The organism is Deefgea sp. CFH1-16, from assembly GCF_016881365.1.
Classification (GTDB): Bacteria; Pseudomonadota; Gammaproteobacteria; order Burkholderiales; family Chitinibacteraceae; genus Deefgea.
On the sequence record NZ_WLYT01000001.1, the window covers coordinates 1,597,865 to 1,710,961 of the forward strand.

General features: G+C 48.5%; 119 protein-coding genes, 6 tRNA genes, 3 rRNA genes and 10 pseudogenes (2 of these 138 only partly in view). 88 read left to right on the top strand and 50 right to left on the bottom strand.

Annotated features, from left to right (window positions below; genetic code table 11):
• Positions 1–55, bottom strand: partial view of a TSUP family transporter gene (locus tag GKO28_RS08820; protein WP_182076010.1) — the 5' end (the start) only. It extends 707 nt beyond the left edge of the window; the window shows 55 of its 762 coding nt (coding positions 1–55); its start codon is at positions 53–55; its stop codon lies off the left edge, out of view.
• Positions 56–193: 138 nt separating this feature from the next.
• On the opposite strand from GKO28_RS08820, the gene GKO28_RS08825 reads away from it, so the two are divergent.
• The 3 genes from GKO28_RS08825 to GKO28_RS08835 all read left to right on the top strand — a co-directional run bounded on the left by GKO28_RS08825 (position 194) and on the right by GKO28_RS08835 (position 2,351).
• Complete coding sequence (locus GKO28_RS08825) at positions 194–484, top strand: patatin-like phospholipase family protein (RefSeq protein ID WP_182076011.1); 291 nt, start codon at positions 194–196, stop codon at positions 482–484.
• Positions 481–1,248: a hypothetical protein gene (locus GKO28_RS08830; protein ID WP_203564045.1), complete on the top strand. Its 768-nt coding sequence runs from the start codon at positions 481–483 to the stop codon at positions 1,246–1,248. The genes GKO28_RS08825 and GKO28_RS08830 overlap by 4 nt, the downstream gene beginning before the upstream one ends.
• A gap of 314 nt (positions 1,249–1,562) precedes the next feature.
• A complete protein-coding gene (locus GKO28_RS08835; protein WP_182076013.1) occupies positions 1,563–2,351 on the top strand; it encodes a TraB/GumN family protein in 789 nt (262 codons plus the stop codon).
• Here the strand turns inward: GKO28_RS08835 and GKO28_RS08840 are convergent.
• Positions 2,345–2,884: a hypothetical protein gene (locus tag GKO28_RS08840; protein WP_182076014.1), complete on the bottom strand. Its 540-nt coding sequence runs from the start codon at positions 2,882–2,884 to the stop codon at positions 2,345–2,347. The two genes, GKO28_RS08835 and GKO28_RS08840, sit on opposite strands and share 7 nt — an antisense overlap.
• Positions 2,871–3,296 (bottom strand): hypothetical protein, encoded by a 426-nt coding sequence (locus tag GKO28_RS08845; protein WP_182076015.1) that lies wholly within the window; start codon positions 3,294–3,296, stop codon positions 2,871–2,873. The genes GKO28_RS08840 and GKO28_RS08845 overlap by 14 nt, the downstream gene beginning before the upstream one ends.
• Before the next feature lie 70 nt (positions 3,297–3,366).
• Here GKO28_RS08845 and GKO28_RS08850 point away from each other — a divergent pair, with 70 nt between their 5' ends.
• Positions 3,367–3,909 (top strand): DUF924 family protein, encoded by a 543-nt coding sequence (locus GKO28_RS08850; protein WP_182076016.1) that lies wholly within the window; start codon positions 3,367–3,369, stop codon positions 3,907–3,909.
• A 121-nt stretch (positions 3,910–4,030) separates the two neighbouring features.
• Complete coding sequence (locus tag GKO28_RS08855) at positions 4,031–4,816, top strand: hypothetical protein (protein ID WP_182076017.1); 786 nt, start codon at positions 4,031–4,033, stop codon at positions 4,814–4,816.
• Between the two features lie 27 nt (positions 4,817–4,843).
• Here GKO28_RS08855 and GKO28_RS19650 read toward each other — a convergent pair.
• Positions 4,844–5,410, bottom strand: a pseudogene (locus tag GKO28_RS19650) (nucleotidyltransferase family protein).
• 235 nt (positions 5,411–5,645) lie between these two features.
• Between GKO28_RS19650 and GKO28_RS08870 the strand changes: the two are divergent.
• Positions 5,646–6,299, top strand: a complete 654-nt coding sequence (locus GKO28_RS08870; protein WP_182076020.1) for a cell wall hydrolase — start codon at positions 5,646–5,648, stop codon at positions 6,297–6,299.
• Here GKO28_RS08870 and GKO28_RS22770 read toward each other — a convergent pair.
• A complete protein-coding gene (locus tag GKO28_RS22770) occupies positions 6,273–6,494 on the bottom strand; it encodes a cysteine-rich CWC family protein (protein ID WP_374220720.1) in 222 nt (73 codons plus the stop codon). The two genes, GKO28_RS08870 and GKO28_RS22770, sit on opposite strands and share 27 nt — an antisense overlap.
• 36 nt (positions 6,495–6,530) lie before the next feature.
• Complete coding sequence (locus tag GKO28_RS08875; protein ID WP_182076021.1) at positions 6,531–7,136, bottom strand: energy transducer TonB; 606 nt, start codon at positions 7,134–7,136, stop codon at positions 6,531–6,533.
• Positions 7,137–7,783: 647 nt separating this feature from the next.
• Between GKO28_RS08875 and GKO28_RS08880 the strand changes: the two genes are divergently transcribed.
• Positions 7,784–7,860: transfer RNA gene (locus tag GKO28_RS08880), tRNA-Gln, on the top strand.
• Positions 7,861–7,987: 127 nt separating this feature from the next.
• Here GKO28_RS08880 and GKO28_RS08885 read toward each other — a convergent pair.
• The 3 genes from GKO28_RS08885 to GKO28_RS08895 all read right to left on the bottom strand — a co-directional run bounded on the left by GKO28_RS08885 (position 7,988) and on the right by GKO28_RS08895 (position 9,122).
• The gene (locus GKO28_RS08885) at positions 7,988–8,494 is read right to left on the bottom strand and encodes a hypothetical protein (RefSeq protein WP_182076022.1); all 507 of its coding nucleotides are present in this window, start codon (positions 8,492–8,494) and stop codon (positions 7,988–7,990) included.
• A gap of 102 nt (positions 8,495–8,596) precedes the next feature.
• On the bottom strand, positions 8,597–8,980 hold the full coding sequence (locus GKO28_RS08890) for a hypothetical protein (protein WP_182076023.1): 384 nt from the start codon (positions 8,978–8,980) through the stop codon (positions 8,597–8,599).
• Positions 8,886–9,122, bottom strand: a complete 237-nt coding sequence (locus GKO28_RS08895; protein WP_182076024.1) for a hypothetical protein — start codon at positions 9,120–9,122, stop codon at positions 8,886–8,888. Before GKO28_RS08895 ends, GKO28_RS08890 begins: the two co-directional genes overlap by 95 nt.
• A 246-nt stretch (positions 9,123–9,368) precedes the next feature.
• Here GKO28_RS08895 and GKO28_RS08900 point away from each other — a divergent pair, with 246 nt between their 5' ends.
• On the top strand, positions 9,369–9,647 hold the full coding sequence (locus GKO28_RS08900) for a peptidylprolyl isomerase (protein ID WP_182076025.1): 279 nt from the start codon (positions 9,369–9,371) through the stop codon (positions 9,645–9,647).
• Between the two features lie 79 nt (positions 9,648–9,726).
• On the opposite strand, the gene GKO28_RS08905 is transcribed toward GKO28_RS08900, so the two are convergent.
• The 4 genes from GKO28_RS08905 to GKO28_RS08920 all read right to left on the bottom strand — a co-directional run bounded on the left by GKO28_RS08905 (position 9,727) and on the right by GKO28_RS08920 (position 13,473).
• Complete coding sequence (locus GKO28_RS08905; RefSeq protein WP_182076026.1) at positions 9,727–10,374, bottom strand: OmpA family protein; 648 nt, start codon at positions 10,372–10,374, stop codon at positions 9,727–9,729.
• A gap of 505 nt (positions 10,375–10,879) precedes the next feature.
• Positions 10,880–11,833, bottom strand: coding sequence for a YcjF family protein (locus GKO28_RS08910; RefSeq protein WP_182076027.1), 954 nt, complete (start codon positions 11,831–11,833; stop codon positions 10,880–10,882).
• A gap of 68 nt (positions 11,834–11,901) precedes the next feature.
• Entirely contained in the window at positions 11,902–12,582 is a 681-nt protein-coding gene (locus GKO28_RS08915) for a methyltransferase (RefSeq protein ID WP_182076028.1), read from the bottom strand.
• Between the two features lie 117 nt (positions 12,583–12,699).
• Entirely contained in the window at positions 12,700–13,473 is a 774-nt protein-coding gene (locus GKO28_RS08920) for an ABC transporter substrate-binding protein (protein ID WP_203564048.1), read from the bottom strand.
• A 258-nt stretch (positions 13,474–13,731) separates the two neighbouring features.
• On the opposite strand from GKO28_RS08920, the pseudogene GKO28_RS08925 reads away from it, so the two are divergent.
• Positions 13,732–14,314 (top strand): annotated as a pseudogene (locus tag GKO28_RS08925) (NAD(P)H-dependent oxidoreductase).
• 124 nt (positions 14,315–14,438) lie between these two features.
• Here GKO28_RS08925 and GKO28_RS08930 read toward each other — a convergent pair.
• The 5 genes from GKO28_RS08930 to GKO28_RS08950 all read right to left on the bottom strand — a co-directional run bounded on the left by GKO28_RS08930 (position 14,439) and on the right by GKO28_RS08950 (position 17,895).
• Positions 14,439–14,741 (bottom strand): P-II family nitrogen regulator, encoded by a 303-nt coding sequence (locus GKO28_RS08930; RefSeq protein ID WP_182076030.1) that lies wholly within the window; start codon positions 14,739–14,741, stop codon positions 14,439–14,441.
• A gap of 11 nt (positions 14,742–14,752) precedes the next feature.
• The gene (locus GKO28_RS08935; RefSeq protein WP_182076031.1) at positions 14,753–15,691 is read right to left on the bottom strand and encodes a sodium-dependent bicarbonate transport family permease; all 939 of its coding nucleotides are present in this window, start codon (positions 15,689–15,691) and stop codon (positions 14,753–14,755) included.
• A 290-nt stretch (positions 15,692–15,981) separates the two neighbouring features.
• Positions 15,982–16,071, bottom strand: coding sequence for a PEP-CTERM sorting domain-containing protein (locus tag GKO28_RS22775; protein ID WP_203564049.1), 90 nt, complete (start codon positions 16,069–16,071; stop codon positions 15,982–15,984).
• Positions 16,072–16,129: 58 nt separating this feature from the next.
• A complete protein-coding gene (locus tag GKO28_RS08945; protein ID WP_182076032.1) occupies positions 16,130–16,651 on the bottom strand; it encodes a hypothetical protein in 522 nt (173 codons plus the stop codon).
• A gap of 470 nt (positions 16,652–17,121) precedes the next feature.
• On the bottom strand, positions 17,122–17,895 hold the full coding sequence (locus GKO28_RS08950) for a hypothetical protein (protein WP_182076033.1): 774 nt from the start codon (positions 17,893–17,895) through the stop codon (positions 17,122–17,124).
• 133 nt (positions 17,896–18,028) lie between these two features.
• Here GKO28_RS08950 and GKO28_RS08955 point away from each other — a divergent pair, with 133 nt between their 5' ends.
• From GKO28_RS08955 to blaOXA, 5 genes are all read left to right on the top strand, one after another.
• The gene (locus GKO28_RS08955; protein ID WP_203564050.1) at positions 18,029–18,490 is read left to right on the top strand and encodes an alanine--glyoxylate aminotransferase family protein; all 462 of its coding nucleotides are present in this window, start codon (positions 18,029–18,031) and stop codon (positions 18,488–18,490) included.
• Positions 18,459–19,184, top strand: a complete 726-nt coding sequence (locus GKO28_RS08960) for an alanine--glyoxylate aminotransferase family protein (RefSeq protein ID WP_203564051.1) — start codon at positions 18,459–18,461, stop codon at positions 19,182–19,184. The genes GKO28_RS08955 and GKO28_RS08960 overlap by 32 nt, the downstream gene beginning before the upstream one ends.
• 292 nt (positions 19,185–19,476) lie before the next feature.
• The gene (locus GKO28_RS08965; protein WP_182076034.1) at positions 19,477–19,842 is read left to right on the top strand and encodes a hypothetical protein; all 366 of its coding nucleotides are present in this window, start codon (positions 19,477–19,479) and stop codon (positions 19,840–19,842) included.
• 71 nt (positions 19,843–19,913) lie between these two features.
• Positions 19,914–20,222, top strand: coding sequence for a cupin domain-containing protein (locus GKO28_RS08970; protein ID WP_182076035.1), 309 nt, complete (start codon positions 19,914–19,916; stop codon positions 20,220–20,222).
• A gap of 138 nt (positions 20,223–20,360) precedes the next feature.
• Complete coding sequence (blaOXA, locus tag GKO28_RS08975) at positions 20,361–21,086, top strand: class D beta-lactamase (protein WP_182077443.1); 726 nt, start codon at positions 20,361–20,363, stop codon at positions 21,084–21,086.
• 285 nt (positions 21,087–21,371) lie between these two features.
• On the opposite strand, the gene GKO28_RS08980 is transcribed toward blaOXA, so the two are convergent.
• Complete coding sequence (locus GKO28_RS08980; protein WP_182076036.1) at positions 21,372–21,572, bottom strand: DUF2061 domain-containing protein; 201 nt, start codon at positions 21,570–21,572, stop codon at positions 21,372–21,374.
• A 383-nt stretch (positions 21,573–21,955) separates the two neighbouring features.
• Here GKO28_RS08980 and GKO28_RS21340 point away from each other — a divergent pair, with 383 nt between their 5' ends.
• From GKO28_RS21340 to GKO28_RS09015, 9 genes are all read left to right on the top strand, one after another.
• On the top strand, positions 21,956–22,306 hold the full coding sequence (locus GKO28_RS21340) for a histidine kinase N-terminal 7TM domain-containing protein (RefSeq protein ID WP_182076037.1): 351 nt from the start codon (positions 21,956–21,958) through the stop codon (positions 22,304–22,306).
• Positions 22,287–23,597, top strand: coding sequence for a diguanylate cyclase (locus GKO28_RS21345; protein ID WP_182076038.1), 1,311 nt, complete (start codon positions 22,287–22,289; stop codon positions 23,595–23,597). The genes GKO28_RS21340 and GKO28_RS21345 overlap by 20 nt, the downstream gene beginning before the upstream one ends.
• Positions 23,598–23,667: 70 nt before the next feature.
• Entirely contained in the window at positions 23,668–23,859 is a 192-nt protein-coding gene (locus tag GKO28_RS19665; RefSeq protein ID WP_247646445.1) for a hypothetical protein, read from the top strand.
• Positions 23,853–24,239 (top strand): cytochrome b, encoded by a 387-nt coding sequence (locus GKO28_RS08995; RefSeq protein WP_247646446.1) that lies wholly within the window; start codon positions 23,853–23,855, stop codon positions 24,237–24,239. Before GKO28_RS19665 ends, GKO28_RS08995 begins: the two co-directional genes overlap by 7 nt.
• 454 nt (positions 24,240–24,693) lie before the next feature.
• Entirely contained in the window at positions 24,694–24,852 is a 159-nt protein-coding gene (locus tag GKO28_RS19670; protein ID WP_247646447.1) for a hypothetical protein, read from the top strand.
• A 10-nt stretch (positions 24,853–24,862) separates the two neighbouring features.
• The gene (locus tag GKO28_RS09000) at positions 24,863–25,765 is read left to right on the top strand and encodes a 3-deoxy-7-phosphoheptulonate synthase (RefSeq protein WP_307839094.1); all 903 of its coding nucleotides are present in this window, start codon (positions 24,863–24,865) and stop codon (positions 25,763–25,765) included.
• A gap of 172 nt (positions 25,766–25,937) precedes the next feature.
• On the top strand, positions 25,938–26,912 hold the full coding sequence (locus tag GKO28_RS09005; RefSeq protein WP_203564052.1) for a cysteine desulfurase family protein: 975 nt from the start codon (positions 25,938–25,940) through the stop codon (positions 26,910–26,912).
• A 70-nt stretch (positions 26,913–26,982) separates the two neighbouring features.
• Positions 26,983–27,243, top strand: a complete 261-nt coding sequence (locus GKO28_RS09010) for a hypothetical protein (RefSeq protein ID WP_203564053.1) — start codon at positions 26,983–26,985, stop codon at positions 27,241–27,243.
• Positions 27,244–27,314: 71 nt separating this feature from the next.
• Entirely contained in the window at positions 27,315–27,494 is a 180-nt protein-coding gene (locus GKO28_RS09015; protein WP_203564054.1) for a hypothetical protein, read from the top strand.
• Positions 27,495–27,556: 62 nt separating this feature from the next.
• Here the strand turns inward: GKO28_RS09015 and GKO28_RS21350 are convergent, their stop codons facing one another.
• From GKO28_RS21350 to GKO28_RS21360, 3 genes are all read right to left on the bottom strand, one after another.
• Positions 27,557–27,811, bottom strand: coding sequence for an agmatine deiminase family protein (locus GKO28_RS21350; protein WP_307838971.1), 255 nt, complete (start codon positions 27,809–27,811; stop codon positions 27,557–27,559).
• 103 nt (positions 27,812–27,914) lie between these two features.
• Positions 27,915–28,352: an agmatine/peptidylarginine deiminase gene (locus GKO28_RS21355; RefSeq protein WP_203564055.1), complete on the bottom strand. Its 438-nt coding sequence runs from the start codon at positions 28,350–28,352 to the stop codon at positions 27,915–27,917.
• A gap of 1 nt (position 28,353) precedes the next feature.
• On the bottom strand, positions 28,354–28,671 hold the full coding sequence (locus GKO28_RS21360; RefSeq protein WP_203564308.1) for an agmatine deiminase family protein: 318 nt from the start codon (positions 28,669–28,671) through the stop codon (positions 28,354–28,356).
• 106 nt (positions 28,672–28,777) lie between these two features.
• Here GKO28_RS21360 and GKO28_RS09035 point away from each other — a divergent pair, with 106 nt between their 5' ends.
• The 5 genes from GKO28_RS09035 (at position 28,778) to GKO28_RS09055 (ending at position 31,591) form a co-directional block, all read left to right on the top strand.
• The gene (locus tag GKO28_RS09035; RefSeq protein ID WP_182076039.1) at positions 28,778–29,671 is read left to right on the top strand and encodes a LysR family transcriptional regulator; all 894 of its coding nucleotides are present in this window, start codon (positions 28,778–28,780) and stop codon (positions 29,669–29,671) included.
• 116 nt (positions 29,672–29,787) lie between these two features.
• Positions 29,788–30,495, top strand: coding sequence for a PPC domain-containing protein (locus GKO28_RS09040; RefSeq protein ID WP_182076040.1), 708 nt, complete (start codon positions 29,788–29,790; stop codon positions 30,493–30,495).
• A gap of 99 nt (positions 30,496–30,594) precedes the next feature.
• Positions 30,595–30,801 (top strand): hypothetical protein, encoded by a 207-nt coding sequence (locus tag GKO28_RS09045; RefSeq protein ID WP_182076041.1) that lies wholly within the window; start codon positions 30,595–30,597, stop codon positions 30,799–30,801.
• Positions 30,776–31,243 (top strand): hypothetical protein, encoded by a 468-nt coding sequence (locus GKO28_RS19680; protein ID WP_247646449.1) that lies wholly within the window; start codon positions 30,776–30,778, stop codon positions 31,241–31,243. Before GKO28_RS09045 ends, GKO28_RS19680 begins: the two co-directional genes overlap by 26 nt.
• Positions 31,244–31,396: 153 nt before the next feature.
• Entirely contained in the window at positions 31,397–31,591 is a 195-nt protein-coding gene (locus tag GKO28_RS09055; RefSeq protein ID WP_182076042.1) for a DUF1289 domain-containing protein, read from the top strand.
• Here GKO28_RS09055 and GKO28_RS09060 read toward each other — a convergent pair.
• The 5 genes from GKO28_RS09060 to GKO28_RS09075 form a co-directional block, all read right to left on the bottom strand.
• A complete protein-coding gene (locus tag GKO28_RS09060; RefSeq protein ID WP_307838972.1) occupies positions 31,588–31,932 on the bottom strand; it encodes an endonuclease in 345 nt (114 codons plus the stop codon). The two genes, GKO28_RS09055 and GKO28_RS09060, sit on opposite strands and share 4 nt — an antisense overlap.
• Complete coding sequence (locus GKO28_RS19685; protein WP_247646451.1) at positions 31,920–32,483, bottom strand: hypothetical protein; 564 nt, start codon at positions 32,481–32,483, stop codon at positions 31,920–31,922. Before GKO28_RS19685 ends, GKO28_RS09060 begins: the two co-directional genes overlap by 13 nt.
• Before the next feature lie 611 nt (positions 32,484–33,094).
• Positions 33,095–34,459: a pyridoxal phosphate-dependent aminotransferase gene (locus GKO28_RS09065; RefSeq protein WP_182076043.1), complete on the bottom strand. Its 1,365-nt coding sequence runs from the start codon at positions 34,457–34,459 to the stop codon at positions 33,095–33,097.
• 72 nt (positions 34,460–34,531) lie between these two features.
• On the bottom strand, positions 34,532–35,674 hold the full coding sequence (locus tag GKO28_RS09070; RefSeq protein WP_203564057.1) for a cysteine desulfurase family protein: 1,143 nt from the start codon (positions 35,672–35,674) through the stop codon (positions 34,532–34,534).
• A gap of 55 nt (positions 35,675–35,729) precedes the next feature.
• Complete coding sequence (locus tag GKO28_RS09075) at positions 35,730–36,473, bottom strand: hypothetical protein (RefSeq protein WP_203564058.1); 744 nt, start codon at positions 36,471–36,473, stop codon at positions 35,730–35,732.
• An 854-nt stretch (positions 36,474–37,327) separates the two neighbouring features.
• Between GKO28_RS09075 and GKO28_RS09080 the strand changes: the two genes are divergently transcribed.
• The 7 genes from GKO28_RS09080 to GKO28_RS09105 all read left to right on the top strand — a co-directional run bounded on the left by GKO28_RS09080 (position 37,328) and on the right by GKO28_RS09105 (position 43,435).
• The gene (locus GKO28_RS09080) at positions 37,328–37,525 is read left to right on the top strand and encodes a heavy-metal-associated domain-containing protein (protein WP_182076044.1); all 198 of its coding nucleotides are present in this window, start codon (positions 37,328–37,330) and stop codon (positions 37,523–37,525) included.
• A gap of 125 nt (positions 37,526–37,650) precedes the next feature.
• Complete coding sequence (locus GKO28_RS09085; RefSeq protein ID WP_282099263.1) at positions 37,651–39,426, top strand: HAD-IC family P-type ATPase; 1,776 nt, start codon at positions 37,651–37,653, stop codon at positions 39,424–39,426.
• Positions 39,407–40,090, top strand: coding sequence for an HAD-IC family P-type ATPase (locus GKO28_RS21365; RefSeq protein WP_282099264.1), 684 nt, complete (start codon positions 39,407–39,409; stop codon positions 40,088–40,090). The genes GKO28_RS09085 and GKO28_RS21365 overlap by 20 nt, the downstream gene beginning before the upstream one ends.
• 109 nt (positions 40,091–40,199) lie before the next feature.
• The gene (gene cueR, locus GKO28_RS09090) at positions 40,200–40,634 is read left to right on the top strand and encodes a Cu(I)-responsive transcriptional regulator (protein WP_182076045.1); all 435 of its coding nucleotides are present in this window, start codon (positions 40,200–40,202) and stop codon (positions 40,632–40,634) included.
• A gap of 153 nt (positions 40,635–40,787) precedes the next feature.
• Positions 40,788–42,131, top strand: coding sequence for an esterase-like activity of phytase family protein (locus tag GKO28_RS09095; protein WP_182076046.1), 1,344 nt, complete (start codon positions 40,788–40,790; stop codon positions 42,129–42,131).
• Positions 42,132–42,504: 373 nt separating this feature from the next.
• Positions 42,505–43,209: a hypothetical protein gene (locus GKO28_RS09100; protein ID WP_203564059.1), complete on the top strand. Its 705-nt coding sequence runs from the start codon at positions 42,505–42,507 to the stop codon at positions 43,207–43,209.
• Complete coding sequence (locus tag GKO28_RS09105; RefSeq protein ID WP_203564060.1) at positions 43,190–43,435, top strand: hypothetical protein; 246 nt, start codon at positions 43,190–43,192, stop codon at positions 43,433–43,435. The genes GKO28_RS09100 and GKO28_RS09105 overlap by 20 nt, the downstream gene beginning before the upstream one ends.
• 166 nt (positions 43,436–43,601) lie before the next feature.
• On the opposite strand, the gene GKO28_RS09110 is transcribed toward GKO28_RS09105, so the two are convergent.
• Positions 43,602–44,171 (bottom strand): isochorismatase family protein, encoded by a 570-nt coding sequence (locus GKO28_RS09110; protein ID WP_182076047.1) that lies wholly within the window; start codon positions 44,169–44,171, stop codon positions 43,602–43,604.
• 228 nt (positions 44,172–44,399) lie between these two features.
• Here GKO28_RS09110 and GKO28_RS09115 point away from each other — a divergent pair, with 228 nt between their 5' ends.
• From GKO28_RS09115 to GKO28_RS09135, 5 genes are all read left to right on the top strand, one after another.
• On the top strand, positions 44,400–45,116 hold the full coding sequence (locus GKO28_RS09115; protein ID WP_182076048.1) for a PilZ domain-containing protein: 717 nt from the start codon (positions 44,400–44,402) through the stop codon (positions 45,114–45,116).
• Between the two features lie 365 nt (positions 45,117–45,481).
• On the top strand, positions 45,482–46,117 hold the full coding sequence (locus tag GKO28_RS09120; RefSeq protein WP_203564061.1) for a nucleotidyltransferase domain-containing protein: 636 nt from the start codon (positions 45,482–45,484) through the stop codon (positions 46,115–46,117).
• A 2-nt stretch (positions 46,118–46,119) separates the two neighbouring features.
• The gene (locus GKO28_RS09125; RefSeq protein ID WP_182076049.1) at positions 46,120–46,539 is read left to right on the top strand and encodes a hypothetical protein; all 420 of its coding nucleotides are present in this window, start codon (positions 46,120–46,122) and stop codon (positions 46,537–46,539) included.
• A 503-nt stretch (positions 46,540–47,042) separates the two neighbouring features.
• Positions 47,043–47,441, top strand: a complete 399-nt coding sequence (locus GKO28_RS09130; RefSeq protein ID WP_182076050.1) for a PDZ domain-containing protein — start codon at positions 47,043–47,045, stop codon at positions 47,439–47,441.
• 40 nt (positions 47,442–47,481) lie between these two features.
• The gene (locus GKO28_RS09135; protein ID WP_182076051.1) at positions 47,482–47,826 is read left to right on the top strand and encodes a hypothetical protein; all 345 of its coding nucleotides are present in this window, start codon (positions 47,482–47,484) and stop codon (positions 47,824–47,826) included.
• 536 nt (positions 47,827–48,362) lie between these two features.
• Here GKO28_RS09135 and metH read toward each other — a convergent pair.
• Positions 48,363–52,144 (bottom strand): annotated as a pseudogene (gene metH / locus GKO28_RS09140) (methionine synthase).
• A gap of 256 nt (positions 52,145–52,400) precedes the next feature.
• On the opposite strand from metH, the gene GKO28_RS09145 reads away from it, so the two are divergent.
• The 3 genes from GKO28_RS09145 (at position 52,401) to fabI (ending at position 54,225) form a co-directional block, all read left to right on the top strand.
• Positions 52,401–52,670, top strand: coding sequence for a hypothetical protein (locus GKO28_RS09145; RefSeq protein WP_182076052.1), 270 nt, complete (start codon positions 52,401–52,403; stop codon positions 52,668–52,670).
• Positions 52,671–52,767: 97 nt separating this feature from the next.
• Positions 52,768–53,211 carry a hypothetical protein gene (locus GKO28_RS09150; RefSeq protein WP_203564062.1) on the top strand — a complete coding sequence of 148 codons (444 nt, stop codon included), beginning with the start codon at positions 52,768–52,770 and terminating at the stop codon, positions 53,209–53,211.
• A gap of 243 nt (positions 53,212–53,454) precedes the next feature.
• Positions 53,455–54,225, top strand: coding sequence for an enoyl-ACP reductase FabI (gene fabI, locus GKO28_RS09155; RefSeq protein ID WP_203564063.1), 771 nt, complete (start codon positions 53,455–53,457; stop codon positions 54,223–54,225).
• A 99-nt stretch (positions 54,226–54,324) separates the two neighbouring features.
• Here the strand turns inward: fabI and pta are convergent.
• Positions 54,325–56,377, bottom strand: a pseudogene (gene pta, locus GKO28_RS22225) (phosphate acetyltransferase).
• Between the two features lie 214 nt (positions 56,378–56,591).
• On the opposite strand from pta, the gene GKO28_RS09165 reads away from it, so the two are divergent.
• From GKO28_RS09165 to GKO28_RS09180, 5 genes are read left to right on the top strand one after another with little or no spacing between them, the layout of a single operon-like run.
• Positions 56,592–57,335: a quinone oxidoreductase gene (locus tag GKO28_RS09165; protein WP_247646453.1), complete on the top strand. Its 744-nt coding sequence runs from the start codon at positions 56,592–56,594 to the stop codon at positions 57,333–57,335.
• Complete coding sequence (locus GKO28_RS19705) at positions 57,307–57,567, top strand: zinc-binding dehydrogenase (RefSeq protein ID WP_247646454.1); 261 nt, start codon at positions 57,307–57,309, stop codon at positions 57,565–57,567. The genes GKO28_RS09165 and GKO28_RS19705 overlap by 29 nt, the downstream gene beginning before the upstream one ends.
• On the top strand, positions 57,564–57,911 hold the full coding sequence (locus tag GKO28_RS21370) for a YqiA/YcfP family alpha/beta fold hydrolase (RefSeq protein WP_182076054.1): 348 nt from the start codon (positions 57,564–57,566) through the stop codon (positions 57,909–57,911). The genes GKO28_RS19705 and GKO28_RS21370 overlap by 4 nt, the downstream gene beginning before the upstream one ends.
• A complete protein-coding gene (locus GKO28_RS21375) occupies positions 57,892–58,140 on the top strand; it encodes a YqiA/YcfP family alpha/beta fold hydrolase (protein WP_182076055.1) in 249 nt (82 codons plus the stop codon). The genes GKO28_RS21370 and GKO28_RS21375 overlap by 20 nt, the downstream gene beginning before the upstream one ends.
• Positions 58,141–58,156: 16 nt before the next feature.
• Positions 58,157–59,080, top strand: coding sequence for a Dyp-type peroxidase (locus GKO28_RS09180; protein ID WP_182076056.1), 924 nt, complete (start codon positions 58,157–58,159; stop codon positions 59,078–59,080).
• Positions 59,081–59,208: 128 nt separating this feature from the next.
• On the opposite strand, the gene GKO28_RS09185 is transcribed toward GKO28_RS09180, so the two are convergent.
• The 4 genes from GKO28_RS09185 to GKO28_RS09200 all read right to left on the bottom strand — a co-directional run bounded on the left by GKO28_RS09185 (position 59,209) and on the right by GKO28_RS09200 (position 61,223).
• Positions 59,209–60,426: an LTA synthase family protein gene (locus tag GKO28_RS09185; RefSeq protein WP_182076057.1), complete on the bottom strand. Its 1,218-nt coding sequence runs from the start codon at positions 60,424–60,426 to the stop codon at positions 59,209–59,211.
• A complete protein-coding gene (locus tag GKO28_RS09190) occupies positions 60,392–60,868 on the bottom strand; it encodes a hypothetical protein (protein WP_182076058.1) in 477 nt (158 codons plus the stop codon). Before GKO28_RS09190 ends, GKO28_RS09185 begins: the two co-directional genes overlap by 35 nt.
• 159 nt (positions 60,869–61,027) lie before the next feature.
• Positions 61,028–61,100 (bottom strand) — tRNA-Lys (locus tag GKO28_RS09195).
• A gap of 50 nt (positions 61,101–61,150) precedes the next feature.
• Positions 61,151–61,223, bottom strand: a tRNA-Lys gene (locus GKO28_RS09200).
• 156 nt (positions 61,224–61,379) lie between these two features.
• Between GKO28_RS09200 and gloA the strand changes: the two are divergent.
• The 7 genes and pseudogenes from gloA (at position 61,380) to GKO28_RS09235 (ending at position 67,356) form a co-directional block, all read left to right on the top strand.
• Positions 61,380–61,761, top strand: a pseudogene (gene gloA / locus GKO28_RS09205) (lactoylglutathione lyase).
• A gap of 77 nt (positions 61,762–61,838) precedes the next feature.
• A pseudogene (locus tag GKO28_RS09210) lies at positions 61,839–63,232 on the top strand (sodium:proton antiporter).
• A gap of 669 nt (positions 63,233–63,901) precedes the next feature.
• Complete coding sequence (locus GKO28_RS21380) at positions 63,902–64,408, top strand: hypothetical protein (RefSeq protein WP_203564064.1); 507 nt, start codon at positions 63,902–63,904, stop codon at positions 64,406–64,408.
• Positions 64,392–65,444, top strand: a complete 1,053-nt coding sequence (locus GKO28_RS21385) for a hypothetical protein (RefSeq protein ID WP_203564065.1) — start codon at positions 64,392–64,394, stop codon at positions 65,442–65,444. Before GKO28_RS21380 ends, GKO28_RS21385 begins: the two co-directional genes overlap by 17 nt.
• Complete coding sequence (locus GKO28_RS21390) at positions 65,437–65,955, top strand: hypothetical protein (RefSeq protein ID WP_203564066.1); 519 nt, start codon at positions 65,437–65,439, stop codon at positions 65,953–65,955. The genes GKO28_RS21385 and GKO28_RS21390 overlap by 8 nt, the downstream gene beginning before the upstream one ends.
• On the top strand, positions 65,912–66,304 hold the full coding sequence (locus tag GKO28_RS21395) for a hypothetical protein (RefSeq protein ID WP_203564067.1): 393 nt from the start codon (positions 65,912–65,914) through the stop codon (positions 66,302–66,304). The genes GKO28_RS21390 and GKO28_RS21395 overlap by 44 nt, the downstream gene beginning before the upstream one ends.
• A gap of 260 nt (positions 66,305–66,564) precedes the next feature.
• The gene (locus GKO28_RS09235) at positions 66,565–67,356 is read left to right on the top strand and encodes an inositol monophosphatase family protein (protein ID WP_182077446.1); all 792 of its coding nucleotides are present in this window, start codon (positions 66,565–66,567) and stop codon (positions 67,354–67,356) included.
• A gap of 77 nt (positions 67,357–67,433) precedes the next feature.
• Here the strand turns inward: GKO28_RS09235 and GKO28_RS09240 are convergent, their stop codons facing one another.
• The gene (locus GKO28_RS09240; RefSeq protein ID WP_182076059.1) at positions 67,434–68,282 is read right to left on the bottom strand and encodes a 23S rRNA (adenine(2030)-N(6))-methyltransferase RlmJ; all 849 of its coding nucleotides are present in this window, start codon (positions 68,280–68,282) and stop codon (positions 67,434–67,436) included.
• Positions 68,283–68,743: 461 nt separating this feature from the next.
• Here GKO28_RS09240 and GKO28_RS09245 point away from each other — a divergent pair.
• The 6 genes from GKO28_RS09245 to GKO28_RS09270 all read left to right on the top strand — a co-directional run bounded on the left by GKO28_RS09245 (position 68,744) and on the right by GKO28_RS09270 (position 74,699).
• Positions 68,744–70,277 (top strand): 16S ribosomal RNA (locus GKO28_RS09245).
• 128 nt (positions 70,278–70,405) lie between these two features.
• A tRNA-Ile gene (locus tag GKO28_RS09250) sits at positions 70,406–70,482 on the top strand.
• 7 nt (positions 70,483–70,489) lie between these two features.
• A tRNA-Ala gene (locus GKO28_RS09255) sits at positions 70,490–70,565 on the top strand.
• 360 nt (positions 70,566–70,925) lie between these two features.
• A 23S ribosomal RNA gene (locus tag GKO28_RS09260) occupies positions 70,926–73,818 on the top strand.
• Between the two features lie 255 nt (positions 73,819–74,073).
• A 5S ribosomal RNA gene (gene rrf / locus GKO28_RS09265) occupies positions 74,074–74,187 on the top strand.
• The 16S, 23S and 5S rRNA genes sit together here with 2 tRNA genes alongside, the layout of an rRNA operon.
• A 203-nt stretch (positions 74,188–74,390) precedes the next feature.
• A complete protein-coding gene (locus GKO28_RS09270; protein ID WP_182076060.1) occupies positions 74,391–74,699 on the top strand; it encodes a GIY-YIG nuclease family protein in 309 nt (102 codons plus the stop codon).
• A gap of 55 nt (positions 74,700–74,754) precedes the next feature.
• Here GKO28_RS09270 and GKO28_RS09275 read toward each other — a convergent pair whose 3' ends face one another.
• Positions 74,755–75,939 (bottom strand): MFS transporter, encoded by a 1,185-nt coding sequence (locus tag GKO28_RS09275; RefSeq protein WP_247646749.1) that lies wholly within the window; start codon positions 75,937–75,939, stop codon positions 74,755–74,757.
• Between GKO28_RS09275 and GKO28_RS19720 the strand changes: the two genes are divergently transcribed.
• The gene (locus GKO28_RS19720) at positions 75,845–76,057 is read left to right on the top strand and encodes a hypothetical protein (protein WP_247646852.1); all 213 of its coding nucleotides are present in this window, start codon (positions 75,845–75,847) and stop codon (positions 76,055–76,057) included. The genes GKO28_RS09275 and GKO28_RS19720 overlap by 95 nt on opposite strands.
• On the opposite strand, the gene GKO28_RS09280 is transcribed toward GKO28_RS19720, so the two are convergent.
• Positions 76,045–76,818 carry an exodeoxyribonuclease III gene (locus GKO28_RS09280; protein WP_182076061.1) on the bottom strand — a complete coding sequence of 258 codons (774 nt, stop codon included), beginning with the start codon at positions 76,816–76,818 and terminating at the stop codon, positions 76,045–76,047. The genes GKO28_RS19720 and GKO28_RS09280 overlap by 13 nt on opposite strands.
• A 75-nt stretch (positions 76,819–76,893) precedes the next feature.
• Between GKO28_RS09280 and pyrE the strand changes: the two genes are divergently transcribed.
• The 22 genes and pseudogenes from pyrE to GKO28_RS09390 all read left to right on the top strand — a co-directional run bounded on the left by pyrE (position 76,894) and on the right by GKO28_RS09390 (position 97,281).
• Positions 76,894–77,535 (top strand): orotate phosphoribosyltransferase, encoded by a 642-nt coding sequence (gene pyrE / locus GKO28_RS09285; RefSeq protein ID WP_182076062.1) that lies wholly within the window; start codon positions 76,894–76,896, stop codon positions 77,533–77,535.
• A 13-nt stretch (positions 77,536–77,548) separates the two neighbouring features.
• On the top strand, positions 77,549–78,085 hold the full coding sequence (locus GKO28_RS09290) for a DUF4124 domain-containing protein (protein ID WP_182076063.1): 537 nt from the start codon (positions 77,549–77,551) through the stop codon (positions 78,083–78,085).
• A gap of 148 nt (positions 78,086–78,233) precedes the next feature.
• Positions 78,234–79,007: a polyphosphate--glucose phosphotransferase gene (gene ppgK / locus GKO28_RS09295; protein WP_182076064.1), complete on the top strand. Its 774-nt coding sequence runs from the start codon at positions 78,234–78,236 to the stop codon at positions 79,005–79,007.
• Positions 79,008–79,250: 243 nt separating this feature from the next.
• Positions 79,251–81,139, top strand: a pseudogene (mnmG, locus tag GKO28_RS09300) (tRNA uridine-5-carboxymethylaminomethyl(34) synthesis enzyme MnmG).
• A 9-nt stretch (positions 81,140–81,148) separates the two neighbouring features.
• A complete protein-coding gene (gene rsmG, locus GKO28_RS09305; protein ID WP_182076065.1) occupies positions 81,149–81,799 on the top strand; it encodes a 16S rRNA (guanine(527)-N(7))-methyltransferase RsmG in 651 nt (216 codons plus the stop codon).
• 49 nt (positions 81,800–81,848) lie between these two features.
• Positions 81,849–82,633, top strand: a pseudogene (locus GKO28_RS09310) (ParA family protein).
• Between the two features lie 125 nt (positions 82,634–82,758).
• Entirely contained in the window at positions 82,759–83,547 is a 789-nt protein-coding gene (locus GKO28_RS09315) for a ParB/RepB/Spo0J family partition protein (RefSeq protein WP_182076066.1), read from the top strand.
• A 198-nt stretch (positions 83,548–83,745) separates the two neighbouring features.
• The gene (locus GKO28_RS09320; protein ID WP_182076067.1) at positions 83,746–84,135 is read left to right on the top strand and encodes an ATP synthase subunit I; all 390 of its coding nucleotides are present in this window, start codon (positions 83,746–83,748) and stop codon (positions 84,133–84,135) included.
• 3 nt (positions 84,136–84,138) lie between these two features.
• On the top strand, positions 84,139–84,942 hold the full coding sequence (gene atpB / locus GKO28_RS09325; protein ID WP_182076068.1) for a F0F1 ATP synthase subunit A: 804 nt from the start codon (positions 84,139–84,141) through the stop codon (positions 84,940–84,942).
• 112 nt (positions 84,943–85,054) lie between these two features.
• Complete coding sequence (atpE, locus tag GKO28_RS09330; RefSeq protein WP_373277205.1) at positions 85,055–85,321, top strand: F0F1 ATP synthase subunit C; 267 nt, start codon at positions 85,055–85,057, stop codon at positions 85,319–85,321.
• A gap of 33 nt (positions 85,322–85,354) precedes the next feature.
• A pseudogene (locus GKO28_RS09335) lies at positions 85,355–85,826 on the top strand (F0F1 ATP synthase subunit B).
• 7 nt (positions 85,827–85,833) lie between these two features.
• Positions 85,834–86,370 (top strand): F0F1 ATP synthase subunit delta, encoded by a 537-nt coding sequence (locus GKO28_RS09340; RefSeq protein ID WP_182076070.1) that lies wholly within the window; start codon positions 85,834–85,836, stop codon positions 86,368–86,370.
• A gap of 8 nt (positions 86,371–86,378) precedes the next feature.
• Entirely contained in the window at positions 86,379–87,920 is a 1,542-nt protein-coding gene (atpA, locus tag GKO28_RS09345) for a F0F1 ATP synthase subunit alpha (RefSeq protein ID WP_182076071.1), read from the top strand.
• A gap of 28 nt (positions 87,921–87,948) precedes the next feature.
• On the top strand, positions 87,949–88,818 hold the full coding sequence (atpG, locus tag GKO28_RS09350; RefSeq protein WP_182076072.1) for a F0F1 ATP synthase subunit gamma: 870 nt from the start codon (positions 87,949–87,951) through the stop codon (positions 88,816–88,818).
• Positions 88,819–88,854: 36 nt separating this feature from the next.
• Entirely contained in the window at positions 88,855–90,234 is a 1,380-nt protein-coding gene (gene atpD, locus GKO28_RS09355; protein WP_182076073.1) for a F0F1 ATP synthase subunit beta, read from the top strand.
• A gap of 11 nt (positions 90,235–90,245) precedes the next feature.
• Complete coding sequence (locus GKO28_RS09360; RefSeq protein WP_173532861.1) at positions 90,246–90,674, top strand: F0F1 ATP synthase subunit epsilon; 429 nt, start codon at positions 90,246–90,248, stop codon at positions 90,672–90,674.
• A gap of 180 nt (positions 90,675–90,854) precedes the next feature.
• Positions 90,855–92,228, top strand: coding sequence for a bifunctional UDP-N-acetylglucosamine diphosphorylase/glucosamine-1-phosphate N-acetyltransferase GlmU (gene glmU, locus GKO28_RS09365; protein ID WP_182076074.1), 1,374 nt, complete (start codon positions 90,855–90,857; stop codon positions 92,226–92,228).
• A gap of 170 nt (positions 92,229–92,398) precedes the next feature.
• Positions 92,399–93,010 carry a YecA family protein gene (locus GKO28_RS09370; RefSeq protein ID WP_173532863.1) on the top strand — a complete coding sequence of 204 codons (612 nt, stop codon included), beginning with the start codon at positions 92,399–92,401 and terminating at the stop codon, positions 93,008–93,010.
• Between the two features lie 210 nt (positions 93,011–93,220).
• The gene (ychF, locus tag GKO28_RS09375; protein WP_182076075.1) at positions 93,221–94,312 is read left to right on the top strand and encodes a redox-regulated ATPase YchF; all 1,092 of its coding nucleotides are present in this window, start codon (positions 93,221–93,223) and stop codon (positions 94,310–94,312) included.
• Between the two features lie 48 nt (positions 94,313–94,360).
• Positions 94,361–94,627, top strand: coding sequence for an oxidative damage protection protein (locus tag GKO28_RS09380; RefSeq protein WP_173532865.1), 267 nt, complete (start codon positions 94,361–94,363; stop codon positions 94,625–94,627).
• Positions 94,628–94,734: 107 nt separating this feature from the next.
• Positions 94,735–96,816 (top strand): annotated as a pseudogene (gene ppk1, locus GKO28_RS09385) (polyphosphate kinase 1); the annotation flags it as partial.
• 3 nt (positions 96,817–96,819) lie between these two features.
• Entirely contained in the window at positions 96,820–97,281 is a 462-nt protein-coding gene (locus GKO28_RS09390; protein WP_182076077.1) for a histidine phosphatase family protein, read from the top strand.
• A 52-nt stretch (positions 97,282–97,333) separates the two neighbouring features.
• On the opposite strand, the gene GKO28_RS09395 is transcribed toward GKO28_RS09390, so the two are convergent.
• The 8 genes from GKO28_RS09395 to GKO28_RS09430 form a co-directional block, all read right to left on the bottom strand.
• Positions 97,334–98,524: a heme biosynthesis HemY N-terminal domain-containing protein gene (locus tag GKO28_RS09395; protein WP_182076078.1), complete on the bottom strand. Its 1,191-nt coding sequence runs from the start codon at positions 98,522–98,524 to the stop codon at positions 97,334–97,336.
• On the bottom strand, positions 98,521–99,558 hold the full coding sequence (locus GKO28_RS09400; RefSeq protein ID WP_182076079.1) for a uroporphyrinogen-III C-methyltransferase: 1,038 nt from the start codon (positions 99,556–99,558) through the stop codon (positions 98,521–98,523). The genes GKO28_RS09395 and GKO28_RS09400 overlap by 4 nt, the downstream gene beginning before the upstream one ends.
• A gap of 6 nt (positions 99,559–99,564) precedes the next feature.
• The gene (locus tag GKO28_RS09405) at positions 99,565–100,335 is read right to left on the bottom strand and encodes a uroporphyrinogen-III synthase (protein ID WP_182076080.1); all 771 of its coding nucleotides are present in this window, start codon (positions 100,333–100,335) and stop codon (positions 99,565–99,567) included.
• Complete coding sequence (gene hemC / locus GKO28_RS09410) at positions 100,332–101,267, bottom strand: hydroxymethylbilane synthase (protein WP_182076081.1); 936 nt, start codon at positions 101,265–101,267, stop codon at positions 100,332–100,334. Before hemC ends, GKO28_RS09405 begins: the two co-directional genes overlap by 4 nt.
• A gap of 69 nt (positions 101,268–101,336) precedes the next feature.
• A complete protein-coding gene (locus tag GKO28_RS09415; protein WP_203564068.1) occupies positions 101,337–102,779 on the bottom strand; it encodes a FimV family protein in 1,443 nt (480 codons plus the stop codon).
• A gap of 20 nt (positions 102,780–102,799) precedes the next feature.
• The gene (locus GKO28_RS09420) at positions 102,800–103,336 is read right to left on the bottom strand and encodes a FimV family protein (RefSeq protein ID WP_182076083.1); all 537 of its coding nucleotides are present in this window, start codon (positions 103,334–103,336) and stop codon (positions 102,800–102,802) included.
• Between the two features lie 174 nt (positions 103,337–103,510).
• Complete coding sequence (gene dinB, locus GKO28_RS09425) at positions 103,511–104,563, bottom strand: DNA polymerase IV (protein ID WP_182076084.1); 1,053 nt, start codon at positions 104,561–104,563, stop codon at positions 103,511–103,513.
• A gap of 223 nt (positions 104,564–104,786) precedes the next feature.
• Complete coding sequence (locus GKO28_RS09430; protein WP_173532873.1) at positions 104,787–105,032, bottom strand: hypothetical protein; 246 nt, start codon at positions 105,030–105,032, stop codon at positions 104,787–104,789.
• A gap of 604 nt (positions 105,033–105,636) precedes the next feature.
• Here GKO28_RS09430 and GKO28_RS09435 point away from each other — a divergent pair.
• Positions 105,637–107,106 (top strand): glycoside hydrolase family 13 protein, encoded by a 1,470-nt coding sequence (locus GKO28_RS09435; protein ID WP_182076085.1) that lies wholly within the window; start codon positions 105,637–105,639, stop codon positions 107,104–107,106.
• A 192-nt stretch (positions 107,107–107,298) separates the two neighbouring features.
• Positions 107,299–107,383: transfer RNA gene (locus GKO28_RS09440), tRNA-Leu, on the top strand.
• 59 nt (positions 107,384–107,442) lie between these two features.
• Here the strand turns inward: GKO28_RS09440 and GKO28_RS09445 are convergent.
• The 5 genes from GKO28_RS09445 to GKO28_RS09465 form a co-directional block, all read right to left on the bottom strand.
• Positions 107,443–107,820, bottom strand: coding sequence for a DUF2502 domain-containing protein (locus tag GKO28_RS09445; protein WP_182076086.1), 378 nt, complete (start codon positions 107,818–107,820; stop codon positions 107,443–107,445).
• Between the two features lie 230 nt (positions 107,821–108,050).
• Complete coding sequence (locus GKO28_RS09450) at positions 108,051–108,398, bottom strand: translation initiation factor Sui1 (protein ID WP_182076087.1); 348 nt, start codon at positions 108,396–108,398, stop codon at positions 108,051–108,053.
• A complete protein-coding gene (gene def, locus GKO28_RS09455) occupies positions 108,391–108,927 on the bottom strand; it encodes a peptide deformylase (RefSeq protein ID WP_182076088.1) in 537 nt (178 codons plus the stop codon). The genes GKO28_RS09450 and def overlap by 8 nt, the downstream gene beginning before the upstream one ends.
• Positions 108,928–109,056: 129 nt before the next feature.
• Positions 109,057–110,694 (bottom strand): methyl-accepting chemotaxis protein, encoded by a 1,638-nt coding sequence (locus tag GKO28_RS09460; RefSeq protein ID WP_182076089.1) that lies wholly within the window; start codon positions 110,692–110,694, stop codon positions 109,057–109,059.
• Positions 110,695–110,902: 208 nt separating this feature from the next.
• Positions 110,903–111,256: a YkgJ family cysteine cluster protein gene (locus GKO28_RS09465; RefSeq protein ID WP_182076090.1), complete on the bottom strand. Its 354-nt coding sequence runs from the start codon at positions 111,254–111,256 to the stop codon at positions 110,903–110,905.
• Between the two features lie 337 nt (positions 111,257–111,593).
• Between GKO28_RS09465 and rlmF the strand changes: the two genes are divergently transcribed.
• Together rlmF and GKO28_RS09475 are read left to right on the top strand one after the other, a co-directional pair.
• A complete protein-coding gene (gene rlmF, locus GKO28_RS09470) occupies positions 111,594–112,592 on the top strand; it encodes a 23S rRNA (adenine(1618)-N(6))-methyltransferase RlmF (protein WP_182076091.1) in 999 nt (332 codons plus the stop codon).
• A gap of 194 nt (positions 112,593–112,786) precedes the next feature.
• Positions 112,787–113,097 carry the 5' portion of a hypothetical protein gene (locus GKO28_RS09475; RefSeq protein WP_182076092.1) on the top strand. The gene runs 64 nt beyond the window's last position, so the window shows 311 of its 375 coding nt (coding positions 1–311); the start codon lies at positions 112,787–112,789; its stop codon lies beyond the right edge, outside the window.

Below are 113,097 nucleotides of genomic sequence, written 5' to 3' on the forward strand. Positions count from 1 at the left end.
CGATTAATCCAGCAATAAAAGCCATTGGGACGAGTAAGAAGAGTGCGGTTTCCATTGGCCATTCCTGTCAGTTATGTCAGCATCATCCCAGATTTTACTTGCTTTGCCTATCGCGATGATCATGTAGAAAACAATGGTTGCTGTAAATTTTGGCAAAAGGTATAAGTCAGTCTCAATCCTTTGGAGATTCAGCATGGCAAAAACGGCTCTGATTATTAGTGGTGGCGCACCGAATGCCACGCTGGTGGCAGGCGCTTTAGAGGCCTTTCATGAGCTTGGCTTGCAATTTGATGTGATCTCTACTGCGGGCGCAGGGGCTTTGCTGGGTTTGATGTATTTAGCGCCCAAAAATGGTGATCCGGTTAAAACATTACGTGGTTTACAAGAAATGGGGATTGCCGATTTTTTTTATACCGCGCTTTTCCAGTCAATTTTAAAGTCTTTAATAAACCCGGTAATATGGCCGATGGCTATCGGCAAATGACGGCGCCGTTGCAAGCCATGTTGGCGCAATGGCAGCCGCAAGATCCTTTATCGCAAACGCTCAAAGACGCCACTCAGTTCGGTATTGCGAGTGCGTGTCCAAGTGATGTGAATACGCGCTCTTTAGGCTTGTGTGCGCATGCGCCGTTTGTTGAGGATGTGATTGATTTTGCGTGCTTGCAGCAGCCGGGAACCGATATTTGGGTGAATGCATATAACTTGAGCCAGCATGAAATGGCCAATTGGCCACGGCAAAAGATTGGCGTTAAGCAATTGCAGGCGGCGTTATCGTTTCCTTTGCTGTATGCGCCGACTGAGATTGACGGCGACTTTTATATGGAAGGCGCGGCGATTGATTGTTTGAATTTTAAAGATTTGCGTAAAAACTATCCCGAGCTGGAAGAAATCGTGATTTTTGATTTGCTCGGCGCCGAAAAACTATTGCGTAAACCCAAAGATTTATACGACGCGTGGGTGATGTCCATCATCACGCCCTTGGTTGAGATTGCGCGTGATGACGTTAAAATTTTTGAGGCGCTACATGGCGAAGGAATTACTTTGCACAAAGTACCTTTGCTCGAAGCTGTACCTAATGCAGCGTTACCGGATGTGTTTGATTGGTCGCGCAGTAATTTAACTCGGTTGTATCAATTGGGTTATCACACCGCCAAAGCCTATGCTGAGCAACATTTAATGCATCTGTATGCAAGTCAGCAAGGCGATAAATCGGCTGGTACTGATTGCCATGAGCGGCAGTTGGCATGATTAACGCAATCATCCTAATACGGATCGGTGGCGATTAAAATTCGGCATGACAGCAAACGATGGCTAGTAAAAAATATTGGGTATATTGATACTGGCCATTTTGTATAGAGCATGCAACTTAATACCCATTACTGTTGATGAATTATCGCGGTAGTTTTTGAAGGAAGAAAGATGCGGGTTGGCCGTTGGCTTGGAGTGATTGGTTGCTTGTTCTTCAGTGTTTACTTGCGCGCGGAATGTTTGCCGCCACCAGCACCGCTGAGTGCGAGTGAGCAGCAAGCGTTGCAAGCGGCGGCAAAAGATCAGGGTTTTTTTTGTGGAAAATCAGCAAAAATGGTCGTCATTCTTGGCTGTATGGCACGATTCATATTAATCACGTCACCGGTTTATTTCCCGGTCCCAAGGTGAGGCATGCGCTGCAAAACAGCACGATTTTGGCGCTAGAGCTCAATCCGAATGATGCCAAAACCCAAGCCGAGCTGGCGCAATTGGCGCAAGCGGGCGCAGGTCAAGTGCCGCCGCAATTGCAATCACGACTGGCGGCGCAATTAGCGGCGGTGTGTTTACCGGCCACTGCGGAGCAAGCGATTCATCCGAGCTTATTATTTGCCAGTATGAGTGTATTGGGGCTGAGGGCGCAGGGTTTAGAGGCTGAGTATGGTAGCGAGCAGATGTTGCTGGCATTAGCGCAAACTGGGAAACAGCGCGTTGTTGCACTGGAAACACCAACGATTCAGATGAATGCTTTGCTTGGTCCTGAGCTCAATGTCAGTAGCGAAGATTATGAATTGGCTTTGCAGCAATTAGAAAGCAAGGCCGATCAAGCGCAGGCGCTGAAGATCGTTAAAGCCTGGGAGCAGTCTGATTTTACGACGCTTACCCAGTATGCCAAATGGTGCGATTGCCTGAATACTCCGGCGCAAAAAGCCAGTATGCAGCGTTTAATGGCTGGACGTAATCCGGGCTTGGCCGATGGGATTGCTCAATGGCATCGGCAAGGGGCTAGCGTTTTTGCGGCGGTGGGTAGTTTGCATATGGTGGGGCGCAAAGGATTATTGTTTTTACTGGCGCAGCGCGGCTTTAAAATTGAAAGGATTCATTGAGCTTTTCTTTGAAACACCCAAACCCCAGCGCCAAGCTCAGGTGGCAGCACTAATTGGCTTAAATCACGGCGTTCTTGCCAGTCAAACGTCGATTGCGCCTGATATTCGTCCCAATTACCGGTAATAAAGCGCGAACGGCTACCGATGACAATATAGGTTTGCACTTCGCGCTGGCGAAAAATCTGTTTTTCAAAGGTATTCCCCGCCGGTGGCCAGCAGCATAACACCACTTTACTGGGAAAGCGTTTAAGCGCCGCAATGGCATCTAGTTGTAATACGTCAGCCGGATAATCGACGACTTGTCGCCAGCTAAAGTCATCGCAAGCGGTGATATCGACGTGCTGTTGGCGTAAAAATCGGCTTAAAGTGCCATCGCCAGCGGCGATTTCAAGGCAGGATTGCTGGCCAATCAGCTGGGCTAAACCGGCAATCAGCTCTTGGCTGTAAAAACAATAAATCCCGCGCTTGGCGACCAGAGGCATTAATAAATGCTTTTGACTAATCAGCGGCCAAGTCCATTTAAAGCGCTGCATCGACACCGGGTTTGCGAACTAAATCGCGCTCAAACAATAAGCGCTGGGCAATTAAGCCATTCCATAAATTAAACCGAACCTTGCCTTGGGTAACACCAGTGGCCACTGAAAAAGCATATTGGCGCAACGCCAGTTCGATTAAGCGTTGCCGTTCTTGTTGGCTGACGAGTTCAGCAAAAGCTCGGCCTTGGCGCTCGCCAGATAAAAAATGCGCGTGGTAATCGATTCGAGTGCTCGATTGGCGAATGAGGGCTTTGATTTCTGCAGCATCTTGTCGTGCAAAAACGCCTTCCAACTCCCCACGCACCGCCTGCCATTGCGCAGGACAGGCGGTACAGAGTTGGCTAAAGCTTGGATTTTGCTGTAAAAAATGCAAACGTTGTTCTGGGCTGATTGGCGTTTTTATAGACATAGTTCGGTGACGATAGCGCCAGCTTTTGTGGCTAAGATGGACATATTGTTACATTCATAAGGTGAGCAAGATGAATCAAGCGCAAGCGGTGTTGGATTTTTGTTTTCATGAGATTGACCCAGCGTTATGGTGGGCGAAAAACGGTGAGTTTGATCGCTTGATTGAACAGCGGTTTTTGGTTTTGCATACTGCGGCCAAACGCGGCGAGCTGTTTACTTGGCGCGATAACGCTGCGGGGCGCTTGGCAGAAATCATCGTGTTGGATCAGTTTTCGCGCAATATTTATCGCGATCAGCCCGAAGCGTTTGCCCAAGACCCGCAAGCTTTGGCCTTGGCGCAAACGGCGATTGCGGCGGGGGCTGCGGCGCAATTAACGCCGATGCAAACTAGTTTTTTGTATCTGCCTTTGATGCACAGTGAATCGCTGCTGATTCATCAACAGGCGCTGGCGTTATTTACCGCGCTGGGCCTGCCCAATTCATTGGCATTTGAACTGCAACATCAGCAGATTATCCAGCGCTTTGGTCGCTACCCGCATCGCAATGCGATTTTGGGCCGAGTATCCAGTGCCGAGGAATTAGATTTTTTGCAGCAAGCGGGATCGGCATTTTAAGTGACTGAATGGCCTGAAGTTTTTGCTTTTTACGTCGATATCTAGCCTTAGTAGCGCGCTGTTTTACCTGCAGCGCAGCAGATAGCCCAATACCCTAGGCATCCAGTTGGAGTGCAATACCATGAATTCACTGAGCGCATTTAATTCAGCAATTGCGGCTGGTCATACTTTGAGTCGTGGTTTGAATACGTTGCCAAGTACGTCGTCATCAGTCGCTGCGCCGGCGACCAAGAGCAGCGCGTTGCAGCAGCGAGTGGATGATTTAAGTTCGGCCACCCTGCAAATGGCTGACGATTTGATTGGCAAGTTTGCCAAGCAGCTATTTGGTGATCAAGCACAGGGGATGAAAATTGAGTTTGATACACTGAGTTTAAGTGCCGAATCGAGCTTTAGCGCGATGCAGCAATCGACGCAAAGCGCGGAGCAAAGTCGTCAAGTCAGTGCTTTTCGTCTGAGTGATGCCAGTCATTTTAATGGCAAAGGGACGCTGACGACGGCCGATGGCCGACGCTTTGAAATTGAAGTGGATATTCGTTATGAAGCAAAGGTTGAGGGTATGGGTATCAGCCAGCAATCATTGCTAAATAATAGCCAGCAAGATATACCTACAGATTCGCGGCATAAAGAGCCGGCAAAATCGCCAGCAGCAATCACCGCAGATACCTCTGACTTGTCGCGTCCGAGTATCAATTCGTATTTTGCGGGTACGGCCGCCGATTTATTGCAGCGACTGACCAGTGAGCCAGTATTTCAGCCGTTTTCACTCTTGCAACAGGCTGATCCAGCGCAACGGTCACTGCTGGGGGATTGGTCACTGCAAGTATTGAATCTCGCCGGCGGCCCGCGATATCTGGATTTAAGCCCGCACTTTGATCGGGATAAAACGGCTTTTGAGGCACAGGCTTAGTTCCAGTTGGCTTTGCCTGCCGCTAGTTTAGGTTTGCCAGTATAAATTGGGCCATTGCTGTTGCCATCCCTTGGTATGGGCGCGGTCGTGGGCTAGGTCGTGGGCGACGTTAGGCGGCAATCCAGAGCGCCGATTGTGTGCCAGACAGAGTGACCATGCGTCGATGAGCCCCGCATCGACCGATAAAATGAGCCCATGTTGAGGATGCTGCTGGGCGGCTAAGCAAGTCGCGGTTTCTGGAAAACGTAACACCGCATCAACGCTACTGCTGTAAGCTGGAACGCCATATTTGAGATGCATTCTGGCTTGGTTGCGAACCTGCTAACGAGTGCCGTTTAATTTCTTCCGTAATTGATTTTCGAGTTCTTCATCGATCATTCGATCGGTATTTCTGGCATCAAACCATACAACATCGACATCCGCTATGGGGGTCGGCTTGGGATAATTATGTGCAACATCCCAGATTAAATTGCGAATCAATCCAGCACAAATCATTGCAGAAGTCATTCCTAAATCGGCGGCTGCGGCCAAACAATCCATGCCAAATGGATCTGCTTGCAGCTGGTAAATGGTGTTGCGGTATAGGTTTGACATTGGCGATTTAGGGTGAGCGATGCGCCGCAATTGATACTGATTTTGAGTATAAAAATACACAGAGCAGTGTGATTTCCTTCAGTTTTGGCGGGCGGGTGTAACTATGTCACTGAAAACAATCAGTTTTCTACTTAATATGCGCTAAATTATTTTAGAACAAATGCATAACACCTTGTTTGAATGGTGTCGCGTTCTACCCAGAATGAATGGATGAGTGCTAGCAAAAGGAGAGTGAATGGGGATAGCAGTTCAACTAACAAAAATTTTAGTCGCGTGCAGTTTGCTCGCTGGCTGTGCATTGAATGAATCGGTGCCAAGCCCGTCGACAGCCACTCAACAGATTGCCAGTGAAGTCGCCAATAAAGTCTCGAGCGATTCGTCGGCTTCTGCGGCATCAGTAGTAAAAGCATCCGAAGCTTTAACCGCATCTGAAGTTAAAGCGTGTAAGGAAAATGGTTATGTATTTAGCCAAAAAGATATTGATGCGCTGATTTTGAATGCGTTTAATGAGGCGCGTGGCGAATCGAATGCCGGTATTTTGGCGGTATTGGGCGTCACGATGGCGCGGGTGGATTCGGCGTGTTATCCCGATACTGTGCATGGCGTGGTGTATCAACGCAAACAGTTCTCGTGGACTTGGCAGCGTGGCACGCCGCGTACTTTAGCTGCAGCCAAAGCGATCGAACCGAAAACCTATGCCAAGGTTAAAGCCTTGGTCGAAAACTATATCGCGCAGGGCGCGAAGCCCAATGGCTCTTTGTTGTATCACGCCAAGAGCGTTAACCCGAGCTGGTCACGCTCGGCGTCAATTGAGCGCACCAAGGTGATGGGCTCGCATATTTTTTTACGATCATCGACGCTGTTAAAGCATTGCGTCGTTCTTCGGTGATTGAATTATGCCGTAAGTACGGACGATATCGTTAAGACATTGCGGGCAATAGCAATCGCCTTGACTCGGTAGCGGTAGGCCGTGTGGTAGGTCCATACACCAGCAGCCACCGTTGTTGCCTCCGCTACCGCAGCGAAACGGTTGGCCACATTGCTGGCACTGTAGCTCACGAATTTTAAGCACGGTTGGCGGCATTATTGTTTCCAGCGCACATGGCGTTCATCGACAAATTCATAATAGCGTAGCAGCATAATCTGCCGATTCGCATCGAGTAGTTCGGCAGGGACCGGGCCAAAATGGTGCAGCAAGTCGAATGATTTGCAAGGCATCTTTATCCAGCTTGGGATTGCCCGATTCTCGGGTGAGGCTGAGCGCCGCAATGCTGCCGTCGGCATTAAGGACGACCCGAAATTGCATTAAGCCAAATAGCGCTCGGCCATTGTCATCTCGCGGGAAATTTTGCTGGCCGATGCGTTCTACTTTTTGCCGAATTTGTCGCTCCCAAATCCCAAAAATCGCTTTGTTTTTGTCTGAACTTTGGCTGCGAATCGCCCCGTCTTCTGCTTGCGGTGCTTCGAGGTGTTTAATATCGGCATAGTGCGTGAGTAATGGCTTGCCTTGCCGACTGGTGCCAACTGCGGTATCGAGCCCAGAGATTTCAACTTCTTTATTGTTGCTTGGAATCACTGGCGTTTTGACCATGCTGGCGGCGACGACTTTTTTTGGCGCCGGTTTGGCACGATACAGCGGTTTTTCGGCGCTTGCGGCTTTGGTCATCAAGGGCGGACTGGGTTCGGGCGGCGTAACTTTGGGTGTTTGCCGTTGTTGCAGCGTCATCTCGATTGCGCCACCGCTGGCGGATTTGGGGCTTTTTAGCTTCTTGGGCTGGAATCAGCAATACCAGCAGATGCAATAGAATCGCCAAGATAAGCGCCTGCAACAGCCAGCGTTGGGGCTTTTGAGCAGAAATGGCGAAATCATGATGCGACATGCAAAAAAATCCGAGTGGGAAAGCGGCTTCATTCTATCGTGAAGTTTGGATAGGCGGGCGATGTTGAATTAATTGCTGAGCGCTAGGGTCTGTTGACGTTTGGTTTCCCCCCGCGCTGGAGTGCTTTTCGCGGCGAATCAAGGCGTAGTAAGCGATGCATAGTCATGCTATGTGAGCTTGCTACAACACAGAGTCGCCGCGAAAAGCGCCCAGCCCACAGGGTTTGGCGGATTTTGGCCTGATGCTGCGTTACAAAGCGCTGGCGTAGAATGACTACGCTGCGCGCTTCGTGCCTTGCCTCAGGCCAAAAGCCGCGCAAACGCGGTTGGCAAACCAAACGTCAATAGACCCTAAGGTACTGATTTTTATCAGAATGGCAAAAAAAAAACAAAAATATTTTAAAAAAAAGACTTACCGTTTTAAAAAAATATAGGGTATTATCCGCCCCCTAACTTGCTGAATGTGATTCACACAGTCAACAAGGCTAGTCGCTAGGGGAGTCGCCAAGTTGGTTAAGGCACTGGATTTTGATTCCAGCATGCGAAGGTTCGAATCCTTCTTCCCCTGCCAAGAATTGTATAAAAATGAGTCGCGATGCGGCTCTTTTTTTATTGTCTGCAATTTTTTAATTCAGATGTATTTATCGGCAGCGCTTTACGAATATAAGCTAGCTATAAATACCCCCCTGTTACCTTGCTTAGTTGCTTAAGGCCGCTTTGACTTCTCGCTCGCCTAGATCGGCGGCACCTCGGTAGCCGGAACGGCGCAGTGCAATACCCCATTGTTCGACAATCGGGGCAAAATCTTCTGCACGACGAACGCTACTCAATAATTCAGCTAAGCGCTGCTCCCAATTTTGTCCGAGATATTTTTGTGTCACTTGCATAATGACTTGGCGTGCCGCTTCGATTTGGCGCTGCTGCTTAAGGTCTTGCCCTAGATCGGGCGCGAGCGTGCTCGGGCCGGTGAATGTGCGTTGATTGAGGATTTGTTCCGGTGTTGCTGAGTTGATTAATCCCAGGTGTTGTAGCTTTAAAAGAATCTCGACTACATCGATCTGTGGCAGCATTTCAATCAAAGCGTAATGATGTCGGCTGCCATCAATCAAGAGCAGGATCTGCCGCTCTTTTTGGCTGATTAAACCGCTGCGCTGCGCTATTTCCTGCTGGCCGATTGAGGTTTTAGAATAAATAGTTTTTTCCATGATGGCACTCGGCGGCGATGGCACATGGTTTATATATAAGCGCAAACTGATGTAGTAAGTAAAAACTAACTACATGCTGTTGCATAAAATAAACAGCCTAACTTATGAGTACTGAGTGGGGCGATGAATGATATCGCGCAGTGCTTCTTCTGCTTGTACTAACAGCGGAGCCTGTTGTTTGCGGCGATCTATAGCCAATAAAGGCGTTTGCTGCTGGCGACGTTCTGGATCATAAAAATGGATTTTTTGGTCGGCTGCGCCATTTTCAAATTGAATCACTCCGGCGATTTTCCACGTTTGTTCGATACGTTTGAGGTGATAGCTAGTTTGGTATTCCCATGGGCTGCCATCATTGCGAATGACGCGCCAGCGTAATTGAGCGCTGGCTAAATCAGCACTGATTTTGCATGATGCTGAGAATGGTATAGGTGGCGTCGTGAAAGCCTTGTGCTGCGTACCAAGTAAATAATGCGTGCGTGGTTTCACGTAGCGCATCCATTTCGGGCCAATCGGTGCGTTCTTCATTGATGAGCGTAAAAAAAGGCATGGCAAATAAATTGCAGACGCCATCGACATCGAGCTTGGTGTAGACCGTGGCAAAGTCTTCAAAAAATTCTTCTAAATTCATTCGAAACCTTTCTTCAAACCAACTGCAAAATTATTTTGTTATAAATTATAAGTGATACTTAGCAATGTATGGGTTTTTACTTATATGGTGATGTATTTTTGCTGCAAATTTTCCAGCTTTGCAATGGGAATGCTGTTGATCGATTGAATCGGGTTGTTCTGCTTGAAATTATGACTTTCATCGCCATCTATAAAAATATTCAGATGTATTCATTTAATTAAAGCCAAGTCTTTGTAGGAGTTGTTCATGGTTCAAGCTACTGCCAGCCATTTATTGGTAAAAACTGAAGCCCAGTGCGAAGCACTGAAACAAGAAATTTTAGCGGGTGCTGATTTTGCTGCCGTTGCTAAAGCCAATTCAAGCTGCCCATCTTCGGCACAAGGTGGTGCTTTGGGCTCGTTTGGCCCTGGCATGATGGTGCCTGAGTTTGATAAAGTCGTTTTTAGCGCGCCATTAAATGAAGTGCAAGGCCCAGTGAAAACGCAATTTGGTTATCACTTGTTGGTAGTGACTAGCCGCGGTTAAGCAGCTTGCGCGAATACAAAAAACACCGCCAATTTAAAATGGCGGTGTTTTTTTTTGTGCCCAATTACACAGGCAATGCTTATTGCTGTGCTGGCTCGGCAACAAAAATCTCCACTCGGCGGTTTTGTGCACGACCCGCTGCGGTGTCGTTGCTAGCCACGGGGTTGCTTGAGCCCATGCCATCAATTGTCATGCGCTGACTGGCCACCCCTTGGCTGGCAAGATAGTTACGCGTTGCTGCGGCACGATTCACTGATAATGGATTATTGATTGCATCGCTACCGGTATTGTCGGTGTAGCCAACAATACGTACTTGCGTTGATGGGTTTTGATTTAATGTTTGTGCCAAGCGATTTAGAATCGGTTTCATGCTTGGTTTAATTGTTGAGCTACCGACGGCAAATGAGAAATCCGCAGGGATTTCGAGTTTTAATTCATTGTTGGGTGTTTTGCTGACTTCAATGCCTGTGCCTTGCGCTGCTTGTTCCATTGCGAGGCGTTGTTTTTCCATATGTGATGACCACATATAGGCACCTAATGCACCTGCTGCGGCACCAATTGCGGCGTCGCGGCCAGTGTGGCTACCTTTGGATACTTTGCTAATCCCCGCGCCAAGGGCGGCGCCACCGAGGGCACCAAGGACTGAACTTTCTGTTTTTGACATGTTTGAGCAGCCAGTTGCGACTAAACTGAAAGCGACTAATGCCGGTAAAAGAGCACGTTTCATGGTGTATTCCTTTCATAAAAATTGATAAGGGCAATCAAAACACTATCTATGCCATTAAGCTATAGAAAAATACCCAAATTCAGGTGATTTTCATCACATTATCCGTAGCCCATTGCGTTTTTGGCGGCGGATGAACCATCATAAGCAAAAATTTCACACTGTTATTGTCTTCAGCCCAATGGTCGATTTGAGGGGGAGAAACGTTCAAATTCGACGTGTTAATTCCGCCGAGGCATTGGTGGCTAGTCGGTGATGGTTCTAAATATTTAAAGGGTATTGATTGATGAGTATGGTGCTGCTTGCGCTGGTGTTGAACACCGATCGCAAGAGATTGAATCGTACTTTAGATGATGATTCAGCTGGGTGTGGTTTTGACTTGTTAAGCGCTCCGATCTGATCGATTAGAGATTGCTCAGCCTAGTTTTAGTTCACACTAGAAGCACTGCAGTATTAAAGGGTATTGTAATGCAGCCTTTTATGAAAAAAGGCTGCGATGAGATACCCTTTACTTGCCTTTGACTAAGGCCATGATTTCAGTGGCATTGAGTGTGCTGGCTCGCTGCTGAATCTCTGGCAGGTATTTAGTTTGCAGATCTTTTGCCGGCGCCAAGGTTTCTTGAAAGCTCTGCTGGAGCAAAGCGGCGCTCATTTGGCGCCCACCAGCGTAATAGCGTTTGGCAACTTGGCCTAAGGCGTAGGTGCTGGCAAAAGAAAATGCCATGCCGGTTGCTGCGCCACCTAAAGTCTTGCCCCATTTACCGCCAACTTTACCGAACAAACCACCGACCAGTTTACGGCCAAATTGTTCGAGATATTGCGAAGTTAAGCCCACACCGACGGTGGATAAAAATTCGCGGATATGGCCTTGATCTAATTCGTAGCCATAGCGTTGACCAATGTTGTAAACCATTTTGATTTGCAATGGAATAATCGCTACCGAGGCCCAAGTTTGCGGCAGTATTTCCAGCGCGCCATTGAGGATGGCTGATTTTAAAATACTGCTATCGATGGCCGCTTGATCCACCGTAGGCCGAGCAGCTGGTTCGCTAGGTTGAGGATTAAATACCGGCACGCTGCTTTGTGCGGCAGCGACCAAGGAATCTGCTTCTTGCTGAAACAAGGTGGTTGTCGGGTTGTTGAGGGCTAAACATGATTTTAGCTCGGCCAAAAATTGCTGTTCTGCCGCGCAGGTGCTGCCATCGGCATCGCAGACGCACACCGCCATCTCATAGGCAAATTGGCGCTCGGCCTCGCTACTCAATTGCATACACACTGAGGCCAAGTTCACGCGCTTAAATAAAACATCTTGATATAAGCGGGTTAAATCAATGCCGCTGTCTTGGCCTAAAGACTGGGCTAATCCGCGGATATGTTCGCGCTCGCGTTCATCATTATTGCCATCGGCAAACGCGGCCAGTAGCGCAATGGTGAGAATGGCTTGTTGTTGTGCGACTTGCATGATGTGCCCTTATAAAGTGGTTTTTTACTAGACCCATACGCTATGGCTTTGTTCCCAATGGTTTATTTTTATCGTGGATCTGAACGTAGATACTGTAGAAGTCGGCCACGATAGGCGCTACCGTCGTTGAGCGCTTGGGTCAGCATGGTTTCATGCAGACTAAAGCCACGCAGGGCCATTTGCTTATGAAAGGCACTACGATTACTGCGATTGGGATCGATAATTAAAATTTCGGCTGTGTCTGCGGCATGTTGATTGATAAAGGCCGCCAACACTTCAGGATGTCCACGCTCATACAGCACGTCGCTGCCAATAATCAGATCAAATTCGCCTAAATCAGGATTGATACGTCCCCAGTTACCGGTGCAATATTTTAATTTTGGCAGGGTATTGAGTTGTAAATTGGCCTTTAGAAATTGCTCGGTGAGTGGATGGCAATCGCTGGCGGTAATATCGCCGAGCCGGCGATGAATCACCATACTCGCCAGTGCCAAGCCGCAGCCGATTTCGAGTACACGGCGGCCACCTAAATCATAGCTTTGCATTAAATCGGCGAGTTTTTGTGATGAAGGCCAAATTTGCCCAAATAAAGGCCAGCAGGATTCAGAAATCCCTGCGGCTTCAGCTTCGCCCAGGGGGTCATAAAATTGTTGTCGATCGAGTAAAGCGCGAATATTGAGATCAGCCCCGCCAGCGATGGTGATGGGGAGTTGTTTGACTTGATAGCCAAACGGAACAGCATGGAGCATGACAGCCTTGGGCATGTGCAGCACTGAATGCTAGTCGAACCGACAGGGCGCAGGGCGCTTAGCAAGGCGAGGAGTAAACGGCGGGGCAGAGGTGCAATTGATGAATCGTTTTTCATACTAACACCCCTTGCGAATGAGCGATGCGTACTTCTGCCTTAGCGCAGTTGGGCAGCCATTTAAAATGGCGTTTAATTCCCCGCTTGCGTGCATTTTGGCCAGTCCTTGATTAAAGCGTTGCAGCAAGAGTTCGGCATTGGGTGTTTTTCGGCTAATCAATAAATACATGGGCTCTTCATGAATAATTTGTGTGCTGATATTGATTTGCTCTAAGGCTTTGCTGCCTAAATTGTGGCGAATGAGGTGCATGCCAACCGCCTCTTCACAAGGAAAAGCATCGATACGTTTGGCGAGAAGTTTGGCAAAGTTTTGTGCATCGTTAATGCCAATATCACTTTGTAGTTGTTGGCTTTGGATTAATTGAGTTAATGCTTTCCCGTAATAGTAGCCATGCGTGACACCCAGTCGATGCCCCTTTAAGTCATCGAGCTGCGACCAATCAATCGGCCGATCGCGATTAAAAAATAGCACGACTTTGCTGCGATAAACCGGTTGGCTATATAAAAAATCTTGTCGCCGTTCAGCGTTATCAATCCAAAGCAAACTGCCTTGCACATTGCCGCGACGCGCTTCGTCGAGCGCTCTTTTCCATGGATAAAATCGATATTTAACATGGATATTTTCTAGCGCAAATGCGCGGCTGACAATTTGGCTGGCGTAACCATATTGCGGCAGGTTGGCACCAAGCAATGGTGGCCATTCGCCATTGGCTAGATCAATCTCTTGTGGTGCGGCAAAGCAGCGAGCAGCAAAAAATAGTACGAGATAGAACAATAAATTTCTAAACATAACAATGAAAAATAGATGGTTTTTGTTGGTAAGTTTTGTGACAGGTGCTAAGCAAGGTTATCATCGGCCTCACCAAGATCCACGTCAAGACATATGCATTATTTCACTAAGAAAATAGCCAGATTGAATGAATGTCGGCAATTGATTGTATGGGTATTGATGGGTTTATTACCTTTATTTTGATGTGTTTTATTGGTAAGTTCATGATCTGAAACTTCAAATCAAGCAGGATAAAGGGCCTCCATGTCACGGATTTTAATTATTAATGCGGCAAAAGAATTTGGGCATTCTAAGGGACAATTGAATCAAGCTTTAAGTGATTTGGCGCAAATGACCTTGCAAGCGCAAGGGCATGAAGTGCAAGCGAGCCATATTGATCAAGGGTATGTGCTTGCAGATGAGATTAATAAGATCTTGTGGGCCGATACCCTCATTTATCAAATGCCGGCTTGGTGGATGGGGGCGCCGTGGGATTTTAAAAAAATACATCGATGAAGTTTTTACTGCAGGGCATGGCGTGCTGTATCACAGCGACGGCCGTTCTCGCTCAAATCCGGAGCAAAAATATGGTTCGGGTGGGTTATTGCAAGGCAAAACCTATCTGCTTTCAGTCACGTGGAATGCGCCGATGAGTGCCTTTACCGAGCAGGATGATTTTTTTGCTGGTGCCGGCGTTGATGCGGTGTATTTACCATTTCATAAGGCCAATGAATTTTTGGGGATGAGCGCATTACCAACATTCATTTGTGCTGATGTGATTAAGCAGCCAGATATTGCCGGCGACTTTTTACGCTATCAACAGCATTTACAGCAGTACTTTGCTTAAGCAGAGAGAATGCCTGGATGAACCACCGCGTTTTTTAAGGTTTGTCTTGCTGGTGGCCGCCGTATCACTACGGCAGCTCGGCTTTGTTTGCCAATCAATCGCTTTAATTGGGCTTTTGATTAAACTAAAATTTATCACCTCGCAATACACGCACTTCACTCAGCCATTGCACCAAAGCAAAATGCGCGCCAAATTGCTGGTGCACTGCGAGCGCCAATTGTTCAGCTTGTCTTGTGTCCATAATCAGTTCAATTTGAATATTTTCATTGGCATCAAAATTGCCATGTTTTTCACCGTGTTCTCCGTTGCCGCGTGCGGCAACAATTGTCCAGCCGCGAATCGATCTGGTTGCAAATAAAGCGATTAAATCATTTTCAAGCACCGCTTCGGTGACGATGGTGAGTAGTGTTCGGGTATGGAAAGTCATCGCATAGCTCCTTAAGCCGCATAGCCAGCAAATTGATGATAAAGCGGCACGCCCACGAGGATGTTAAACGGAAACGTTACGCCAAGTGCGGCACCGAGCGAGAGTGCTGGATTGGCTTGGGGTAACGCCATGCGCATTGCCGCTGGTGCTGCAATATATGATGCCGAGGCGGCCAAAATCGCCATCAAGGTTAAGCCGCCCAATGAGAGGCCCATCAGTAAGCCAAAACCAATACCGACCCAGCTGAGCAGTAGCGGTAAAACAATCCCGATACTGAGGACCAGCAAACCTTGCTGGCGTAATATCCCCATTTTGCCAGCGACGACTAAGCCCATTTCGAGTAGAAACAGCGTTAATACCGGTTTGAATAAATCGATATACAGCAAATCAAGCGGTTTGATGCCTTCTGGCCCAGCCAAAGCGCCAATAAGTAAGCCACCCATTAGGAGCACCATGCTTTTACCAAGAAAGACTTCGTGCAGTAGTTTGCGCCAGCCATGACCCGATTGCGCAGCATTAGGACCAAGTCGCGCCAGCACGACGCCAATCATCAGCGCGGGCATTTCGAGTAGCACTAAAAACAAGGTCATTTGTGGCTCAAAGCTAATCTGTTTTTGCGCCAGAAAAGCCACGCCAACCGCATAAGTCACGACCGACACCGAGCCATAATGCGCCACTATGCTCGCGGCATCGACTTGGCTGAGTTTGATGCGAAGTAGTGGGTAAATCAGTAATGGAATCAGCGCGCCCATAAAGATGACGAGCAGGGCTTGCGGTAACAAGGTCAAGATCGGTTGTTTGGCCAGAATTAAGCCGCCCTTAATACCGATGGCGAGTAATAAAAATACCGATAACGTTTCATAGAGTGCACTAGGTAGTTTTAAATCTGATTTTGCCAAGCCTGCAGCTAAGCCAAGCAAGAAAAACAGCACAACGGGATCGATTTGCATGTAGGAATGTTTCTTATTTGTTGGCAATATTTACGAATTTACTACATTTTGCCAAAATAAAAAACATATAAAAACAAAGGTTATATCCATTTTTTGTTTAGCAAAAGTACGTAGTGGAAAATAGGATGTAGGCATTTTTAAGGTGTGGAAAATTGCCGTTTGCTGCGGAGCAGATTTTTCGCGCTGACGTTGTCGATCACTGCAAGGTGGAATACAAAATGCCGCTCATTATTGCAATGAGCGGCATTGAATATGTGCCGGTGTAACTGGGTGATTCGAGCTATTGCAGATTAGTGCGAATGAAGTCGTTTTCGGCGAGCTGCTGCAAGTAAGCCCACTAAGCCGATACCCATTAAGGCGTATGTTTCAGGCTCGGGCACTGGGGCAACATTGACATTGTCGATATAAGTACCATAGCTATCGGACGTGCCGGTCGCTTTAAAAAACTAAATAACTATAACCGGTTCCGCTACCGACTACACCTTGACTAAAGGTTTGCCAAGTATTACTTGCTACCGCGTTGGGGTGCAAATCGGCAATCATATTGCTCACTGTTGTTGCCGCGAGAATACTGGCGGTTGTTGCGCCAGCACCAAGGGTGTTAATCCAAAAAGCTTGTAAGCCATTGGTGGCAACGGTGGTATTTGGCCGGGCAGTAAAGTCAAAATTTAAACTGTAATTTTGGCCCGCTGTAGTGCCAAGCGATTGCGCCATGGCACTATTGGTATGGCTGTCAAGCTCAACAAATTGTTGACCTTGTGATGCAGGGCCAGTCACATTGCGTTGGATTTCAATCCCCGCGCCCGAGATACTTTGCCAAACACCGCCAGTGCCAACGCTGGCAAAGACGTTCCAAGTTCCATTCGGAACCACTGTTTCTTCAAAACTAGCATCTTGTACTAAATTGGCCTGTGCTAGAGCAGGAGCAGACAAAAGTAAAGCAATCAGGATGTTACGCATGGTGAGCTCCAGTGCAGGTCAATGAGGTTGGTAATATTGCTGATCACTGGTCAGCATACAAGGCCGATGATCGTGAATGCCAAATGAATCACAATGGGGTGGTATGTTTTTCTGACTGTATAATACACGAAACTTACTCTATTGTTTTGTAGTTTATGAGGAATTAGCGCGTAGGTGCTGTACTGATTCGTTTTTCACTCAAGCTAATCCTTACTACATGTTTTAGATTGGCAAGGTGCTTGGTTGAAAATGAAGAAAATGATCGGCGCATGAATCAATGTCATGTTTTGGTAAGTCTGTGCTTTCTGATTAACGGCGGCAAATTCAAGTCAATCAAGCGATTTTTTATCGTCGATTCAAGGCGATAATAAAAAACGTTAAATGTTGACGAGCCACAATGGGTATCGCTCATAGGTGTTTTAAATAAAATACCTGGAGTGATATACCTTGATGGATGACGCTGGAAAGCATTAGCGCCAATGCCACGCGATGCCAGTGGCGAGTGCGAGTAAATAAACCGGCCAGCTCAGACCGAGTAAAAAGAACAGCAAGAGGGTTAAAACGACGCCAACACACCATGCAGGTACATTTTCGCTGAATGATGCGTTGGGCTTGGGTGAGCGGAAAAAATCGTCGATGCTTTCGGGCATTTCGTTGGGCTTGGGCGAGTCGGCGGTATAGCGAATCGCATCGACTTGGCCATTGGCGGCGTCGATTCTGGTTTGGCGTTCGGTTTCTGCCAGTACATATTGTTGGCCACCGGCTTCCATCCATTCAGCCAAAATACTAAATTCGCCACCATCGAGCCAAACACCATGCTCGCGGCATTCATCGACAATCACCGCGATGTGCCGGCTAAAAGCTCGGCGATTCATCATCTTATTGCAGGCAGGGCAAGGTTTGTAGCGCACGACTTCAGGTTTAATGCGCTCAATGATGATTTGTCGAATTCGCCCATGATTGATTTCGCGAACTTGCGCTGCCACATGATCGAGCACAATCGGCAGTGCGCCAGGTGAAAAATGCAGCCCTTTGCAGCTGGAACAATGACCGACCGTGGTGTGTTGTGCACCTAATTGCAGTAGTTGCAGATCACCACATTGATTGGGACACAGTAATTCACTGTGCTCCGCCAGTATTTTGAAATCGCGGATGGCCAGTAAATCAACGGCATTATATAAGCCGCAATAGCTGCAAACGAGTTGGTCAACGGGCAGTGCCGCGCCGCATCCGGTGCAATTCATGGTGTATTCCTGTAGTGCCAAGGGTACTTATTTTGCGCAGACTGTCTTAGATCGGTACGCCCAATTGCAAAGGCGTGACCGCTTGGCGACAGCCAGCCATAATAGGCCATCACTTATTCTAGCGGAGTTTGTTATGCCGATGTCAACACTGCTTAAGCCCAGCATTCAACCTTTTTTTCCTCCACAACGTACCTTAATGGGGCCGGGGCCTTCTGATGTTTATCCTTCGGTATTGGCAGCTCAAGCCAAGCCAACGCTAGGGCATTTAGACCCGGTGTTTGTTGGCATGATGGATGAAGTAAAATTGTTGTTGCAGTATGCATTTCAAACTCAAAACGAAATGACTTTGGCGGTTTCTGCGCCGGGTTCGGCGGGGATGGAGGCGTGTTTTGTTAACTTGGTCGAGCCGGGTGAAAAAGTCATCGTGTGCCGCAATGGCGTATTTGGCGAGCGGATGCGACAAAACGTTGAGCGGGTCGGGGCGATTGCCGTTTTGGTCGATAGCGAATGGGGATTGCCGGTCGATCCCAATGCCGTAGAAGCCGCGCTCAAGGCCAATCCAGATGCGAAAGTTTTTGGCGTTTGTTCATGCTGAAACGTCAACCGGCGCACGATCAGACGCTAAAGCGCTGTGCGCTTTGGCCAAGCAATATGACTGCTTAAGTATTGTGGATGCCGTAACGTCGCTCGGTGGCATTGAATTGCGCGTTGATGAATGGGGAATTGACGCGATTTATTCTGGCAGCCAAAAATGTTTGTCGTGTGTGCCGGGATTATCGCCATTATCGTTTTCTGCTGCCGCGGTCGAAAAACTTAAAGCGCGTAAAACCCCCGTACAAAGTTGGTTTCTTGATCAAACCTTGGTCATGGCCTACTGGGGAAACGGGAGTGGAGCCAAGCGCAGCTATCACCACACTGCACCGGTTAATGCTTTATATGCCTTGCACGAGTCTTTGCGTTTATTGGCCGAAGAAGGCTTAGAAGCCGCCTGGGCGCGGCATGCAGCCATGCATCTTGAATTGCGCGATGGTTTAGAAAAACTCGGTATTGAATTTGTTGTGCCTGCTGAAGCGCGTTTGCCACAACTGAATGCAGTGTTTATTCCGGCTGGGGTAGATGATGCTGCGGTACGGAGCCAGTTGCTGCAAGACTATAATTTAGAGATCGGTGCTGGTCTTGGCGCTTTGGCAGGAAAAGCCTGGCGGATTGGTTTGATGGGTTATGCGGCGCGGCGTGAAAACATTGCTTTATTACTACAAGCACTGGGCAATGTTTTAGCCAAAAAATAAATTCATGTGAGCAATCAATAACGCACTGCTGATGACACGATCTGCGGTGCGTTATTGATTTGGCGTTAAGGATGTTGTTTTCGCTGAAAAAACGCGGCGAATTGTTGATTTACTCGCCGTGTTTTTGGTTCGCGGCTCGGTGCTGAATCGTTGTCGTTGGGTAATCGCATTGTAAAAGCGTTAAAAATGCGCTTTGCCGCTTAAATCTGCGCATAAAATGAGCTTTGAGTTTCCCTATGGCGAGCATGGACGCGTACCATGTCGAGCAATAAAGTGAATTGAGGTGTAACTGATGAGTACAAAACTATCTAAAGATGAAATGGCGGCGCTGGTTGAAGTGAGTCGTGGTTTGAAAAGTACCCGTTTAAGCCACGCGGTATTTAAAAATGTAAAAGCCCTCACTGGGCAAAAATTAGCCGCTTATGAGCGCAAAACCGGGATTTTGCAAATCACTGATTTGGGTAAACAGACGATTTTTATGACGCTGTGTATCGAGAGTCTGCGCCAATTAAAAATCAATCCAACGCTAAAAATCAACGGTGAAGCACTGGCGTTTTTATTGCGTAAAGGCCATGTTGAAACGCGTGAAGGCGAAGTCGGTCATTTCATCACCACCAAAGGTGAAGAATCGCTGGTTGATATTGACTCGCAAAAATAAAGAACGCGATTTTGATTTAAAAACGCCCACTTGCTGTGGGCGTTTTCACGCGTATGTATCGAGATTGAACGATGAAAATTCAAAATATTTATACCGATGCTGTCGTACCAGCAAGTGGTGAAACGTTTTCAGCGTTGCTCTCGCAGCAGGGTTTACTGATCGAGCGGATAGTCAGTTCACCTAAAATTGCCTCGACTCAATACGTGCAAACGCAAGATGAATGGGTGTTGCTGCTGCAGGGCGAAGCCGAGATGGATGTGGCGGGTGAACGCGTGTTGTTGGCGGTGGGCGATTATCTCTTTTTGCCGGCGCAAACGCCGCATACTGTTTTGCGCGTCAGCGATGGTGCCATTTGGTTGGCCGTGCATCACCAACCCTAAATGGCATTATTACAGCGTCGTTCGGCCATATATGATGCGGCAAAATACGTGGCTCATTCATGGGTGCCAAAATTTTATGCCGCGTTTAATCAGTTTGATTTTCCTATTTATTACTAGCCAAAGTTTTTTGCAGTTGATATCAAGCCCAGCCCGCAAGTCTCAGCACAATTTAAAGCGGCGCACGCGCAAGGCACGTTTGTATTGTTCGACGTGAGCGGGCAGCGCTTTAGTGGGCATAATGCTAAGCGCGCGCAGACGCCTTACTCACCAGCTTCAACGTTTAAAATTCCCAGCAGTCTGATTGGTTTGACGACAAATGCAGTTAGTAGCGTGGATGAAGTTTTTTATCGCTATGACGGTACCCCGCAGTACTTAAAATCATGGGAACACGATATGGGGTTGCGTGGTGCGATTGCGGTATCAAATGTGTCGGCCTATCAAGAGTTGGCACGGCGCATCGGTTTGGCATCCATGCAGCAGCAATTAGATGCCTTGCAATATGGAAATCGAAAAATTGGCGGTGGCATCGATCAATTTTGGCTTAACAGCTCGCTAAAGATTAGCGCCATCGAGCAAACGCAATTTTTGGCGCGTCTAGCGCAGGGGACATTGCCAAATGCAAAGCAGCAGCAAGCCGCTGTGCGCGATATTATCCGTTTAGAAAGTGGTCCAGATTGGGTGCTGTATGGCAAAACGGGCTGGACTGGTAGAACACAACCATCGACAGGTTGGTTTGTCGGTTGGGTAGAGCAGAAGGGCAAAATTTATAGTTTTGCCTTGAATATGGATATACCGAGTGCCGCAGATTTACCCAAACGCATTGAGCTCGCTAAAGCCAGCTTGCGAGCATCTGGCTTGATGTGATGTTTAGCGTTTGTTCGTATTCGGGGCTGATCTTTTAGTTTTTTTACATCGCGTGAAGTCACGATGTTTTAAAGTAGTTTCGACAATAATCACGGCGCTGGTGCACCATCGCCTGATGCTGGCTTAAGCCAAGCAAGTGTTTCACCGTGGATAATAAACGGTATCTACCACGCCAAAATTACTAGTGCGCTGATTTTTGCACTATTGATTTTGGCGGTATTCGCGCTTGGTTATAAATCTTTATTAAAACAATATCTTCGTCGCTCATGATGATGATACATGGCTTCACGTGAGGAGTGTGTCTGGTTTGCTGCTGCTTGAACGGTAAGCATCCCACGCTTTTTCATGGAAGAAGTACGCCACGGTATTGACCATCGGTTCAATCAAAGCCAAAAAGCCCGCCATACCTAAACTGCCGGTAATCAAGTACGCCACGCTAAATGCCACGGTAAAGTGCACCATTGCAAAAGTAATCGTCTTAGCCATGATTTTATCCTGTTCGGTCAATTGGTTTGATTTGCAAATGATATTCGTTCTCATTTAAAAGGGCCAGTTGAATATTTGCACAGTTTTCATAGCAAAAAACTATCAATGTGCTGGTGCTGATTCGCAAAGCAAGCTTAGACTCTGATTTGCAAGGCGCTGCGATCACAAATAACGATGACAGTTGCTGCACGCTATCCGTCGACAAAGATCAACACGTTGTAAGCATCAAGCAGTAAAGCATCTGCCGATGCTAGATTGTCTATGAAATTAGACAGCTAGCCAGTGAATCGAATTGAATCGGCAGCGATGCTTTACAATCAGAAAATGAGCACTTACTCCCTATCTTTGATCACTATTCTGAGTGGTCAATACAGGCCAAAGCGATGAATTGGCCGGCATTTTTATTATTCAGCTGCGCGATCTTTACGCTTGCGTTGGCGCTATTGACTGCGCGGCGTAATGCATTTCCTGCAAAATTCTATTATGTTTGCATGCTGCTCGCTTCCGCATGGTGGAGTGGCGCCGCGGGGATGGAAAACTGGCAAACTGCACCGGCAGATAAAATTCTATGGGCCAAACTGGCGTGGCTAGGCATTGTGACGGTGCCTTGCTATTGGACGCTATTTGTTTGGGCCTTTGTCAAAGGCGATAATCGTCGTCCAACTTGGTTTGGGCAATTGGCGCTGTGGTTGATGCCGCTGCTAACCTGCTTGATTGCTTGCTTTTACCAATGATCAGCATCATTGGCTGTATTTGAGCACATTACCGGTGAGCGAAGCGCCGGGGGCGGCAATTCGCTATGAACATGGCCCATGGTTTTATTTATGTGCCTTGTATTTATACGGTTATATGACCTTGAGTATGTTGGTTATTATTAATGCCCTGGCGCGCGCCAATGCACTGTATCGACAGCATTATCTCGGTCTGGTCGTCGCGATGGCGGTTCCGTGGTTAGCCAATGCCGCGCATTTAACCGGATTGGTCACGCTGTTTGATTTTGATCCAACACCGTTTAGTTTTTTCGTGATGGGCGGGATTTTTTATTGGCTCATTACCCGTCGACAATGGTTTGATTTATTGCCGATCGCACATGATGTGTTATTTGATGCCATCCCCGATGCTGTTTTGGTGATTAATGATCAGCAGCAAATCGCTAGATTGAATCACGCCGCGCGAGCGTTACCCAATATGCCGGCCAATGCAATTGGTCTGCCGCTCAAACTACTACCTTCTTTCGATCATTTATTGCCGACTTTATGGGATCGATTACTCCCGGTGGAGTTTGAGTTGCAATTGGGCGACGCGTATTTTGATTTGCGCTCGGTTACCATTTACTATTTGCAGCAGCCGATTGGTCTGTTGCTGGTGCTGCGTAATATCACTCATCATAAACAGAGTCAGTTGGCTTTACAGCAGGCGCTGATTTCACTCGAAGCGCAATTGGAATCGAACGCGCAACTACAGCAACAGCTGCACCAAGCGGCGATTCTGGATCCATTAACTAATTTGCATAATCGGCGCTTTTTGGATGAAGTCACCCCTCATTTACTCAGCCAAAGTACTCAGCAACAGCAAGTCATTAGCTTGGTGATGATCGATTTAGATCACTTTAAAACCATTAATGATCACTATGGGCATAGCGCAGGCGATGAAGTTTTACGGCATATGGCGCAATTATTACGCCGCTATAGCCGGCAAACTGATCTGCTATTTCGTTTGGGCGGCGAGGAGTTTTTAGTCATTTTGCCCGATACCAGCGCCGCCCAAGCCTTGCGACTGACTGAAGGTTGGCGCGAACAATTACGTGCCCAACCCGCTTTAGTCAATGGCACACCAATGCCAGTGACTTTTTCGGCAGGGATTGTCGAGGTCGCCTATGCCAGCAATACCTTAGATACGGCCATCGCTTATGCTGATATGGCCTTGTATCGGGCTAAAGATGCGGGTCGCAACCGCAGTGAATTAGCCAGCCCAAAACATAAAATCGCGATTGAACCCTTGAGCACCACGGCAATGTTTGACTAATGCTTGCATTTAGTCGTCAATAGACTGAAAGTTTGTATTAAATCTAATCACGCACTTCTTGGGGTAAAACATGCTAAAAAATACTCGCCATAGCTATGGCAAAGTAGCTCGGCTATTGCATTGGCTCTGTGCCATCGCGGTGATTACGGCTTTGGCGTGTATTGAGCTCAAGGGGTATTTTCCCAAAGGCGATCCGTGGCGCGGTAATTTGCAAATGGCGCATATTCAAGCAAGCAGGCATCATCGTTTTTTTGGTTGGTAATCCCACGCTTTATTTGGCGCACCGCCAATCGCACGCCGCAGATTACGCCCAGTCCAGCACCCTTGATTATGAAAGTCGCAGATTTAACGCACTGGGTTTTATATGCACTTATGTTTTGCATGCCGATTTTGGGCGTGGCCTTTATTCAAGGTTTTGGTAAACCGGTAGATTTTTTCGGTTGGATTTTGCCAACGCTGTTCACCATGACCCCAGAAACCGCCAAAGACGTGAAAGACGTGCATGAATTTTTGGGCAATGCGCTGCTGTGGTTAGTCATTTTGCACGTCGGCGCTGGGCTGTGGCATCAACGCATTATTAAAGACGATACGATGAGCCGAATGATAGGGCCGATACGTAACGATGATTCATCGTTGCTGTAATGCCGATCTTGCGATGGCTTAGACCAGTTGAGCTTAGTTGCTGAGCCACGCTGGTTGGTCTGGGGCTTAACAACCCGTCCAAGCGCACCGAGTGAGTCAGAGACAAACAGTTTTATCGTTTGGCTCACGATCGATCGAGGGAACAGCGGAGCTGGGCGCGCGCTCGGGTCGCCTTTCTTTCCCCCTCTTTCTTTGGCGAGTCAAAGAAAGAGGGAGCCGCCACTGACTGCGACTGTAAAACAATGTGCCGTAGGCACTTAAATTAAAATCATCAAACCTAATCTAAATCCCCGCAATTTGAATGGGTATTGCCATCTAGGCTTTATTTTTAAAAATCTACCTAGCAATACCTATAGTTTGTATGATTTTCCCGATGCCAAAAGCATGACTCGTGCTCGACGGCGCAACGCCTTCGTTTATACTCATTGGCTTTCCTCTTTTGATCGACTTCACGATGAACAGCCAAGACTTAGAGAATATCAACGTCACTTCGTTTGACGCGATGCCCTCACCCGAAGAATTACATGCCCGTTTACCGCTTTCTGAATCCGCCGCCCAAGTGGTGGATGCTGGCCGTGAAGCCTTAAAAAAACATTCTCGATCGACAAGATGATCGATTGATTGTGGTGGTTGGCCCGTGCTCGATTCATGATCCCGTCGCCGGTTTAGAATACGCGCGCCGCTTGAAGGCACTGCAAGCCGAAGTCAAAGACAGCTTATTGCTAGTGATGCGGGTTTATTTTGAAAAACCACGCACCACGACCGGTTGGAAAGGCTATATCAACGATCCATTTATGGATGACTCATTCCAAGTGGATTTGGGGATGGAAAAAGCGCGGCGCTTTTTGCTCGACGTGTGCGAGCTAGGTTTGCCGACCGCCACCGAAGCGCTCGATCCGATCTCGCCACAATATCTGGGCGATTTAATTGCCTGGACGGCGATTGGCGCGCGCACCACCGAATCGCAAACGCATCGTGAAATGTCATCCGGCCTATCCACGCCAGTGGGTTTTAAAAATGGTACCGATGGTGATATCAGTATTGCGATTAATGCGATTTTATCCGCTTCGCACCCGCATTCATTCTTGGGCTTGAACGGCCAAGGCCGAGTATCGATTGTGCGTACGCGTGGTAATCAATACGGGCATGTGGTGCTGCGTGGCGGTGATGGTCGACCAAACTACGACACCGTATCGGTGGCAATGGCCGAGCAAGCGCTGAAAAAAGCTAAATTACCGTGCAATATCATCGTCGATTGCTCGCATGCCAATAGCTATAAAAAGCCGGAATTACAGCCACTGGTGATGAATGACGTGATTAATCAAGTCGTCAACGGTAGCCAAGCTTTGGTGGGCGTGATGATCGAGTCGAACTTGGTCGTTGGCAACCAAAAAATCCCCGCTGATTTATCGCAATTGATTTACGGCTGCTCGGTCACCGATGGTTGTATTGATTGGGCCAGTACCGAAAGCATGTTGCGCGACGCCGCGCAACGCTTGGCCGCCGCCAAAGCAGCTCGGGCTTAAGCCAATAAGCTGGGGCCTTATCGCCTCAGCTTATGCTCATCTGGCCATCTGTTGATGGTGATCTAACTTTGGCCGATTGTGGGTTCGCTGGGTAATTTGTCAGCCGTTTGCAGATTGAATTGCCTGATCATTGGTCGCACAATGGTTCAATCCAAATTAAAGGTGAGCCCCGATGACTGACGCGACTGCCACACACTGCAGTGAAATTTATCTGGATGCGAATGCCACCACGCCGATTTTGCCTGCGGCGCAAGCGGCGATGATTCGGGTACTTAGCGATAATTTTGGCAATCCGGGCAGCTCGCATGGCGCGGGGATTCGGGCGCGAATTGAGCTCGATCGTGCCCGCGCTGCCGTTGCTGAGGTGCTGCATGTGCCTGTGGCTGGTTTGATTTTTACTTCCGGCGCCACCGAAGGCATTCAAACTGCGGCGCTGTCGGCACTGCATCCACAACGTGGTGCGGCTGCGGTGCGGGTGTTATACGGGGCCACTGAGCATAAAGCTGTTCCCGAGGCGCTGGCGCATTGGGGCGAAATTTTGGGCCTCACGGTCGAATTACTGCCGATTCCGGTTGATCAACAAGGTCGACATGATTTGTCTTGGCTGGCTGAAAACGCCAAGGGCGCCGCCTTGGTGTGTACCATGGCGGCCAATAATGAAACCGGTGCCATTAGCGATTTAGCCGGCATTGCCCGTGTGCTCGATGCGCTGCCAGTGCGGCCCTTATGGTTGGTCGATGGCGTGCAGGCTTTGGGCAAATTGGCCGTCGATTGGCTGGGCTTACGAATTGATTATGCGCCGTTTTCGGGGCATAAATTACACGCCCCCAAGGGAATAGGCTTGCTGTATGTGCGCGCTGGTGCGCCATTTACGCGGCTATTGGCGGGCGGCGGGCAAGAGGGCAATGCGCGCTGTGGCACTGAAAACCTCCCCGGCATTGCGGCTTTAGGTGCGGTTTGCGAAGCGCTGTTGGCTGGGCAGTGGCAAGCGGGTGCGCTCGTTGTGGCGCAGCAACGGCTGAAAACCGCGCTGCAACAAGCCTTTCCGCAATTGGTGATCAATAGCCCTAGCCAGCATTGTTTAGCCACGACGATTAATTTTTCTTTACTCGGCATTCCCAGCAAATGCTTGGCTCGATCTGTTTGACGCGCTGGGTTTACGGCTCAGTGCTGGTTCGGCGTGCAATAGCAAAAACGCCAAACCGAGCTTTGTGTTAATGGCGATGGGCTTAGGGGAAGAGCGCGCATCGAGCGCGATTCGGATGTCGATCTCACCGAACGTTTGTGCCGCCGATATCGACGCCGCCGTCGAGCGAATTGCCCTCGCCGGACACATTCTGCAATCCCATCTGAACGATATGCTGCAGCTGGAACAAGTGGCGTTGCCAGACGAAGACCTAGAACTCTCTAGCCGCTACGCGGTTACCGCCGAGCAATTGCCCCCGCATGGATTGCCACGCATCCGGCTGGGGTTTTAATCGATATTCGTGAGCAATGGGAACAAGCCGCGTGTTGCCCATCGCTTGGGCTGGCCATTGCCGCGCAGCCATTGAGCCAATTGGCGACTTGGTTAAGCCAGATCGCGCTCGATCAGCCCTTGTTACTTGCCTGCCGTAGTGGCCGGCGCAGCGGGCAACTCCTCAGCCTAATGCGCGGCAAAGGCTATACACAAACTTGGCATTTGGCCGATGGCCTTGCTGGCTTGCCGATGCCAAGTGCTGCTGACTAATTGGGTATTGCCATCTAGATATTATATAAATTGATCTATGTGGCAATACCTCAGTTATTTGCTTAGGCTATTTGCTGCTGGGTGGCGCAATGAATGCCACCACCGCCGGCGGCAATGGCATCGATATTCAGTTGAATCACATCTCGGTTAGGAAATAAATCGCGCAGCGTATCGCGGGTATTGCGATCGGTTTTGCTATCGCCAAATTGCGGGCAAATCACGGCGTGATTGCAAACATAAAAATTAATATAACCGGCAGTAAATTCATCATTACTAAACTGCTGGCGAATTGAATTGGGCCCTGGTAGTTCGATCACTTCCAGTTTACGGCCTTTGGCATCGGTGGCGGCGCGTAATATATTTTTAAATGCCGCCGTGTGACCGCGTAATCGTAGGAATCAGGGTCATGATCGATATGCGCTACAACCACACACCGGGCTCGGTAAAGCGGGCATAAAAATCGGTATGGCCGTCGGTAATATCGCGGCCCGCAATGCCGGGTAACCAGATGATTTTGCTGAGCCCAAGCAAACGCTTTAGCTCGGTTTCGATGTGGGCTTTGCTCACGCCCGGATTGCGATTGGCATTGATTACGCAGCTTTCGGTGATGATGGCGCTACCGTCGCCATCGACTTCAATTGCGCCGCCTTCCAGCACCAAACGCGTGGCTAAAGCGGTGACTGCGGTACTGTGAATCATCATTGCCGCAACGCGTGCATCACGAGCATGGCTTTGTTTATTGCCCCAGCCATTAAAATGAAAATCAATCGCGCCAATCTGGTGCTGCTGATTTTTAACAAACACCGCGCCGGTATCGCGAATCCACAAATCATCAATTTCTTGCACGATCAGCTGCACACTACTGCCGCATTGCTGTGCGGCGATATCGTAATCTGCCGCTCGCAACCAGCATATTGACCGGTTCAAATTGCGCAATGGTTTTGGCAATGCTGGCTAAATTGGCGCGTGCGCCATGCATTAGTCGCGGCCCCCAAATCGCCGCTTGTGGACCATACGCCATCCACGTTGCACGATGCGCCGCGGCTTCATCTGGCATGGTCCAGACGGTGTCGCTATTGGCGTGGGCTACGCTGGGCAGTGAAATCCCCACGCCAAGTAGTAAGCTGCTACCGGCGGCACCGAGCGTGTGTTTTAAAAAACGGCGACGTGGATGCATAGGGTTTCCTTTGGGTGGCTGTGAAGGTATAGCGCATTGTTACGCTATTTATTGATGAAGAAAAATGATATTTTTAACAATAATTTATCAATATTTCTCATCAATCATGGCCAAACTACCGTCATTTAAATTATTAATGGGTTTTGAAGCCGCCGCTCGATTGGGTAGCTTTTCGCGGGCTGCCGATGAATTGTGCTTATCGCAATCGGCAATTAGTCATCAAATTTTGCAATTAGAAACGCAGCTAGCGCAGCCCTTGTTTTTACGCGTTGGTCGTGGCGTTGAGCTCACTGTTGCGGGCGAGGTGTTGCTGCGCAGCGTGCAGCAGCGTTCGCTCTCGGTGCTAGCTGGGGGTTTAGCGCAAATTGACACCTATCTTGACCCCGGACTGGTGGTGATTGTTGCACCAGCGGCATTGCTGCAAGGTTGGTTACAGCCTCAATTGGCCGCGCTGCAAGCGGTGATTCCCGAGCTATGTTTGGTGCTATCGGTGGATGAATCGGCGCGGTATATCGACGAGGTTGACGTTGATTTACTGATTAGCCAGCGGCCGTTACAGCAAGCGGGAGTACAAGATCACACTTGGCTCAGCGATGAATGGGTGGCCGTGGTTAGCCCGCAGCGCATGCCTGAATTACAAGCACGGCCAGTTCATCTGCATCATCAAGTGATCGGGCTGATTTCATTAGAGGTCGATTTTCAAAACGATGGCCCAAGTCATCAGTTTCGTCAGCAATTGGCTGCTTTTCGCCGGCGGCGAATTTATGACGATGTGCGTTTGCAGTTGGATGCCGTTTGCCGAGGTGATGGGATGGCCTATGTGTTACGGCGGCAAGCCAGTGAGTATTTGCAAACTGGGCAATTACTGATTTTGCCGGACTATCCGCGTTTAGCCGCCGCACCGTGGATTTTATCTAGCGTTGCTGGCGCACCGCGTGCTGAGATTGTGCGCCAAGTGCGGGATTTTTTGCTGCAAGCAGGTGAGCTTGAGGCCACGTAGGTGGTTGCTGACATAAAAACTTGCGATTGTTTCTAGTTTTGGTAATCATAGCGCTGCACCGCGTTTTTTTAAGCGCGGGCTTTGCATGATGCTGTGCGCCAATTTGGAGCTTACCTATGTTTCTTCGTGCATTTGTTTTGAGTGTCTGTGTGTTGTTTCCCATTAGCCTAGTACAGGCGCAAGAGCTCACCACGATACCAGTGCATTTTGCTAAAGGGCAATCGAGCACGGTGTTAAAGGGGCAGATTAAAGGCTATCAATACATCGATTACACCTTGAATGCCAAAGCAGGGCAAAGGCTCACGGTGGTGTATACCAGCCGCCAGCTCAGTAGTTATTTCAATATTTTGCCACCGGGTTCATCAGACGAAGCGATATTTGTCGGCGCAAGCGCAGGCAATGCGTATCGCGGCGCGTTGCCTGCCAGTGGCGAATATACGCTGCGGGTTTATATCATGCGTAATGCCGCACGGCCTAATGAAACCGCGAAATTTACCCTCAAAGTCGCCATCGATACGCCGCCAGCAGACGCCAAAGTCAGCGGTACGCCTTACCATGCCACCGGCACGATACCTTGCGTTGTTCAGCAAAGCCGAGAATGCCAATTTGGCGTAGTGCGACAAGGGCAGGGCTCGGCGGAGGTGACGATACAACTTGCGCAGGGGCAACGCATTATTCGTTTTGACCATGGTACTGCAACGGGTTATACGGCAACGCCGATGCCGCATGGCGACTTTAGTCAGCAAAAGCAAAAAGACGTCAGTCATATCAAAATTGGTGCGGAGCAATACGAAATTCCTGATGCCGTGATTGATGGCGGCTAATCTATAGAGGTATCGGTTAATCGTGTTCGGTGGCTCGCTAAGCGTGTAGCACCGAGTTGGCTGGGGATGATTGTGGCGGATTTGGCCGGGAGTCAAAAAATGCGTCTGATCTTGGGGATGGTGTTGCTCAGCTTGAGTTTGGGCTGCGCGGCACAAAAACTACGTTTGCTGGCGACAGAATATCCACCCTACACTTCGCCCGCCATGCCCACGCAAGGGGCAATGATTGAGGTGGTGCAAAAAAACCTTAGCGCCGCACTATCAATTGGAAATTGTTTTTGTGCCGTGGGCGCGGGCGCTGAATGAATTAAAAGCCAATCGCGCCGACGGCATTATCGGGGTGTGGCCCAATAGCTATGTGGATCGGGGCTTTCGGGCGTCGAGCCCGATTTTTATCAGCAAACTGGGCTTTTATGTGCCCACCGCGCAGCGGGTGCCGCTATTAGATTTAACTCAATTGCGGGGGCGGATTGCGGGTGGGGTCCGCAATTATGGCTATCCAACGGCGCTGTATAAAACCGGCGTGCACATTGATGTTGCCAACGACGATCAAAGTAATTTAAAAAAAACTCGCGGCTGGGCGAATTTCTTTTGCGATTTTAGAAAAAGCCGTTGGCGAATATTTGCTGTCGCAGCCGGATTTAGTCGCTATCGCCCCCAAGGTGAGCTGGCAAGAGCCTGCCTTTGCCGAGGCGGCGCTGAGCATTGCGTTTGCGCCAAAAGCCAGCGCGGCACTGGCCGCATTTGAAACCGCGCTACGCCAGCTCACTCTATCGGGTGAACTCCAACAAATCGCCAACCGCTACCAAATCGATCTGCCTGCAGATAGCAGCGCCGCCCCCTAGTGCTTGCCAGCCGCCATGCAATCGCGTTCAATACGCGTTTTTTTGCAGGCTAGGCCATGACTGTCGCATCACCGTGTATTCAGCAATGCAAACTTGATTCGGCTGGCCAATATTGCCTTGGCTGCCGCCGCAGCTTGGACGAAATCAAAGCGTGGTCAACCAGCAGCGACGCTGCCAAACACGCCGTTTGGCAACGCCTAGCCCGCTTGCCGCCCAGCGCGCCAGCAAACTCAACGAACTCAACGAATTAAGCCGGGCAATATTGCGCTAATAGCTCAGGGTTGCTCACCAAAGGATTGCCGCTGCCTTGTAACCCGACAATGCGCTTGTCGCGTTTGATTTCCCACGCATCCACCGGATAGGTTTTGGCCCAAGCGCACATCAGTTGGCGATCTTGGCGGCTGAGGTTGAGCTGGTATTGCTGGTGCATATACAAAGTAATTCGCGCGGCGCGGCCGCGCACTTCTTCGCGGGGCTGCACTTTTTTGGCTTGAAAATCCACAATCGTTTGGCAACTGCCATACATCGGCTGTGGATTACGCGTCCACGCGCTAAAGGCGTAATTGCTGCGATCACCATTCACCTCGCCCACTGCTGGCACCAAATTGACCAAATCACCCTCGGCAATTTGATAGATAACATCATTTGCGCTGCAATTTTTGCGCCCCCGCCGTTTTTCCAGCATTGGCGTTGATGACCAATCACCCACGCTGGCACCACATGCTCCCATTCCAAGCGGCGCGCCCGTTCGGCATTTTTACGCGGCTGATAATTACAACTGGCCCAGTCGATGACTTTGCCGGAGTATTGGCAGCCACAGTAGAAATCTTCTTCCATACCGGCAAATACCCTAGGTAATATCTTTTTGGCCTGCTGAAAATCCCGATGCCCAACCGGATTTTGCCGAGTCGCCATCACCACGTTTTCGGCATTGAGCGGTGCTAAATCGCCCACTGGTGGTGGCGTGGGCGAAGTCAGCGCCGCCAAACCTTGCTCGGCCCAATCGCCAATTTGCTGCACGCCAGCGCTATTAAAAAATTGCTTAATTTGCTCCGTCGCCTGCGTCACGCAGCCGGATAAAGTCAGCGTCAACACGCCGCTAAGCGCCAACGACATCACGCGGCGAGAATTTAAAAAAGACATGGGGAATCGATCAAAGAAGAGAGAAAAACAATTGAAGCAGTGACAATACCGCATGGATTCAATTAAACCGCCGACAGTATAAAATCGTCGTCAGAAATCAACTAGGGTATTCGTAAGATTTGGCACGGTAATAAGTACGAAACCAATCGCACCGCGCGCCTCACTTTGGATCAGAGATGGCAGTTTATACGGATAACAAGTGAATAACATTGCCTAACAATTTCAAAACCATTCACTCGCGATGAATGAGCTTTGCTTTCGGCTGTTTGTTAATTGAATTGGAGTCTTTGCTTGATCATTATGCTGATTGGTTTATCTCAAGTGCATGCCGAAACACCGCCGATTTGCATGAAGTTCGACAGTCAGATTACTGGGAACATACGAAATAAGTCGCAACCGATGCATGCTGCGGTATTAGTGGTTGGATTAAAGATGAAGACCTTGAAGATCAATCAGCAGAATCACTAGGGTTGTTATGAGCTTAATTCTCCGCTGCGAAGCCGCAGCTACGAAAGTCATTGATCATATTTCACGACGTCAGTAGTTCAATGACACTGAATAGGTTTCCATTCATGGTGAGCATGTCAAGTTATAAATGGAAACCTAATTCGTTATGCTGCAATATTTAATTTGAGAATTGCTTCTCGAAGTCTTGGAATCGTTGCTGCGATTTGTTCTGGCGCGATAGTACAAATAGCCGCTCGAAACCAATTATCTGCTTCAATTGAAGTTGTACCAAAACTAGTAAATGGAACTATCGCAATTCCTGCCTGATCGATAAAATACAAACTAATATCTTTTGCAGTTTTTATTTTTTTTCCATTCGGCATCACCTTGTTTTTTAGATCAAAATTAATAGAGATATAAATACCAGCCATTGGCAGCATAGAGTCAACGGGCAAGCCTTCTTGCTTCATAGTCTGAATTGCCGTATGAAGTACAAGCATAGAATTAAGTATTTTGTTTTTAAATAAATGTAAATAATCTAGAAGATATTTATCATTTTTTAATAAAGCTGCCATTGCTAGTTGCTCTGCTTTAGGCGCTATTGCGCCGATATGTTCTATCATTAATTTCATTTTATTAATGACTAATTTTGGTCCCATCGCCCAACCAACTCTAATGCCTGTCGCGGCAAAAGATTTTGAGCCACCATCAATAACGATCAAATAATCTTTTATTTCAGGGCAAAGTGAAGCGGGGTTGTAATGCTCAGCATTCTGCGTCAGCATCCAATATATCTGATCATAAATAAGGTACAACGGCTTCTCAGAATACATTAAACGCCTTTTGTTTTCATAGATGACTAAATCACATATTTCTTTCAAAACTTGCTTGGAAAACATGGTACCGACGGGATTCTGTGGGGAGCATAGCGACAATACGCGAGCTTTTTTTAATGAAAAGCTAAGATCACGGGCCGTTGGTAAAAAGTGATTCGCTAATGATGTCTGTATGGCCATCGATTTGGCACCACACATTTTTGCATAGTACATATTATTCCAAGATGGTGCTGGATAAACTACCAATTCACTAGGACTCACTAAGCTTAATAATGCTGCATACAATAAAGGCCGTGCGCCACCTGATATAATTATTTCGCCAGATGGATCGTAATCGACATTAAAATTTTTACGCGTCAATTTTGCGATTTCTTCGCGTAATGAATATACACCCTCTAGTGGTGGATAATCATTATGCCTTGCTTCATACGCGTTCTGGATTTCTTGCCGTAGAAATGCAGGAATAGGAAACTGAGTCGTATCAAAATCACCAATAATCAAATCACAAATTTCTTTCCCTTTGGAAATTTGCTCTTGCACATAAAATTCAAGCTGAATTATTTCAGAATAATCCAATTCGTTCGCCAAATTAGATAATTTATTTTTCTCAGTCGACGCAATTGAAAATTTTGTTGCCGCTGATAAGCTTGAATAAATCGTGTCGGTTTTATTCAATAAAGAATCAATAAACATTTTATATCCTACTCATAACTTAAATGAGGAGCTGTCATATGTAAAACTCTTTTTACTTCTGCTAACGTAAAATCAATTTCTTGATCGGTAGTTTTTTTTTCCTAAGCTAAAACGAATAGTGGCTTGTGCCAAATCATCGGGCAAACCGATCGCTGCCAATACATGGCTAGGAGATAAGCTACTTGAAGAACACGCAGAGCCAGTACTCACAGATATACTTTTCTTCAACATGCTGAGAAGTTTTTTTCCATCGGTATTTTTGAATGAAATGTTGCTTACATGGGGTAGCCTAGAATCTGTACATCCATTAATTTGTACATTGTTTAATATGGATAATTCTTGCTCTAATTTATTGCGCTGTTGGGCAATACGTTCTAATTCGCCATTTTTTAAGGCTAGACAAGCTATTTCAGCTGCTTTACCAAAACCGACAATTCCCGGTACATTCAACGTGCCCCCCCTCATTCCTTGTTCACTACCTCCGCCAGTAATCTGAGGTAATAGATCAACCACTCTTTTACCTTGTTGATTCCGTAAATACAGCGCACCTACACCTTTGGGGCCATAAATCTTATGTGCAGAACAAGTCAGAATATCAATTGGGCATTGCTGTAAATCAATATGAATTTTACCCAGTGCTTGAGTGGCGTCGGACATAAATAAAATATCATTTTTTTGAGCAATAGCGGCAATTTCATGTATAGGATTAATCGTCCCTAATTCATTATTTGCATACATCACAGTAATTAGAATTGTTTCATTGGTAATTAATTCTTTTAGTCGTTCAATATCAAAACTGCCATCTGGTAATGGATCAATATAAGAAATTCTAGCTCCTTTGCACTCTAAATCTTTTAACGTCATTAAGATGGATGGGTGTTCTATTGATGAAGTGATAATATGCTTGCCTTTGTTCTTGCAAGCACGAAAGACCCCTCTAATTCCTAAGTTATTACTTTCTGTCGCGCCTGAAGTAAAAACTATCTCTTTCGGCTGCCCACCAATTGAATGAGCGAGTTGTGCTCTCGCCTGTTCTACCGCTTGGTATGCATTCCATCCATGCAGACCAAACATACTGGCAGCATTGCCAAAAGTAGTACAAAAATAAGGTAACATCGCTTCTAAAACAGCTTCATCACAAGGCGTGGTCGCATTGTAATCAAGATAAATAGGTAAATTTAGTTTTTCGGTATTCGAATTACCTAGCAAAGACATTTTAACGCTCCTAAATTAATTTATTTTAAATTTATGCACTGAGATAAAATGGTTTTTAAAAAATCTCAGATAAATCCATTTCAAAATTGCTCATGGTTTTCAATATATAATTCTCATGATCAAAATCCGACAAGAAAACATTGCTAATTTTAACTAGGCTATGGTTTGTTTGTTCGCGCTGTAAAAATAATTTTAACCCCACCTCTGTCCCAGTAATTACTTTGTTGTAATCTTCTGTTTCTGAAAAATCAATAATGTGGAAAGCATTAGTGTGTGGGTTTAGTTTTGATATCTTTTGATAAGTATCTTTGTAATGCTGGGCCATAATTAGTGGGCATTTAGCAGTCCAAATATCTTTCATTTTTGATTCGGCCAAAGTTATTTTTTGACCTTGTTCATTTTTAAAAATAATTTTTTTAAGGCCTGAGGTTTCTTCGATCGACAGTTCTGGATAAAGATGCATCGAATTAGCAATTATTTTTCTTAAGGCTTGCAAACCGCGATTCTTGCAATTGCGCTCACCTTGAAGTAGCAATTTATCACGCTTCACAATACTGTATTGTGCTAGTACGTTTTCTAATTCATTTGGCAGTTTTTCAGGTTCAATGGATTCCACATTAGCGAGGGGACTGGAAATGTCACACACTTCGGCTCCGCACTGCAAACCCAAATCATCAATTAATACACCAAGTACAACCTTTAATTTTTTTTTATGTTGAACAATTTGAATTGTTGGCAATCCGTAATACTTTATGCAAAGATTCAATTGAAAATTCTGTGATTGGGTAACGTGGATCATAATGTCCACCCTCTAAATAAAAAGCCGAGACGATGGGGATAATTAATATTGACATCATCATGAATCATTTTTAGTAAAACACGCTCTACATTCCCGACTAACTTTTCTGTTAATTGCATTTATCGACCTCTAGATTTTCAATTAAAAATTGATAAGTAATGTTATTTGAGGCTTAAGTCATCACAGTGCGATCAGCATTTATTTTGATAAAGCTTGACCCGCTGTAATGTGCTTTCTTAATGGTTACGTGAAAGTAACATGAGCATGGAGATACTAGGGTTTACCATTATGGTAATGTCAAGCTTTTGTTCGATGCATCGTTCTCAGTGGCGATATCGCAACAACTGGATCGCCCTTGAAAGAGGGATGGCTTGTTGCTGATCAAATCATGTGCAGTTGTCAGTTCAGGGATTAAGGCTGTAAGTTTGAGCGACGAATAAAGCGGTGCTGTATTTCGGCGAAGAATCATGCCCCTATTTGGGGAAACGTGGAGCTCAAATTTTCCTAGCGCACACTCAGTTGTGACGCCACAGCAAATCCAAGCATCCATGGCAACGGGGGCGTGTGTGGTCTTGCGGTGTTCCAAGACGCGTTCACTCGGCGACGCAAATATAAAAGCGGAGTGGGCTGCTTGGGGTTGTGTCAGTCAATGAATCGCGAGCAGCCTTTTGCGAGGCGGTGTTTCACCGCGCTTAATGCTTGTCCCTGCTTGGATGAGAGTTAGATGCTGACATTGGCATTGGCATTGGCATTGGCATCGGATAGTGCTGCTGCAACCACTCTTGACTTTCCCACTATGACAGCCTGCATAGTGAATTTACGGTCAATTGATCGGCATAATAAAGGAAGCCCCAATGTATAGCCTTAAAGTTGAAAAATTAACGTGTAGCAGATGCGTCACCAAAATTAATAATGCGCTGAAGTCTGTTGACGATAGCGCTGAAATTGTCATTGATCTTGCGCTTAGTCAGCTTCAAATTACCACTAATGCGTCGCTGGAAGCCGTGAGAGCATCACTTTTAAATATGGGTTATCCAACCACCGTCCTCTAAGTATCACTAGCCGCTAAGCGCTTCAGATCGGCGCGCTTAGCATGCACTCGCCAGTTAGCGCTTGACCTTGCCGCAATGGGAAGGTTGAAACTACCGCCATGATGACTATGGAAGGAATCGCAACAATGACCCCATCTGCCTTAGTAATGAGTTCGAATCGATTATTAAAATTTGATATTGATGGCATGAGCTGCGCTAGCTGCGTTTCTCATATTGAGAATGTGCTACGCAATACGCCTGGCGTCGTGAATGCCAATGTTAATTTGGCCATGGAAAATGCCCAAGTTACTTTGCAAGACGGCCACTCTGAGGCCAGCATACTCGCCGCAGTGAATGCGGCAGGTTATCAGGCAAGGCAAGTAAATGCCTTAGCAGATACTGAAGTTAAAATGAATATTCAGGGCATGAGCTGCGCCAGTTGTGTTGCCCATATTGAAAGTGTGCTGCTCGCTAGCCACGGCGTTGTTTCGGCCGCAGTGAATTTAGCCACAGAAACCGCCCAAGTGGTAATAAAAGCCGGAGTCGCTCCCAGCACCTTATTGGATGCCATTGCAGCAGCAGGCTATAAAGCCAGCCTAGTTCTTGCCAACAGCCCCAGCTCCGCTCGTGAATCAGCGCCAGCGCTATGGCCGATCTGGCTTGGTGCCTTATTATCTTTGCCACTGGTTTTACCCATGCTGTTGGAACCCTTCGGTTTTCATCACAGGGCATTGGCAGCGTGGATACAATTTTTACTCGCCACCCCTGTGCAGTTTGGCTTGGGGGCTCGATTTTATCGCTCGGCATGGCAAGCGGTACGAAATCGCCGTGGCAATATGGACTTATTGGTTGCCCTTGGCACCAGTGCTGCCTATGGGCTTTCGGTTTATCACTGGTTATTTGAGTCATCGACTGGGAGTCCGGGCGCTTTGTATTTTGAAGCCTCTTCCGTCATTGTGACCTTGGTGTTATTGGGTAAATGGTTGGAATCACGCGCCAAACAAGAAACCACCGCCGCCATTCGAGCGCTGCAGGCATTACGTCCAGCCACTGCACGATTGCGCCAAGCTGATGGTCAGACGATTGAAGTTGCATTAGAACAGCTGCGCTTAGGGGATCTGGTGCTTATTTTACCTGGCGAGCAAGTGCCAGTTGATGGCGTAGTGCGTGAAGGTCAAAGCGAGCAAGACGAATCGATGCTCACCGGAGAAAGTATCCTGATCAACAAAGAAATCGGGAGCAAAGTCACCGGCGGAGCCATTAACCATGATGGTGTCTTGCTGGTAGAAACCACGGCCTTGAGTACGGAAAGTACGCTGTCGAATATTATTCGCATGGTGGAAGATGCTCAGGCGGGTAAAGCGCAAATTCAGCGTCTTGTCGATCAGGTTAGCGCCGTTTTTGTTCCGGTGGTGCTCGTGCTCGTGGCTGGCATTGATGACGTGCTTGGGGTGGTGGTATTGGGGCGGCCAACTAGAAACCGGCATTGTGTATGCCGTTGCCGTGTTGGTGATTGCATGCCCTTGTGCTTTGGGCTTAGCAACCCCACCGCGATTATGGTAGGAACGGGGGTGGCGGCCAAATTTGGCATCTTGATCAAAGATGCAGCAGCTTTAGAGTTAGCGCATAAAGTCGATGTGGTGGTGTTTGATAAAACTGGTACTTTAACGCAAGGCAAGCCTAGTCTTGTGCAGCTGATTGCACTCGACAACGACCAAACTCGGCTATTGGAGCTTGCTGCGGCATTGCAACGCGGAAGCGAGCACCCATTAGCGCAAGCGGTTCTTGCCAAAGCTGACGAGCAGCAACGCTTCAAAGCAGAAAACATTCAAGCCTTACCTGGCCGCGGTATTGCTGGAGAGATTCTCGGGACGCAGTATTTACTGGGCAATCAAAGACCTGATGCAAGAGCATCACGTTGATACTGCGGCCATGCAGCAAGCACACCAGCAAGCACAGGCGAACGGCCAGACCGTATCATGGTTAGTGGCGCAAAATGAGGCGCAAAGTCCTAAGCTCATCGGCATGCTGGCCTTTAGTGATCAGCTAAAAAGCACCGCCAAAGACGCGATCATTCAACTTCGCGCTTTGCAGGTAAAAACGGTGATGTTATCGGGAGATAATCGAGCCGCAGCATTACGGGTTGCCGAACAATTGGGCATTGATCAAGTGATTGCCGAGGTTTTACCACAAGAAAAAGCCCTGCATATCGAAGCGATACGCGCTCGGGGTCACGTTGTGGCGATGGTTGGGGATGGCGTGAACGATGCACCTGCACTCGCCGCTGCCGATGTTGGTATCGCGATGGGAACGGGAGCCGATGTTGCAATGCACGTCGCCGGTGTGACCTTGATGCGGGGTGATCCACAATTGGTCAGCCAAACCATTGCAGTCTCGCGTCTGACCTATAGAAAAATCCGGCAAAACTTGTTTTGGGCTTTTATTTTTAACACCATTGGCATTCCTTTGGCCGCATTCGGCCTGCTCAATCCAATGATTGCCGGCGGGGCCATGGCGTTTTCGAGTGTGAGTGTTGTGTCTAATGCTTTGTTATTAAGACGCTGGGGCCCAAGGCGGCAAAAATAATATGGCATATCTGTTTTTTTACGATTAAATCAGCCGGTCAACGCTGGCTGTAATCCGGGCGAGACAACGACGCAAGCAATTGCTTGCTTAATCTATCAGAGGACAATTGATGAATATCGGACAGGCAGCAACGCTCAGTGGTCTGAGTAGCAAAATGATTCGGCACTATGAAAGTATCGGCTTGATAAAACCGAAAGGACGCAGCGCTGCAGGCTACCGAATTTATAATGAGTTTGATCTCAGCCAACTGCGTTTTATTCATCAAACTCGGCAATTTGGCTTTTCACTAGAACAAATTGGCCAATTACTGATGCTTTGGAACAAAGAAGATCGCGCCAGTATTGACGTAAAAAAACTCGCCGAACAACACATTCTGATGCTCAATTCAAAGATTCAAGCCATGCAGCAAATGCAAAGTACCTTGGCGCAATTTGTTGAAATTTGCCCAGCCAGTGATGATCCCAATTGCCCAATTTTAAATGCATTAGCCGGAGGGCAGTGGCATGTATCAGAGCAATGCTGCGCGCCGCATGAACTGATTTAATCGCGATATGGTCAATCAGTCGATCGCCCTCTAGTCATCGGCGGGCATAGACGGCGCTAGAAGCTTTTTATGCTTGCAGATTAAGTTGTCATCGATATGTCATTGAACTGACTTAATATCGCAATCCATCATCAATTCTTTTGCGGGTTTGGCATGTTGAAGTTATCGCTCATTACTTTATTGCTCGCTGGTGCTGCCCATGCGGCGCCGTTGTTTGAAATGCAGCAGGTCGATCATCCGGCGATTGCTTCGATTGAGCGCTACACCTTGCAAAGCCCAAGCAAACAAAACATCGCTTATCACGGCGAATTTGCCAGCGCCTTTGCCCAAGGATTTAGCTTTGCGCCGGGCTCGGGCTTGGGACTTAAAAAAATGGATCGCGATGGCACTTTGTATTTTTGGGCGACCGGTGATCGCGGCCCCAATGGTGACGCGCCTAAAGTGCAAGTGGGGGATAAAAAGCGCGAAGCCAAATTCTTTTTGGCCCCCGATTACGCGCCGCGCTTTGCCGAAATCAAAGTTCGCCGCCAGCGTTCTGCCGACGTGATCTCCAGCAAGCCGTTTTTAATTGACGGCCAAGTCGCCAGCGGTCTGCCGTTGCCGCAAGGCCGCGTTGGCGCTACTGGTGAAGTGGCACTGAGCGACACCCTGCAAACGCTAGACGCCAGCCCACGCGGTATTGATCCCGAAGGCATTGTCGCCGGCAAAAAAGGCCAATTGTGGGTGGTGGATGAATACGGCCCATTTTTGCTGCAAGTCGATGCCGCCAGCGGCAAAGTCTTAAAGCAACTCGCCCCCGGCGCGGGCTTGCCTGATGTGCTTAAACATCGCCAAGCCAATCGCGGCTTTGAAGCCGTTGCCTTCACCCCGAATGGCAAAGTGTATGCCATGCTGCAATCGACACTGAATATCGACGGCGAAACCAAATCTAGCGCCCAATTTATCCGCTTGGTTGAGTTTGACCCAAGCAGCGGCGCAACGCGCACTTTGGCTTATCCTTTAGATGCCGACATGTATAAAAAAACCGGCGACGCCAAAATTGGCGATTTGGTCGCCATCGACAACACGCATTTTGCGCTGATTGAGCAAGGTAAAGGCAAAGATAAAAAATTGCGTAATGTGCTGTATGTGATTGATATTGCCGGTGCCGACACGCTTGCCCCCATCGCGGGCAAAGAACCGGAATACGCCAGCAAAGCCGATTTAGCCAATGTCAAAATGATTCGTAAACAGCAAGTACTTGATTTGCGCGAATTGGGCTGGCAAGCGGAAAAAGCCGAAGGCCTCGCCCTATATAACGGCGGCCTTGCCATCATGAACGACAACGACTTTGGCCTAAAAACCGAACTCGCCAGCGGCAAAGACGTCGATGATGTCGTCATCGACAACGGCCAACTCCCCAACAACGAACGCCTGGTGGTTAAACCGAGTAACGAAGCCACCGACCTGTGGCTACTCAACCTGAAACAACCCCTGAGCCACTACTACCCAAAGTAAACATATCGCCGACTACCCTCGAAGTTTTGCCCCGCGGATGCGGGGCTTTTTTATGGGTATTGCTAGCTAGGCATTGATGATGATGGTTTGCGGTTAGATACATCGATAAGCTGGGCAGAGGGAGGGTTAGCCTTAAGGTGTAACTCGCCAACCCGCTGCCAACATCGCCAATCCGCTAGGGTGGAATAAACGAAGTGCATTCCACCTTGCTACCCCACGAATTGGTGGAATGCGCGATGCTTATTCCACCCTACTTGCTGGTCTGCGGCTAGATACATCAATAATGTGATACGCCACATAAGCCGATTAAGATTTTTTGTAATTATTCGGTCAAAACTGCGTAAAATCTCGGTAAACGAATCCGAGTCTACTCATGCCTAATTCACTGCACACCAAAATCGCTCAACGTCAGTCTGGTATCTTGCTGTATGGCATTACGCCGCCCAAGGCCAATAACACGCCGGAAAAAATCGCTGAGATTGCCGCGCTGCAAATTGAGCGCATTGCGCCGCTGGGCTTGGATGGTTTGGTGTTGTATGACATTCAAGACGAGGCCGATCGCACGGATGCCACGCGGCCGTTTCCGTTTATGGCGACGCTCGATCCGCTGGTGTATAGCCGGGATTACCTTGCGGCGTTAACCATAGCCAAAATTGTGTACCGCTGCGTGGGCAAGTATGCGCCTGCGCAATTTGGCGCTGATTTGTTGGCGATGAATGATGGGGTGTCGGTGTTTGTTGGCGCGGCCTCTCGCCAGCAGCAGGTATCGCTCACCGTGGCGCAAGCCTACGCGCTGCGCCGCGAGGTGAATCCCCATCTGCTAGTCGGTGGCGTGGCGATTCCGGAGCGGCATTTAGTCAAAAACGACGAGCATTTGCGCGTGGCGCATAAGGTGACGGAGGGCTGCTCTTTCTTTGTGACGCAATGCGTGTACAACGTTGAAGCGGCCAAGAATTTTTTTGTCGGATTACTACTACGCTTGCCAACAAACTGGCACGGCGATGGTGCCGATTATTTTCACCATTACGCCATGCGGCTCGGTGAAAACGCTGGAATTTATGCAGTGGCTAGGGATTAGCATTCCTAAATGGCTAGAGAACGACCTGATTCATTCCGGCGATATTTTGGCCAAATCAATGGATGTATGTAAGGGTATATTCGCCGAGCTATTGCAATACGCTAGCGAGAAGGGAATACCTGTAGGTTGCAATATTGAGAGCGTCGCCATTCGTAAAGACGAAATCGAAGCCTCGCTGCAATTGGTGCGTGATGTGCAGCAGATGTTTGTCGCCACGCGGGCGTAAGCGCTACAGGCATTCGGTTTCGGTTTATCCCTTTCACCGCGGCCATTCAAAAAATAGCCAAAAGCCTCGCATCTGCGAGGCTTTTTTGTAGGTATTGCTGGCTAACTATTACGCTAAAAACCTTTAAGCCAGATACCCACTTTGATGATGTTCAGCATGTTGCGGTTTAGGTGAGTAGTGGAAAAGCCACCGCCCCTGCTGGTGTTGCCCAGTTTTTAACCAACTCTGCAATCATGGCATTGGTGCTGGTCAGCCGTACGCCCGCAAACGCCATGCGGCGGTATGACATGTCTTCGGCGATGGGATTGGAAGAACCACATGCGTCACAGACAACTTGGACATCAAATCCTTCCTCTTTGGCGCTGATGGCCGGTCCGACCATGCACACATCGGTGGTTACACCGGCCATTACAAAGTTTTTTTTACCGGTATTGCGACAGGCCGCAGCAAAAGCAGGGTCGTCCCAAGCGTTGACGACGCCCTGACGCTTGATGCGTGCCGCGTAGGCTTCGGGTAATGCTTCTTGCAGTTCGGGCATTAACGGGCCTTGCACATTCACGTTGGTTTCTTGGCTAGAGGTGAGAACGACCGGCATGTTGGTGCCTGCGGCGAAACGAGCCAGAATCAAGACATTGCGTTGCAGTAGCGCGATTGGCGTCGTACTAGCCCAAGTATTGGTGCCGACTTGATGGTCGATTAAGATGATGGCGGTGTCATCAAGGTTGAATTGTTTCATGGTCTTTTTTCTGCGTGTGGGGACGTTGCAGCTTAGGCAAAGAATATGCAATTACCAACGGCCACCGAGCGCTTTGCCATTTCGTATCGAATTCATCCTGTATCAGGTCATAATTATTTGCGACTTAAGGTATGGCTTTCTTGCTGCAAGTTGTTGATAAATTAAATATTGTCCTTGTTTTTACTTACTTTTTGAGTCATCTTTCTGGGGTCGATATGGGAGTTTGCAATGAGCCAAATCAATCCAGTAGCAGCAAACAAGGTCGAGCTAGACCACGCGCAAAAACTCGCTCTAAACCAGTATTTATTGGACGGTAAAGCGCTGTTTATTAGCCTGCCACAGACCAATATGATGCCGATTCGCGCTCAGCTATTGCACGTGATTGCCGGGCAAACGCTGCTAATTCGACCGCTGATCAAGTCCGACCAACTTGATATCCGCGTTAAATTAAATGGTGCCGCCACCCTGAGCGTACGGCTGGCCGTACCCAATGGCGTGCTGTGCTTTGAGTCCAAGCTGATCCCCCAGCCACAGCAGCCGCAATGGACAATCGGTTTGCAATGGCCAGAGCAGATGCGTATCGAACAAAGCCGCCACTTCTCGCGCGTGGCCTTACATCAAGTGCTGCTGGTGGAGCGCACCGGCGATATGCGCCGCCGCGCCATGCTGCTGAATTTATCTGAACAAGGCATGCAAGTGGAATATCACGCCGCCTTGGGCATGATTGGCGATGAGCTACATGTATCGCTGGAATTACCCTTTGATGAAGGCGCAATCTCGGTTGAGGCCAATGCAATTATTCGCAGCAAATTTAGCGAAATCAGCGAAGACCATGTGCTGCATGGCTTGGAATTTTGCAATTTAACCGCAGCCGCCAATAGCAACATTCAACGCTATATGCAGCAAAGATTAAGCGCCCAAAACGACGCCGCGATGCCGGTTTAATTACGCCATTTGGGGCGAACAGCCAGCGTTTCATCCCACAGTAGCATTCAAAAAAGCCTCGCAGTTGCGAGGTTTTTTGCGGGTATTACTGGCGAAGCATTGCTCAGCATCACCTGCAGGCAAATACATCGATAAGTAGGACGGGTTAGCCTTTAGGCGCACCCCGCAGCAAGTCCCCTTGGGGGATAAGCCGCCAATCTGATACAGGAATCACCTGATTGGAAATCAAAGGGGTCAGACTCGATTGATTCCACGGAAAACTAGAAATCAATCGACTCTGACCCCATTGATTTTCATCGCAATCAGCGCGGGTCTCGACCCGCCCTACATGCCGGCATCCAATCAAACCCATTTTGGGTTCGATCATGCCCAAAATGGGTTTTGATTTCTTGACCATACACAAATTGGGTTTTATCATGCCCAATATGGGTACTTATACAGATGCGCTTTTTAGCAAAACTCAGCAGCGGGTGCTGGCGGTGTTGTTCGGCCAGCCGCAACGCTCTTTCTATGCCAACGAAATCATCGCTTTGGCGGGCGGCGGCTCGGGCGCGGTGCAGCGCGAGCTGGCTAAATTGGCCGATGCGGGGCTGATTAAATCGCAGCGAATTGGCAATCAAAACATTATCAGGCCAATGCCGATGCGCCGATTTATGCCGAGCTACGCAGTATTGTGGTCAAAACCTTTGGACTCGCTGACGTTATACGTGTGGCCCTTGGTCGATATTTGGCCGCAGATTGAGCTAGCCTTGGTGTATGGCTCGGTGGCCAAGGGTAATGAACACGCTGCTGCGAGTGATATTGATTTAATGGTCGTGGGCGAGCAGATATCGCATGCGCAGTTGCTGGCAGCATTGCTACCGGCGCAGCAAACTTTGGGTCGCCCTATCAATCCAACCAACGCTCTACACTGCTGCGGAATTCACCCAGCGCGTGATGGAAGGACGATCGTTTATTCGCCGCGTGCTGGAGCAGCCGAAAATTTTTGTAAAGGGGAATGAGGATGATATCGCCCGACTTAGCGCCGCTTGAAAATCTGGCGAAGATTGGCAAATTAAAGCCCGAGCCATCCGATGCACGCGAATCGGCTGGGTTGATCCGCTCGGCCACGGTTCGGTTGCATGATGCGCGCAATACCGCGCTCTCAATCGAGAGCCGTTTTGATCTGGCCTACAACGCGGCGCATTCCGCCGCATTGGCCGCGCTACGCGCTGCGGGTTTTCGTAGCGATAATCGTTATTTGGTGTTTCAGTGCTTGGCGCACACCTTGAGCTTACCCGCCGCAGAGTGGATTTTGCTCAATCAAGCGCACACCAAACGCAATCTGGCCGAATACGAAGGTGATTTAGAAGTGACCGAGAGCTTTGTCGCCGAGCTCATCGAGCAAGTAGAGCGGGTATTGCAAGCGGTGAAGGATTTGTAATTCGAAGATTTGTAATTCGGATTTTGCTAACTTGAGCTGAAGAAAAGCCTCGCATCCGCGAGGCTTTTTTGTGGGTATTGCTGTCTAAGCATTGCTTAACAATACCTGCAAGTAAATACATCGATACGTAGGGCGGGTTAGCCTTTAGGCGCGCCCCGAAGCAAGTCCCCTTGGGGGATAACCCGCCAATCTGATGCAGGAATCACCTTTCGTAATTTGCGCGAAATCAAAGAAATCAAAGGGGTCAGACTCGATTGATTCCACGGAAAACTAGAAATCAATCGACTCTGACCCCATTGATTTTGTAAGTCATTGTAGTGGAAAGCGATTCCGTTGCTTTCCACTGTTGACAGACAGGTGTTAAGTGTCGTTATAATCTGATCTTTATAAGGGTAAATACTTAGTCTGGGAAAATGGAATGAAATACAAATTATTGATTGTGCCTATTTGCGTAGCAATTTTAACGGGTTGCATGACCTTTCAAGATGCAATGGTTGCTTCTGATGGAAAAAACTTATAACTGTGAAAGTACAGGTGGGGGCATTGGCCTTGGTGCAATTATTGGAGTGGCTGCTGCTGCCGCATCAAAAGGCATTTGTGTAAATAGCTACGAAAAATTAGGTTATATCAAGGCAACAGAAGCTTCAACGGTGGGCTTAAAACTGGAAGAGAAAGAAGGCAAAGTTTTTATTAAAGAATTGGGCGATGGCGGCGAACTTGAAAAAGTAGGCGTTAAAGAAGGAGATCAATTGCTTAGCGTTAATCAGGATTCGATTAGTACCATTGATGGCGCTAAAAAATCATTTTTTGGCAAGAAAGGAAGTATTGTCAAAGTGGTTTTATTACGCGGAGATGAAGCATTAGAACTAATGGTGCAACGTAATCAATCGGTTAAATTTTAAATTAATTTCAAATTGACTAAGTTTTTTTGGGAGTCACCCTGTGGAAAAAGCAATTGAAAATAAACCACCTTTGTATGGTTTGCTAGTTATGCTTGGTATTTTGGCTTTAATCGTGGGCTGTATCACGACTCTTTATGTTTGGTCGCAGATGGGAATGTGGGCAGGATTGTTCGCGCTGTTTCAAACCGTTGTGCTAGGTGCTGTATTACTTTGTTTTCAATGGATCATTGAAACATTGGGTGGCTTGGATGTGAAGGTTGATAATAATAAAATTGAAAGACAAGGCAATCATCAATCAATAGCTGAAAAAATAAGTGTGCCAAATCATGAAATTTTGCAAAAACTCTATGATTTGGAGAACCATATTAAACAATTGAAGATTTAATAATTAAGCACCGAATATTGGGCTGCGCAGGCTTAGCCCAACTTACGATTTAGTTTTATCAACCCGCTCTGAACTGCCTTCGTGATGGCGGAATCAACTTGGCGGGTTACGCCTTCGGCTAACCCGCCCTACGAAATCGATGTATTTTCTTGCAAGCCTTTATTTACAATGCCTAGAGAACAATACATCGATTTAAAATCCAACCTCGTTGCGCTGCGGGAGATCCCGTGTAGCAAGCCGAGCGAGGAACAAGCGGGGCGGGGTTTTTGCGATCATTGTTTGAGGCCGCAGGCCGAGTTTTGATCGCAACCGCCTCGATTGTCCGCAGTGAGGGCACGGGCGTAGCCCGCGTAGATACCCGGGTCGCCTTTCTTTGGCCCACACTTTCTTTGGCGAAGCAAAGAAAGGTGGGTGCCGCGCGGCATTAGCGCGACTCACGATGCAATATCACCATTGAAACAGTCATAACAAAAAAGCCTCGCATTCGCGAGGCTTTTTTAATGGGTATTGCTTGCTAACTAAAACTAGATAAAACCTTAAGCCACATACCCCAAGTTTGGCGCTAAATCGCGCTCGGCTTGGACTAAGCTCACGCCACGGCGTTGGGCGTAGTCTTCGACTTGGTCGAGGGTGATTTTGCCGACGCCGAAGTAGCGGGATTGGGGGTGGCTAAAGTAAAAACCACTCACCGCTGCGGTTGGCAACATGGCGTAGCCTTCAGTCAGCGTCATGCCGATGTTGGGCGCGTTGAGCACTTTGAATAAATCGACTTTTGGCGTGTGGTCAGGGCAGGCAGGGTAGCCCGGCGCTGGGCGCACGCCGACGTATTTTTCGTCGATTAAATCGTCGTTGCTCAGTGCTTCATCTTGGGCGTAGCCCCACAGTTCAGTGCGAACGCGGTAGTGCAGGTGTTCGGCAAAGGCTTCGGCAAAGCGGTCGGCCAGCGATTTAAGCAAGATGGCGTTGTAGTCGTCGTTGGCGTCTTCAAAGGCTTTAACCGGCGCGTCGATGCCGATGCCGCCGGTAACGGCAAAGGCGCCGATATAGTCTGGCACGCCGCTTTCTTTGGGGGCGATAAAGTCGGCCAAGCACCAGTTGGGTTTGATGTCACCGGTTTTGGGTTTGGGTAATTGCTGGCGCAGATTGTGCCACGTCATGGCGACTTCGCCAGTAGCTGGGTCGTACAACTCGATGTCGTCGTGATTAACGCTGGCAGCGGGGAAAAAGCCAATTACGCCCGCAGCGGCGATCCATTTCTCGTCGACGATTTTTTTCAGCATGGCTTTGGCATCGGCGTACAAGCTACGCGCGGCTTCGCCGACGATTTCGTCTTGCAAGATGGCCGGGTAGCGGCCGTGTAATTCCCAGCTTTGAAAGAACGGCGTCCAGTCGATAAAGGGCTCGATATCGGCCAAGCTATAGTCGGTATATTCACGCACGCCAAGAAAGCTAGGCTTTGGCGGGGTATACGTTGACCAATCAGGGCTAAATTTATGCGAGCGCGCCTCATTCAAGCTAATCAATTTAGTGCGATCTTTGCTTTCAAAAATCTCGCGCGCTTTGGTGTATTCGGCTTTCACGCCAGCCACAAACGCCGGTTTTAACTCATCGCTGAGTAGATTCGAGCACACGCCCACCGCGCGGCTGGCGTCGGCAACGTAGATGACTTGGTCATTTTGATAATGCGGCTCGATTTTAACGGCGGTATGCACTTTGGATGTGGTTGCGCCGCCAATCAGCAGCGGAATGGTAAAGCCTTGGCGCTGCATTTCTTTTGCCACGTGGCTCATTTCTTCCAGACTTGGCGTAATCAGGCCCGATAGACCGATGATGTCGGCGTTGATTTCGCGCGCGGTATCGAGAATTTTTTGCGCCGGCACCATCACGCCCAAGTCGGTGACTTGGTAGTTATTACAGCGCAGCACCACGGCGACGATGTTTTTGCCAATATCGTGCACATCGCCTTTGACGGTAGCCATCACGATCACGCCTTTGGCGGGTTCGTCTTGCAGGCCGAGGGCGATTTTTTCGGCTTCGATAAATGGCTCTAAATGCGCCACGGCGGCTTTCATCACGCGGGCGGCTTTCACCACTTGCGGCAAGAACATTTTTGCCGGCGCCAAACAAATCACCGACCACGTTCATGCCGGTCATTAAATGCCCTTCGATGACATGAATTGGCCGTTCCACCGAAACGCGAGCAGCTTCGGTGTCTTCGATAATAAAGGTGGTAATGCCTTTGACCAGCGAATGGGTAATGCGCGCTTGCAGCGGTAATTCGCGCCAGCTTAAGTCTTCCCCTTTGGCCACATTGGCGTCGCCTTTAAAGGCTTCGGCCAGCGTAATCAGTGCCTCGGTCGCGGCTAGGCAATCGAAGGCTTGGTCGGCTGAAGCCGACCCTACGGTTGCCGTTGTAGGTCCGACTTTAGTCGGACTATTTCGCATCAACACCACCGATTCAATCGCATCGCGCAGCGTCGGTGCCACTTGGTCGTAGGTTTCTAGCGCACCGGCGTTGACGATCCCCATCGTCATGCCTTTGGCAATGGCGTGGTACAGGAATACGGCGTGAATTGCTTCACGCACTTTGTTATTGCCACGGAACGAGAAGGAGACATTCGAGACGCCGCCGCTGATTTTGGCGTGCGGCAGATGGTGCTTAATCCAGCCGGTGGCTTCGATAAAATCGAGGCCATAGCGCGCGTGTTCGTCGATGCCGGTGGCAACGGCAAAAATATTCGGGTCAAAAATAATATCGGCAGGGTGAAAGCCAATTTCGTCGACCAAGATGCGGTAGGATTTTTCGCAAATTTCGATTTTGCGCGCATAGGTGTCGGCTTGGCCCAGCTCGTCAAACGCCATGACGATGACCGCCGCGCCGTACATTTTGAGCAATTTGGCTTGCTCAATAAATTTGGCCACACCTTCTTTCATCGAGATTGAATTGACGATGCATTTGCCCTGCACGCATTTAAGGCCGGCTTCGATGACTTCCCATTTGGATGAGTCGATCATGATGGGCACGCGGCTAATATCGGGCTCGGCAGCAATCAGGTTGAGGAAGGTGACCATCGCCTTGTGGGCGTCGAGCATGCCCTCGTCCATATTGATGTCGATAAATCTGCGCGCCGTTAACCACTTGTTGCCGTGCTACATCGAGCGCGGCGGTGTAGTCGCCAGCCAAAATCAAGCGGGCAAAGGCTTTTGAGCCGGTGACATTGGTGCGCTCACCCACGTTCACAAATAAATCATGATCGCCGATATTAAATGGCTCTAAACCAGAAAGTCGGCACTTGGCTTCGATGCTGGGTTTTTTGCGCGGCGGCAAGTCTTTTACCGCTTGATACATCGCGGCAATATGCTCGGGCGTGGTGCCGCAGCAGCCGCCAATAATATTGGCAAAGCCCGATTCGGCCCATTCACGAATATCGACGGCCATCATGGCGGGGTCGAGATCGTAGCCAGTGGGCGCTAGCGGGTTTGGCAGACCGGCATTGGCGTGGACCGATACATAGCAGTCCGAAATCCGGCTCATTTCTTCTACATACGGGCGCAGCAAATCGGGGCCAAGCGCGCAATTCAGACCAAACGAGATCGGGTCGGCGTGGCGCAGCGAATTATAAAAAGCCTCGGTGGTTTGCCCGGTGAGCGTGCGGCCCGATTGATCGGTAATGGTGCCGGAAATCATAATCGGCAATTCTTCGAGCTCGGGGCGATCAGCGAAGTATTTCTTAATTGCAAACACCGCGGCTTTGGCGTTGAGCGTATCAAAAATGGTTTCCACCAATAAAATATCCGCGCCACCTTGCACGAGGCCGTCGATGGCTTCGAGGTAAGTTTCGACCAGCGCATCAAACGTCACATTGCGAAAGCCCGGATCGTTGACATCCGGAGAGATCGAGCAGGTGCGGCTGGTTGGGCCGAGTACGCCAGCGCAAAAGCGCGGTTTTTCTGGGGTTTTTGCCGTTTGCGCCACGCACAGGTCTTTGACCAATTTGGCGGCAGCAAAATTGAGCTCCCAGACTAATGCTTGCATTTCATAATCGGCCATCGCAATCGCGGTGCCGTTAAAGCTATTGGTTTCGATAATGTCCGCGCCAGCATCAAGGTAGGCTTGGTGAATATCGCTAATGATGTGTGGCTGGGTCAGCACCAGTAAATCGTTATTGCCTTTGACGTCGGTATGCCAATCGGCAAAACGCTCGCCACGGTATTGCGCTTCATCGAGCTTATATTGCTGGATCATCGTCCCCATGCCGCCATCCAAAATCAGGATGCGTTGTTCAAGTAAGCTTTGCAGTTGCGCGAAACGAGTCATGAATGAATCCAAAAAAATAAGGCGATGAACCTGACACTTTACCATGCAAAAGCGAGCTTGCCTTACCACTAACCGCGATTTTCCGCAGCAAAAGGTGACTATTTTGGTAAAAATGCCGCGCTAGAGCGGGCTTAATGCATTTTTTTATTGCGATAGAGCGGCATAAGCTAAGCGTATGATTTAGTGGAGTTCTTCCTATGCCGCGTGCCATTGCTATGCCCACCTTGAAAGTGCCGAATGTGTCGCGGGTGCATCCTTGCAGGCGCGTACTCAAGCGGCGGATTCTCAGGCTTGGCAGTCGGAAATCGCGGCGGCCAAGCAGCGCTCAGCGCCCAATCGGGTCTTGGCGGCGCAGCGTACTGAATTACAGATCAAACCGATTAGCACTTTTCCGCATGTATCCTCGATGCTGATTCAGCAAATGCTACCTCCCCGTGGGCTATCGCAAGCTCGCATGATGGCTTATCAAGCTGTTGCTGACGATGAGTCCACAGAGGTTGGTCAGCTAGTTGATTTGTTGGCTTAATTTCTGATTTCACCTGTTATCGGCTAAGACGTGTGATTGCCATTTTCGGCTGGCGCTGAGGCAGCTATGCTGCAGCATGTTGGTTTTACGGTGGCGCATGATGTCTGAGATTATGGTTTCCCGGAGTAATCCTTTGGCTCGCGCAGCCAATGGCATGAATAATGCCGCTGCGGCGATGCTTGAGCTGCAAAAATCGCAGCGATCAAACGCCGCCGATAAGCCCGAGCCGTCGGATTTAGCGTCGCGCCGCAGCGCAGAAAAACCACCCGTAGATGCGGTTTCGATTTCGGATGCCGCGAAGAAAAAGCAGTCCGAAGACGCCGAGCAAGTCACCGAGCAAGTCGCCAGCCAACAAGCACCGAGCCCAACGCCGCCAGCACCACCAGCTACGGCGGCGAAAGCGGCAGAGCCCGCGACTGAGCCGGTAGCAAAACCCGCCAATTCACGGCCTGCCGCAGCGGCGGCCGCTCAATATGCGCAGCAACAAGCTAGCGCCAAGACCCAATCCAGCGCCACCCCCAATATCAGCGAAACCGCTTAAATCAGATTGGCTTTATTGCTTGCGTGTCGATCAGGCGTTCGCTTGATTGATCGCATTCGTGTGCGCTTAATTTGGCTTTTTTTTTGCTTTGCCGCAAGGCGATGGCGCTTGCTGGCGTAGCTGGTAAAAAGCGCGTATCGGCGCTTTAAGCTTGCGAGTATGATTTTTGGTGAAGAGAGTGCGGGTTTGCTGATCTTGGGTGTGTTACCCAGACCCAAGTCTCTCGCATTCATGGAGAAAGCAATGTTCGTGGGTTCTTTAGCAGGAAAAGTCGCGCTGGTAATGGGGATTGCCAACGAAGATTCAATTGCCTATGGCGTAGCCAAAGCGTTAAAAGCGCGTGGTGCCGAATTGATTTTGACGTATCAAACCGAAAAAACGCTGAAGTATATTCAGCCCATCATCGATGAATTGCAGCCCGGTATCGTGCAGTTGTGCGATGTGCAAGATGAGGCGGCAATGGTGGCGGTGTTTGCCGCGATTGCGCAAAAATATGCGCATCTTGATATTGCGGTGCATTCAATTGCCTTTGCCCAAAAAGAAGATTTACATGGCCGCGTGGTCGATAGCTCGGCGGCGGGTTTTGCCTTGGCAATGGATGTGTCTTGTCATTCGTTTATCCGCATGGCGCATCGCGCCGAGGCTTTAATGGATAGAGGTGGCACGCTATTGGCCATGAGCTATTACGGCGCGGAAAAAGTGGTCCCCAATTACGGCATGATGGGGCCGGTGAAAGCCGCGCTCGAAAGCTCGGTGCGCTATATGGCCAGCGAGCTTGGCCCGAAAAAAATCCGCGTGCACGCGGTGTCTCCCGGCCCAGTTAAAACCCGCGCCGCCAGTGGCATTCGTGAGTTTGATTTGTTGATTAGTAATGGCGCGGGTAGCGCGCCACTGCGCGAATTGCCGGGAATTGATGACGTTGGTGAGGCGTGCGCCTTTTTGTGTGAAGACGGCGCAGCGCGGATGACAGGTAGCACTTTGTATATTGATGGCGGGATGAATATCCTCGCTTGATGGGCTATAGCGTGTTGTGTAGTCATAAAAAAATACCCCAGTTTAAACTGGGGTATTTTTATGTAAGCCATTAAATATAATGGCTAGACGCACATACGTTTAACCTAGCATTTGCTCAGCTTGAATAGCAGTCAATGCAATCGTGAACACGATATCGTCGACCAAAGCACCACGCGACAAGTCATTCACGGGTTTACGCAAGCCTTGCAGCATTGGGCCAACGCTGACCACATCGGCACTACGTTGTACCGCTTTATACGTGGTATTACCGGTGTTCAAATCAGGGAAAACAAACACTGTGGCTTGACCCGCAACCTGACTACCCGGCGCTTTTTGCTGACCGACTTCAAGTACTGATGCCGCATCGTATTGCAATGGACCATCAATCATCAGTTGTGGATGGCGCGCTTTGGCGATTTCAGTCGCGCTGCGTACTTTATCCACATCGACACCGGTACCTGATTGACCGGTTGAGTAGCTAATCATTGCCACTTTTGGATCAATACCAAAGGCTTTGGCTGAGTAAGCACTTTGCGCGGCGATTTCGGCCAATTGATCGGCGTCTGGGTTTGGATTCACTGCGCAATCGCCGTAAACCAAGACTTGTTCTGGCATCAGCATAAAGAATACCGAAGACACAATCGACGAGCCCGGTGCCGTTTTGATCAATTGCAAGGCCGGACGAATGGTATTGGCGGTGGTATGGATTGCACCTGACACCAAGCCATCGACTTCATCAATCGCCAACATCATGGTACCGAGTACCACATTGTCTTCGAGTTGACGCAAAGCTTGGATCTCAGTGAGACCTTTGCTCTTACGCAATTCAACCATTGGTGCTACGTATTGCGCGCGAATTTCTTCAGGATCTAGGATTTCCAGCGAAGCGGGTAAAGTCAAACCTTGTGAAGCGGCAATGCCTTCAATCACTGCGCGATTACCCAGCAATACGCAGCGCGCGATGCCTTTTTCTTCACAAGCAATCGCCGCATTAATCGTGCGTGGCTCTTCGCCTTCTGGCAAGACAATGCGTTTATTGGCATTGCGCGCTTTTTGAATTAACTGGTAACGGAACGCTGGTGGGCTTAGGTGATGCGCGCGCCTTTGGTTTGTACGCCCACATGCAAAGCGTCGCTATCGAGTTGTTCGGCGACTGAATTCATCACCAAGCTCATCCGATCTTTGTCGTCTGCTGGCACGGCGGTTGGTACTTGGCTAATTGCCAGTGCGGTACTAAAGCTATCGCCTTCGGTACGCAATACTGGAATACCGGTGTGGAAGGCCATTTCAGTAAAGGCGCGAACGGTTTCATTGAGTTCGGTATTGTGCGTCAAGATCAAGCCGGCCAATTGCACGCCGTTGCTGGCAGCTAAGGCGGTGGCCAAAATCACATCATCACGATCGCCCGAGCTGACAATCAACGCGCCGGGTTTGAGGCGACGAATGACTTCAGGTACGGCGCGAGCGGCAACCACAGTTTCGGCAACGCGGCGTTTGGTGAGTTCACCCTTAACGATGATCTCGGCATTTAAATGCAAAGCGACGTCAATCGTGCGCGGTGCGAGTAGTTTTGAATCAAATTGCACCACGCCCCAGACTTTGAGCTCGCCGATTTCGGCTTGTAGCGCGGCTTTATCAAAGTCGGTAGGCGCTTTGTTGAGAATCACGCCACCACTTGTACGCCTTCATTGCGAAATTGACGTTCGGCGATTTTGATTTCTTCGCTAATGTTTTTTTCGCTAGCGTCGCTCACCAAAATCACCGTGGCTTGCAAGCCCAGTGCCATTTCGGTATTCAATTGGGTGGTAAAAGGATTGCTTGGATCTGGATGCAAGCCTTCAACTACTAACACATCGGCATCTTTACCGGCGGCCATGCTCATGGTGATGATTTCTTCGAGTAAATCATCAGTTTCGTCGATTGAAACTTGTTCAATCGCGTAGTTGGCTGGCAAGGCATCAGGAACGTCAAGCTGGCAAATTTGGCGGGCAAAGTGCGTTGAGCGTTCAACATCGCAAACATTGCGATCTTGAGCAACCGGTTTAACAAAACCGACTTTAAGACCTTGATTTTGCAGGCAACGGACCACGCCTAAAGTGACTGAAGTCAGGCCGACATTTAAGCGAGTTGGAGCGATAAAAAATGTTTGCATTGGAGAAACCTAAGTCTAGTGCACCCGTAACAAGGGCAGATCGCGTGACTATAACGCGGCTAAGGTTTTCTTTATATGACACAACTCTATTTTTGATGAATTTATTAGCGGTACTTTTCCCAACTTACTTTGTGCAATGCTTACCTTTTGCCTCACTTTCTCCAGCGCGGTTGGGCTTGCTAGAATAAGATAGAAGATCAATAAGGAGATACGAATGCAAACCGTGCGAATTGAAATCGAGCAGCAAGGTGGTCCTGAAGTGATGCAATTACTGACGGCTGAGCTGCCGCCACCTGGTGCGGGAGAAGTATTGCTTAAGCATTTAGCCATTGGCCTGAATTTTATTGATACCTACCACCGCAGTGGCTTGTATCCAGTGAGTTTGCCTTCGGGATTGGGCTTAGAGGCGTGCGGTGTGATCGAGGCCTTGGGCCATGGGGTGCATGATTTAAAAGTGGGTGATCGAGTGGCTTACGCCGGTGGGGCGGTGGGGGCGTATTCGACGTATCGCATTGTGGCTGCCGATAAATTAGTGCTGGTGCCCGATGGCGTTGCCGATGAAGTCGCGGCGGCCACCTTACTACGTGGCATGACGGCGCAATATTTATTAAAACGCACTTTCCCAGTGCAAGCAGGGCAAACGATTGTATTTCATGCTGCCGCTGGCGGCGTAGGGCAGATTGCTTGCCAATGGGCGCAGGCGTTGGGTGTGCGGGTGATTGGCACCGTGGGCTCGGCTGCTAAAGCAAAAATGGCCGCAGCTTGGTGTGATCATGTTCTGGATTATAACGACGCCACTTGGCCGCAGCAGGTGCGAGATTTAACCGAAGGGCTAGGGGTTCCAGTGGTGTATGACGGCGTGGGGGCGGCAACGTTTGAAGGCTCGCTCGATTGCTTGGCTTTGCGTGGCATGCTGGTGAGTTTTGGTAATGCATCGGGCGCTGTGCCGAGTTTTTAACCCGGGCATTTTGGCGCAAAAAGGCTCTTTATTTTTGACTCGCCCGACCTTGGGGCATTACACCGCCAATCGCGGTGAATTGGTAGAAACGGCGCAAGATTATTTTACTGCGCTGGCACAGCACCGCATCGTGCCGGAAATTGGTCAGCGTTATCCTTTGGCCGATGTGCAGCAAGCACATCGTGATTTAGAGTCGCGTAAAACCACCGGATCGACTGTGTTAATTCCATGAAGTTGATTTTTCTACATGGATTTTTATCCAGCCCGCTATCGCAAAAAGCGCAAGATACGGCGCAGTGGATGCGCGAGCAAGGGCTGGGCGAAAGCTTTATTTGCCCCACCATTCCGATGGAGCCGGAGGCTGCTGCGAACATGCTGCGCGACTTACTCACGCCACTTGATGGCGACTTTTGTTTAGTGGGTAGTTCTTTAGGTGGTTTTTTTGCCACATGGGCGGTGGAGACGTTTGGCGGGCGGGCAGTGTTGGTGAACCCTGCAGTGCAGCCTTATCACTTGATTGATCAATATTTGGGTGAGCAAAAAAACTATCAAACTGGTGAAAATTCACCATATTGACGATGATTTTGCTGATAAACTTTGTCAGCTTGAGCGCCGGCCTACTGACTTAAGTCGCTATTGGCTGCTCACGCAAACTGCCGATGAAGTACTCGATTATCGAGATGCGGTGCAATGGTATACCGGCTGCCGACAAAATATTATTTCTGGGGGCGATCATAGCTTTGTCGATTACCCTCACTGGTTAGCTCAAATTTGGGCCTTTGCCAATCAAGGCCCGACTCATTAGATAGAAAAGGAATGGCGTGTCTACACCACAAAGTGGCATTCTGCCCCCACCATCCAGTCATGGTTTATTTTTATTATTTCGCCGCCGCTTAGGTCGTCGCGCTGATGCAGAATTAAAACAATTTTTTGCCAAGCTACCGATTAAATCTGATGAACTGGCTGTGGCTAATCCGGATGCCGCGTTTTATTCGGTATTGGGATTTGGTGCTGAAATGTGGCCTGAATTTTATGCTGAGAGTAAACCGGCGCAATTACGTAGTTTTCCACGAATTGCCGGTGCCATTCATCCTGCGCCGGTGACTGCGGCCGATGTGGTTTTGCATTTACGCGCGGAGCGTTACGACGTTTTGCACGAATTTGCCAATATGGTGGTGCAAGGCACTAGCCATTGCTTGGATGTGATTGATACCACACATGCATTTCGCTACCAAGATAAGCGTGATTTAACCGGTTTTATCGATGGCACTGAAAATCCCGAAGATGACGAGCGCAGTGGGGTGGCTTTAGTGGCGAGCGAAGATGCCGATTGGGCCGGTGGCAGTTATTTGCATGTGCAGCGCTATGTGCATCGCTTAGATACCTGGCATAAATTACCGGTTAAACAGCAAGAGGCAGTGATTGGTCGCACCAAGGTCGATAGTGTTGAGATGTCGGATGAAGACAAGCCGCTGACGGCGCATATTAGCCGAGTGGTGATTGAGGAAGAGGGCGAAGAATTGGCGATTTTGCGGCATTCTTTACCGTATGGCACACCGGGTGGCGATCAAGGTTTGTATTTTGCTGCGTATTGCAAAACGCCGAGTCATTTTGAAAAAATGTTGGCCAAAATGATTGCGCCGACCTTAGATGGTCGCGTGGATCATTTACTTAATTTTAGCCGTGCAGTGACTGGCGCCGCATTTTTTATCCCAAGTCGCGAGGCTTTAGCGCGTTTGGTGTAACGTTGGCAGATGAAGTCAAAAAGCCGCGCATATTAGCGCGGCTTTTTTGTTGGCTTGCGTTTAAGTGGCAGTGTCCTTGGGTATTTTAATGTGGTCTTTATGAATAATGGTCTAGAGCAATATACCCATTAGTCAAACAAACGCTCTGCATACAGCGCTTCGGGGAAGACGTTTCGCCACCATAGGCCGGGCTGATAAAACGCGGTATTGCTGGCGCAGCGCTCGGCTACAGCGGCGTAAAACGGATCTTGGCTTTGGCTTAAACGCGCTAATTCAGCCGGCAAACAAAACAAAGGACGGCCTTGTAATTGCTCGGCCAATTGCTGCGCTTGTTCTGGTTGGCGGCTGTCTTTGATATACAGCGGCACATCGCCGCGCACTTTATTTTGTTGTTGGCTCAAGATGCTTTTAAATTCTAAACGGCCGTTTTTAGATGGGCTGAAGAATTGCCGATCAAAAATCCCGCGATCTAAAAATTCTTGGTTTAAGCCCGGTTTATGGTCGCCAAAAATCACAATCACCACGTCGCGTTTGCGCTGTTTGGCGCTGGCTTCGAGCTGCTTAGCAAACACTGAAAACGCATCAATTGCTTCACCTAAGCGCAGTTGATATTGGCTTAAGCCACTATCTTGATCTGCAATAAACGGGCCGTGCGTCATCACGGTGACCAAAAACATAAATTGCTTTTGCCCTGCCGGAGCGGCTTGATAGCGCGCTAAGGCATTGTTGTAGAGCGTTTGATCTTTGGGCCAGCCAGCTTTTCTATCCCAATACATTTTTTCGACAAACTGCGTTTGCGCAAAACCCAGTTTGGGATAAACCTGTTTGCGCTTCCAAAAGGTGCTGAAGTAATTGTGCATGCCAGTGGTGAGGTAGCCCACATCCGCCAATGAATTGGGGAGTGCGCTCATTTTGTCGGCAAATTGGCCGGCAAAGTTTTGAAAGTCGATGCCCGGCAACATATACGCTGACAAGCCGGTGAGCGCTTCAAATTCGGCCTCGGCCGTGCCGCCACCATAAACCGGGCTAATTACTCGTGTTTCGCTAAAGCCCGCTTGGCTTAATTGCGCCATTTGCGTGATTAAACGCGGGTCGCTATAGCAAGACTCGCACATCACCACCACGATATCGGGGCTGGTCGGTGCATTTGGGGCGGCAAGTTGGCGCGAGTAAAACGAATGCGGACCAGCTTTGGGTTTGTGCGCGGTTTCTATGGTGAGAATTAAGTGGCCTAAAATGCCGTTGTCTTTGGCATTGACCCGGAAATTGTAATTTGAATATTTGCTGCCCAAATATTGATGCATCACCGGCTTAGCATACGCCGATAGTTTGCCGGTCCGATCCAATTGCATGCTCAATAAAAACACACAGTGCCAGCGCCAAGCTCAGACGTGTTTTACTTAGGCGTGGCCGCCGCCATAATCCATAGCCAATGGCGCCGATGGTAATCAGGGCATAGGCCCAGATCTGCCAGTTCATATAGTCGGTCATGGCCATACCCTGACCAACCTCAAATAAATCAGCGCCAAGCAGCGGCTCGCTGGTGGCGACTTCTTTGATGTAGCTGATATTGAGCAGCAGCCCTTCTAGCGCCAAGGTGGCCGCAACGGCTGCCCAACGCTGTAAAAAAGCGGCAAAAAAGAAATACAGCAACACTGAAAAGCCAACACGCGGCATATTCCACTGTGTATCGACCAAAAAGCGCCCACCAATCACCGCACAGATTGCGAGTAGGTCTGGGAGCAATGGCCGGATTTTGTTAAGCAGCGGATGAGAAAATAACTTCACGTAGCAGTCGTCATTCAATTTAAGGAAGCCGGATTATAAAGCTTTGATGACAGTTTGCTATTGGGTAATAAGTTTGACTGATTAGTGGCGTAGCAGCATTTGGCGAGCAGATAGCAAAAAGCCCAACTTTGCAGCTGGGCTTTTTACAAGTATTGAGTGTGGGTCGTGCGGGATTCGAACCTGCGACAAATGGATTAAAAGTCCACTGCTCTACCAACTGAGCTAACGACCCAACGAAGGGTATTACAATTCTAAACTTAAACTCCCCTGCGAGAGGGTGTGTGGGTCGTGCGGGATTCGAACCTGCGACAAATGGATTAAAAGTCCACTGCTCTACCAACTGAGCTAACGACCCTGAGCTGCTTCGTTCAGAGACAGCGATTATAGATGATTTTAATTTGGCGTCAACCCCTTTGTGTAAAATAATTTAAAAAGATCGCAGTAATATGCCACTGCATTACAAAACAGCCATCGCGTACAATGATTTGCATCTTTGACCGAGGGGAGTGCTATGCGTTTATTACATACCATGTTGCGGGTTGCTAACTTGGAGCGTTCGATTGCATTTTATTGTGGTGTACTAAATATGTGTTTATTGCGCCAGCAAGATTATCCAGAAGGGCGCTTTACTTTAGCTTTTTGTCGGTTATGGTGCGGAGTCGGAGCAGTCGGTGATTGAGTTGACGCACAACTGGGATGTTGCTGAGTATCAAATGGGGACGGCTTTTGGTCATTTGGCGATTGAAACCGATGATATTGTGATGAGCTGTGAGGCAGTTCGGGCCAAAGGTGGCGTTGTCGTGCGTGAGCCAGGTCCAATGAAGCACGGTAGCACGGTGATCGCTTTTGTCGAAGATCCGGATGGTTACAAAATTGAATTTATTCAGAAGTAAGGGGTATTGCTAGCTACTGCATTCTATATATAGGTAGCAAAGCAATACATTAGTTAATGTTTAACTGAGTGGTCTCAATGATTAAAAAACTAACTTGGCTGTTGGCCTTATTGCCTGGTTTGGCAATGGCGGCAGATTTTTGACGGTGCGCAACTGTCTTTATTATGGGCAGCACCGTTTGCAGGTTTATTGCTGTCAATTGCGCTGTTTCCGATTTTTGCACCGGCTTTTTGGCATCATCATTTCGGCAAGATCTCGGCTTTTTGGGCGGCAGCGTTTTTGCTACCGTTTATCACTAGCTACGGCATGGCGCCTGCGGCAGGTATCGTGGTGCATGCGATGTTGGCGGAATATATTCCGTTTATTCTGATTTTGTTTGCGCTGTATACCGTATCAGGCGGGATTTTGGTGAGCGGTAATTTACATGGCTCGCCAAAAATGAATACCGGCATTTTGGCTTTGGGCGCGGTAATGGCCTCGCTGATGGGGACGACTGGCGCTGCCATGTTATTGATTCGTCCATTGCTTAAAGCCAACGATAATCGCCTACACAATGTGCATGTGGTGGTGTTCTTTATCTTCTTGGTGGCCAATATTGGTGGCGGTTTAACGCCGCTCGGTGATCCGCCATTGTTCCTGGGGCTTTTTGAAGGGCGTTGATTTCATGTGGACGGTTGAGCACATGATGTGGCCGGTGCTGTTTGCTGCGGCGATCTTGCTGGCCATGTTTTACGCCATCGATAGTTATTACTATAAGAAAGAAGGTGTGTTGCCGGTTGATCGGACGCCAGATAGCAAGATCGAATTTTTCGGTTTATGGAATTTTGGTTTAATTGGCGCGATTATCGCTTGCGTGGTGATGTCTGGCATTTGGAAGCCGGGCATTGAATGGAACATCATGGGTACGCATGTTGAATTGCAAAACATCGTGCGCGATGTGCTGTTGGTGCTGATTGCTTTGGTGTCTTTAAAGTTCACTAAAAAAGAAATCCGTGCGGGGAATGATTTTAACTGGGGCCCGATTTTAGAAGTCGCCAAACTGTTTGCCGCGATCTTTATTGCCATGGCGCCAGCGATTGCAATTTTGCGCGCTGGGGAAGCAGGGCAAATGGCCAGCTTGGTAAAAATGGTCACTGCACCGGATGGCATGCCGATTGATTATATGTATTTCTGGATGACGGGGGTGCTGTCGGCCTTCCTAGATAATGCACCAACATACTTAGTGTTCTTTAATCTGGCCAGTGGCGATGCGGCGCATCTGATGACAACAATGGCATCGACTTTATTGGCGATCTCATGTGGTGCGGTGTTTATGGGCGCGCTGAGTTATATCGGTAATGCACCTAACTTTATGGTGAAGGCGGTGGCTGAAGACCGTGGCGTCAAAATGCCAAGTTTCTTTGGTTATATGGCTTGGTCTTGTGTTTGCTTATTACCGGTATTTATTTTGATGACGCTGGTGTTCTTTTAAGTTTGGATTCACGCGTTAATTGATATAAAAAAGGTCAGCTTTGCTGGCCTTTTTTTTGTTCGGCAATTGCGTGTGTAGCTTCGGTGTTGGTTGCAACGGTTTTTTGCGTTATTTCGGAGTCGATCGGTGCGGTACGACAAATCCGCGTTGAGCGCGGTAGAGATTGATCGTGGGTGGGCTGGGATGCTCGATCGCTGCGTTATCGGCGAGGGCGCTGTTGTTGTATTTTATTTTTGGCTGATGGTGATTAAATCGGCAGAACTGCAATTTATTTACAGTAATTACATGCTAGTAAGGATGTGGCATCGTAGAGTGGCCTTAGTTTTTGCAAAAATCTCTGCAGTACGGTGAGCGTGGCAACGTCAATCAAGCTGAATAAAAATAGGGAACTTAAAAGCGTATTTATTTACATATACATTCATATTCTTGACGCATTAAGTTAGCATCATCGTCGGAGTGGCGAAGACGCTAGTTAAATAGAGGTAGATTGAGTCTATTTCTTGCGTTGTATCAAATGGAAACTATGGAGATCGCCATTGTCATGCTGCTCATTTGATTTGTATCAGTAGCGCACAGCGTAGTCTCCGTATACTGCATTACATCAGGTGATTTGCTGTGGAGTCGATCACCGAGCAATTAACACTATCACAACCCCGAAGAGGTTTAACCGTGGCTCAACTATCAAAAGAACAAATTGGTAATATGCATCGTTACTTTCAGGCAGCGAATTACCTGTCTGTAGGTCAGATTTATTTGCTCGACAACCCAATGTTGAAACTACCGCTCAAACGTGAGCACATCAAGCCACGTTTGTTGGGTCACTGGGGTACGACTCCAGGTTTGAACTTTATTTTTGTTCACGCCAATCGCGTGATTGTTGAGCGTGATGTATCGATGATTTACATCACTGGCCCTGGTCATGGTGGTCCTGGTTTTGTTGCTAATACTTGGCTCGAAGGTTCGTACGAAGAATTCTTCCCAGCGATTGATCGCACTGAAGCAGGTATGCAACGCCTATTCAAGCAATTCAGCTTCCCTCGCGGTATACCTTCACACGTAGCGCCAGAAACCCCAGGTTCAATGCACGAAGGTGGTGAATTGGGTTACAGCGTATCGCATGCCTACGGTGCGGCTCTGGATAATCCAGACCAAGTGGTGATTGCTGTTTGTTGGTGACGGTGAAGCTGAAACTGGCCCATTGGCTGCGTCTTGGCACTCAACGAAATACATCCACCCGATTAATGACGGTTTTGTATTGCCCATCTTGCATTTGAACGGCTACAAAATTGCCAATCCAACACTTCTTGCCCGTATGGACAAAGAAGAAGTGACTAACTTGTTCAAAGGTTATGGCTACGAGCCAATCTTTGTTGAACTCAAACAAGAAACATTCAACGACAAGCTCGATACATTCGACCAAATCCATATTGATATGGCTGCGGCAATGGACTTGTGTATGGATAAATTTGCGGCGATTCGTGCTGCGGCCATTGCAGAGCAAGAAGCAGGCAAGCCAATCACTCGCCCACGTTGGCCAATGATTGTAATGCGCACGCCTAAAGGCTGGACTGGCCCGAAAGAAATTAAAGGCAAAAAAGTTGAAGACTACTGGCGTAGTCACCAAGTGCCATTCTCTGATATCGATGATGAGAATGTGATCAACTTGGAAAACTGGATGCGCTCGTATCAAATCGAAACCTTGTTTAATGCTGATGGTTCAGTGAAACAAGAATTGGTTGATTTGGCACCGAAAGGCATTAAACGCTTTGGTTCAAACCCAATTGTGCACGGTCAAGTTTCGAAAGACTTGAAAATGCCAGACTTCCGTAAATATGAAGTGAAGTTTGCGAAACCAGGTACTGAAAACGCCGAAATGACGCGCGTAATGGGTAAATTCCTCCGCGACGTGATGAAAGAAAACGAAGCTGAGAAAAACTTCCGTATCTTCGGCCCAGATGAAACTGCATCTAACCGTTGGAACGACGTATTCGAAGTATCGGGCAAAACTTGGTTGGCGAACTTCTTTGAAGAAGACAAAACCAATGACTTCTTGCAACAAGATGGCCGTGTTATGGAAATCTTGTCTGAGCACACTTGCCAAGGTTGGCTCGAAGCGTACAACTTGACCGGTCGTCACGGCTTCTTTAGCTGCTACGAAGCGTTTTCCCACGTGATTGATTCGATGTTTAACCAACACGCACAAAATGGTTGAAAACAACGAAACACATCAACTGGCGCGCAAACCAATTCCGTCGCTCAACTACCTGTTGACTTCACACGTTTGGCGTCAAGACCACAACGGCTTCTCGCATCAAGATCCAGGTTTCTTGGATCACGTGATCAACAAGAAAGCGGAAGTGATTCGTGTGTACTTGCCAGCTGATGCCAATACTTTGTTGTCGGTGACTGACCATGTATTGCGCTCACGTCATTATGTGAACGTAATCGTTGCTGGTAAACAACCAGCATTGCAATACCTGACTATGGATCAAGCGATTAAGCACGCTACCACTGGTTTGGGTATCTGGGACTGGGCATCGAACGACCAAGGCGGCGAGCCAGATGTAGTTATGGCGTGTGCGGGTGAAATCCCAACCATGGAAGCATTGGCGGCAACTGATTTGCTCCGTCAACATTTCCCAGATCTGAAAATCCGCTTCGTTAACGTTTTGCGATTTGATGACACTGCAACCGCAAGAAGAACATCCACACGGCTTGTCTGACCGCGAATTTGACGCGATCTTCACGACTGACAAACCAGTGATGTTTGCCTTCCACGGTTACCCATGGTTGATCCATCGCTTAACTTACCGTCGTAACGGCCACGCTAACATCCATGCTCGTGGTTACATCGAAGAAGGTTCTACTTCGACACCGTTCGATATGGTTGTGGTGAATCAGTTGGATCGTTTCAACTTGGCCATCGACGTGATTGATCGTGTACCACACCTGCAAAAAATCGGTGCTCACGTTCGTCAAAAACTGGTTGGTAAGTTGGTTGAACATGCTGAGTACATCGCCGAAGTGGGTGATGATATGCCAGAAGTGAAAGAATGGAAGTGGACTTACTAAGCAATTTCACCCTGTAAAGGGTGATTGTTAAAGCGTGAACAGCCCGTGCCTTTTGGTGCGGGCTTTTTTATGGCTGATCCAAATCAAGGTTAGATGGGCGCTAAGTGAAAGCCCCGCAGCGAAGACGGTCTGAGTCCGATACAATATAAACTTGCTAGGGGCTGCTGGCTTTTGCTTGGCCGACCGGAAAACCAAACGTCAACAAACCCTGCAACGTCGTTTGTCATAATGAAAAGAGATTGATCGTGCTACAGCCAAAAATGAGCGAAACGCTATTAGCTTTATGTGCCATTGCACGTGAGGTCGCAGCCACAGAAATCATGCCGCGCTATCAAAAAGTCGTTGCTGAAGTGAAGCATGACGGCAGTTTGTTTACCGAGGCCGATTTGGCGGCGCAAACAGCATTGCAACGACTATTGCCTGGTTTGCTCGATTGCCCCGTTTTGGGCGAAGAAATGACGCAGGCGGAGCAAGAGCAACTCTGGGCCGCGCATGCCGATGGCCTGTGGGTGGTCGATCCGATTGATGGCACAACTAATTTCGCGCACGGCTTGCCCAATTTTGCTGTGTCGATTGCATTGATGCGTCAGCATCGTCCGGTGTTGGCCGTGGTGTATGTGCCGGTATTGGATGAATGCTTTGCTGCGGAGGCAGCTTGCGGCGCATGGTTAAATGATGAGCGTTTGCCACGGGTGCGAGACGAGCGTCCTTTGTCTGGTGCGATTGCTTCGGTTGAAACCAAATGGTTGTCTGGGCATTTAGCGACGCGAATCGTGACCTTGAATCCCTATCACAGTCACCGCAATTTTGGTGCATCCACCATAGATTGGTGCTGGCTGGCGGCGGGGCGCACAGATGTTATGTTGCATGGCGCGCAAAAACTCTGGGATTACGCTGCAGGGGTGTTGATCCTACTGGAGTCGGGCGGACAAGTTGGCTCGATTTTCCATGATGATTATTGGCAAGAAAATCCTTGGCATCGCAGCGCGGTCGCCGCGCGAACACCGTCGCTTTATGCTGCTTGGCAGGTATGGGTGCAAGCTAATAAGTAATGTATTGTGTTGCAGGCTTTAATAAATAATGGCTAGGTGTATATACCTAGCCATTATTTTATTCCACGTTGCTGAAATTAAGCCGCTTGTTGTTCAAGTAGATATTTAGCGCCATTATCTAGGCCTAAATGTTGAACTAAGTAGGGCATGATTTCTTTAAGTTCATTATTTAAAGTCCACGGCGGATTCAAGATAAACATCCCGCTGCCATGCATACCAAAACCATCCGCGCGTGGCGCATGCACGGTGAGTGCAACATGTAACCAGCTTTTTGCACCGAGCTTTTTTAATTTCTCAGGCATTTGCTTGGTTTCGGCCCGCGACAATTGCGGATACCACACCGCATATGTGCCCGTCGGAAAGCGCTCTAGCGCTTCTTTCAGTGTTTCAACCACCCGCACGTAATCATGTTTTTCTTCATACGGCGGATCAATCAACATCAAAGCCCGACGCGGTGGCGGCGGTAATACGCTTTTGATGCTGGCAAAACCATCTGCTTGCACCACTTTGGCTGCGCGGCCGGCATCCAGAAAGTTTTCCGCCAGTAACTTGCTGTCACTTGGGTGCAATTCAAATAAACGTAATTTGTCGTCCCTGCGCTGCAAAGCCTGCGCCACATATGGTGAGCCAGGATATAACTGCAAATGCGCGCTACCTGCGTTTAAATCTTTTACAACATCTATATAGCGTTGCAGTGGCGCGGGTAAATCAGTGCGCTGCCATAATCGCGCAATGCCGGTTTCGAACTCGGCATTTTTGGTCGCATAGCCTTGCGTCAATGAATACACGCCCGCCCCGGCGTGCGTATCGATATACCACCAAGGTTTGTCTTTCTGATTCATATAATCGAGCAGCATCACCTCGATGCAATGCTTGAGAACGTCGGCATGGTTGCCAGCGTGAAAGGCGTGACGATAACTGAGCATATATATACATATAAAAAGAGCTTGAATGCGCTAATTGTACTCGTTCAGGCGTTTTGCTTATGTTTTGATTGAGTTAATGGCGATTTTTTATCCGCATATTAAATGGGCTTGACGCAGCTTCAACGATTGCGTTTGCGTTTCTGTCAATTTTAGATGTTATTAAAATCAATGGTTTAGCGTGTTGGCGTTGTTTTATTTGCAACTAGGTGTTGACGGACTTTAGGTGGGTGGGTATAGTTCGGCCTCTCTGCTGCTGACACAGCAAACGAAACAAGCGGTTTTCCAGCTGGTTTCGGTGTCTAAGCCACTGATCTTTAACAAAATACAGCCGATGAGTGTGAGTGCTTGGTTTGCCAGTCAAACAAGTGCTTACACTCAAGATTTAAAAGAAATCTTGGTTTTTAACCAAGTGTTTCTTTGAGTAATGAGTACTAAGCCAAGTATGTAAATTCAGCTAGATTAAACGAAAGAGTTTGATCCTGGCTCAGATTGAACGCTGGCGGCATGCTTTACACATGCAAGTCGAACGGTAACAGGGTGCTTGCACCGCTGACGAGTGGCGAACGGGTGAGTAATACATCGGAATGTACCCAGTAATGGGGGATAACGCTTCGAAAGGAGTGCTAATACCGCATACGCCCTGAGGGGGAAAGTGGGGGACCGCAAGGCCTCACGTTATTGGAGCAGCCGATGGCTGATTAGCTAGTTGGTAGGGTAAAGGCCTACCAAGGCAACGATCAGTAGCGGGTCTTAGAGGACGATCCGCCACACTGGAACTGAGACACGGTCCAGACTCCTACGGGAGGCAGCAGTGGGGAATCTTGGACAATGGGCGAAAGCCTGATCCAGCAATGCCGCGTGCGTGAAGAAGGCCTTCGGGTTGTAAAGCGCTTTTGTCGGGGAGGAAATCCTAGTGGTTAATAACTACTGGGGATGACAGTACCCGAAGAATAAGGACCGGCTAACTACGTGCCAGCAGCCGCGGTAATACGTAGGGTCCAAGCGTTAATCGGAATTACTGGGCGTAAAGCGTCCGCAGGTGGCTTGATAAGATAGACGTGAAATCCCTGGGCTCAACCTAGGAATTGCGTTTATGACTGTCTCGCTAGAGTATGGGAGAGGGGGGTGGAATTCCACGTGTAGCAGTGAAATGCGTAGAGATGTGGAGGAACACCGATGGCGAAGGCAACCCCCTGGCCTAATACTGACACTCATGGACGAAAGCGTGGGGAGCAAACAGGATTAGATACCCTGGTAGTCCACGCCCTAAACGATGTCTACTAGTTGTTGGGCTTTTCGGAGCTTAGTAACGCAGCTAACGCGTGAAGTAGACCGCCTGGGGAGTACGGTCGCAAGACTAAAACTCAAAGGAATTGACGGGGGCCCGCACAAGCGGTGGATGATGTGGATTAATTCGATGCAACGCGAAAAACCTTACCTGGTCTTGACATGTACGGAATCCTTTAGAGATAGAGGAGTGCCTTCGGGAACCGTAACACAGGTGCTGCATGGCTGTCGTCAGCTCGTGTCGTGAGATGTTGGGTTAAGTCCCGCAACGAGCGCAACCCTTGCCATTAGTTGCTAACATTCAGTTGAGCACTTTAATGGGACTGCCGGTGACAAACCGGAGGAAGGTGGGGATGACGTCAAGTCCTCATGGCCCTTATGACCAGGGCTTCACACGTCATACAATGGTCGGTACAGAGGGTCGCCAACCCGCGAGGGGGAGCTAATCTCACAAAACCGATCGTAGTCCGGATTGCACTCTGCAACTCGAGTGCATGAAGTCGGAATCGCTAGTAATCGCGGATCAGCATGTCGCGGTGAATACGTTCCCGGGCCTTGTACACACCGCCCGTCACACCATGGGAGTGGGTTTTACCAGAAGTAGCTAGGATAACCTTCGGGAGTCCGGTTACCACGGTAGGATTCATGACTGGGGTGAAGTCGTAACAAGGTAGCCGTAGGGGAACCTGCGGCTGGATCACCTCCTTTCAAGAGAAAGATTGGTAGATTAAGTACTCACACTCATCGGCTGTAGATTTGAAGAATGTCGGCTTGACGACATGAAGAAGTACTAAGCAATTAGATACTTTGACATTGAGTTGGTTTGACGACGATATGGGTCAGTAGCTCAGTTGGTTAGAGCACCGTGTTGATAACGCGGGGGTCATAGGTTCGATTCCTATCTGACCCACCAGTATCACGGGGGTTTAGCTCATCTGGTAGAGCACCTGCTTTGCAAGCAGGGGGTGAACGGTTCGAGTCCGTTAACCTCCACCATTGTCTGCTGTAGAAAATAGAATTCTATGTATTGCACGTTGTTGTGTGCAGTGTATTTTATTCTGGTTTCTAAAATTAGAATGATTATTCATTTAATGATTAATTAAATATCGCTCTTTAACAAAATAGAAGAAGTAATTAATTCCAATAAACATTGTAATGGAATTTGATTTGAGAATAACTGCTTGCAGTTGTTGTTGAGTTTAGTTTCAAAGTAAAAATATTGGGTTGATTGTATCTGTTCAGTTGTGCTGGTCTCATGCCAGTGGAACTGAACCGCAAGTGAAATGAGAACTCACTTGCAAGTCGCAAATACGATTTCATTAATCTGAGATACGTTTTACGTGTTTGAGGTTATAGGATCAAGCGAATAAGTGCATCTGGTGGATGCCTTGGCGATGATAGGCGACGAAGGACGTGATAGCCTGCGATAAGCGTGGGGGAGCTGGCAAAGTGCTTTGATCCCACGATTTCCGAATGGGGAAACCCGCCCTTTTGGGTCATCCTAGACTGAATACATAGGTCTAGCGAAGCGAACCCGGTGAACTGAAACATCTAAGTAACCGGAGGAAAAGAAATCAACCGAGATTCCCAAAGTAGTGGCGAGCGAAATGGGAAGAGCCTGTACGTGATAGCAGTAGACTTAATAGAATGGAATGGAAAGTCCAACCATAGTGGGTGATAGTCCCGTATATGAAAAGTCAATTGTGGTACTAAGCGTACGAGAAGTAGGGCGGGACACGAGAAATCCTGTTTGAAGATGGGGGGACCATCCTCCAAGGCTAAATACTCATCATCGACCGATAGTGAACCAGTACCGTGAGGGAAAGGCGAAAAGAACCCCGGGAGGGGAGTGAAATAGAACCTGAAACCGGATGCATACAAACAGTGGGAGCCCTTGAAAAATGGGGTGACTGCGTACCTTTTGTATAATGGGTCAGCGACTTACGTTCAGTAGCGAGCTTAACCGAATAGGGGAGGCGTAGGGAAACCGAGTCCGAATAGGGCGCATAGTTGCTGGGCGTAGACCCGAAACCAAGTGATCTATCCATGGCCAGGATGAAGGTGCGGTAACACGCACTGGAGGTCCGAACCCACTAACGTTGCAAAGTTAGGGGATGAGCTGTGGATAGGGGTGAAAGGCTAAACAAACTTGGAAATAGCTGGTTCTCCTCGAAAACTATTTAGGTAGTGCCTCATGTATCACTGACGGGGGTAAAGCACTGTTATGGCTAGGGGGTCATCGCGACTTACCAAACCATGGCAAACTCTGAATACCGTCAAGTGCGAGCATGGGAGACAGACCTGGGGTGCTAACGTCCTGGGTCAAGAGGGAAACAACCCAGACCGCCGTCTAAGGTCCCAAATGATCAATTAAGTGGAAAACGAGGTGGGAAGGCACAGACAGCCAGGATGTTGGCTTAGAAGCAGCCATCATTTAAAGAAAGCGTAATAGCTCACTGGTCGAGTCGTCCTGCGCGGAAGATGTAACGGGGCTCAAATTGATAACCGAAGACGCGGATATGACCATTTATGGCATATGGTAGAGGAGCGTTCTGTAAGCCTGTGAAGGTGTCTTGAGAAGGATGCTGGAGGTATCAGAAGTGCGAATGCTGACATGAGTAGCGATAAAGGGAGTGAAAAGCTCCCTCACCGAAAACCCAAGGTTTCCTGCGCAACGTTCATCGGCGCAGGGTGAGTCGGCCCCTAAGGCGAGGCAGAAATGCGTAGTCGATGGGAAACAGGTTAATATTCCTGTACTTGATATAAGTGCGATGTGGGGACGGAGAAGGTTAGGTTAGCCAACTGTTGGAATAGTTGGTTTAAGTGTGGTAGGCGGGTGTCTTAGGCAAATCCGGGACGCTGTTAACGCTGAGGCATGATGACGATTCACTTAGGTGATGAAGTAACTGATACCCTGCTTCCAAGAAAAGCCACTAAGCTTCAGCTTATATTGAACCGTACCGCAAACCGACACAGGTGGGTAGGAAGAGTATTCTAAGGTGCTTGAGAGAACTCGGGAGAAGGAACTCGGCAAATTAACACCGTAACTTCGGGAGAAGGTGTGCCTTATAGGTGAAGAACCTTGCGTTTGGAGCTATATAAGGCCGCAGAGAAATGGGGGCTGCGACTGTTTATCAAAAACACAGCACTCTGCCAACACGAAAGTGGATGTATAGGGTGTGACGCCTGCCCGGTGCTGGAAGGTTAATTGATGGGGTGCAAGCTCTTGATCGAAGCCCCAGTAAACGGCGGCCGTAACTATAACGGTCCTAAGGTAGCGAAATTCCTTGTCGGGTAAGTTCCGACCCGCACGAATGGCGTAACGATGGCCCTACTGTCTCCTCCCGAGACTCAGCGAAGTTGAAGTGTTTGTGAAGATGCAATCTCCCCGCTGCTAGACGGAAAGACCCCGTGAACCTTTACTGTAGCTTTGCATTGGACTTTGAAGTGGTTTGTGTAGGATAGGTGGGAGGCTTTGAAGCTGAGACGCTAGTTTCAGTGGAGCCGTCCTTGAAATACCACCCTGACCCCTTTGAGGTTCTAACCTTGGTCCGTTATCCGGATCGGGGACCGTGCATGGTAGGCAGTTTGACTGGGGCGGTCTCCTCCCAAATTGTAACGGAGGAGCTCGAAGGTCGCCTAGGTACGGTCGGACATCGTACTGATAGTGTAATGGCAAAAGGCGGCTTAACTGCGAGACCGACAAGTCGAGCAGGTGCGAAAGCAGGACATAGTGATCCGGTGGTTCTGTATGGAAGGGCCATCGCTCAACGGATAAAAGGTACTCCGGGGATAACAGGCTGATTCCGCCCAAGAGTTCACATCGACGGCGGAGTTTGGCACCTCGATGTCGGCTCATCACATCCTGGGGCTGTAGCCGGTCCCAAGGGTATGGCTGTTCGCCATTTAAAGTGGTACGTGAGCTGGGTTCAAAACGTCGTGAGACAGTTTGGTCCCTATCTGCAGTGGGCGTTGGAAATTTGAGAGGGGCTGCTCCTAGTACGAGAGGACCGGAGTGGACTGACCTCTGGTGTACCGGTTGTCACGCCAGTGGCATTGCCGGGTAGCTAAGTCGGGAAGAGATAAGCGCTGAAAGCATCTAAGCGCGAAACTTGCCTCAAGATGAGATTTCCCTAGGGTTTTAAATCCTCTAAAGAGTCGTTCGAGACCAGGACGTTGATAGGTTGGGTGTGGAAGCGCAGTAATGCGTTAAGCTAACCAATACTAATTGCTCGTGAGGCTTGATCCTATAACCTGAAGCGCGTAGTGCGACGAAGGATATAATCGACCCAAATACGTAGGAATGTACGTAAGTGCATGAATACGAAGACAAATACTGAAACAGTGTGGTTGGAAAGTGTAGTATAATTACTTCTTCTATTGATTTTACGAGTTAGCGTTGTAGGCGGTTGTGAGATGAGGAAATAAGATTCCAAGTCAAGAGCAGAAGCTGAATGCGATAACTCTCGTGTGACTCGAAAGAGTTGCACCAGACAGTTTAATGTCTGGCGACCATAGCGAGGTGGTCCCACTCCTTCCCATCCCGAACAGGACAGTGAAACACCTCAGCGCCGATGATAGTGCGGATTGCCCGTGTGAAAGTAGGTCATTGCCAGACTTCCCTATAGAGAAGCCCGATTCGAAAGAGTCGGGCTTTTTGCTGTGCGTCGTTTCGGCGCTGGAGTACAAATTGTAGATACCAATGTACTGTATCTCTTCCTAACCCTTGCAATATAGACTACTGAAGAATATACCTTAGCCTGAAGCTTTTGTAGTGATGCTATGATGGAGTGGATTGTAGATCTTAGGGGTTGCGATCTCATGACTTGGTTTGTGTATATTTTGGTTTGCCGAGGTAATCGGTTGTATACCGGTATAACAACGGATATAGAACGTCGATATGCACAGCATCTCAATGGAAAAGGCGCTCGCTATACACGAGCTTTTCCTCCTGAACGGATTTTAACTAGCTGGGTTTGTAATGATCAACGTGTTGCTTTGCGGGTTGAATATGCGATTAAGCAGTTAACGACGGCACAAAAATGGGCATTAGTGGCTGAGTCATCAAGTTTGGGTGAAGAATTGCGATGTATTGATGGGATTTGGACTGAAGTTGAATTGAAAGTATAAAAAATCACGATGAATTAATAGATTCATCGTGATATGAAATGCACTCAATAATTATTTATTGATCTAGTTTATGTATTGTTTTACGCAGAACAAATAATAAAGCGAGTCCTGGTAATGCAATTGCGGCTGAGATCATAAAGAAGTGCGACCAACCCACTGCAGTAACGAGATAACCAGACGCAGGTCCTACATAAACTCGACCAAAAGCAGTTAATGCAGATAAGAGCGCATATTGAGTTGCCGTAAAATTCGGGTTACATAAGCTCATTAATAGAGCGACGGCTGCTGTTGTGCCCATTCCGCCGGCTAGATTCTCGGTGCTGATCGCAAAGAGTAACAAACCAATATCAGGCGAACCATGAATAGCAATGAGCCAATAACCTAAATTGGTGAGTGCTTGTAATATGCCAAAAATGACCAGCGATTTATATAAGCCCCAGCGCAACATCAAAATGGCTCCGGCAAACCCCCCGACTAAAGTCGCAACTAGACCAAAGACTTTATAGGCTTGGCCAATAATTGATTTGCTATATCCCATGTCGAGTAAGAATTTTGTCGATAAGCTGCCAGCAAAAGCATCGCCGAGTTTATAGGCAACGACTAAAGCCAATAGAATCCACGCGCCATCACGGGAAAAAAATTCTTTTAATGGATCGATAATTGCAGAACGTAGACTCAGTGGTGGTTTGGTCTGCAATACAGGTTCGGGCGAAAAAAAGGTGACGATGGCCATGGTGCCCATAATCCCCGCCATAACTAGGTAAGTTTGTTCCCAAGTTAATATACCGTCGGCCAAAATAAGTGCGACAGCGCCCGATGTTAGCATTGCCATTCGATAACCGAAGACGCCAACAGCCGCTCCTGCGCCGCGCTCTTCGGGTTGCAGCACTTCCGTGCGGTAGGCATCAATGACGACGTCTTGAGTTGCTGAAAAGAAAGCAATTAATAGCGCCATCAAGGCAAAAGTGGCTAAGTGAGTCTGTGGATCAAGCCCACTCATTTTGGCGATGACTGCGGCAAGCGCAATTTGGGTAATTAAAATCCAACCCCGACGTCGGCCTAAGAATGGCATTGGAAAGCGATCAACGAGGGGTGACCATAAAAATTTCCAAGTATAAGGTTGTCCAACCAAGGTAAACCAACCTATGGTTTTAATATCTAAACCAGCATCGGATAACCATGCTTGCAGTGTGGATCCGGTGAGTGCTAATGGCAGACCAGAAGCAAAGCCAAGTAGCATTGCCGCACAAATTCGCCGATTATTAAAAACGGCTAGATATTTAGAAAACATAGGTGTATTGCTCTGTGTCGATTTATTTTTAAAGGCTATGAAGCAATACCTAGCTTATATTGAATAGTCGTAATCAATGACTAGCGGGGCGTGATCGGAAAACTTTTCATCTTTGTAGACGTAAGCTTGTTGGGCGGTGGCAGCTAATTGTGGGGTCGCGATTTGGTAATCGATGCGCCAGCCAACGTCTTTGGCATAGGCCTGACCTCGGTTGCTCCACCAGGTGTAGCCTGGTACTTCTGGGTATAGCGTGCGCCAGACATCCACCAGCTGCAGTTCATTAAGCATACGAGTAAACCAAGCGCGTTCTTCGGGCAGAAAGCCGGAATTTTTTAAATTGCCTTTCCAGTTTTTTAAATCGATTTCATTGTGGGCAATATTCCAGTCGCCCATTACGATGACATCACGACCCGAGGCCGATAATGTGGCCAAATGCGACCAAAAGTGCTTTAAAAAGACAAATTTAACCGCTTGACGCTCTTCCGAAGATGAACCAGAAGGCAGATACAGTGAAATGACCGATAAATTACCAAAGCGCACTTCTAAATAGCGTCCTTCGGCATCAATTTCAGGAATGCCCAGGCCAACAATAACTTGGTCTGCAGCTCGGCGGCAGTAAAGACCGACGCCGCTATAACCTTTTTTTTCTGCGTAGTGAAAATAAGCTGTGAAGCCTGCGGGGCTTTGCATTTCGGGACTTAAATCAGCGGCTTGTGCTTTCAGTTCTTGTACGCCAATAATGTCGGCATTTTGGCTGGCTAACCAAGTTAAAAAACCTTTGCTGGTGGCGGAACGAATACCGTTGAGATTGGCAGAAATGATGCGCACGGGGAGAAATCCTTGTTCAAGGGTGATATGCTTCGGGGTTGTTTAAATAGTAATGTTTTATAGGGATTATTCCGCATGACTGATTTTCGCCGCGACTTCATCCGTTTTGCTGTAGAGCAACAAGTACTTTGTTTTGGCGATTTTATCACCAAAGCAGGCCGTGCCTCGCCGTACTTTTTTAATGCCGGACTTTTTAGCGATGGCACTTCAGTCGGTGAGTTAGCGCGATTTTACGCGCAGGCTGCGCTGGCCTCGGGTGTGGAGTTCGATGTTTTATTTGGACCTGCGTATAAAGGCATTGTCCTGGCATCCGCGACAGCGGTCGCACTATCAAGCGCAGGGCATAATGTGCCCTTCGTGTTTAACCGCAAAGAAGCGAAAGATCACGGCGAAGGCGGCGTATTAGTTGGCGCGCCATTAAAGGGTCGGGTGATGATTATTGATGATGTGATCTCGGCAGGTACTTCAGTGCGTGAGTCGGTCAATATGATTCGCGCAGCCGGGGCAGAGCCAGCTGGGGTGTTGATTGCATTGGATCGGATGGAGCGTGGGCAAGGTGATTTTTCGGCGGTGCAAGAGGTCGAACAACAGTTTGGTATTCCGGTTATTCCAATTGCAACGTTACAAGATTTACTAGGATTTCTTGCAGAACAAAAAGGAATGACTGACAATCTAGGAAGAGTGCAAGGTTATCGCCGTCAGTATGGCATTGATTAATTAAAGGGTAGATATGCGTTTTGTGTGGGTATTGCCATTATTGCTATTTCATCAACTGTGTTATGCGACAGTATATCGTTGGGTTGATGAAACAGGTAAGGTGCAATATAGCGATAAGCCGCCGGTTGGTCAGTCAAAATCCCTTATGGAATTAGATAAATCAGCGCGGATACGCAAAGGCAATGAGGCGATACTCTCCACGGAAGAAAAGCAGGCTTTAGAAGAGAAAAAACGTGCTGAGCAAGAGCTGCGGCGTGCGGATAAGGCACTGCTCCAATCCTTTTCTAAGCCAGAAGAAGTCGATTTATTGCGTGATCGACAAATTGAGGCGGTTGATGCTGGGATGCAAACCAATGTGTTACGTCGCGCAACCGTACAAAAGCGCTTGGACGTACAGCAGTCCCAATTAAATAAATTAAGTAACAATCAGCGCGCTGTTTCTGCTGAATTATTGGCGGAGATTGCAGTAACAAAAAAAGAATTGGCTGACATTGATAGCGCTATTGCGACTCAGCAGCGAGCAGTCATTGCAATTAAAAGAGAAAGCTGATTTGCAAAAAAAACGATTAATTGAATTAAGAAATATTCAACCTCGTTAAAATATTGCCATTGGATTTACAGTTTCATTGAGATTGCGGGGCTCTTGTCATGTAAGAGATGCCAGTATCAATATTAATTTTTTGTGAGAAGTAAATCATATGATTGAAAATAATGAACCAGTCCGCGCGGTACTCGGTATTGATATCGGAGGCACGGGCATTAAAGGCGCACCGGTGAACGTAGCCACTGGTGAGTTCTTGGCTGAGCGACATCGCATTGATACGCCTCAACCTGCTACGCCGGAGGCGATTGGACAAGTACTCAAGCAATTGGTTGAGCATTTTGCATGGACCGGACCCATTGGCTGTACTTTTCCAGCGATTGTGCACAATGGGGTGACGCTGTCGGCCGCCAATGTTGATCAGAGCTGGATTTTGGCGCCGGCACAAGATATTTTGGCTCAAGCGACGGGCTTGCCCTTGGTGTTGATGAACGATGCGGATGCAGCGGGTCTGGCAGAAGTCGTATTTGGTGCTGCGAAGGGTCGGCAGGGTAAAACGATTGTGATTACCTTGGGCACTGGGATTGGCAGTGCATTGATTGTTGATGGCCAGTTGGTGAGCAATACTGAATTCGGGCATCTTATTTTTCCAAGTGACGAGATTGCTGAAAAATATTGCTCAGCCAAAGTAAAAGAAGAAAGCGGCATGAAATGGCCGGCATTTACTGAGCGTTTAAATCAATATTTACTGCATTTACAATTATTATTTTCACCAGACTTTTTGATCATTGGTGGTGGAATTAGTAAAAAGCACGAAAAATTTATTCCTAATTTAAACGGTTTACGTTTTCCTGTCGTACCAGCAGATTTAAAAAATGATGCCGGAATTGTTGGAGCGGCGCTTGAGGCCGCACGGCAGAGTGGTATTTAAATCGAACGGATTGAACCACTTTTAAAGCATGATAAAAAACGCGCGGATTGATTCTGCGCGTTTTTTTTATGTTGCTGATCGATTGCATCATTAATCCATGATGCATTTCAAGGGGCAATCAAGATTACGCCCTGTAATGCGAATGAATGCATTAAATTTTCCGTTTTATTGTGGTGAACTCCTCGCGCAAGTCTCTGTTTTGCCTTAAAATATTCGCCCTTTGCTTTTATTTGGAAATGCGCCATGCGCTATCCCGTTCGATATGATGTGATTGTAGTTGGTGGTGGTCACGCCGGTACTGAAGCTGCCCTAGCTAGCGCCCGAATGGGGCGTAAAACCTTATTGCTGACGCACAATATTGAAACCTTGGGCCAAATGAGCTGCAATCCATCGATTGGTGGTATTGGTAAGGGGCATTTGGTCAAAGAAGTCGATGCACTGGGTGGCGCGATGGCATTGGCGACGGATATGGGCGGCATTCAGTTTAAAATGCTCAACGCCAGTAAAGGCCCCGCTGTACGCGCAACGCGCGCACAGGCTGATCGAATCTTATATAAAGCCGCGATTCGTGGCATGTTGGAAAATCAAGAAAATCTGGATATTTTCCAGCAAGCGGTCGATGACTTGCTGCTCGATGGCGATAAAGTCATTGGTGCAGTGACTCAGATTGGTATTGAGTTTATGGCAGCCAGTGTGGTGCTGACGGCAGGGACTTTCTTGGGCGGCAAAATCCACGTGGGTTTAGAGAACCATGTTGGTGGTCGCGCTGGTGATCCGGCATCGGTGACGCTATCGCATCGTTTGCGTGAATTGAATTTACCGGTTGGACGCTTAAAGACTGGGACGCCGCCACGCATTGATGGTCGGACCATTAATTTAAGTATTTTACCGATTCAACCAGGCGACACGCCGGAGCCGGTGTTTTCATTGCGCGGCTCACGCGCTATGCACCCACGGCAAATGCCGTGCTGGATTGCGCAAACTAATGCGCGCACGCACGACATTATTCGCTCTGGTTTTGATCGCAGCCCGATGTTTACTGGCAAGATCGAGGGGGTCGGGCCACGTTATTGCCCGAGTATTGAAGACAAAATTAATCGTTTGCCGATAAAGATAGCCATCAGATTTTCCTTGAGCCCGAAGGCTTAACCACCCATGAGTTTTATCCGAATGGGATTTCGACCAGCTTACCGTTTGACATTCAGCTGGCGGCAGTACAGTCGATGGTCGGTTTAGAAAACGCGCGCATTTTGCGTCCAGGCTATGCCATTGAGTACGATTATTTTGATCCTCGGGCATTAAAAAATAGTTTTGAATCCAAAGCCATTGCCGGATTATTCTTTGCGGGGCAAGTGAATGGCACGACGGGCTATGAAGAAGCCGCCGCGCAGGGGTTGTTTGCCGGTTTGAATGCCGCGTTATACGCGCGTGATGAAGCGCCATGGTGCCCGGGTCGTGACGAAGCCTATCTAGGTGTATTGGTCGATGACCTGGTTACTAAGGGCGTTACCGAGCCATACCGTATGTTTACTAGTCGTGCTGAATTCCGTTTGCAATTGCGCGAAGATAACGCTGATCTGCGTTTGACCGAGCATGGTCGTCGCTTAGGCTTGGTTGGCGATGCGCAATGGCAGGCGTTTGAGTTGAAACGCGAAGCGATTGCGACTGAACTTGAACGGATGAAGTCGACGTGGGTTAATCCACGGATTTTGGCAGCTGCTGATGCCGAGCGCGTCTTGGGCAAAGCCATTGAGCGTGAATACACCTTGGCTGAATTATTACGCCGTCCCGAAGTGACTTATGACAGCTTAATGACGCTGGCAGTCGCCGGCCCCGGTGTGAGTGATGCAACTGTGGCAGAACAGATCGAAATTAACGTTAAATATCAGGGTTATATCGAACGACAACAATCTGAGGTCGCAAAACGCGATACCCTAGAAGACGTCGTGCTGCCAAACAACTTTGACTACAGCGTGATTTCTGGTTTGTCGAAAGAGATTCAACAAAAATTAAGTACGCAACGCCCACAAACATTAGGCTTAGCTTCGCGAATTTCGGGCGTAACACCAGCGGCTTTGGCCTTGCTAGTGGTGTATTTGAAAAAAAAACCAGCGGGCCGCCGCCGTGGATGAGGAATTGAAATGAGCGTGATCGTGGATAAAAACCTTGCCGAAATGCTGGCGAACGGCTTGAGCGAAATGGGGCTTAAGCTCAGTAGCGAACAGCAACATAAACTATTGGCCTATGTCGGCCTATTAGAAAAATGGAATAAAACCTATAGCTTGACGTCGATTCGTGAACCAGAGCGGATGGTGCCACTGCATTTGCTGGATTCACTCGCTCCGCTGGCCAAGTTACCCGATCATGCTTTACGCATGTTGGATGTTGGCTCTGGTTTTGGCACGCCGGGTATTCCATTGGCGATTGCTCGGCCCGATTGGCAGCTGACTTTGCTGGATTCAAATCACAAAAAAACCACTTTTTTGCGACAAGCGATTTTAGAGTTAAAGCTCGACAATATCAGTGTGGTGACTGACCGTGTTGAAGCATATCAACCTGAAACTGGTTTTCAAATTATTACTTCCCGAGCGTTTGCTGAATTGTCTGAGTTTGTGCGTTTGACTGGACATTTGTTGGCCGAAGGCGGCGAGTGGGCGGCACTTAAAGGGGTATACCCCTATGAGGAAATCGCGTCGCTACCTGCTGACGTACACGTAGTAGGGGTAGATAGCTTGGCCGTGCCTGGTTTGGATGCCGAGCGGCATTTGGTTCATGTGGTGAAAGTGGTTTGAGCCTCAACCGTATCACTTTAAAGCGCTGCAAATCCCGATGGGAACGACGATGAAAGTGTTGGCAATAGCAAATCAGAAAGGGGGCGTCGGCAAAACGACCACGGCAGTGAATTTGGCTGCCAGTCTGGCGCATTTGGGTCAGCGTGTGTTGTTGGTTGACCTTGATCCACAGGCGAATGCCACGATGGGCTCGGGGTAGATAAATCGAAACTAAAACATTCGATCTACTCCTTATTGCTTGGCGATTCAACGATGGCGCAGACCACGCAACATTCTGAAAGCGGGGGCTTTGATTTGTTACCGGCTTCACGCGATTTAGCTGGCGCTGAGGTTGAGCTGGTTGATGCCAATGAGCGCGAAATGCGTTTAAAGGCGGCGTTGTTCGGCGTGAATGCACAGTACGATTATGTGCTACTCGATTGTCCGCCGGCACTGAACTTACTGACGCTCAATGGTTTGGTCGCTGCTGATGCAGTACTGATTCCAATGCAGTGCGAATACTATGCGTTGGAAGGGCTGTCGGATTTAGTGAATACGCTGCGCCGGATTAAGCAAAGTTTAAATAAAAAAATCGAAATAGAAGGTTTGCTTCGCACCATGTTTGATCCGCGCTCGACGTTAGCGCAACAAGTTTCGGAGCAATTGGTAAAGCATTTTACTAGCAAGCTGTATCACACCGTTATCCCGCGTAATGTGCGTTTGGCCGAAGCGCCGAGTTATGGCCGTCCAATCTTGGCCTACGACAAATCGTCTAAGGGCGCACAAGCCTATTTGCAATTAGCGAACGAAATGTTGGCGCGGCATGCCAGCGGCGATATTGCGCCGAGTATATAAAATGATCGCTTTGTCATGATGACCTAGCGTTCATTGATTGGCGCTTCGTACTCCCCGGTTTTTAGGAATAACACGCATGGTTAGTAAAAAAATTTAAAGGCTTAGGACGCGGCTTGGATGCGCTGATGGGTGATCCATCAGTGGGCGATACGCTAAAAACCTTAGCACTTGACGTGTTGCAACCTGGTAAATATCAACCTCGTACCGTCATGGATGACGTTGCGCTCAATGAATTGGCCGACTCAATTCGCGCCCAGGGTTTGATGCAACCGGTTTTGGTGCGCGAAATTGATATTGATCGCTACGAAATTATCGCTGGCGAGCGCCGTTGGCGAGCGTCTTTGCTGGCAGGGCTCACTGAAATTCCTGCCTTGGTGCGAGTCATTAGCGATGAAGCCGCACTGGCAATGGCCTTGATCGAAAATATTCAACGCGAGAACCTTAATCCGCTTGAAGAGGCGATTGGTATTCAGCGTTTGATCGATGAATTTGGCTTAACACAAGAAGCGGCAGCACATGCCGTGGGAAAATCTCGCCCAAGTGTGGCAAATTTATTACGTTTATTGCATTTAACTGAGCCAGTACGGGAAATCCTACTCCGCGGCGAAATGGATATGGGGCATGCTCGGGCTTTATTGCCGCTGGATACCTTGCAGCAATTAGAAGTAGCGCGCTTGGTGGTATTGAAGGGGCTGTCGGTTCGAGAGGTTGAGGCTTTAGTCAAAAAAATGCAGCAAGAGCCGATGACAGCCAAGCAACACAAGCCAGATCCTGATGTATTGCGCTTGCAAGAGGAAGTATCGAGTAGGATTGGGGCGCGTGTAGTCATTCAATCGGGCAAGAAGGGGAGTGGTCGGGTCACGATTGAGTATGGTAGTTTAGATCAATTGGATGCGTTGTTAGCGCGCCTGTAAGCCTTGTTAGAGCTGTTTGACATTGAATTGATGAATAAAATTCTCAAAAAATGTAGCCCTTTGATTTATTACGTTTTTAGAAAGAAATTGGCGGCTTTTTAAGTTGGATTTTGTTTTGCAAAAAAATAAAAATAAATCCACCAAAGTCAACGGTAATAAATTGACGCAAGGCAAATCAACTCCGTATAATCGCGTCGTTTGTCTTACGGTGATGTGATGTACGGGAAGGCACAGATTCGTGGCATCATTCGGTTACAAATCGGATTTACGATGCTCCTTACAATTGCGCTACTTTTGATTGTGGATCAGAAGGCGGCAATTGCAAGTTTTTCTGGTGGATTAATTGCAGTCTTAGGCAGCGTGTTGTATTCGCTGATTGCCTATCGTGCTCGATTAGCTGCCGCAGCTGAATTGTTGCGACGCCACTTTGCAGCAGAAATGGCAAAGCTTTCAGTAACGCTGATTGCGTTCGCAGCGTTCTTTATGTTTTATCGGGATGTCGCTTGGGCTTGGGTATTCGCAGGATACTTAGTTGCAGCTAGCGCCTACTGGTTTGGGCTTTTAATTAAATTTGACGGTAAAAAGTAAATTATGGCACAAGATGCAACTAGTTATATCCAGCACCATTTGACCTTTGCAAAGGCTGATTTATTCGGCGGTTTCCATTTGGATACTTTCTGGATTTCTTTGGCATTGGGCATGTTGTTTGTCGGCGTATTTGCCTACGTTGCTCGCAGAGCTACGCCAGGTGTACCAGGCCGTTTGCAAAACTTTGTTGAGTTGATTGTTGAGATGGTCGACAACCAAATCAAGGATGCTTTCCACGGCAAATCAAAAGTAATTGGTCCATTGGCATTGACGATCTTTTGCTGGGTCTTCTTGATGAATGCAATGGACTTGTTGCCAGTTGATCTATTACCAATGTTTGCGCAATGGTATGGTCATACTTTCTACGGCGCCGATCCACATCACGTTTATTTGCGCGTCGTGCCAACGGCTGACGTTAACTTAACGTTCGCGATGTCTCTGACTGTTTTACTGATGATTATTGGCTTCTCAATCTCTGCTAAAGGCTTGTTTGGCTGGATTAAAGAGTTGTTTACTGCGCCATTTCATGCTGAAGGCTTGCTGATGTCAATTATTTTGGCGCCAGTTAACCTCGCCTTCCAATTGGTTGAAATGGCTGCAAAACCAATCTCTTTAGCTCTTCGTCTGTTCGGTAATATGTATGCTGGTGAGTTGATCTTTATCTTGATTGCTTTGCTGCCGTGGTGGGTTAACTGGGTGCTCGGCACGCCATGGGCCATCTTCCATATCTTGGTAATTACGCTACAAGCCTTCGTCTTTATGATGTTGACGATTGTTTACTTGAGCTTGGCTGTAGAAGACCATTGATTTTAAGTCTAGTGGCGTGTATCGGTTGGGTGCACGGCATTAGACTCAGCTTTACCCAACCTCGTAACTTTTGAATCAAACTAGGAGTCTCAAAATGGTTTCACCTGAAGTAATTGCTTCCGTACAAGGCATGACTGTTATCGCTGCTGCGATCATCATTGGTTTGGCTGCTATTGGTACTGCACTTGGTTTTGCTATCCTCGGTGGCAAATTTCTTGAGTCTGCTGCTCGTCAGCCAGAAATGATTCCAGTTTTGCAAACTAAACTGTTTATTATCGCTGGTCTGTTGGATGCGATTTCGATGATTGGCGTTGGTGTGGCTATGCTTTACACCTTCAACAACCCATTCCTGGCTGCTCTGACTGTTGCTGCTCAATAATCTTTTGATCAGCCTTTAAGGAGGACATTCAGCGTGGAATTTAATTCGTCTCTCATAGGTCAGATGATCACTTTTTGGTCTCTTGATCCTGTTCACGATGAAGTTCGTTTGGCCTCCGCTGATCAAGATGATGGATGAGCGTGCTAAACGCATTGCAGATGGCTTGGCCTCTGCAGATCGTGCCAAACAAGATCTTGAGAATGCTGAGAAAAAATCAGCGGACAAACTGCGTGAAGCAAAACAAAGCGCAGCTGAGATCATTGCCCAAGCCGAAAAACGTGCAGCGCAACTTGTCGATGAAGCTAAAGGCAATGCCAAAGTAGAAGGCGAACGCCTGATCGCTGGCGCCCAAGGTGAAATCGAGCAGCAAATTCAGCAAGCTAAAGAAACGCTTCGTCAGCAAGTTGCCGTATTGGCAATCGCTGGTGCTGAGCAGATCTTACGTCGCGAAATCGACGCAGCGAAGCATGCTGATATGCTGACATCCATCAAAGCGGAATTGTAAGATAGTCATGGCAGAACTTATAACCGTCGCTAGACCCTACGCCGAGGCCGTTTTCCGGCTGGCTAAAGAAAGCAATACGCTTTCTCAATGGTCGGATACGCTTGCTAATCTGGCGCTTATTGCCCAGAACCAAGAGATTCTTGACGTAGTGGCTAATCCAAAGTGTTCTGCTGATCAAGTACAGGAGCTGTTGGTTGGGCTTCTGGGTACTGATGCAAACGCCGAGGTTAAAAACTTCCTGGCAGCAGTGCTCGAAAATCGTCGTTTTGCCACTTTACCGGCTGTGTCGACTTTATTTGAACAACTGAAAGCGGCAGACGAAGGTGTAGCGCAAGCGCACATTGAATCTGCTTTTGCTATGACTGATGCCCAACTGGCCGAACTGACGGCTACGCTCACTCAGCAACTTAAACGCAAGATTAGCGCCGATGTTAGTGTCAACCCCGAGTTAATCGGTGGTGTGAAAGTAACGATTGGTGACTTAGTTATTGATGCCTCGGTTAGCGGCAAATTAACTGCCCTTGCGACAAGCCTGAAGAGTTAGGAGAAATCATGCAACTTAATCCGTCCGAAATCAGTGAACTGATTAAAGCTCGGATCCAAAATCTACCCCAAGGCGCACAATCCAGCACGACTGGTACTGTAGTGTCGGTAACTGACGGTATCGTGCGCGTGCACGGTTTGTCGGAAGTTATGCAAGGTGAGATGTTGGAGTTCCCGGGTAATACCTTCGGTCTGGCGCTTAACTTAGAGCGCGATTCTGTAGGTGCTGTTATTTTAGGTGACTACAAACACATCGCCGAAGGTGATGTTGTTAAGTGTACCGGCCGTATCTTGGAAGTACCTATTGGTCGTGAGTTGATCGGTCGCGTTGTGAACGCATTGGGTCAACCTATCGACGGCAAAGGCCCATTGGGCACGACTTTGTCTGCACCAATTGAAAAAATTGCACCAGGCGTTATTGCACGTCAATCGGTTTCACAACCATTGCAAACCGGTATCAAGTCAATTGATACCATGGTTCCAGTGGGTCGTGGTCAACGCGAGTTGATCATTGGTGACCGCCAAACGGGTAAAACTGCTGTTGCTCTCGATGCGATCATTAACCAAAAAGGTACTGGCGTTACATGTATCTATGTGGCGATTGGTCAAAAAGCATCTTCGATTGCAAACGTGGTTCGCAAGTTGGAAGAGCACGGTGCATTGGGTCACACGATTATTGTTGCTGCTGCCGCTTCTGAAGCTGCTGCATTGCAATACATCGCTGCGTACTCTGGTTGCACAATGGGCGAATACTTCCGCGATCGTGGTGAAGATGCCTTGATCGTTTATGATGATTTGTCTAAGCAAGCCGTTGCTTACCGTCAAATTTCATTGCTTTTGCGTCGTCCTCCGGGCCGTGAAGCATTCCCTGGCGATGTTTTCTATCTCCACAGCCGCTTGTTGGAACGCGCATCGCGTATCAATGAAGTTGAAGTTGAGAAGCTAACTAATGGTGAAGTGAAAGGTAAAACAGGTTCGTTAACTGCATTGCCTATCATCGAAACTCAAGCTGGTGACGTTTCTGCCTTCGTACCAACCAACGTTATTTCGATTACTGATGGTCAGATTTTCTTGGAAACTGACTTGTTCAACGCGGGTATTCGCCCAGCAATGAACGCCGGTATTTCGGTATCGCGTGTGGGTGGTGCTGCGCAAACTAAAGTCATCAAAAAATTGGGTGGCGGCGTACGTTTGGCTTTGGCTCAGTATCGTGAATTGGCGGCATTTGCCCAGTTCGCTTCTGACCTTGATGAAGCAACACGTAAGCAATTGGAACGCGGCAAGATGGTGACTGAGTTGATGAAACAAGCTCAGTACAGCCCGATGAAAGTGGCAGAGTTGGGTGTTACCCTGCTCTTGATTAACAAAGGCGTTTATGATGACGTCGCTGTTGATCGCGCACTGGCATTTGAAGCTGCATTCCTTAGCCATCTTAAAGCCAATCATGCAGATGTATTGGCGCGTGTTGATGACAAGGGTGAGCTGTCTTCTGATGATGAAGCAGCCATTATGAAAGCAGTTGAAGCCTTTAAAGCCGGCGCTGCTTACTGATTTGAGACGTTGATAAAAGGATCAAATCATGGCAAGCGGTAAAGAGATTCGTACTAAGATCAAAAGCGTAAAAAACACGCAGAAGATCACCCGCGCCATGGAAATGGTTGCCACGTCGAAAATGCGCAAGGCTCAAGAGCGTATGAAGGCGGCCCGCCCTTACGGTGAAAAAATCCGTAATGTGGCTGGCCACTTGAGCCAAGCTTTGGTCGACTATGAGCATCCATATCTCCAAACGCGCGACACCGTCAAGCGGGTTGGCCTGATTATGGTGTCTTCGGACAAAGGTTTGTGTGGTGGTTTGAACACCAACGCCCTGCGTTCGGCTTTCAATAAAATGAAAGAATTGCACAACAATGGTGTTGAAACTGTTGTAACCGCAATCGGCAATAAAGGGTTGGGTTTCATGAAGCGTAATGGCGCGAAGATTCTTTCTTCGGCCGTTGGGCTGGGTGATACCCCGCATCTGGAACAGCTGATTGGCCCGATCAAAGTGATGATCGATGCCTTCGTAGCTGGTGAAGTAGACGAAGTACACATCGTTTACACTCGTTTCATTAACACCATGAAACAAGAGCCAGTCATCGAACAATTGTTGCCATTAGCCAGCGAATCGTTTGAACAACCGAAATCTGCGCACAACTGGGAATACCTGTATGAGCCAGATGCAAAAACGGTGATTGATGATTTGATGAATCGTTACGTAGAGGCCTTGGTTTACCAAGCCGTAGCGGAAAACATCGCATCAGAACAAGCGGCGCGTATGGTGGCGATGAAGGCTGCAACTGACAACGCTGACAATGTAATCGGCTCCCTGCAACTGCTATATAACAAAACGCGACAAGCGGCAATTACGAAAGAACTTTCGGAAATTGTTGGCGGCGCGGCAGCAGTTTAATTGGGCCCTGACGGATTAACTGGATTAGGAAAAACGATGAGCCAAGGTAAAATCGTACAAATCATTGGGCCAGTTGTTGACGTGGAATTCCCACGCGACAATATTCCCAAGGTGTATGACGCGCTCAAACTAGTTGGCGCAGAACTGACGCTGGAAGTTCAGCAACAGCTCGGCGACGGCGTAGTGCGCGCCATTGCCATGGGTAGTACCGATGGTCTTAAACGCGGTACAGGCGTTACCAACACTGGCGCACCAATTATGGTGCCAGTAGGTAATGCAACTCTGGGCCGTATTATGGATGTATTGGGCAACCCGATTGATGATGCAGGTCCTGTGAACGGCGAGGCAACTCGTGCAATTCACCAATCTGCACCAAAATTCGATGAGTTGAACCAAAGTATTGATCTCTTAGAAACTGGTATCAAGGTTATTGACTTGGTTTGCCCGTTTGCTAAGGGTGGTAAAGTGGGTCTGTTCGGTGGTGCCGGTGTCGGCAAAACCGTGAACATGATGGAATTGATCAACAATATCGCTAAAGCGCACAGTGGTTTGTCTGTGTTTGCTGGTGTGGGTGAGCGTACTCGTGAGGGTAACGACTTTTACCACGAAATGAAGGACTCTAACGTTCTTGATAAAGTGGCGATGGTTTACGGTCAAATGAACGAGCCACCAGGCAACCGTTTACGCGTAGCGTTGACGGGCCTGTCAATCGCGGAACATTTCCGTGACGAAGGCCGTGACATCTTGTTCTTCGTGGATAACATCTACCGCTACACCCTCGCTGGTACTGAAGTATCTGCGTTGTTGGGTCGTATGCCTTCTGCCGTGGGTTACCAACCAACATTGGCTGAAGAGATGGGTGCGCTTCAAGAGCGTATCACTTCGACTAAGACTGGCTCGATTACATCGATTCAAGCTGTTTACGTACCTGCGGATGACTTGACTGATCCATCACCAGCAACAACCTTCGCCCACTTGGATGCGACCGTTGTTCTGAGTCGTGATATTGCTTCGTTAGGTATCTACCCAGCGGTAGATCCACTCGATTCAACTTCACGTCAATTGGATCCGCAAGTGGTTGGCGAAGAGCACTACTCTGTAGCGCGTGGCGTTCAGCAAACATTGCAAAAGTACAAAGAATTGCAAGATATTATTGCGATTCTGGGTATGGATGAATTGTCTCCAGAAGACAAATTGTCAGTATCTCGTGCTCGTAAGATTCAACGTTTCTTGTCGCAACCGTTCCACGTTGCTGAAGTGTTCACTGGCTCGCCAGGCAAGTACGTTCCGCTCAAAGAAACCCTCAAGGGCTTCAAGGGCATCTTGAATGGCGATTACGATCACCTTCCAGAGCAAGCCTTCTATATGGTTGGCGGCATCGAAGAAGCGATCGAAAAAGCCAAGTCGATGCAATAAGGGGTTAAGCGATGGCCATGAGCATGCGTGTGGACGTAGTTAGTGCTGAAGAACTGATCTACTCTGGCTTGGCTGAGTTTATCTCAGCGCCTGCCGATAAGGGTGAGATTGGTATCTTGCCGCGGCACGCTCCGCTGTTGACCCGTATTCGTCCGGGTGCGATCCGTATTAAGATCGCTAACTCGAACGAAGATGATGTCATTCTGTTTGTTTCAGGTGGCATGCTTGAAGTTCAACCGGATGTGGTAACAGTCTTGGCTGATACTGCGATTCGTGGTGCAGACATTGATGAAGCGAAGGCGTTAGAAGCTAAACGCCGCGCAGAAGATGCGTTGAAAAACCATTCTTCTTCGATGGACTTTGCGATGGCGCAGGCTGAGTTGATGGATGCTGTAGCGAAACTTGCGGTAGTTTCTAAATTGAAACGCGGCGGCCATTAATTATTGCAATTGAGTTTGCAGTAATTGGATTGTAAAAATTAAAAAGGCAGCTTCGGCTGCCTTTTTGCTTTATTTGCGTTTAAGTCGCTGGCAGATAACGCAATAAAGTCATGTCATGCTGTGCGTGAACCACGCTGAAGATTAGAATAGCGACAAACCATTTATATTTAGGGATAAGTGATGGCTTCTGCATTAAACGTGGTCATTTTGGCTGCAGGGCAAGGTAAACGGATGTACTCTAGTTTGCCGAAAGTATTGCACCGTCTTGCGGGCAAACCGTTAGTCCAACACGTGATTGATACCGCGCGCCAATTACAGCCACAAAAAATGGTCATTGTGTATGGCCATGGCGGCGAGCAAGTGCAAAAGCAATTAGCCGAGCAAACGGATTTAGCATGGGCGTGTCAGGCTGAGCAGCTTGGTACGGGGCATGCCTTGGCGCAGGGCGTTCCACAATGCGTTGGTGGCATTACCCTGATGCTGTATGGTGATGTGCCATTAACGCGGTTGGCCACCATTCAGGCCTTATTGGCTGCCAGTAGCGATGGAAAAGTCGGCATTCTGACCGATATTCTGGATGATGCAACTGGCTATGGCCGAATTGTTCGCAATGCAGCCGATCAGGTGACTTGCATTGTTGAGCAAAAAGATTGCTCAATCGAGCAAGCCAAAATCACTGAAATGAATACCGGTATTTTGGCCTTACCGACTGCGCGTTTGGCCGGTTGGTTGTCTGAGCTAAAGAACGACAATGCGCAAGGTGAGTATTATGCCACCGACTTAATCGCCCTTGCCGTGCGCGATGGGGTTGAAATTGCGACGGTGCAGCCCTTAGATCATTGGGAAGCAGAAGGCATTAATAACAAGCTGCAGCTCGCCAGCTTAGAGCGTATTTATCAAGGTGAAAACGCCAAAGCCTTGTTAACCGCAGGCGTTGGCTTGGCCGATCCAGCGCGGATTGATGTGCGCGGTACATTGACGCATGGCCAAGATGTCTTCATTGATGTGAATTGTATTTTTGAGGGGCAGGTCGTTTTGGGCCAAGGCGTGAGTATTGGCGCACATTGCGTACTAAAAAATGTCACGATTGCTGATGGCGCGGTGATTCATCCATTTTGCCATTTAGAAGATGCGGTGGTGGGGGCGGGGAGTTTGATTGGCCCTTACGCCCGCTTGCGACCTGGTGCGCAATTGGCCGCGCAAGTTCATATTGGGAATTTTGTTGAAATTAAAAAGTCCAAAGTCGAGTTAGGCTCAAAAATTAATCATCTGAGCTATATCGGCGATGCCCAAATTGGTGCGGGGGTGAATGTTGGCGCTGGCACGATTACTTGCAATTATGATGGCGTTAATAAATTCACCACAGTGATTGAAGATAATGTGTTTATTGGCAGCAATAATTGTCTGGTTGCACCCGTCACAATTGGTGCCGGAGCGACGACGGGTGCTGGCTCGGTCATTAGTAAAAATGCGCCAGCAGGAGAGTTGACGATTGCGCGCGCGAAACAACTGACATTGTCGGGTTGGCAGCGTCCAAAGAAAATTGTGAAATAAATAAGTGGTAGATTGAAATAATTGGGTTTGAAGTACGGCCTAGCGACTGAGCTAGGCCCTTATACTTAAATGATGGGTATATTTCTGTAGTCATTTTAAATAAATGACTGCATGTTAATACCCATAGTAAATCGGCGTATCGATTTAGTGTTTTACTCTTGGAGTACTGTATGTCTTTATTACTTGACCAGCCACTGACTGATGAAGAACTCGATCAACTTGATCAATTTTTGTATTCAGATGCAGTCGGCAAAGATGCGATGTCATTATCCATGCTACATGGCTACCTTACCGCAATTTTGATCGGCCCCGCTACCGTGATGCCTGGTCAATGGCTGGCTCAAATCTGGGATCGTCCAGAGGCGGCGATTTTTGCTTTGCCGGAAGGCGATGCCATCATCAATTTGGTGATGCGTTTATACAATCAAATTGCCGATGAATTAGCGCAAGATCCCCCTGTTTACGAGCCGTTGCTGTATTGGGAAGATGAATCAATGCAAAATTCCAGCATTGAAGAATGGAGCTTAGGTTTCTGCTTTGGTGCCGGCTTAGCTGAAGAAGAATGGCAACCTTTGATTGACGAAGAAGAAGGCCAGTTCATGTTTATGGCCATCATGAGTGGTTCGGACGATGAAATGCGCGAAGATATGCTCAAAGAAGGGATTGATTTAGTCCGCCATGACAACGAAGTGGCGGAGCAAATTCCGGAAATGGTGATCGAAATTCGAGATTTCTTCCGTGAAAACAATGAAACGTCGCGCAGTAAGCATCAATTGCATTAATTAACACAGATATAAGCCCAAACCGATGCATGATTTGGCCGATATGGCAGCAGCATGCTGCTGCCAATTGAGCACAAGCCAATGATTGATCGAGGTATTTTTTGGTGAATAAGCGGTTTTGCTTGCTGATGCGCGCCAATCGGCGCTCGCATCAGTTAAAATTGATGGTTTAGTATTTATTGGGCGGCGTCGCCCAGCAAGGAATGATTCATGAGTCTCAAGTGCGGCATTGTTGGCTTGCCCAACGTCGGTAAATCTACGCTATTTAATGCATTGACCAATTCAGGCATTGAAGCAGCTAACTATCCATTTTGCACCATTGAGCCGAATGTCGGCATCGTTGAAGTGCCAGATCATCGTTTAGCCGAATTATCCAAAATTGTTAATCCACAAAAAATTCAGTCGGCGATTGTTGAATTCGTTGATATCGCTGGTTTAGTCGCTGGTGCGAGTAAAGGTGAAGGTTTGGGTAACCAATTCTTGGCCAATATCCGCGAAACAGACGCGATTGTGAATGTGGTGCGTTGTTTTGAAAACGATAACATCATTCACGTTGCCGGCCGTGTTGACCCCATCGATGACATTATCGTGATTGGCACCGAATTGGCTTTGGCCGATATGAGTACAGTGGAAAAAGCCATTCAACGTGATGGCAAAAAAGCGCGTTCAGGTGACAAAGACGCACTGGCTACTGTTGCAGTATTGGAAAAACTCTTACCGCATCTGAACGAAGGCTTGCCAGCGCGCTCGCTGAAATTATCAGATGACGAAAAAGCGGCAATCAAACCGTTGTGCTTGTTGACGATCAAACCAGCAATGTATGTGGCCAACGTAGCCGAAGATGGATTTGACAACAATCCATTGCTCGATAAAGTAAAAGCCCACGCCGCGCTTGAAGGCGCACCGGTCGTTGCCGTTTGTGCATCCATTGAAAGCGAGATCGCTGAGCTGGATGAAGCAGATAAAGTTGAGTTTTTAGAGTCGCTTGGTCAAGACGAGCCAGGCTTGAATCGCTTGATTCGCGCTGGTTACGAATTACTCGGCCTGCAAACCTATTTCACTGCGGGTGTGAAAGAAGTTCGCGCATGGACCATCCACAAAGGCGACACCGCACCGCAAGCGGCTGGCGTGATCCATACCGATTTTGAGCGTGGCTTTATTCGTGCACAAACGATTGCTTACGAAGATTTCATCGCCTACAAGGGTGAGCAAGGGGCCAAAGAAGCCGGCAAGATGCGGGCTGAAGGCAAGGAATATGTGGTAAAAGACGGCGATGTACTTAATTTCTTATTTAACGTTTAATGAATGTCATTGAACTGAAACATTATTGTAATAATATGGAGGCATTAAATGAGCCGTACCGTTCAGTGTGTCAAATTAGGCCGTGAAGCCGAAGGATTAGATTTTCCACCGCTACCGGGCGAGCTGGGCAAGAAAGTATATGAACAAGTTTCTAAAGAAGCTTGGACTGCTTGGGTGAAGCACCAAACGATGTTGATTAATGAAAATCGTTTGAGTTTGGCTGATCCAAGTGCACGTAAATACTTGCAACAGCAATTGGAAAATTACTTCTTTGGTTCAGGTGCCGATGCCATTCAAGGCTACGTACCACAGTAATTGTTTGATCACACAGGCCGCCTTTGCGGCCTGTTGTGCTTTAAAAGCGTTGCATAAGCTGAGTTAGAAGCTGATTCAATTGACCTCAATCGCCATCAAAGAGCGCTGCCATGACTTACAAACCCGCCGACAATCAACTCTTGCTCAATCGTGAATTGGGTTTACTTGAATTTAACCGCCGTGTTTTGGCGCAAGCCGAAGACGTGCGCAATCCTCTTTTGGAACGCTTGAAGTTTTTGTGCATTGTGTCGAGCAATCTGGATGAGTTTTTTGAAGTGAGGATGGCGTGGTTAAAAGAAAACATTCGGCACAATCCTTCACGGCTGTTGCCAGAAGGGATTACGCCGCATCATGCTTTTGAATTGGTCACCAAAGAAGCGCACGATTTGGTCGAACGACAGTATCGAATTTTGCGCGAAAATGTTTTCCCAGCAATGGAAACCGAAGGGATTTATTTCTTTCGCCGTAGTTTATGGACTGAAGCGCAGCGGGAATGGGTTAAAAATTATTTCTTCCGTGAATTAAAACCCATTTTGACGCCGATTGGTTTGGATCCTTCGCATCCATTCCCACGTTTATCTAACAAAATGCTCAATTTTATTGTTGAGTTAGAAGGTCCAGATGCTTTTGGCCGCAATTCGGGCATCGCGATTGTTCAGGCGCCACGTATTTTTCCACGCTTTGTCAAAATGCCAGACGAAATCGCGGGTACCCAGCATGGTTTCGTCTTTTTATCATCGATTTTGCATGCGCATATTGATGAGCTGTTTTCTGGCATGCATGTCCTCGGTTGCTATCAATTCCGCGTAACGCGCGATTCAGATGTATCGGTGGATGATGAAGACATTAAAGATCTGCGCGCAGCGATTGAAGGTGAGCTATCGCAACGCCCTTATGGTGATGCAGTTCGCTTAGAGTTGGCTGATAATTGCCCACGGCATTTACAAGACTTTTTGTCGTCGCAATTTGGCTTGCAGCCAGAAGACATTTACCGGGTGAATGGGCCGGTTAATTTGGTGCGTTTAATGCAAGTACCAGACCAAGTTGATCGTCCGGATTTGAAATATATCCCGTTTATGCCGGGCATTCCGCCTGAGCTACGCAAACAGGCTGATTTTTTCTCTGCGATTCGGCACAGCGATATTTTGTTGCACCATCCCTACCAAAGTTTTACGCCAGTCGTAGATTTGCTACAGCAAGCGGCGCGTGATCCGCAGGTGGTCGCCATTAAGATGACGATTTATCGTACTGGTGCCGAATCGGTATTGATGGATGCGCTGAAAGAGGCGGCGATTCGCGGTAAAGAAGTTACCGTGGTGGTTGAGTTGATGGCGCGTTTTGATGAGGAAGCCAATATCAATTGGGCTGCGAAGCTAGAAAGCGTCGGTGCTCATGTGGTGTATGGTGTGTATGGTTATAAAACGCATGCCAAAATGCTGCTGATTGTTCGTCGTGAAGAGGGGCGCTTGCATCGCTACGCCCACGTTGGGACAGGCAACTATCATCCACGTACTGCCAAGCTCTATACCGACTTTGGCTTGTTAACCGCCAATGCCGATATTACGAGCGATGTGAATGATGTGTTTATGCAGCTGACTGGTTTGGGTTTGGCGGGTGATCATCACGCACTGTGGCAGGCGCCATTTACGCTGCATAGCCAATTTATCGCCGCCATTGAGCGCGAGATTGTGCACGCCAAGGCTGGGCGTAAAGCGGTGATTATCGCCAAAATGAATTCGCTGCTTGAGCCGTCGATTATTGATAAATTGTATGAGGCTTCTGGCGCTGGCGTGACGATTCACCTCATTGTGCGTGGTGTATGTGCCTTGCGTCCTGGTTTGCCTGGGGTTTCTGAAAATATTCGAGTTCGTTCTGTGATTGGTCGCTTCTTAGAGCATCATCGTGTGTTTTATTTCCTTAATGATGGCGCAGAAGACGTGTATTTATCCAGTGCCGATTGGATGGGACGTAATTTATTCCGTCGTATCGAAATCGCATTTCCGATTTTGAACCCCAAAGTGAAGCGTCGAGTGATTCGTGAAAGCTTGCGGCCGTTCTTGGTCGACAATACGCAAGCTTGGGAAATGCTGTCTGATGGTCGTTATCGCCGTAAATTGGCGCGTGGCGGTAAAATTCGCTCGGCACAAGCGCAGTTACTCGCTGATTTGGCGGCGGGAACACGGAATTAATCGATGGATTTAATTCTATGGCGACATGCTGATGCAGCAGAAAGGCTGGATGATTTGGCGCGACCACTGACGCCAAAAGGAATCAAGCAGGCTAAAAAAATGGCCGCTTGGTTGCGAGCGCAGCTTAAAGACGTTGCCCAATACCGTTTGATTTGTAGTGAAGCGCTTCGTAGTCAAGCCACGGCACGTTATCTACGTGCGGATGCGGAAGTGGATCAGCGGATTAATCTAGGCGGCTTTAACGCCGCCTATTTAGAGCTGGCACATTGGCCGCGAGATATCGGCAAAGTAGTGGTGATGGTGGGGCACCAGCCGCATATTGGCCAAGTGGCATCGCTGTTATTGACGGGTAAAGAGCTCGATTGGCATACACGTAAAGGTGGTATTTGGTGGATTCAACGCCGCGTGATTGATGGTCGAGTCAAATATGTACTCAAGGCGGCATTGGGGCCAGAGTTAATTTAAGCAATAAAAAAGGCGGCTTAGCCGCCTTTTTGCTGTCGATAAACAATGCCAATTAGCTGAGCGCAATGCTTAAGCTGGCGCGGTAATGTAAGTTAGCCTCTTCGGTATGCTCGAGTTGATCGAGCAATCGGGCTAATTCAGCATGTGCAATGGCTGTCGGCTTGACGGCAATGCTCGCTTCCAAATAAGTCTGTGCCTTGCCCCATAGCTCGCGCTGATAGCATAAACGTCCCAAAGTCAGTAATAAACGATGATCATTCGGGTGTTGTTTGAGCCATTGTTCAGCCTGTTGTAGCTGTGCGGTTAAAGCGTCTGCGCGCAGCCCAAGCAGACCATATTGCTCGAGTAATTCACTATTCCACTCAGCATCAATGGCGGCTGCCAAAGTGTCGCGAGCGAGTGTCGGCTCGCCTTGCTCTTGATATTGCGCTGCGATACTGGCGGCTAATTGTGGGTTAAGCCTATCGGACTCAGGTACTTTGCGACTCCAGTCTTTTAGCTCGCGTACGCTCATTGGATGTTGGCGTAATTGTTGTTGATAAGCGGCAATTCGAATGTGATTGGCTTGCTCTGCGTCTAGTGCTTCACTGCGCGTGAGTTGTTCAACCAGTTTCAGTACCGCTTCAGGATTACGCTCACGCTGGCGTAAGCGCAATTCGATTTTCATGGCTGCGGTCAGTTTTGGGTTGATTTCTCGCGCCGCAGCGATGGCTTGACTCGCTTCGTTGTAGCGGCGCTCATCCAAGTAAAGTTCAGCCATCGACATTAATGTGGCTAAGTGTTGCTGCCCAAGACGGGCTTGCAATTGCTCAAAATAAGCATCACGTTTGGCGTAATCGCGCATTGAGTGCGCGGCACGCGCGGCTAATAATCCATTCACGGCATAAGCATCATCATTGGGGCTCGCTGCAAAAGCTTCGCTAGCGAGCCGTTCTGAGCGTTGAAAACGACCTTCATAAAATGCCGTGCGTGCATCGCGTTCGAGTTGCACCGAAGCAATTTCTTGTTGGCGTAAGCGATAGCGGCGCACGCGTTCGGGTAAACCGCCCAGTTCGGCCAGCATTCGCAAAGCCAAATACAGCACAATGACGGAACCAATCAAAAACAGGATGAAGATATTGAGAGAGATCTCAAGCCGCCAAGGCGGTAAGAAAATCAAGGCGTAGCCGCTATTGACTTGGGCAAATAGGGTTAAGCCAACGGCCAGTGAAAATAAGCCAATAAACCAGATTAAGAATCTCACGGTTTGGCCCTCTCGGCAGTCGTGCGTGCGTTGCGTACGGCAGCAAGGCTGGCACTTAAATCAGGCATGGTGATTGCGAGGGGTTGCGATTGTAGTTGGCGCAAAACCTTAATTGCATTATCAGTGGCCGGCGCGCGGGCATCAAAAAATTGCTGTAAATAACGCTCAGTGGCTTTGAGATCGCTGCGAAATGCAGTTTCGTTGCGTAGCAATAATGCGGCGCGTGCATTGAGTAGGCGCAATTTGATGTTTTCTCGCAAAAAGAAACCTTGCTCAGGGGATAACAAGATCAGATCAGGCTGATCGATGCGGCGAATTTGAATCAGTTGTTTGAGTTCATGCCAAATCTCAGCGCCAAAGCGTTGTGCAGCATTGTGCTGCGTGTTGGCTTGATGCTTAGATGCGACTGTGTGTCCGGCATCAACAATCAGCGGCAATTGATCAACACTATCAATAATGCTATTGAGCTTGGCGGTAATCCCAATCACATCCAGATAGGGCGTGCCTTTTAAGGTATTGATGTCTTTGGTTAACGCTTGGCGAACGCTGATGAGCTCTGGGCGATTGAGCTGAGCCAATTGCACGTCGATATTGTTTAACGCGGTTAATGCGCTATTGATATCACCGGCAATTTGCAATTGCTGGCTAGCAAAAGACAGCATTTGCTCGACTTCGGCCAGGCTATGTAAGGTTTCGCCTCGGCTGAGGTTATCATAGATGTTATTGAGCGCTTCTTGTCGCGCTCCCGCTTCAGCTTGTTTGCTTTCTTGAATATCAAGGCGCGAGATGATTTTTTGCTGTGCTTGGCTGGACTGTAGGCTCGATTGGCGTAGCTCTTGCTGTAATTGATTATTGCTTGCCAGTTCACGACTCAGTTCTAACTTGAGTGATTCCATTGCGTTTTGCTGGTATAGCCAAGCGCCTGCGCTGGCTAAAATGGCCACAATCGCTAAAATCAGCGCGGGTTGCGGCATCGCACGGCGTGGCGTGGTATTGAGTGCCGCAGAAAAAGTATTTGGATTGTCTTGATTCATCGGGCTCTACACTTTTTGAGATGAAACCGGTGAAAAATACCGGCAAATCGAACGGGTAATACCATCATCGCCCGCCTCGGTTAGCACTATATGCTGAGCGCCATGCGCTTTGAGTGCTGCGGCAATTCGTGGGTGCGGAACAAAATAGAGCCTACATTGTAACTTGAGCTGCGCTTGCTCTCCAGCCCAGTTCAATAAGTGTTGTGCGGCTTCCGAGCTAGAAATAATAATGCCATCACAGCCCAAAGCCAATTGTTGCTCAATTTGTTGCCGATCTAAAGTGGCAACGCTGCGCTGATAGGCCGTCACTAATTGTACGCTCGCACCCGCTGCGATTAAGCCCGCTGGCAAAATATCGCGGCCGCCATTGCCACGAAACAGTACAATTTTTTTGCCGGTTTGCTCACCCAACGTCGCCAATAAACCTTCACCATCAAATTGCTGCGCAGGACAAATAATGTGCTGCATGCCTAATTGGGCGGCTCGTTCGGCACTGCCCGGACCAATGACGGCTACGGGTAAATGACTGGGCCAAGGCTTTGAGCGTGCCAACATCACTTGATCTAATGCCGAAGGGCTAATAAAAATCGCCAGATCAAATTGCTCGAGCTGGGCCAGTGCATTCTGTAGTTCTTGCGCTGGATTGGGTGGCGAAATTGTCAGTAGTGGAAGGGTATGGCACTCTGCACCATGCTTAGAAAGCGACGCAGATAAATACCCAGCCTGTGCCTCAGGCCGAGTGATCCATAATCGCAAGCCGACAAGCGCTAAAGTCATACCGCTAATTGTTTAAGAATCTCGCGAGCGCCTTCGGTGCAAAGTAAGTCGGCAACGATACGGCCTAAACCATCCGCAGCCGCGAATGAGCCATTGGATTCGGCCACCACACGATGGCTACCATCGGGCATCGCCACTAAACCACGTAAGCGTAAAAAGCCTTCTTCATTGGTGGCATAAGCCGCCAGTGGAATTTGGCATGAGCCATTCAAACGCCGTGATAAAGCCCGTTCGGCCGTGACGCAAGCGGCGGTTTCATCGTGATTGAATGGTGCCAGTAAGGCCATTAAATCGGCGCGATCGCTACAGATCTCAATACCCACAGCGCCTTGCCCCGGTGCCGGTAGGCTAATTTCAGGCGACAGCTCGCAAGCGATCCGCTCGGCGAGACCAAGTCGTTTTAAACCGGCGGCCGCTAAAATGATGGCGTCAAACTCACCGTCGTCGAGTTTTTTGAGACGCGTTCCGACATTACCACGCAGTGGCTTAACCACTAAATGCGGATACAGTGCGCGAATTTGGCTTTCGCGGCGCAAGCTGGCGGTGCCCACAATCGCGCCCGCAGGCAGCTCGTCCGGATGTTTGAATCGATTTGAGACAAAGGCATCACGCGGATCTTCGCGCTCACCGATTGCCGCCAGGCTAAAGCCTTCGGGCAATACCATGGGTATATCTTTCATTGAGTGCACGGCCAAGTCGGCGCGTCCCTCACTCATGGCTTGTTCTAGCTCTTTGACAAACAAGCCTTTGCCACCGATTTTATTTAATGTGACGTCTAAAATTTTATCGCCTTGCGTGGTAATGCCTAGCAACTGCACCGATAAATGTGGATAAGTTTTTTCGAGCCAAGACTTCACAAAATGAGCTTGCCAGAGTGCCAGCGGGCTTTCGCGAGTGGCGATGACCACTTGGGTAGGCAGAGTTGGGCTCATAAGAAAAATCCTTCAGTCAGACAAAAACACAAGTCTAACATGCGCGATGCAGCATGCGCTGCTCGCGCCTTATTCGAGATGACGTTTGCGCTCTGGCTGTGGTTTGTTCTCGGAATCGAAGTCAAGGAAATCCAAATGTGGCACCGTTGACTCTGGGGTACTCGCTGTTATTTCTGGTTCAAAAGCGGGAAACATTTCGATTTCTTCTGCGGATTGAAATGATATCCCTGACATTTCATCCTGCACTTCAGGTAGCTGAATATCTAACATGATTTCTGGCGCGTTGATTGGCGTGGCTTCGCTGACTTTAACATCCACGATCGGTGTGGTTGGAAGGGCTGCCGTTTCGATGTCTAAGAATGCGGACATCATCGTTGCCGGTATAGGCTCTGGATGGATATCCAGCTCGACGTCTTTGCTGTCGGGCGTGATTAAATCGACGATGCCTGTTGTGTTGGGGCGATTGTGGCGCTGATAGAGTTCATTCTCTGGATCAAGTTTTGAGCCGATATTACGCACCAACTCCCAATCGGCTTCGTCTTTTACGATTAGACTGAGGTTTTTCGCTAAATTGGCGTATTCGGTTTTCATGCCTTGCTGGCGGAAAACCCGGAATAGCATTAACCAACGCTCAATATCTTCTGGATCTTCATCAATGCTGCGATACAGTAAATCAATCGCCTCGGCGACTTCACCTTGCCCCAGCATAATTTGAATTCGTGCCAAATCGACAGAATCAAAGTCACTGACTTCAATTCCTGCACCGGGATGATGTAAAAATGACATCATGGTTGGTGTGTGTTCGGTGGTTTTATGCCGTGTGGCGTAGGTTTTAAACTGTTCCATCAAGGTTTGATCAGTATGTGGGGTGGGTTCATTGCCTTGCTGCGTTTGGCGACGACGCCAAAATAGCCAGCCGCCGACCGTGGTGGCAATGCCAATTAAACCTAAACCAATCAGCCAAGCTGGCGTATTGCTTTCCGGCGCGGCGACTTCTGGCGTTGGCACAATGCGTTTTTTATTTGGTCGGCTGGCGGCGATGGCGGCAGTGTCACTGACGGCAGCGGTACTGACTGTGCTGGCAGTGATGAGCGCTTCAGGCGCGCTGGTCATCGGCTGGCTGGCTAGCGGTAAGCTGGCGCTCGTATTGAGCTGGCTTAGGCGCGCATTGAGTTGCTCGACTTCTAATTGTAATTTGAACTGCAGTTCCTCAAGTGTTTTGACTTTTTCTTCTAAAGCTTGAGTGTATTGCGCTGCTGATGGCGTGCCCGTGCTCGCTGGTTTAGTGCGTTGACTCGGTTCGCTATCGAGTCGTAATTGGCCTGCTTCGACTGTGGGTGTGGTTGGCGATTTTTTTCGCACTGAGCGTAGCTTGTCAGGAATGCTCACCACAGTACCGGCACTTAGTTCGGAATTCGGGTCAAGGTCAGGATTGTTGGCGCTGAGTTTTTGCAAGTAGCGAGGATATTGCGGGGTATTTTCGGGGTAATAGCGCTTTGTGAGTTCGCGCAAACTCATCGGTTTTTTTAGCGTCAGCTGATGATCTGTTCTCTCGGCGAGACGTTTTGCTCATTGCTTGATTCGGCGCGGCGCGGGCGCACTTCACGCGGCAGTGGGCGACTTGGCGTATCGCGTTCGGCTCGGAGTGGCGCGATATTTAAAAAGGCGGTGAAATCGCGCGTCATTTGTTGATTGGCGCAGGCGAATTTAACCGCAAAAGCAATCGTCGGCTCACCGACTGCTGAGCGTGATTCGATTAATAGTACGCCGCTGAGTTCTCCGTTGGGACGGAGTTGGATGGTGGCTGGGCCTAAGCCAGGTAATTCATTATTGGATGCACGTAATTCAATACATTGTTCATTGATCGCTTCGCCGGCATTTAAGCGATAGGGCACAAGGCCGCGAAAGGGTTGTCCGATGTAGGACTGTAATTGTAATTCGCCCATGGTCATACCGTGAGCTGAACCAAAGCTTAGACCCAGTGTACCAATGGTCGCGCAGAGTGTGGCGCGGCGAAATTTAAAATGCGGCATTGATAATTTAAACCATAAATTGAATATTTCATTCATTGTCAGGCCTTCTGGCATTCAACTCAACAAAAAAAATAAATAAGATAACGTGATATTCATTTTTAGCTAATTTACTGCGGTTTTTCAAATATAAGCATATATTAATGTGCTGCCTGTAAATTGCCGCCACAGTGCTGAATCCAGCAAAGCATAAAAATGCCGTGCACAGTGATTTCACCATAAACAAAGCTGCTCCGGCACTTTGCGCTGTTCGTCAAAACGCACCCCTAAACCCAATAAACGCACGGCTTGCGGGCTACGTTTTAAACCTTGTTCAAGTAGCCGAATATAGGTATTTAATTGCGGCGAGTTGCAAATACATTCCACTGTTGTTTGTGTGAAATCAGCAAATTTAATTTTGATAAATGCTTTATGAATTCGCTCATCGGCTAAACGCTGCATTCTAATTTGCCAATCGCTAAATAATTCCGCCAGTGCTTGCTGGCAAGCTGTGCTACTTAAATCATGGGCGAATGTATTTTCTACCGATAATGACTTGCGACTTTCATGCGGGGCCACCGGGCGATGATCGATACCTTGTGCTTGTTCGTGGAGTAAATGCCCCAAGCGACCAAATTCACCAATAAGTTGCTCTAGTGACCAAGCCTGAATATCGGCACAGGTATGTATACCGCGCAAAGCAAGTTTATCTGCGGTTACCTTACCAATACCCCATAGCTTTCTTGTGGGGAGCTGCGGCATAAATTCGGCAATATCTTGGGGCCGAATCACAAATTGTCCATTCGGTTTGTGCCAGTCGCTGGCAATTTTGGCCAGTAATTTATTTGGCGCAATGCCTGCGCTGGCGGTGATGCCGATTTCACGCTCGATACGGGCTCGAATTTGCTCGGCCATTCGTGAGGCGCTGCCTGCGCAGTGTGGTTGGCCGCTAACGTCTAAATACGCCTCGTCCAAAGACAGTGGCTCGATTTGATCGGTGTAATCAGCAAAAATGGCGCGCATTGCTTGTGATGCCGCTTTGTAACGGGCAAAGTCGGGTGGTACCACCACCAACTGCCGGCAACGCTGTTGCGCTCGATAGGTCGACATAGCCGAATGAATGCCAAATTGGCGCGCAAGGTAGTTGCAAGTAGCAATGACGCCACGCCGCTCAGCCGAACCGCCCACGGCGAGGGGGACTTCGCGGAGTTCTGGTCGATCACGCATTTCAACGGCGGCATAAAAGCAGTCGCAATCAATATGAATAATTTTGCGCTGAGGCGTCACAGTATGGCTTGAGTAAATAAAACAAATTGTACGTTCGTTCTATATGGCTGTCAGTGTTTTCTGCTTCAGCGGCAATGACGCCGCTTTGATTGGGCATAGTGCTATTGGGTATCTCGATGGAGATTAATATTTAAATGGTTCGCATAGCAATACATCGCACTGCCGCCTGTAATGACTGGTAGCACTGTTGGTGATTGCACTGAGCTGGCGAAGTCCGCGTTGATTAGCGGCAGTAGTTCGCCATGATATAGCTGCGCTGAGTCGGGTATTTTCGACCGCTAGGGGCGCAGGTTTTTAGCACCACATCGCCAGTGTCACAACGGCGCGACATGGTGACGCGTTGGCCGATGCTGAGTTTTTTGCGTTTATTGTTGTAGGCGTTAAGAATTGAATCGTAAGTCCCGGTCGCGATGGACTGCTCGACGCCGTGGATGGTCATAAGCTTCAGAATGTAATTGTGCTCGATCATGAGGTCTCCAATTGCAGCTTATTGAAGCGCCGATCTGCCTTTGTGTTCTGCGCTTGATTTGCATTGAGCGCATTGGCACAGCATCAAATCATTGCTTTTAAAATGAACCACTCGCACTCTGTTGCCGTGATGTTTCGCTTGGGCAGCAAACGGCTGAGTCACTAGGGTCTGTTGACGTTTGGTTTTCGGTCGCTGCTTGCGCGATTTTCGCGGCAGATCAAGGCATTTTATGCGACCAATAACCCGTTATTCGAGCATGAAATAACGCAGAGATGCCGCGAAAAGCGCCCAGCCCTTAGGGTTTGGCTGCGGATTTTTTAAATCAAGTCAGCCTGACTCTGCGTTGAAAAACGCTTGCATAGAATGACTATGCCACGCGTCTTTCGCCTTGTTTCAGGCCAAAATCAGCACAAACGCGATCCGCAAACCAAATATCAACAGATCCTAGTATCTGATTATATTTTTACCATTTTGTTGCAGTTAAGAAATAAAGTCGGAGTGTTGTTTTTTGGGTTTTGTCAGTTTTAAATCAGCTAAAAACAATCTTGGAGTAGGTTAATGTTCTGCTACGGTTAATGTATTTCACTGTCAATGGGGCGATGTGATGACTCAACTGGATGACCTTACTCGTCGGCGCGCTAGCCAAATTGTGTATCAGATCTTTCCCGAGCGATTTGCCATTGGCGGCGGCTTAAGTAGCGCGGAAAAATTAGCCAGCGCGGCGTATGCGATGCCGAATGTCGCCAAATGTGGTTGGGATGACAGCACCTTAAATCAGCCATGGGGACAGCAATTTTTCGGTGGTGACTTAGATGGTATAGCTGACAAAATCGATTATTTGCTGGATTTAGGAGTGACCGGAGTTTACCTCACGCCGATTTTTAGTGCGCCGAGCAATCATAAATACGACGCCACGGATTTTTTTACCATTGATGCCATGTTTGGTGGTGAGGCGGCACTACTACGTTTGATCGATACATTGCATCAACAAGGTATGAATCTGACGCTGGACGCCGTGCTTAATCATGTTTCTGAGTTTCATCCGTGGTTTTTAGCCGCGCAACAAGGTGTCCCAAGCAAGCGTGATTGGTTTACTTTTCTGGCAGATGGACGTTATTTATGTTGGCAAGATTATGGTTTGATGCCAGAGCTTAATTTGGCCAATCCGGCAGTCAGAGACGTGCTGTACCGTCAGCCAAACAGCGTAGTGCAATACTGGTTAAGTCGAGGTATCGACAACTGGCGCTTTGATGTCGCGCAAGACGTCGGTATACCCGTCGCACAAGAGATGGCCGAGGTGGTGGGTAAAGCGTATCCAGAGGCTGGGTTACTTGGTGAATTAAATGGTTTCTCTGGTGGCTGGTTTCAGGCTGGTGCTGGTTATAGCGGCATGATGAATTACTGGTATCGCACCGCGATTTTGGCTTGGCTGGCAGGCGAAATCGACAGCATACAAATGAATGCGGCGATTCAAGATGCTCGTGATGCGTATGGCTTGAAAGGCTTGTTGTGTTCGTGGAATATGTTGTCGAGCCACGATACGCCGCGTTTGATTACCACCGTTGGTAATTTGCATGACGCGCAACTGGCGATGGCGATGCAATTTACTTTGCCGGGCATCCCGCTCGTTTATTACGGCGAAGAAATCGGTATGCAAGGTGGCGCGGATCCAGATTGCCGCCGGCCAATGCGCTGGAACGAGGCCGACTGGAACCACGCGCAGCGGGCATGGGTTAAGCAATTGATTGCCATTCGTCAGCAAAATACCGCCCTACAGTATGGCGATATCATCGTTTTGGGCCATCGACTGGCGGGTAATACCCTGGCGTTTTTACGTGCCACCGATGTTCCGGGGGAGGCGGCTTTGGTGGTGGTGAACTTGGCTGATACGCCGCTGGCGAGTCGTTTATTGATTCCTTATTCGCATTGGTATGACGGCGTGCCGTTGCGCGATGCTTTAGGTGGCGCGCCAGATAGCAAAATGCAGGCTGGTAGTGTGTTGCTGCAACTGCCTGCGCGATCGGTGGCGATTTATCAAGCGTTTGAGCCTTACCAAAACTACACTTTTTTTTAAACCGCGGAATCAGTAATGCCGCGCACGCGTGATTGGCAATAAACGCAATTAGCATTGCTTGCCGCAGGGTTGAGTTTTGAATGCCCATTGATTTTATTGAGGTATTTTTTGAGCGCAATAATTTTTGTTTAAAATGCTTGCCAAGCAAGGTCGAATCAGGAATAATCCGCCTCCTACACAGAACACACTCATGCCCGGGTGGCGGAATTGGTAGACGCAGGGGACTCAAAATCCCCCGCCGAAAGGTGTGCCGGTTCGAGTCCGGCCCCGGGCACCAAATTCAAAAAAGCCGATCTTCTAGATCGGCTTTTTTACGTCTGCACATTCCTGTTTTACTTAATCATCATCCCAGTCGCGATCACGGTCACGGCCGTGGTGGGGATGCTTTTTATATTTCTTATATTTTTTATCGTGGCGATCATGCCAGCGTCCTTGATGATAGCGGTAATGCGACGACCAATAGCGTGGGCTTTGCCAATAGCGGCCATCCCAGTAATAGCCTCGATGATTGCGCGACCCGAGTTGCAAGATTGGCGTTGCCGGTGAAATCCCCACCGGGGTACCGATGGAGATATTGATACTGGCAGTGGCGCTCAGCGGAAAAGCACATGCGGCGCTGATTGCCAGAATAAAGAGCTTGTTCATAGACACGATTATCAATAGAAAGCAGCGATTAACTTGTAACGCAAATGTGTGGTGGCCAATGGCGATCACACTTTTGCACCTGTACTGAGCATAAGTTCTATCTTCGATTGTAGCTATGATGCAGGCCACTCTTGGGATGGTAATTTTGCGCTACTTCTAGCGCCTGTTGACGTTGGCTGAGCCCGCCGCGTTGGCGTGCTGTTCGCAGCGGCGCTGTGTTGTAGCAAGCGTACATAAATGCTTTGCGTTTTAATTACTTAAGTTGGAGTTTGCAACGACCAAGTCAACGCCAGCAGGCGTTAGCCTCCGGCACGTTTGGTTTTAAAGCCTTGCCGGTTTAGTTCGTTGATGATGCTGTCGCGATGCTCGCCTTGAATTTCAATTTGCCCATCTTTGACCGTGCCACCGGTGCCACATAAGGTTTTGAGTTGTTTGCCCAGCGCCGAGAGGGCGGCGCTATCGAGGATTAAGCCTTTGACGACAATCACCGCCTTGCCCTTACGTAGCTCGCGGCCCACTCGGGCGATACCGTCGCCACTGGGGAGTACCGCTTTGCAGCTGCATGCTGCTTGCGGCTGACGACACGTTGGGCACATTGTGCCGTGCTCGGTTGAATAGACGAGTCCACCGCTGGTTTTTTTACTCATCTTGCTCTGCCTTCAACTTGGGAAATAGCACCTCGGTATAGCCAAATTGCGTCATATCGGTGATGCGTTGTGGATACAGCACGCCAAATAGATGGTCGCATTCGTGCTGCACGACGCGGGCGTGAAAGCCACTCACGGTGCGATCAATTGGAGTACCAAATTGATCAAAGCCTTGATAGCGTATCTGGGTATAGCGCGGTACGACACCTCTTAAGCCAGGCACAGACAGACACCCCTCCCAGCCAGATTCGAGTTCTATGCCAATGGGGGTAATGATGGGATTGATAAGTATTGTTTGTGGCACCGCATCGGCGTCGGGATAACGCGCATTTTGCGCAAAACCAAACACCACCACTTGCAGGCTAACGCCGATTTGCGGTGCGGCAATACCCACACCTTGGCTGTCGGCCATCGTATCGAATAAGTCGACGATGAGTGCATGCAGCTCGGGCGTATCAAATTCGCTGACTGTTTGTGCCGTAGTCAGTAGCAAGGGCTCACCCATTTTTAACACTGGACGAATAGGCATGATTGATTTGTGTAAAGAAAAATTTAATTTTAACTGATCGAATCCATGCGCTGAAATAAAAACGGCTGCATATGCAGCCGTGATTCATTTTTGGTGCCAGCGCGGCAGAAAAGCAAACGTCAACAGATCCTAACTGACGCGATAGCGCGCAATTTGATTGCTCAGCGTATCGGCCATGGTGTCGAGTGTTTGAGCCGTTCCCGCAACGTGGACGGTACTTTGGGTGTTTTCATCAATCATTTGGACGATAGATTCCACGCGATTGGCGAGCATTTGGCTGGCCGATGATTGTTCGGCCAGCGCAATATTCACTTCTTCAATCACTTGCGCCACCGATTGTGCGCTGCCACTAATGCTGCTCATGGCTTGGCCGGCATTGTGAGCCACTTGCATGCCGGTTTCCACGCTGCTGACAGACGTTCGCATTTGTTCGGCCATATTTTTCGCACCATGTTGAATCGTGCTAATCATGGCCGAAATTTCTTGTGCTGAACGGCCAGTTTTTTCAGCTAATTTACGCACTTCATCGGCCACCACGGCAAAGCCACGGCCTTGCTCTCCGGCACGCGCCGCTTCGATGGCCGCATTGAGCGCAAGTAGATTGGTTTGGTCGGCGACATCTTTAATTACCATGGTAATGCCAGAAATACGATCCGATGATGCGTCGAGCTCTTCAGCGGTGAAGGCGGCTTGGCGAATCGAATCGGCAATGCGGCCAATGTCGGTGACCATGGCGCTAATGTGCTCGACGCCATTCCTGGCCGCTTGCCCCGATTGCTGTGACATTTGCCGTGCATCGCCGGATAAATTGGCGATATGGCTAATGCTGGTGGAAATTTCTTCTAGCGTAGCGGCCATTGAGACACTTTGATCAGACTGTATTTCAGAGCTGTTTTTGACTTGTGCCGAGGTGCTCGATAATTGCTGCGCGGAACTTTTTAGTTGCGATGATTGCTGTTGTAGCTCACCCAAGGTGGCAGCTAGCGCGCCGAGTAAACGGTTAATGGCCTGCGCCATATCGGCGAGCTCGGTGCCGCCATCGAGCGGCAGGCGGCGAGTTAGATCGCTGTGTTGATCAATTTGCATGATTTCATGCTGCATAAAATGCAGCGGCCGAATAATCGAGCGGCTGATCAATAAAGCGGCGGCAATACCAGCAAGGAGGGCAATTGCGCCCATCAGTAAGAGAGAGTTGCGATTTTGATCGGCTTGTTCAGTGATTTTTGATTGTGCTGCCAGCATGGCTTGATGCGATAAATCATAGCTTTGCTTGACCTTATCACTCAAATCACGAATCGGCTGTTTATGGGGCTCAAGTGCCAGATTGGCTTGTTGCGGCGTGGTGATTTGGCCTGAGCTAATTTGGCTATACACGGTGTTTAATGCGTCTTGATAGCCTTTCACTTGCATCGGCATTTGAGCTGCAATGCTTTTCAGTTCGGGCGAGAGGGGTAATGCGCTGAAAGCACTAATTGCAGTGTTGAGTGCGGTCAGTTGTGTATCCCATTCGGCTTTCAGTTTTTTTACGGCATCAGGGTTTTGCACATCAACGGCAAAAAATAAGTCTTTTTCTCGTTGGCGGGTTCGGGTGACGAGATAGCGAATTTCTTGCGCTTGATCGCCAACGGCCACGTCGGACTGCAAAATTTGTGAACTAGACTGCTGTAAATTATGAATATTCAATACGCTGATGGCAATAATGGCGAGTAAGAGTGCCAGCAATAAACCAAAGCCCAGCATGAGTCGGGTAGAAATTTTAGCAAACATGGTCAAAGCTCCGGGCGAATACTGCGTCAATTTTTTGTTGTGGGCGGAAGGAGTTGAAAGTGAACGCATTGAAACCAATAAAGCGCTGGTAATGACAAGCGCTGCCGCTTTGTTGTAATCGCCGTGGTTGACAATGTTATTGTTTTATAAGGTATCGGCATGGATTTCGCTTCCTAAAGTGCAAGCATAAACAGAGTTTAGTTTTTGACTAAACCAAGACCTGCCGGGTGCTGGCCATATAGTGATGAATTTGTTGCTCAATTTGCGGGGCGATCATGAGTTCAGGTCGACGACCATGCGGACAGGGCAAGGCGGGCGTTGTGCCAAATAAGCGGCAAATTAGTGGCCGCTCTAGATACACACTACAGCCTTTTTCCGCCAGATGGGGGCAAGATAATTCGGCCAACGCCGTCTCTTGCTCAGCCGCGGTTTTGCGTGGCAAACGTGACATTTCTTCGGGTGATGTGGTTACAGGGCCACAACAATCATGGCAACCGACAATACATTCAAAGCTGGGAATTCGTTGACGTAAAAAGCGAATCGTTTGGCTGTTTGGAGTCATTGTTGTGTGAGCCAATGAAAAAAGATCGCCAGTTTACGCCGAGATCATAAAAACGGTTTTAGTCATGGTATGAGCGGTAACTTAGGACGACGTCATTCCGATGGAAGGTCGTTTTTGTGGCGCACCGTTAGGATTTGGTGGCTTTGGGGTTGATACTGTGATGCAAAGTGCTGACTGAGCATGACTCAGTGGCGTGCTTCCGGCCTTGCCTCTGGCCAAAAATAGTCCTAAGGCGGTTGATATAGCCAACGTCAACAGACTTTAGGCTAGATTTGATTCCTGCGAATCGCACTGTGAATGTGCGAGAATGGCAGCACTGATTTAAGGCTAAAAAAATATGCAAGCAAAACCGCGTTCTAAAACTTCTCGCCCTGCCGCGCCCAGCGTGACTAAAGCGCCAGCACAATTGCACCCGCGCAATCCGCATCGTGGTCGCTATGATTTTCCGAGCTTGATTGCGGCTTGCCCAGCACTAGCGCCCTTTGTGGCAGTGAATCCGTATGGTGATGAGTCGATTGATTTTGCCAATCCAGCGGCAGTAAAAATGCTCAATCGTGCTTTATTGGCGGCATTTTATGGCGTACAAAATTGGGATGTGCCGGCAGGTTATTTGTGCCCGCCGATTCCGGGGCGCGCCGATTATATTCACAATTTGGCGGATTTATTGATTGATAGCCATCGTGGCAAAATGCCGGCCGTTGTTCGGGTGCTGGATATTGGTTGCGGTGCCAATTGCGTTTATCCCTTGATTGCGGCCAGTGAATACGGCTGGGAATGCGTCGGCTCAGAAGTCGATGAAGTGGCGCTGGCTAATGCGCAGCAGATTGCGGCGGCCAATCCACAATTGAATATTCAATTACGCCAGCAAAAAATCCCCGGGGCGATGTTTTTAGGCATTATTCAAGACGATGAGTTTTTTGATTTAACCTTATGCAATCCCCCATTTCATGCTTCTTTGGCTGAGGCCAGTGCTGGCTCGCAGCGTAAATGGAAAAACCTCGGCAAAGCACCGCGTACCAGTAAGGCAGCTAGCACCGCAGCGGAAAAACCGCTGCTCAATTTTGGTGGTCAAGGCGGCGAGCTGTGGTGTGAGGGGGGAGAAGAAGCGTTTATTCAGCGCATGATTTCAGAAAGTCGGCAAATTGCTCAGCGTTGCTTGTGGTTTACCAGCTTGGTGTCGAAAGCCAGTAGCTTGCCGTTGTTGTATCGCACTTTAGAAAAAGCCGGTGCCTATGATGTGCGAACGATTGAAATGAGCCAAGGTCAAAAGCAAAGCCGCTTTATTGCTTGGACATTTATACCACCAGCGTCGCATGAGCGTTTTGTGTCGGCTTAACGCGATCTTGGTGATCTCAGCCCAGCGATAGGCTTGGGTGTTGTTTATTGTTACCTATGGGTATATTGCTGCGGCTCTTTTTTATTAAAGGGCACATCAATATACCCATTGTCTATTATGACAATTGAAAATAGCACTTGTGCCGGTTTGCGGCGCTTCGTAGAATCCGGCGGCCTTTTATTCTCAAGTTCTCAATGCTGGCTTCGCGTGGGTTTCGATTAAGCGGTTTGACGTTAGCGCTGTTTGCAGTGCTGGCGATGCTGCTGATGAGTATGGTGCATCGCCCGCCGATGCAGGATTTCGCACGCCCAGCGTTGTGTAGTAGCGTATTTAAAACGAGCGACCTACCTGTTGATTCTGCGCCTGCGGCACCAGTCAGCAATATTTGTAAAATATGCTTATTGGCCGCCAGCGCCAATGCCGCTTGCCCACCAACGGTGGCGATTTTACTGCCATTTGTCGCGTTTTTTGCTGGTGATCTGCCGCGTGTTTTGGCGGCTTTACA

Coding starts and splice junctions, on each gene's coding strand:
- GKO28_RS08825 (WP_182076011.1), top strand. CDS start 194: ATGGCAAAAACGGCTCTGATTATTAGTGGTGGCGCACCGAATGCCACG.
- GKO28_RS08830 (WP_203564045.1), top strand. CDS start 481: ATGACGGCGCCGTTGCAAGCCATGTTGGCGCAATGGCAGCCGCAAGAT.
- GKO28_RS08840 (WP_182076014.1), bottom strand. CDS start 2,884: ATGCAGCGCTTTAAATGGACTTGGCCGCTGATTAGTCAAAAGCATTTA.
- GKO28_RS08845 (WP_182076015.1), bottom strand. CDS start 3,296: ATGTCTATAAAAACGCCAATCAGCCCAGAACAACGTTTGCATTTTTTA.
- GKO28_RS08850 (WP_182076016.1), top strand. CDS start 3,367: ATGAATCAAGCGCAAGCGGTGTTGGATTTTTGTTTTCATGAGATTGAC.
- GKO28_RS08855 (WP_182076017.1), top strand. CDS start 4,031: ATGAATTCACTGAGCGCATTTAATTCAGCAATTGCGGCTGGTCATACT.
- GKO28_RS08870 (WP_182076020.1), top strand. CDS start 5,646: ATGGGGATAGCAGTTCAACTAACAAAAATTTTAGTCGCGTGCAGTTTG.
- GKO28_RS22770 (WP_374220720.1), bottom strand. CDS start 6,494: ATGCCGCCAACCGTGCTTAAAATTCGTGAGCTACAGTGCCAGCAATGT.
- GKO28_RS08875 (WP_182076021.1), bottom strand. CDS start 7,136: ATGACGCTGCAACAACGGCAAACACCCAAAGTTACGCCGCCCGAACCC.
- GKO28_RS08885 (WP_182076022.1), bottom strand. CDS start 8,494: ATGGAAAAAACTATTTATTCTAAAACCTCAATCGGCCAGCAGGAAATA.
- GKO28_RS08895 (WP_182076024.1), bottom strand. CDS start 9,122: ATGAATTTAGAAGAATTTTTTGAAGACTTTGCCACGGTCTACACCAAG.
- GKO28_RS08900 (WP_182076025.1), top strand. CDS start 9,369: ATGGTTCAAGCTACTGCCAGCCATTTATTGGTAAAAACTGAAGCCCAG.
- GKO28_RS08905 (WP_182076026.1), bottom strand. CDS start 10,374: ATGAAACGTGCTCTTTTACCGGCATTAGTCGCTTTCAGTTTAGTCGCA.
- GKO28_RS08910 (WP_182076027.1), bottom strand. CDS start 11,833: ATGCAAGTCGCACAACAACAAGCCATTCTCACCATTGCGCTACTGGCC.
- GKO28_RS08915 (WP_182076028.1), bottom strand. CDS start 12,582: ATGCTCCATGCTGTTCCGTTTGGCTATCAAGTCAAACAACTCCCCATC.
- GKO28_RS08930 (WP_182076030.1), bottom strand. CDS start 14,741: ATGACTTTCCATACCCGAACACTACTCACCATCGTCACCGAAGCGGTG.
- GKO28_RS08935 (WP_182076031.1), bottom strand. CDS start 15,691: ATGCAAATCGATCCCGTTGTGCTGTTTTTCTTGCTTGGCTTAGCTGCA.
- GKO28_RS08945 (WP_182076032.1), bottom strand. CDS start 16,651: ATGCGTAACATCCTGATTGCTTTACTTTTGTCTGCTCCTGCTCTAGCA.
- GKO28_RS08950 (WP_182076033.1), bottom strand. CDS start 17,895: ATGAATTGCACCGGATGCGGCGCGGCACTGCCCGTTGACCAACTCGTT.
- GKO28_RS08955 (WP_203564050.1), top strand. CDS start 18,029: ATGCCGATGTCAACACTGCTTAAGCCCAGCATTCAACCTTTTTTTCCT.
- GKO28_RS08960 (WP_203564051.1), top strand. CDS start 18,459: ATGCGAAAGTTTTTGGCGTTTGTTCATGCTGAAACGTCAACCGGCGCA.
- GKO28_RS08965 (WP_182076034.1), top strand. CDS start 19,477: ATGAGTACAAAACTATCTAAAGATGAAATGGCGGCGCTGGTTGAAGTG.
- GKO28_RS08970 (WP_182076035.1), top strand. CDS start 19,914: ATGAAAATTCAAAATATTTATACCGATGCTGTCGTACCAGCAAGTGGT.
- GKO28_RS08980 (WP_182076036.1), bottom strand. CDS start 21,572: ATGGCTAAGACGATTACTTTTGCAATGGTGCACTTTACCGTGGCATTT.
- GKO28_RS21340 (WP_182076037.1), top strand. CDS start 21,956: ATGAATTGGCCGGCATTTTTATTATTCAGCTGCGCGATCTTTACGCTT.
- GKO28_RS19665 (WP_247646445.1), top strand. CDS start 23,668: ATGCTAAAAAATACTCGCCATAGCTATGGCAAAGTAGCTCGGCTATTG.
- GKO28_RS19670 (WP_247646447.1), top strand. CDS start 24,694: ATGAACAGCCAAGACTTAGAGAATATCAACGTCACTTCGTTTGACGCG.
- GKO28_RS09005 (WP_203564052.1), top strand. CDS start 25,938: ATGACTGACGCGACTGCCACACACTGCAGTGAAATTTATCTGGATGCG.
- GKO28_RS09010 (WP_203564053.1), top strand. CDS start 26,983: ATGGCGATGGGCTTAGGGGAAGAGCGCGCATCGAGCGCGATTCGGATG.
- GKO28_RS21360 (WP_203564308.1), bottom strand. CDS start 28,671: ATGCATCCACGTCGCCGTTTTTTAAAACACACGCTCGGTGCCGCCGGT.
- GKO28_RS09035 (WP_182076039.1), top strand. CDS start 28,778: ATGGCCAAACTACCGTCATTTAAATTATTAATGGGTTTTGAAGCCGCC.
- GKO28_RS09040 (WP_182076040.1), top strand. CDS start 29,788: ATGTTTCTTCGTGCATTTGTTTTGAGTGTCTGTGTGTTGTTTCCCATT.
- GKO28_RS09045 (WP_182076041.1), top strand. CDS start 30,595: ATGCGTCTGATCTTGGGGATGGTGTTGCTCAGCTTGAGTTTGGGCTGC.
- GKO28_RS09055 (WP_182076042.1), top strand. CDS start 31,397: ATGACTGTCGCATCACCGTGTATTCAGCAATGCAAACTTGATTCGGCT.
- GKO28_RS19685 (WP_247646451.1), bottom strand. CDS start 32,483: ATGTCTTTTTTAAATTCTCGCCGCGTGATGTCGTTGGCGCTTAGCGGC.
- GKO28_RS09065 (WP_182076043.1), bottom strand. CDS start 34,459: ATGTTTATTGATTCTTTATTGAATAAAACCGACACGATTTATTCAAGC.
- GKO28_RS09070 (WP_203564057.1), bottom strand. CDS start 35,674: ATGTCTTTGCTAGGTAATTCGAATACCGAAAAACTAAATTTACCTATT.
- GKO28_RS09075 (WP_203564058.1), bottom strand. CDS start 36,473: ATGATCCACGTTACCCAATCACAGAATTTTCAATTGAATCTTTGCATA.
- GKO28_RS09080 (WP_182076044.1), top strand. CDS start 37,328: ATGTATAGCCTTAAAGTTGAAAAATTAACGTGTAGCAGATGCGTCACC.
- GKO28_RS09085 (WP_282099263.1), top strand. CDS start 37,651: ATGACCCCATCTGCCTTAGTAATGAGTTCGAATCGATTATTAAAATTT.
- GKO28_RS21365 (WP_282099264.1), top strand. CDS start 39,407: ATGCAAGAGCATCACGTTGATACTGCGGCCATGCAGCAAGCACACCAG.
- cueR (WP_182076045.1), top strand. CDS start 40,200: ATGAATATCGGACAGGCAGCAACGCTCAGTGGTCTGAGTAGCAAAATG.
- GKO28_RS09095 (WP_182076046.1), top strand. CDS start 40,788: ATGTTGAAGTTATCGCTCATTACTTTATTGCTCGCTGGTGCTGCCCAT.
- GKO28_RS09100 (WP_203564059.1), top strand. CDS start 42,505: ATGCCTAATTCACTGCACACCAAAATCGCTCAACGTCAGTCTGGTATC.
- GKO28_RS09105 (WP_203564060.1), top strand. CDS start 43,190: ATGCAGTGGCTAGGGATTAGCATTCCTAAATGGCTAGAGAACGACCTG.
- GKO28_RS09110 (WP_182076047.1), bottom strand. CDS start 44,171: ATGAAACAATTCAACCTTGATGACACCGCCATCATCTTAATCGACCAT.
- GKO28_RS09115 (WP_182076048.1), top strand. CDS start 44,400: ATGAGCCAAATCAATCCAGTAGCAGCAAACAAGGTCGAGCTAGACCAC.
- GKO28_RS09120 (WP_203564061.1), top strand. CDS start 45,482: ATGCCCAAAATGGGTTTTGATTTCTTGACCATACACAAATTGGGTTTT.
- GKO28_RS09125 (WP_182076049.1), top strand. CDS start 46,120: ATGATATCGCCCGACTTAGCGCCGCTTGAAAATCTGGCGAAGATTGGC.
- GKO28_RS09130 (WP_182076050.1), top strand. CDS start 47,043: ATGGAAAAAACTTATAACTGTGAAAGTACAGGTGGGGGCATTGGCCTT.
- GKO28_RS09150 (WP_203564062.1), top strand. CDS start 52,768: ATGATGTCTGAGATTATGGTTTCCCGGAGTAATCCTTTGGCTCGCGCA.
- fabI (WP_203564063.1), top strand. CDS start 53,455: ATGTTCGTGGGTTCTTTAGCAGGAAAAGTCGCGCTGGTAATGGGGATT.
- GKO28_RS09165 (WP_247646453.1), top strand. CDS start 56,592: ATGCAAACCGTGCGAATTGAAATCGAGCAGCAAGGTGGTCCTGAAGTG.
- GKO28_RS19705 (WP_247646454.1), top strand. CDS start 57,307: ATGCATCGGGCGCTGTGCCGAGTTTTTAACCCGGGCATTTTGGCGCAA.
- GKO28_RS21370 (WP_182076054.1), top strand. CDS start 57,564: ATGAAGTTGATTTTTCTACATGGATTTTTATCCAGCCCGCTATCGCAA.
- GKO28_RS21390 (WP_203564066.1), top strand. CDS start 65,437: ATGGTTGAAAACAACGAAACACATCAACTGGCGCGCAAACCAATTCCG.
- GKO28_RS21395 (WP_203564067.1), top strand. CDS start 65,912: ATGACACTGCAACCGCAAGAAGAACATCCACACGGCTTGTCTGACCGC.
- GKO28_RS09235 (WP_182077446.1), top strand. CDS start 66,565: ATGAGCGAAACGCTATTAGCTTTATGTGCCATTGCACGTGAGGTCGCA.
- GKO28_RS09240 (WP_182076059.1), bottom strand. CDS start 68,282: ATGCTCAGTTATCGTCACGCCTTTCACGCTGGCAACCATGCCGACGTT.
- GKO28_RS09270 (WP_182076060.1), top strand. CDS start 74,391: ATGACTTGGTTTGTGTATATTTTGGTTTGCCGAGGTAATCGGTTGTAT.
- GKO28_RS19720 (WP_247646852.1), top strand. CDS start 75,845: ATGGTTTTAATATCTAAACCAGCATCGGATAACCATGCTTGCAGTGTG.
- GKO28_RS09275 (WP_247646749.1), bottom strand. CDS start 75,939: ATGCTACTTGGCTTTGCTTCTGGTCTGCCATTAGCACTCACCGGATCC.
- pyrE (WP_182076062.1), top strand. CDS start 76,894: ATGACTGATTTTCGCCGCGACTTCATCCGTTTTGCTGTAGAGCAACAA.
- GKO28_RS09290 (WP_182076063.1), top strand. CDS start 77,549: ATGCGTTTTGTGTGGGTATTGCCATTATTGCTATTTCATCAACTGTGT.
- ppgK (WP_182076064.1), top strand. CDS start 78,234: ATGATTGAAAATAATGAACCAGTCCGCGCGGTACTCGGTATTGATATC.
- rsmG (WP_182076065.1), top strand. CDS start 81,149: ATGAGCGTGATCGTGGATAAAAACCTTGCCGAAATGCTGGCGAACGGC.
- GKO28_RS09315 (WP_182076066.1), top strand. CDS start 82,759: ATGGGTGATCCATCAGTGGGCGATACGCTAAAAACCTTAGCACTTGAC.
- atpB (WP_182076068.1), top strand. CDS start 84,139: ATGGCACAAGATGCAACTAGTTATATCCAGCACCATTTGACCTTTGCA.
- GKO28_RS09340 (WP_182076070.1), top strand. CDS start 85,834: ATGGCAGAACTTATAACCGTCGCTAGACCCTACGCCGAGGCCGTTTTC.
- atpA (WP_182076071.1), top strand. CDS start 86,379: ATGCAACTTAATCCGTCCGAAATCAGTGAACTGATTAAAGCTCGGATC.
- atpG (WP_182076072.1), top strand. CDS start 87,949: ATGGCAAGCGGTAAAGAGATTCGTACTAAGATCAAAAGCGTAAAAAAC.
- atpD (WP_182076073.1), top strand. CDS start 88,855: ATGAGCCAAGGTAAAATCGTACAAATCATTGGGCCAGTTGTTGACGTG.
- GKO28_RS09360 (WP_173532861.1), top strand. CDS start 90,246: ATGGCCATGAGCATGCGTGTGGACGTAGTTAGTGCTGAAGAACTGATC.
- glmU (WP_182076074.1), top strand. CDS start 90,855: ATGGCTTCTGCATTAAACGTGGTCATTTTGGCTGCAGGGCAAGGTAAA.
- GKO28_RS09370 (WP_173532863.1), top strand. CDS start 92,399: ATGTCTTTATTACTTGACCAGCCACTGACTGATGAAGAACTCGATCAA.
- ychF (WP_182076075.1), top strand. CDS start 93,221: ATGAGTCTCAAGTGCGGCATTGTTGGCTTGCCCAACGTCGGTAAATCT.
- GKO28_RS09380 (WP_173532865.1), top strand. CDS start 94,361: ATGAGCCGTACCGTTCAGTGTGTCAAATTAGGCCGTGAAGCCGAAGGA.
- GKO28_RS09390 (WP_182076077.1), top strand. CDS start 96,820: ATGGATTTAATTCTATGGCGACATGCTGATGCAGCAGAAAGGCTGGAT.
- GKO28_RS09400 (WP_182076079.1), bottom strand. CDS start 99,558: ATGAATCAAGACAATCCAAATACTTTTTCTGCGGCACTCAATACCACG.
- GKO28_RS09405 (WP_182076080.1), bottom strand. CDS start 100,335: ATGACTTTAGCGCTTGTCGGCTTGCGATTATGGATCACTCGGCCTGAG.
- hemC (WP_182076081.1), bottom strand. CDS start 101,267: ATGAGCCCAACTCTGCCTACCCAAGTGGTCATCGCCACTCGCGAAAGC.
- GKO28_RS09420 (WP_182076083.1), bottom strand. CDS start 103,336: ATGAATGAAATATTCAATTTATGGTTTAAATTATCAATGCCGCATTTT.
- GKO28_RS09430 (WP_173532873.1), bottom strand. CDS start 105,032: ATGATCGAGCACAATTACATTCTGAAGCTTATGACCATCCACGGCGTC.
- GKO28_RS09435 (WP_182076085.1), top strand. CDS start 105,637: ATGACTCAACTGGATGACCTTACTCGTCGGCGCGCTAGCCAAATTGTG.
- GKO28_RS09450 (WP_182076087.1), bottom strand. CDS start 108,398: ATGAGTAAAAAAACCAGCGGTGGACTCGTCTATTCAACCGAGCACGGC.
- def (WP_182076088.1), bottom strand. CDS start 108,927: ATGCCTATTCGTCCAGTGTTAAAAATGGGTGAGCCCTTGCTACTGACT.
- GKO28_RS09460 (WP_182076089.1), bottom strand. CDS start 110,694: ATGTTTGCTAAAATTTCTACCCGACTCATGCTGGGCTTTGGTTTATTG.
- GKO28_RS09465 (WP_182076090.1), bottom strand. CDS start 111,256: ATGACTCCAAACAGCCAAACGATTCGCTTTTTACGTCAACGAATTCCC.
- rlmF (WP_182076091.1), top strand. CDS start 111,594: ATGCAAGCAAAACCGCGTTCTAAAACTTCTCGCCCTGCCGCGCCCAGC.